103 protein-coding genes, 1 tRNA gene, 3 rRNA genes and 1 other annotated feature (1 of these 108 cut by a window edge) are annotated in these 115,343 nt (G+C 56.1%); of the genes, 73 read left to right on the top strand and 34 right to left on the bottom strand.

Annotation, left to right across the window (positions count from 1 at the left end):
- Nucleotides 1–52 precede the first annotated feature (52 nt).
- A complete protein-coding gene (locus V1587_RS19360; RefSeq protein ID WP_032646908.1) occupies nt 53–1,339 on the bottom strand; it encodes an HlyC/CorC family transporter in 1,287 nt (428 codons plus the stop codon).
- Nucleotides 1,340–1,358: 19 nt separating this feature from the next.
- Nucleotides 1,359–2,150, bottom strand: coding sequence for an inner membrane protein YpjD (locus V1587_RS19355; protein WP_395314459.1), 792 nt, complete (start codon nt 2,148–2,150; stop codon nt 1,359–1,361).
- Between the two features lie 166 nt (nt 2,151–2,316).
- On the opposite strand from V1587_RS19355, the gene ffh reads away from it, so the two are divergent.
- From ffh to V1587_RS19320, 7 genes are all read left to right on the top strand, one after another.
- Nucleotides 2,317–3,678: a signal recognition particle protein gene (gene ffh, locus V1587_RS19350; RefSeq protein WP_014884878.1), complete on the top strand. Its 1,362-nt coding sequence runs from the start codon at nt 2,317–2,319 to the stop codon at nt 3,676–3,678.
- A 116-nt stretch (nt 3,679–3,794) separates the two neighbouring features.
- Entirely contained in the window at nt 3,795–4,043 is a 249-nt protein-coding gene (gene rpsP / locus V1587_RS19345; protein WP_003863133.1) for a 30S ribosomal protein S16, read from the top strand.
- 15 nt (nt 4,044–4,058) lie between these two features.
- Entirely contained in the window at nt 4,059–4,598 is a 540-nt protein-coding gene (gene rimM, locus V1587_RS19340; RefSeq protein WP_029741020.1) for a ribosome maturation factor RimM, read from the top strand.
- Nucleotides 4,599–4,629: 31 nt separating this feature from the next.
- Nucleotides 4,630–5,397 (top strand): tRNA (guanosine(37)-N1)-methyltransferase TrmD, encoded by a 768-nt coding sequence (trmD, locus tag V1587_RS19335; protein WP_008502493.1) that lies wholly within the window; start codon nt 4,630–4,632, stop codon nt 5,395–5,397.
- A 43-nt stretch (nt 5,398–5,440) separates the two neighbouring features.
- Nucleotides 5,441–5,788, top strand: a complete 348-nt coding sequence (rplS, locus tag V1587_RS19330; RefSeq protein ID WP_002914145.1) for a 50S ribosomal protein L19 — start codon at nt 5,441–5,443, stop codon at nt 5,786–5,788.
- Between the two features lie 132 nt (nt 5,789–5,920).
- On the top strand, nt 5,921–6,325 hold the full coding sequence (locus V1587_RS19325; RefSeq protein ID WP_371898007.1) for a DUF2946 domain-containing protein: 405 nt from the start codon (nt 5,921–5,923) through the stop codon (nt 6,323–6,325).
- 39 nt (nt 6,326–6,364) lie between these two features.
- Nucleotides 6,365–7,735, top strand: a complete 1,371-nt coding sequence (locus V1587_RS19320; RefSeq protein ID WP_371898008.1) for a PepSY-associated TM helix domain-containing protein — start codon at nt 6,365–6,367, stop codon at nt 7,733–7,735.
- Nucleotides 7,736–7,737: 2 nt separating this feature from the next.
- On the opposite strand, the gene V1587_RS19315 is transcribed toward V1587_RS19320, so the two are convergent.
- The 4 genes from V1587_RS19315 to V1587_RS19300 form a co-directional block, all read right to left on the bottom strand.
- Nucleotides 7,738–8,223, bottom strand: a complete 486-nt coding sequence (locus tag V1587_RS19315; protein ID WP_371898009.1) for an OmpA family protein — start codon at nt 8,221–8,223, stop codon at nt 7,738–7,740.
- Nucleotides 8,224–8,235: 12 nt separating this feature from the next.
- Nucleotides 8,236–9,456 (bottom strand): diguanylate cyclase DgcN, encoded by a 1,221-nt coding sequence (gene dgcN / locus V1587_RS19310; RefSeq protein WP_371898010.1) that lies wholly within the window; start codon nt 9,454–9,456, stop codon nt 8,236–8,238.
- Nucleotides 9,449–9,985 carry a YfiR family protein gene (locus V1587_RS19305; protein ID WP_371898031.1) on the bottom strand — a complete coding sequence of 179 codons (537 nt, stop codon included), beginning with the start codon at nt 9,983–9,985 and terminating at the stop codon, nt 9,449–9,451. Before V1587_RS19305 ends, dgcN begins: the two co-directional genes overlap by 8 nt.
- A 152-nt stretch (nt 9,986–10,137) precedes the next feature.
- On the bottom strand, nt 10,138–10,512 hold the full coding sequence (locus V1587_RS19300) for a DUF2799 domain-containing protein (RefSeq protein ID WP_371898011.1): 375 nt from the start codon (nt 10,510–10,512) through the stop codon (nt 10,138–10,140).
- 213 nt (nt 10,513–10,725) lie between these two features.
- Here V1587_RS19300 and aroF point away from each other — a divergent pair, with 213 nt between their 5' ends.
- The 3 genes from aroF to V1587_RS19285 are packed head-to-tail and all read left to right on the top strand — an operon-like array spanning nt 10,726 to nt 13,861.
- A complete protein-coding gene (gene aroF, locus V1587_RS19295; RefSeq protein WP_024908343.1) occupies nt 10,726–11,796 on the top strand; it encodes a 3-deoxy-7-phosphoheptulonate synthase AroF in 1,071 nt (356 codons plus the stop codon).
- Between the two features lie 10 nt (nt 11,797–11,806).
- A complete protein-coding gene (gene tyrA / locus V1587_RS19290) occupies nt 11,807–12,928 on the top strand; it encodes a bifunctional chorismate mutase/prephenate dehydrogenase (RefSeq protein ID WP_371898012.1) in 1,122 nt (373 codons plus the stop codon).
- A gap of 60 nt (nt 12,929–12,988) precedes the next feature.
- Nucleotides 12,989–13,861 carry an SMP-30/gluconolactonase/LRE family protein gene (locus V1587_RS19285; RefSeq protein WP_371898013.1) on the top strand — a complete coding sequence of 291 codons (873 nt, stop codon included), beginning with the start codon at nt 12,989–12,991 and terminating at the stop codon, nt 13,859–13,861.
- On the opposite strand, the gene pheA is transcribed toward V1587_RS19285, so the two are convergent.
- The 4 genes from pheA to bamD form a co-directional block, all read right to left on the bottom strand.
- The gene (gene pheA / locus V1587_RS19280) at nt 13,858–15,018 is read right to left on the bottom strand and encodes a bifunctional chorismate mutase/prephenate dehydratase (RefSeq protein WP_021242003.1); all 1,161 of its coding nucleotides are present in this window, start codon (nt 15,016–15,018) and stop codon (nt 13,858–13,860) included. The two genes, V1587_RS19285 and pheA, sit on opposite strands and share 4 nt — an antisense overlap.
- A 30-nt stretch (nt 15,019–15,048) precedes the next feature.
- Nucleotides 15,049–15,174 (bottom strand) — a sequence feature (Phe leader region).
- Nucleotides 15,126–15,173: a pheA operon leader peptide PheL gene (pheL, locus tag V1587_RS19275; RefSeq protein ID WP_100249759.1), complete on the bottom strand. Its 48-nt coding sequence runs from the start codon at nt 15,171–15,173 to the stop codon at nt 15,126–15,128. (Overlaps the previous feature by 48 nt.)
- Before the next feature lie 110 nt (nt 15,175–15,284).
- A complete protein-coding gene (raiA, locus tag V1587_RS19270) occupies nt 15,285–15,626 on the bottom strand; it encodes a ribosome-associated translation inhibitor RaiA (protein ID WP_003863162.1) in 342 nt (113 codons plus the stop codon).
- Between the two features lie 268 nt (nt 15,627–15,894).
- Nucleotides 15,895–16,632 (bottom strand): outer membrane protein assembly factor BamD, encoded by a 738-nt coding sequence (gene bamD / locus V1587_RS19265; RefSeq protein ID WP_023308867.1) that lies wholly within the window; start codon nt 16,630–16,632, stop codon nt 15,895–15,897.
- 131 nt (nt 16,633–16,763) lie between these two features.
- On the opposite strand from bamD, the gene rluD reads away from it, so the two are divergent.
- The 8 genes from rluD to V1587_RS19225 all read left to right on the top strand — a co-directional run bounded on the left by rluD (nt 16,764) and on the right by V1587_RS19225 (nt 28,083).
- Nucleotides 16,764–17,744, top strand: coding sequence for a 23S rRNA pseudouridine(1911/1915/1917) synthase RluD (rluD, locus tag V1587_RS19260; RefSeq protein WP_008502468.1), 981 nt, complete (start codon nt 16,764–16,766; stop codon nt 17,742–17,744).
- Nucleotides 17,741–18,472 (top strand): purine nucleoside phosphorylase YfiH, encoded by a 732-nt coding sequence (gene yfiH, locus V1587_RS19255; RefSeq protein WP_371898016.1) that lies wholly within the window; start codon nt 17,741–17,743, stop codon nt 18,470–18,472. The genes rluD and yfiH overlap by 4 nt, the downstream gene beginning before the upstream one ends.
- A 129-nt stretch (nt 18,473–18,601) precedes the next feature.
- Nucleotides 18,602–21,175: an ATP-dependent chaperone ClpB gene (clpB, locus tag V1587_RS19250; RefSeq protein WP_395314458.1), complete on the top strand. Its 2,574-nt coding sequence runs from the start codon at nt 18,602–18,604 to the stop codon at nt 21,173–21,175.
- 427 nt (nt 21,176–21,602) lie between these two features.
- A 16S ribosomal RNA gene (locus V1587_RS19245) occupies nt 21,603–23,142 on the top strand.
- An 84-nt stretch (nt 23,143–23,226) separates the two neighbouring features.
- Nucleotides 23,227–23,302 (top strand) — tRNA-Glu (locus V1587_RS19240).
- Nucleotides 23,303–23,485: 183 nt separating this feature from the next.
- Nucleotides 23,486–26,390: ribosomal RNA gene (locus V1587_RS19235) — 23S ribosomal RNA — on the top strand.
- Nucleotides 26,391–26,462: 72 nt separating this feature from the next.
- A 5S ribosomal RNA gene (rrf, locus tag V1587_RS19230) occupies nt 26,463–26,578 on the top strand.
- Together the 16S, 23S and 5S rRNA genes with 1 tRNA gene alongside form the textbook arrangement of a ribosomal RNA operon.
- Nucleotides 26,579–26,787: 209 nt before the next feature.
- The gene (locus tag V1587_RS19225) at nt 26,788–28,083 is read left to right on the top strand and encodes an MFS transporter (RefSeq protein WP_395314457.1); all 1,296 of its coding nucleotides are present in this window, start codon (nt 26,788–26,790) and stop codon (nt 28,081–28,083) included.
- On the opposite strand, the gene V1587_RS19220 is transcribed toward V1587_RS19225, so the two are convergent.
- From V1587_RS19220 to trxC, 5 genes are all read right to left on the bottom strand, one after another.
- Nucleotides 28,080–28,403: a YfiM family lipoprotein gene (locus V1587_RS19220; RefSeq protein ID WP_090420245.1), complete on the bottom strand. Its 324-nt coding sequence runs from the start codon at nt 28,401–28,403 to the stop codon at nt 28,080–28,082. The two genes, V1587_RS19225 and V1587_RS19220, sit on opposite strands and share 4 nt — an antisense overlap.
- Before the next feature lie 44 nt (nt 28,404–28,447).
- Nucleotides 28,448–29,803 carry a CDP-diacylglycerol--serine O-phosphatidyltransferase gene (gene pssA / locus V1587_RS19215; RefSeq protein ID WP_025757622.1) on the bottom strand — a complete coding sequence of 452 codons (1,356 nt, stop codon included), beginning with the start codon at nt 29,801–29,803 and terminating at the stop codon, nt 28,448–28,450.
- Between the two features lie 110 nt (nt 29,804–29,913).
- Nucleotides 29,914–32,577, bottom strand: a complete 2,664-nt coding sequence (gene pat / locus V1587_RS19210; protein WP_395314456.1) for a protein lysine acetyltransferase — start codon at nt 32,575–32,577, stop codon at nt 29,914–29,916.
- A gap of 35 nt (nt 32,578–32,612) precedes the next feature.
- Nucleotides 32,613–33,311, bottom strand: coding sequence for a tRNA-uridine aminocarboxypropyltransferase (locus tag V1587_RS19205; RefSeq protein WP_371897468.1), 699 nt, complete (start codon nt 33,309–33,311; stop codon nt 32,613–32,615).
- Nucleotides 33,312–33,380: 69 nt separating this feature from the next.
- Complete coding sequence (trxC, locus tag V1587_RS19200) at nt 33,381–33,800, bottom strand: thioredoxin TrxC (RefSeq protein WP_371897467.1); 420 nt, start codon at nt 33,798–33,800, stop codon at nt 33,381–33,383.
- 204 nt (nt 33,801–34,004) lie between these two features.
- Here trxC and V1587_RS19195 point away from each other — a divergent pair, with 204 nt between their 5' ends.
- Nucleotides 34,005–35,135, top strand: coding sequence for a tRNA/rRNA methyltransferase (locus tag V1587_RS19195; protein ID WP_023308857.1), 1,131 nt, complete (start codon nt 34,005–34,007; stop codon nt 35,133–35,135).
- 40 nt (nt 35,136–35,175) lie between these two features.
- On the opposite strand, the gene ung is transcribed toward V1587_RS19195, so the two are convergent.
- On the bottom strand, nt 35,176–35,865 hold the full coding sequence (gene ung / locus V1587_RS19190; RefSeq protein WP_023333064.1) for a uracil-DNA glycosylase: 690 nt from the start codon (nt 35,863–35,865) through the stop codon (nt 35,176–35,178).
- A gap of 314 nt (nt 35,866–36,179) precedes the next feature.
- On the opposite strand from ung, the gene grcA reads away from it, so the two are divergent.
- On the top strand, nt 36,180–36,563 hold the full coding sequence (gene grcA, locus V1587_RS19185) for an autonomous glycyl radical cofactor GrcA (protein ID WP_371897466.1): 384 nt from the start codon (nt 36,180–36,182) through the stop codon (nt 36,561–36,563).
- Nucleotides 36,564–36,612: 49 nt separating this feature from the next.
- Here the strand turns inward: grcA and srmB are convergent, their stop codons facing one another.
- Entirely contained in the window at nt 36,613–37,941 is a 1,329-nt protein-coding gene (gene srmB, locus V1587_RS19180) for an ATP-dependent RNA helicase SrmB (protein WP_023344704.1), read from the bottom strand.
- Between the two features lie 132 nt (nt 37,942–38,073).
- On the opposite strand from srmB, the gene V1587_RS19175 reads away from it, so the two are divergent.
- A complete protein-coding gene (locus V1587_RS19175; RefSeq protein WP_109845522.1) occupies nt 38,074–38,811 on the top strand; it encodes a tRNA1(Val) (adenine(37)-N6)-methyltransferase in 738 nt (245 codons plus the stop codon).
- On the opposite strand, the gene nadB is transcribed toward V1587_RS19175, so the two are convergent.
- Nucleotides 38,796–40,415, bottom strand: a complete 1,620-nt coding sequence (gene nadB, locus V1587_RS19170) for an L-aspartate oxidase (protein WP_371897465.1) — start codon at nt 40,413–40,415, stop codon at nt 38,796–38,798. The two genes, V1587_RS19175 and nadB, sit on opposite strands and share 16 nt — an antisense overlap.
- Nucleotides 40,416–40,758: 343 nt before the next feature.
- On the opposite strand from nadB, the gene rseD reads away from it, so the two are divergent.
- The 12 genes from rseD (at nt 40,759) to acpS (ending at nt 50,171) form a co-directional block, all read left to right on the top strand.
- On the top strand, nt 40,759–40,842 hold the full coding sequence (rseD, locus tag V1587_RS19165; RefSeq protein ID WP_223605340.1) for a rpoE leader peptide RseD: 84 nt from the start codon (nt 40,759–40,761) through the stop codon (nt 40,840–40,842).
- Entirely contained in the window at nt 40,839–41,414 is a 576-nt protein-coding gene (gene rpoE / locus V1587_RS19160; RefSeq protein WP_006176728.1) for an RNA polymerase sigma factor RpoE, read from the top strand. The genes rseD and rpoE overlap by 4 nt, the downstream gene beginning before the upstream one ends.
- 31 nt (nt 41,415–41,445) lie before the next feature.
- Entirely contained in the window at nt 41,446–42,096 is a 651-nt protein-coding gene (gene rseA / locus V1587_RS19155; RefSeq protein ID WP_371897464.1) for an anti-sigma-E factor RseA, read from the top strand.
- Nucleotides 42,096–43,049 carry a sigma-E factor regulatory protein RseB gene (rseB, locus tag V1587_RS19150; protein WP_023308851.1) on the top strand — a complete coding sequence of 318 codons (954 nt, stop codon included), beginning with the start codon at nt 42,096–42,098 and terminating at the stop codon, nt 43,047–43,049. Before rseA ends, rseB begins: the two co-directional genes overlap by 1 nt.
- Nucleotides 43,046–43,522: a SoxR-reducing system protein RseC gene (gene rseC, locus V1587_RS19145; protein ID WP_032653064.1), complete on the top strand. Its 477-nt coding sequence runs from the start codon at nt 43,046–43,048 to the stop codon at nt 43,520–43,522. Before rseB ends, rseC begins: the two co-directional genes overlap by 4 nt.
- A gap of 184 nt (nt 43,523–43,706) precedes the next feature.
- A complete protein-coding gene (gene lepA, locus V1587_RS19140) occupies nt 43,707–45,506 on the top strand; it encodes a translation elongation factor 4 (RefSeq protein ID WP_023333059.1) in 1,800 nt (599 codons plus the stop codon).
- A gap of 15 nt (nt 45,507–45,521) precedes the next feature.
- Nucleotides 45,522–46,496 carry a signal peptidase I gene (gene lepB / locus V1587_RS19135; protein ID WP_248229545.1) on the top strand — a complete coding sequence of 325 codons (975 nt, stop codon included), beginning with the start codon at nt 45,522–45,524 and terminating at the stop codon, nt 46,494–46,496.
- 222 nt (nt 46,497–46,718) lie between these two features.
- On the top strand, nt 46,719–47,399 hold the full coding sequence (gene rnc / locus V1587_RS19130) for a ribonuclease III (RefSeq protein ID WP_003860711.1): 681 nt from the start codon (nt 46,719–46,721) through the stop codon (nt 47,397–47,399).
- Nucleotides 47,396–48,301, top strand: coding sequence for a GTPase Era (gene era / locus V1587_RS19125; protein WP_111965125.1), 906 nt, complete (start codon nt 47,396–47,398; stop codon nt 48,299–48,301). The genes rnc and era overlap by 4 nt, the downstream gene beginning before the upstream one ends.
- Before the next feature lie 17 nt (nt 48,302–48,318).
- Complete coding sequence (gene recO / locus V1587_RS19120) at nt 48,319–49,026, top strand: DNA repair protein RecO (RefSeq protein WP_371897463.1); 708 nt, start codon at nt 48,319–48,321, stop codon at nt 49,024–49,026.
- A 33-nt stretch (nt 49,027–49,059) separates the two neighbouring features.
- Entirely contained in the window at nt 49,060–49,791 is a 732-nt protein-coding gene (gene pdxJ / locus V1587_RS19115; RefSeq protein ID WP_395314455.1) for a pyridoxine 5'-phosphate synthase, read from the top strand.
- Nucleotides 49,791–50,171 carry a holo-ACP synthase gene (gene acpS, locus V1587_RS19110; protein ID WP_023294331.1) on the top strand — a complete coding sequence of 127 codons (381 nt, stop codon included), beginning with the start codon at nt 49,791–49,793 and terminating at the stop codon, nt 50,169–50,171. Before pdxJ ends, acpS begins: the two co-directional genes overlap by 1 nt.
- Here the strand turns inward: acpS and V1587_RS19105 are convergent.
- Nucleotides 50,168–50,428 (bottom strand): YfhL family 4Fe-4S dicluster ferredoxin, encoded by a 261-nt coding sequence (locus V1587_RS19105; protein WP_008502177.1) that lies wholly within the window; start codon nt 50,426–50,428, stop codon nt 50,168–50,170. The genes acpS and V1587_RS19105 overlap by 4 nt on opposite strands.
- A 46-nt stretch (nt 50,429–50,474) precedes the next feature.
- Nucleotides 50,475–51,323 carry a MurR/RpiR family transcriptional regulator gene (locus tag V1587_RS19100; RefSeq protein ID WP_395314454.1) on the bottom strand — a complete coding sequence of 283 codons (849 nt, stop codon included), beginning with the start codon at nt 51,321–51,323 and terminating at the stop codon, nt 50,475–50,477.
- Between the two features lie 117 nt (nt 51,324–51,440).
- On the opposite strand from V1587_RS19100, the gene murQ reads away from it, so the two are divergent.
- The 4 genes from murQ to tadA are packed head-to-tail and all read left to right on the top strand — an operon-like array spanning nt 51,441 to nt 54,910.
- Entirely contained in the window at nt 51,441–52,334 is an 894-nt protein-coding gene (murQ, locus tag V1587_RS19095; RefSeq protein ID WP_371897461.1) for an N-acetylmuramic acid 6-phosphate etherase, read from the top strand.
- An 11-nt stretch (nt 52,335–52,345) separates the two neighbouring features.
- The gene (locus V1587_RS19090; protein WP_371897460.1) at nt 52,346–53,707 is read left to right on the top strand and encodes a PTS transporter subunit EIIC; all 1,362 of its coding nucleotides are present in this window, start codon (nt 52,346–52,348) and stop codon (nt 53,705–53,707) included.
- A gap of 3 nt (nt 53,708–53,710) precedes the next feature.
- A complete protein-coding gene (gene yfhb / locus V1587_RS19085; protein WP_249576275.1) occupies nt 53,711–54,346 on the top strand; it encodes a phosphatidylglycerophosphatase C in 636 nt (211 codons plus the stop codon).
- A gap of 24 nt (nt 54,347–54,370) precedes the next feature.
- Complete coding sequence (gene tadA, locus V1587_RS19080) at nt 54,371–54,910, top strand: tRNA adenosine(34) deaminase TadA (RefSeq protein ID WP_371897459.1); 540 nt, start codon at nt 54,371–54,373, stop codon at nt 54,908–54,910.
- Here the strand turns inward: tadA and mltF are convergent.
- Nucleotides 54,798–56,348, bottom strand: coding sequence for a membrane-bound lytic murein transglycosylase MltF (gene mltF / locus V1587_RS19075; RefSeq protein WP_371897458.1), 1,551 nt, complete (start codon nt 56,346–56,348; stop codon nt 54,798–54,800). The genes tadA and mltF overlap by 113 nt on opposite strands.
- Nucleotides 56,349–56,615: 267 nt before the next feature.
- Between mltF and purL the strand changes: the two genes are divergently transcribed.
- The 5 genes from purL (at nt 56,616) to glnB (ending at nt 64,943) form a co-directional block, all read left to right on the top strand.
- Entirely contained in the window at nt 56,616–60,503 is a 3,888-nt protein-coding gene (gene purL / locus V1587_RS19070) for a phosphoribosylformylglycinamidine synthase (RefSeq protein ID WP_371897457.1), read from the top strand.
- Nucleotides 60,504–61,033: 530 nt separating this feature from the next.
- The gene (gene qseE / locus V1587_RS19065) at nt 61,034–62,461 is read left to right on the top strand and encodes a two component system sensor histidine kinase QseE/GlrK (RefSeq protein WP_371897456.1); all 1,428 of its coding nucleotides are present in this window, start codon (nt 61,034–61,036) and stop codon (nt 62,459–62,461) included.
- Between the two features lies 1 nt (nt 62,462).
- On the top strand, nt 62,463–63,200 hold the full coding sequence (qseG, locus tag V1587_RS19060; protein WP_371897455.1) for a two-component system QseEF-associated lipoprotein QseG: 738 nt from the start codon (nt 62,463–62,465) through the stop codon (nt 63,198–63,200).
- Nucleotides 63,187–64,524, top strand: coding sequence for a two-component system response regulator GlrR (glrR, locus tag V1587_RS19055; protein ID WP_371897454.1), 1,338 nt, complete (start codon nt 63,187–63,189; stop codon nt 64,522–64,524). Before qseG ends, glrR begins: the two co-directional genes overlap by 14 nt.
- 80 nt (nt 64,525–64,604) lie before the next feature.
- Nucleotides 64,605–64,943: a nitrogen regulatory protein P-II gene (gene glnB, locus V1587_RS19050; RefSeq protein WP_003860685.1), complete on the top strand. Its 339-nt coding sequence runs from the start codon at nt 64,605–64,607 to the stop codon at nt 64,941–64,943.
- 83 nt (nt 64,944–65,026) lie between these two features.
- Here the strand turns inward: glnB and hmpA are convergent, their stop codons facing one another.
- Nucleotides 65,027–66,217 carry an NO-inducible flavohemoprotein gene (gene hmpA, locus V1587_RS19045; protein ID WP_371897453.1) on the bottom strand — a complete coding sequence of 397 codons (1,191 nt, stop codon included), beginning with the start codon at nt 66,215–66,217 and terminating at the stop codon, nt 65,027–65,029.
- Nucleotides 66,218–66,521: 304 nt separating this feature from the next.
- Here hmpA and glyA point away from each other — a divergent pair, with 304 nt between their 5' ends.
- Nucleotides 66,522–67,775, top strand: coding sequence for a serine hydroxymethyltransferase (gene glyA, locus V1587_RS19040; RefSeq protein ID WP_008502165.1), 1,254 nt, complete (start codon nt 66,522–66,524; stop codon nt 67,773–67,775).
- A 54-nt stretch (nt 67,776–67,829) separates the two neighbouring features.
- On the opposite strand, the gene V1587_RS19035 is transcribed toward glyA, so the two are convergent.
- A complete protein-coding gene (locus tag V1587_RS19035) occupies nt 67,830–68,252 on the bottom strand; it encodes a DoxX family protein (RefSeq protein ID WP_048991352.1) in 423 nt (140 codons plus the stop codon).
- 149 nt (nt 68,253–68,401) lie between these two features.
- Between V1587_RS19035 and V1587_RS19030 the strand changes: the two genes are divergently transcribed.
- Nucleotides 68,402–68,893, top strand: coding sequence for a DUF2569 domain-containing protein (locus tag V1587_RS19030; protein ID WP_371897452.1), 492 nt, complete (start codon nt 68,402–68,404; stop codon nt 68,891–68,893).
- Between the two features lie 116 nt (nt 68,894–69,009).
- On the top strand, nt 69,010–70,155 hold the full coding sequence (locus tag V1587_RS19025) for a 3-phenylpropionate MFS transporter (protein WP_008502163.1): 1,146 nt from the start codon (nt 69,010–69,012) through the stop codon (nt 70,153–70,155).
- Here V1587_RS19025 and csiE read toward each other — a convergent pair.
- A complete protein-coding gene (gene csiE / locus V1587_RS19020; protein ID WP_371897451.1) occupies nt 70,150–71,427 on the bottom strand; it encodes a stationary phase inducible protein CsiE in 1,278 nt (425 codons plus the stop codon). The genes V1587_RS19025 and csiE overlap by 6 nt on opposite strands.
- Nucleotides 71,428–71,552: 125 nt before the next feature.
- Between csiE and V1587_RS19015 the strand changes: the two genes are divergently transcribed.
- A complete protein-coding gene (locus V1587_RS19015) occupies nt 71,553–72,191 on the top strand; it encodes a DUF1007 family protein (protein WP_371897450.1) in 639 nt (212 codons plus the stop codon).
- Nucleotides 72,182–73,162, top strand: coding sequence for a nickel/cobalt transporter (locus tag V1587_RS19010; protein WP_371897449.1), 981 nt, complete (start codon nt 72,182–72,184; stop codon nt 73,160–73,162). The genes V1587_RS19015 and V1587_RS19010 overlap by 10 nt, the downstream gene beginning before the upstream one ends.
- A gap of 59 nt (nt 73,163–73,221) precedes the next feature.
- Here the strand turns inward: V1587_RS19010 and suhB are convergent, their stop codons facing one another.
- Nucleotides 73,222–74,025, bottom strand: a complete 804-nt coding sequence (suhB, locus tag V1587_RS19005) for an inositol-1-monophosphatase (protein WP_024908639.1) — start codon at nt 74,023–74,025, stop codon at nt 73,222–73,224.
- Nucleotides 74,026–74,156: 131 nt separating this feature from the next.
- On the opposite strand from suhB, the gene trmJ reads away from it, so the two are divergent.
- The 11 genes from trmJ (at nt 74,157) to sseB (ending at nt 82,919) form a co-directional block, all read left to right on the top strand.
- Complete coding sequence (gene trmJ, locus V1587_RS19000; RefSeq protein WP_090420213.1) at nt 74,157–74,882, top strand: tRNA (cytosine(32)/uridine(32)-2'-O)-methyltransferase TrmJ; 726 nt, start codon at nt 74,157–74,159, stop codon at nt 74,880–74,882.
- Between the two features lie 231 nt (nt 74,883–75,113).
- Nucleotides 75,114–75,605 carry a Fe-S cluster assembly transcriptional regulator IscR gene (gene iscR, locus V1587_RS18995; RefSeq protein WP_045399615.1) on the top strand — a complete coding sequence of 164 codons (492 nt, stop codon included), beginning with the start codon at nt 75,114–75,116 and terminating at the stop codon, nt 75,603–75,605.
- A 117-nt stretch (nt 75,606–75,722) separates the two neighbouring features.
- Nucleotides 75,723–76,937: a cysteine desulfurase gene (iscS, locus tag V1587_RS18990; protein ID WP_008502157.1), complete on the top strand. Its 1,215-nt coding sequence runs from the start codon at nt 75,723–75,725 to the stop codon at nt 76,935–76,937.
- A 24-nt stretch (nt 76,938–76,961) separates the two neighbouring features.
- Nucleotides 76,962–77,348 (top strand): Fe-S cluster assembly scaffold IscU, encoded by a 387-nt coding sequence (iscU, locus tag V1587_RS18985; protein WP_003860661.1) that lies wholly within the window; start codon nt 76,962–76,964, stop codon nt 77,346–77,348.
- 13 nt (nt 77,349–77,361) lie between these two features.
- Nucleotides 77,362–77,685, top strand: coding sequence for an iron-sulfur cluster assembly protein IscA (gene iscA / locus V1587_RS18980; protein WP_003860659.1), 324 nt, complete (start codon nt 77,362–77,364; stop codon nt 77,683–77,685).
- 79 nt (nt 77,686–77,764) lie between these two features.
- Nucleotides 77,765–78,280: a co-chaperone HscB gene (hscB, locus tag V1587_RS18975; protein ID WP_371897447.1), complete on the top strand. Its 516-nt coding sequence runs from the start codon at nt 77,765–77,767 to the stop codon at nt 78,278–78,280.
- A 14-nt stretch (nt 78,281–78,294) separates the two neighbouring features.
- Complete coding sequence (gene hscA / locus V1587_RS18970; protein WP_371897446.1) at nt 78,295–80,145, top strand: Fe-S protein assembly chaperone HscA; 1,851 nt, start codon at nt 78,295–78,297, stop codon at nt 80,143–80,145.
- A 1-nt stretch (nt 80,146) separates the two neighbouring features.
- Nucleotides 80,147–80,482, top strand: coding sequence for an ISC system 2Fe-2S type ferredoxin (gene fdx / locus V1587_RS18965; protein WP_003860652.1), 336 nt, complete (start codon nt 80,147–80,149; stop codon nt 80,480–80,482).
- Between the two features lies 1 nt (nt 80,483).
- Nucleotides 80,484–80,684 (top strand): Fe-S cluster assembly protein IscX, encoded by a 201-nt coding sequence (gene iscX / locus V1587_RS18960; protein WP_003860650.1) that lies wholly within the window; start codon nt 80,484–80,486, stop codon nt 80,682–80,684.
- A gap of 60 nt (nt 80,685–80,744) precedes the next feature.
- Nucleotides 80,745–82,031, top strand: a complete 1,287-nt coding sequence (pepB, locus tag V1587_RS18955) for an aminopeptidase PepB (RefSeq protein WP_371897445.1) — start codon at nt 80,745–80,747, stop codon at nt 82,029–82,031.
- A gap of 111 nt (nt 82,032–82,142) precedes the next feature.
- On the top strand, nt 82,143–82,919 hold the full coding sequence (gene sseB, locus V1587_RS18950; RefSeq protein WP_032648693.1) for an enhanced serine sensitivity protein SseB: 777 nt from the start codon (nt 82,143–82,145) through the stop codon (nt 82,917–82,919).
- 17 nt (nt 82,920–82,936) lie between these two features.
- Here the strand turns inward: sseB and V1587_RS18945 are convergent, their stop codons facing one another.
- The 4 genes from V1587_RS18945 to V1587_RS18930 form a co-directional block, all read right to left on the bottom strand.
- Nucleotides 82,937–83,707 (bottom strand): MurR/RpiR family transcriptional regulator, encoded by a 771-nt coding sequence (locus V1587_RS18945; RefSeq protein WP_371897444.1) that lies wholly within the window; start codon nt 83,705–83,707, stop codon nt 82,937–82,939.
- Entirely contained in the window at nt 83,707–84,552 is an 846-nt protein-coding gene (sseA, locus tag V1587_RS18940) for a 3-mercaptopyruvate sulfurtransferase (protein ID WP_371897443.1), read from the bottom strand. The genes V1587_RS18945 and sseA overlap by 1 nt, the downstream gene beginning before the upstream one ends.
- Nucleotides 84,553–84,642: 90 nt before the next feature.
- Nucleotides 84,643–86,010, bottom strand: a complete 1,368-nt coding sequence (locus V1587_RS18935) for a 6-phospho-alpha-glucosidase (RefSeq protein WP_371897442.1) — start codon at nt 86,008–86,010, stop codon at nt 84,643–84,645.
- 12 nt (nt 86,011–86,022) lie between these two features.
- Entirely contained in the window at nt 86,023–87,567 is a 1,545-nt protein-coding gene (locus V1587_RS18930) for a PTS transporter subunit EIIC (protein WP_371897441.1), read from the bottom strand.
- A 286-nt stretch (nt 87,568–87,853) separates the two neighbouring features.
- On the opposite strand from V1587_RS18930, the gene V1587_RS18925 reads away from it, so the two are divergent.
- From V1587_RS18925 to V1587_RS18865, 13 genes are all read left to right on the top strand, one after another.
- On the top strand, nt 87,854–92,806 hold the full coding sequence (locus V1587_RS18925; RefSeq protein WP_371897440.1) for an alpha-2-macroglobulin: 4,953 nt from the start codon (nt 87,854–87,856) through the stop codon (nt 92,804–92,806).
- A 1-nt stretch (nt 92,807) separates the two neighbouring features.
- Nucleotides 92,808–95,132, top strand: a complete 2,325-nt coding sequence (pbpC, locus tag V1587_RS18920; RefSeq protein ID WP_395314453.1) for a peptidoglycan glycosyltransferase PbpC — start codon at nt 92,808–92,810, stop codon at nt 95,130–95,132.
- Nucleotides 95,133–95,288: 156 nt separating this feature from the next.
- On the top strand, nt 95,289–95,720 hold the full coding sequence (ndk, locus tag V1587_RS18915) for a nucleoside-diphosphate kinase (protein WP_003860625.1): 432 nt from the start codon (nt 95,289–95,291) through the stop codon (nt 95,718–95,720).
- Nucleotides 95,721–95,889: 169 nt separating this feature from the next.
- Nucleotides 95,890–97,056, top strand: a complete 1,167-nt coding sequence (locus V1587_RS18910) for a bifunctional tRNA (adenosine(37)-C2)-methyltransferase TrmG/ribosomal RNA large subunit methyltransferase RlmN (protein WP_014171168.1) — start codon at nt 95,890–95,892, stop codon at nt 97,054–97,056.
- Nucleotides 97,057–97,349: 293 nt separating this feature from the next.
- Nucleotides 97,350–98,366 carry a cytoskeleton protein RodZ gene (gene rodZ / locus V1587_RS18905; protein ID WP_371897438.1) on the top strand — a complete coding sequence of 339 codons (1,017 nt, stop codon included), beginning with the start codon at nt 97,350–97,352 and terminating at the stop codon, nt 98,364–98,366.
- A gap of 26 nt (nt 98,367–98,392) precedes the next feature.
- Nucleotides 98,393–99,511, top strand: coding sequence for a flavodoxin-dependent (E)-4-hydroxy-3-methylbut-2-enyl-diphosphate synthase (gene ispG / locus V1587_RS18900; protein ID WP_395314452.1), 1,119 nt, complete (start codon nt 98,393–98,395; stop codon nt 99,509–99,511).
- An 80-nt stretch (nt 99,512–99,591) separates the two neighbouring features.
- A complete protein-coding gene (gene hisS, locus V1587_RS18895) occupies nt 99,592–100,866 on the top strand; it encodes a histidine--tRNA ligase (protein ID WP_023333028.1) in 1,275 nt (424 codons plus the stop codon).
- Nucleotides 100,867–100,879: 13 nt separating this feature from the next.
- Nucleotides 100,880–101,500 (top strand): YfgM family protein, encoded by a 621-nt coding sequence (locus V1587_RS18890; RefSeq protein ID WP_371897437.1) that lies wholly within the window; start codon nt 100,880–100,882, stop codon nt 101,498–101,500.
- A 10-nt stretch (nt 101,501–101,510) separates the two neighbouring features.
- Entirely contained in the window at nt 101,511–102,689 is a 1,179-nt protein-coding gene (gene bamB / locus V1587_RS18885) for an outer membrane protein assembly factor BamB (protein ID WP_090392989.1), read from the top strand.
- A 112-nt stretch (nt 102,690–102,801) separates the two neighbouring features.
- Nucleotides 102,802–104,277, top strand: a complete 1,476-nt coding sequence (gene der, locus V1587_RS18880) for a ribosome biogenesis GTPase Der (RefSeq protein ID WP_045399786.1) — start codon at nt 102,802–102,804, stop codon at nt 104,275–104,277.
- A gap of 301 nt (nt 104,278–104,578) precedes the next feature.
- Nucleotides 104,579–106,123 (top strand): peptide MFS transporter, encoded by a 1,545-nt coding sequence (locus V1587_RS18875; RefSeq protein WP_371897436.1) that lies wholly within the window; start codon nt 104,579–104,581, stop codon nt 106,121–106,123.
- 58 nt (nt 106,124–106,181) lie between these two features.
- Nucleotides 106,182–107,216, top strand: coding sequence for a Gfo/Idh/MocA family oxidoreductase (locus V1587_RS18870; RefSeq protein ID WP_371897435.1), 1,035 nt, complete (start codon nt 106,182–106,184; stop codon nt 107,214–107,216).
- 50 nt (nt 107,217–107,266) lie between these two features.
- A complete protein-coding gene (locus V1587_RS18865) occupies nt 107,267–107,488 on the top strand; it encodes a zinc ribbon domain-containing protein (protein WP_017692930.1) in 222 nt (73 codons plus the stop codon).
- Here the strand turns inward: V1587_RS18865 and V1587_RS18860 are convergent.
- From V1587_RS18860 to xseA, 3 genes are read right to left on the bottom strand one after another with little or no spacing between them, the layout of a single operon-like run.
- Nucleotides 107,485–107,835, bottom strand: a complete 351-nt coding sequence (locus V1587_RS18860; protein ID WP_371897434.1) for a protealysin inhibitor emfourin — start codon at nt 107,833–107,835, stop codon at nt 107,485–107,487. The two genes, V1587_RS18865 and V1587_RS18860, sit on opposite strands and share 4 nt — an antisense overlap.
- Nucleotides 107,836–108,855, bottom strand: a complete 1,020-nt coding sequence (locus V1587_RS18855) for a M4 family metallopeptidase (RefSeq protein WP_371897433.1) — start codon at nt 108,853–108,855, stop codon at nt 107,836–107,838. It lies immediately after the preceding gene.
- A 58-nt stretch (nt 108,856–108,913) separates the two neighbouring features.
- On the bottom strand, nt 108,914–110,287 hold the full coding sequence (gene xseA, locus V1587_RS18850) for an exodeoxyribonuclease VII large subunit (RefSeq protein ID WP_371897432.1): 1,374 nt from the start codon (nt 110,285–110,287) through the stop codon (nt 108,914–108,916).
- A 159-nt stretch (nt 110,288–110,446) separates the two neighbouring features.
- On the opposite strand from xseA, the gene guaB reads away from it, so the two are divergent.
- Together guaB and guaA are read left to right on the top strand one after the other, a co-directional pair.
- Nucleotides 110,447–111,913: an IMP dehydrogenase gene (guaB, locus tag V1587_RS18845; RefSeq protein WP_023333022.1), complete on the top strand. Its 1,467-nt coding sequence runs from the start codon at nt 110,447–110,449 to the stop codon at nt 111,911–111,913.
- Between the two features lie 67 nt (nt 111,914–111,980).
- Complete coding sequence (gene guaA / locus V1587_RS18840; protein WP_371897431.1) at nt 111,981–113,558, top strand: glutamine-hydrolyzing GMP synthase; 1,578 nt, start codon at nt 111,981–111,983, stop codon at nt 113,556–113,558.
- Nucleotides 113,559–113,636: 78 nt separating this feature from the next.
- Here the strand turns inward: guaA and V1587_RS18835 are convergent, their stop codons facing one another.
- Nucleotides 113,637–114,635, bottom strand: a complete 999-nt coding sequence (locus tag V1587_RS18835; RefSeq protein WP_371897428.1) for a DUF3883 domain-containing protein — start codon at nt 114,633–114,635, stop codon at nt 113,637–113,639.
- A gap of 58 nt (nt 114,636–114,693) precedes the next feature.
- Nucleotides 114,694–115,343 carry the 3' portion of a MurR/RpiR family transcriptional regulator gene (locus V1587_RS18830; RefSeq protein ID WP_008502123.1) on the bottom strand. 181 nt of this gene lie beyond the right edge of the window, so the window shows 650 of its 831 coding nt (coding positions 182–831); its start codon lies beyond the right edge, outside the window; its stop codon occupies nt 114,694–114,696.

Genomic DNA, 115,343 nt, shown 5'->3' with positions numbered 1-115,343 from the left:
TTCGCTATCCGTAGTGCCGGGTGGCGGCGTTCGCCTCACCCGGCCTACAGCCTTACTCCGCGATGCTTTCGCGCAGGGGTTTAACGGGCAGGACTTTCACCTGCTTAATCATATTGTCCTGCACGTCCAGGATATCAATATCGTACTGCTCAATGCGCACCCGCGTGCCCGCCGCCGGGATCTCTTCCAGCGCTTCCAGAATCATCCCGTTAATGGTCCGAGCCTCATCTTCCGGCAAATGCCAGTTAAAGGCTTTGTTGAGTTCACGAATGTTCGCGCTACCGTCAATCAGCACCGAGCCGTCGTTTTGCGGGGTAACCTCTTCCGCGAGGGAAGGCGACATTGAGGTGGTAAAGTCCCCGACAATCTCTTCCAGAATATCTTCGACCGTCACCAGCCCCTGGATATCGCCGTACTCGTTGACCACCAGGCCGACCTTCTTCTTGTTGCGCTGGAATTTCACCAGCTGCGTGCTGAGCGGCGTTCCTTCCGGCACGTAGTAAATTTCGTCGGCGGCGCGCAGCATCACCTCTTTGGTAAACTCTTTTTTCTCGGTCATCAGACGGTAGGCTTCGCGCACGCGGAGCATGCTGATGGCGTCATCCAGCGAGTCGCGGTACAGCACAATCCGCCCGTGCGGGGAGTGCGTCAGCTGGCGAACGATGGCTTTCCAGTCGTCGTTGATGTCGATACCGACGATTTCGTTACGCGGCACCATGATGTCATTCACGCTCACCTTTTCCAGATCCAGCACCGACAGGAGCATGTCCTGATTGCGCCGGGAGATCTGCGAGCGGGATTCATGCACGATGGTGCGCAGCTCTTCTTTGCTGAGCGCGCTGCTGATGGTGACATCGGCTTTGATCCCCACCATCCGCATCAGGACGCGCGTCACCATGTTCAGCAGCCAGACCAGCGGCATCATCAGGATCTGCAGCGGTGCCAGCAGGAAGCTGCTCGGGTAAGCGACCTTCTCCGGGTAAAGCGCGGCGATGGTTTTCGGCAGCACTTCGGCAAACACCAGCACCACGAACGTCAGCACGCCGGTGGCAATCGCTACCCCGGCGTTGCCGTACAGGCGCATCCCGACGATGGTGCCGAGGGCAGAGGCCAGAATGTTGACGAGGTTGTTGCCGATGAGCACCAGGCTTATCAGGCGATCCGGCTTGCGAAGCAGCTTTTCAACGCGACGGGCGGCGCGGTTACCCTGTTTAGCACGATGCCGTAACCGGTAGCGGTTTAAGGTCATCATGCCGGTTTCCGAGCCGGAGAAATAGGCGGAGATGACCACCATGACGATCAGCGTAACGATCAGCGTGGTGGTAGAGATGTGTTCCAGGGGGAACTCCTTTTGTTACTTAGCCAGCAAATTGCTGTATGAAGCGGCTGCCAAAATAGGCAAGGGTGAGAATGCCCGCACCCGCGACGTTGAACCAGACCACGCGACGACCGCGCCAGCCTTCATGATAATGGCCCCATAACAGGACAATATAGACAAACCACGCGATGATGGAGAGCACTGCTTTATCAATATTCTCCACGCTGAACAGGTTCTTCATGTAAAACAGGCCCGTGCAGAGCGTCAGCGTCAGCAGCACCACGCCCACCTGGGTGATGTGGAACATCTTACGCTCAATGACCATCAGCGGCGGCATCTCGTGGTTAAACGCCAGCTTTTTGTTTTTCAGCTGGTAGTCAATCCAGGCGAGCTGCATGGCGTAAAGCGCGGCGATGATCAGCGTCGCGTAGGCAAAGAGCGACAGGCCGATATGCACCAGCATCCCCTGGGTGGCCTCCAGATGCGTAATGAATTCATTAGGCATAAAGGTGGCGAGGGCCAGATTGATCAGCGCGAAGGTGTAGACAATCGGCAGCAGCAGCCAGCCGCGATTTTTAGACGCGACGATGGTCATTACCGTACAGATCATCAGGCTGACCAGCGAGCCGACGTTGAGGACGCTCAGGTTTTGCACGCTGCCGTCGCCGGGGATGATGCGTGATTCCAGCGCAAAGGCGTGGCTAATCAGTGCGATCACCGCCGAGAGAATAGCCATGCGCCGCCAGCCGCTGTTTTTTTGCAGCAGTCCGGGAATGATCAGCGCGAGGCTGACAGAGTAGGCAACAAGGGCGATCAGTGCGAAAACAGGCATATAGGCATCGACAGTTGTCTTAATAAGAAAGAGAAGCAGTATAACGTTACGTGACGCCTGCTCCAACCGTTGCATAACAACAAAGGCGCCTTCATGTTATACTCCGGCAAAATTCTGTGTATGTGTCGCCCATGGCGGCCCAACGTTTCTACTCAGGCGAGAGACAATGTTTGATAATTTAACCGATCGTTTGTCGCGCACGCTGCGCAACATCAGCGGCCGCGGACGCCTTACTGAAGAGAACATCAAGGAAACGCTGCGCGAAGTGCGCATGGCGCTGCTGGAAGCTGACGTCGCGTTGCCGGTTGTTCGTGATTTTATCAACCGCGTTAAAGAGAAAGCGGTTGGTCATGAAGTTAACAAGAGCCTGACCCCGGGTCAGGAGTTCGTCAAAATCGTTCGTAATGAACTGGTTTCGGCGATGGGCGAAGAGAACCAGGTGCTTAACCTGGCCGCTCAGCCACCGGCCGTGGTGCTGATGGCGGGCCTGCAGGGTGCGGGTAAAACCACCAGCGTCGGTAAGCTCGGTAAATTCCTGCGCGAAAAGCACAAGAAGAAAGTGCTGGTGGTCTCTGCGGACGTCTATCGCCCGGCGGCGATCAAACAGCTGGAAACCCTGGCCGAGCAGGTCGGCGTAGATTTCTTCCCGTCCGACGTGGCGCAGAAGCCTGTCGACATCGTTAACGCCGCGCTGAAAGAGGCGAAGCTGAAATTCTACGACGTGCTGCTGGTGGATACCGCCGGTCGTCTGCACGTTGACGAAGCGATGATGGACGAGATCAAGCAGGTACATGCCTCTATCAACCCGGTAGAGACTCTGTTTGTTGTTGACGCCATGACCGGTCAGGATGCGGCGAATACCGCGAAAGCGTTTAACGAAGCGCTGCCGTTAACCGGCGTGGTGCTGACCAAAGTGGACGGTGACGCCCGCGGCGGTGCGGCCCTCTCGATTCGTCACATCACCGGCAAGCCGATCAAATTCCTTGGCGTGGGCGAGAAAACCGAGGCGCTGGAGCCGTTCCACCCGGATCGTATCGCCTCCCGTATCCTCGGCATGGGCGACGTGCTGTCGCTGATCGAAGATATCGAGAGCAAGGTTGACCGCGCGCAGGCCGAGAAGCTGGCCAGCAAGCTGAAAAAAGGCGACGGTTTCGATCTCACCGACTTCCTTGAGCAGCTGCGTCAGATGAAAAACATGGGCGGCATGGCCAGCCTGATGGGCAAACTGCCGGGCATGGGCCAGATCCCTGACAACGTGAAAGCGCAGATGGATGACAAGGTGCTGGTGCGTATGGAGGCAATCATCAACTCGATGACGCTGAAAGAGCGCGCTAACCCGGACATCATCAAAGGTTCCCGTAAACGCCGTATCGCAGCCGGTTGCGGCATGCAGGTGCAGGACGTTAACCGCCTTCTGAAACAGTTTGACGACATGCAGCGCATGATGAAGAAAATGAAGAAAGGCGGCATGGCGAAGATGATGCGCGGGATGAAAGGGATGATGCCTCCCGGTTTTCCAGGGCGTTAATCGCTTTTGAGATTGCTTTTTGCCCGAAAATGAGTAAAATTTTCGGGCTTTTAATATGACACCCGGGCTCCGTTCCTCGATGGGGCCCGGTTGTTTTATTCACACAAGAGGATGTTATGGTAACTATTCGTTTAGCACGTCACGGCGCTAAAAAGCGTCCGTTCTACCAGGTTGTTGTGACTGACAGCCGTAATGCACGCAACGGTCGCTTCATCGAGCGCGTTGGTTTCTTCAACCCACTGGCCGCTGGCGCAGAAGAAGAAACTCGTCTGGATCTGGATCGTATCGCTCACTGGGTTGGCCAGGGCGCTACTGTTTCCGATCGCGTTGCTACGCTGATCAAAGCAGCAAACAAAGCAGCTTAATCTGTCACGGTGGTCATGATGAGCAATAAAGCACCTGTTGAACCGATCGTATTGGGAAAAATGGGTTCTTGCTACGGTATCCGTGGTTGGCTCAGAGTGTTTTCCTCCACTGAAGACGCTGATAGCATTTTTGATTACCAGCCCTGGTTTATCCAGAAAGGCGGTAAGTGGGAAGAGGTCGAGCTGGAAAGCTGGCGTCACCACAATCAGGACATCATCATCAAGCTGAAAGGCGTTGACGATCGTGATGCCGCGAATGCGCTGACTAATTGTGAAATTGTCGTGGATTCGTCGCAGTTGCCACAGCTGGAAGAGGGCGACTACTACTGGAAAGACCTTATGGGTTGCCAGGTAGTCACTACCGAAGGCTACAGCCTGGGAAAAGTCATCGATATGATGGAAACCGGGTCAAATGACGTTCTCGTCATTAAGGCAAACCTGAAAGATGCATTTGGCATCAAGGAGCGGTTGGTCCCGTTCCTCGATGGACAGGTTATCAAGAAAGTCGATCTCACTACTCAAACCATTGAAGTAGATTGGGATCCTGGTTTTTAAATTCTCCGGATAAACGGTAAAAGACGGCGCTATGTGGATTGGCATAATTAGCCTGTTTCCTGAAATGTTCCGCGCGATTACCGATTACGGGGTAACTGGCCGGGCAGTAAAGAATGGCCTGCTGAGCATCCAGAGCTGGAGTCCTCGTGACTTTACTCATGACCGGCACCGTACCGTGGACGATCGTCCTTACGGCGGCGGACCGGGGATGCTAATGATGGTGCAACCCTTACGGGACGCCATTCACACAGCAAAAGCCGCGGCAGGTGAAGGCGCAAAGGTGATTTATCTGTCACCTCAGGGACGCAAGCTTGATCAAGCGGGCGTGAGCGAACTGGCGACGAATCAAAAGCTGATTCTGGTCTGTGGGCGCTACGAAGGGATAGATGAGCGCGTAATTCAAACCGAGATTGACGAAGAATGGTCTATCGGCGATTACGTTCTCAGCGGTGGTGAGTTACCGGCAATGACGCTGATTGACTCCGTCGCCCGGTTCATTCCGGGTGTTCTGGGCCATGAAGCTTCGGCAACGGAAGATTCCTTTGCCGACGGGTTGCTGGACTGTCCACACTATACTCGTCCTGAAGTGTTAGAAGGGATGGAAGTACCGGCGGTGTTACTGTCTGGAAACCATGCCGAGATACGTCGCTGGCGTTTGAAGCAGTCGCTGGGCCGAACCTGGCTTAGAAGACCTGAACTTCTGGAAAACCTGGCTCTGACTGAAGAGCAAGCAAAGTTGCTGGCCGAGTTCAAAACCGAACACGCGCAACAGCAGCATGAACATGATGGGAATGCGTAATACGCTCCCGAATATCAGTTTACCCAGGATAAGAGATTAAATTATGAGCAACATTATTAAGCAACTTGAACAAGAGCAGATGAAGCAGGACGTACCTTCCTTCCGTCCAGGTGACACCGTGGAAGTGAAAGTATGGGTTGTTGAAGGTTCCAAAAAACGTCTGCAGGCATTCGAGGGCGTGGTTATCGCTATTCGTAACCGCGGTCTGCACTCTGCATTCACTGTTCGTAAAATTTCCAACGGCGAAGGCGTTGAGCGTGTCTTCCAGACTCACTCTCCGGTAGTTGACAGCATTGCTGTTAAACGTCGTGGTGCTGTACGTAAAGCTAAACTGTACTACCTGCGTGAGCGTACTGGTAAGTCTGCTCGTATTAAAGAGCGTCTGAACTAAGATTCGCTTAAGCGACATCCTGTTAGAAAGGGCTGGCCGAAAGGCTGGCCCTTTTTTTATCCCATCGCATCTCTCGCATTAACCCTTTCGTCATAAATCATTTACAATGCTTGCCTCTTGAATGGAGGGGAAGTGGATAACGTACTGCATCAGCCTAAACGTAAACGCGCAGCTGCATTGACCGCGCTGTTTGCGATCCTGCTGATCGTGGTGGCACCGCTTATCTCCGTCTCGTTGCAGAAAGATCCCATGAGCGCCATGCCGGGCATGCATCATGACATGAGCATGATGTCGATGGATGAGCATCACGACGATATGCCGCATACGATGCCTGTCGACCATGCGGAAGCCTGCGGCTACTGCGTGCTGTTAGCGCATGTCCCTGGCGTGATGCTGGCGCTCATCGTCCTGCTCAGCGTGGTGCTGCAGAGGCTTCGCGTTAAGCCGCCGCGCCAGGTGGTCAGCCACTGGCACTTCTTCCCCTGGCTTTACCCTGATACCCGCGCGCCGCCGCGGCAGTCAGCTTTTTCCCTTTAAAAACAAAATCGATAACTTTTTGCCTTAAAAAGGAAAAGTATGACTACCTGCACTCCGCGCGCGGCATGGGGAAACCTGCTGCGTCGCCTTCATTTCTACGTCGGGCTGTTTGTCGGCCCGTTTATCTTCTTCGCCGCGCTGACCGGGACGCTGTATGTGGCGACCCCACAGCTGGAAAACGCACTCTACCGGCACGCGCTCCACACGGATTCCGTGGGCGAGCCGCAGCCTCTGGCAGAACAAATCGCCGTGGCGGAAAAAAACGTTGGATCAGATTTACGTTTGCACGCCGTCCGTCCGGGGCTGGCTGAAGGCGAAACCACCCGCGTGATGTTCGCTGACCCGAAACTTGGGCCATCGGAGAACCGCGCTATCTTCGTGGATCCGGTAAGCCTGACGGTGCTGGGAGATATGACGGTATACGGCACCAGCGGGATTTTACCGCTGCGTCAGACCATTGATTACCTGCATACCTCTCTGATGTTGGGCGACGTGGGGCGACTCTACAGCGAGCTTGCAGCCTCCTGGATGTGGATCGCCGCGCTGGGCGGTATTGCCCTTTGGTTTTATACCCGACCCAAACGGCGGATCAACAATCGCTTCCAGAACCGGCGTCGGGTGCACGTGACGCTGGGCTGGGTTCTGCTGGGTGGAATGCTGCTGTTCTCCGCAACCGGCCTGACCTGGTCCCAGTGGGCTGGCGGGAACGTGGATAAGCTGCGGGCAGAGATGAACTGGCTCACCCCGCAGGTGAACACGACGCTATCCGGCCAACATGAGGTTATGGATGAACATGCCGAACACCGTGGTCATCACGGTGGGATGATGATGCCGGAAAAGGCGATGGATTTGACCCAATTTGATGGGGTATTAAGCGCGGCGCGTAAAGCGGGAATTGATGCCAACAGGCTGGAGATCCGCCCTGCGAAAACGATGGATCGTGCCTGGACCGTGACGGAAATCGATCGCAGCTGGCCGACTCAGGTAGACGCCGTTGCGGTTGATCCTCATACAATGCAGGTTCTGGACAGAACCCGATTCGAGGATTTCCCGCTAATGGCAAAACTGACCCGCTGGGGCGTTGATTTCCATATGGGGATCTTATTCGGCCTTGCAAATCAGCTGCTGCTCGTGGCGTTCGGCCTCGCTCTGTGCGTGCTCATTATCTGGGGATACCGGATGTGGTGGATGCGTCGTCCGGCGCAATCGGCAGTGAGTCCGGTACAGACGCTTTGTCAGAGCTGGCTGGCGCTGTCAGTATGGGGAAGAGGCGTTACGGTGATAACCAGCTTACTGTTGGGGCTGGCCCTGCCGGTCATGGGCGCGAGTCTGGCACTGTTTGTTCTGGTGGACTGGCTGCGCTGGCGAGCGGCAACCAGGGTGACGCTCGCCGAATCATCCGCTAAATAACCCTATGGCGTGCTGATCACCACTGCGACGCGGCGGTTTTCAGCGCGCCCTTGCGGGGTACTGTTGCTCGCAACCGGGTATTTTTGACCTAATCCCCGCGTGGTAAGATTGCTGCGCGGGATATTTGCCCCCTTCGCCCAGGCGTCGGCCACGGCATTGGCGCGTTTTAACGACAGCGCTTCGTTGTAGCTTTCTTCTCCGTAGTTATCCGTGTGACCGTCCATTCGTGCGTGGTTCAGACCGGTTTCCGCCAGGCGAGAGGCCATGGACTGGATCTGCTTTTCACTTTCCGGGCGCAGCCTGGCGTCATTTTTATCAAACAGGATGGTGTCCGACATGCCAAGGGACCAGTCACCGTTTAGTTCGTTAAAACCGTAAGACTTCATCGCCGTAATTTGCTCAGGAGTGAATTTGCCTTGAGGCGGCGACTGACAGCCTGCCAGAACCAGTGAGGCCAGGACTAACGGCGCGAAGTAACGTTTTAACATAGTGTATCCTTTCTAACTTATTGTTTTCGTACGCTGGTGTTTAACCTGGTACATGTTGCGGTCAGCCCTCTCCAGTAATGCTTCCACGGAAGCATTTTCCCACGCCAGAGCAAAGCCAATGCTGAGTGACATCGATGCTTTTTGTCCGTTATGAAGATCAAACGGACGGATAAACTGCTGCGAAAGCGCAGCACAAACGTGTTGAACCTCAAGCTCAGAGTGCACGCCGTACAGCACCATGGCGAATTCGTCACCGCCAAGGCGGTATGCCTGATGACGTTTGTCGCCAAACTCCATCATCCTGCTGGCAACTTCGATCAGCACGCAGTCTCCTGCCGCGTGGCCCCAGGTGTCGTTAATAAATTTAAAATTATCACCGTCGAGGAAGAGCAGGGCCGAGTTTGTTTTGGCTGAAGGGTCGTTCATTAAGGCCGCAATGCTGTTACGAAACGCCGCGCGGTTGGCAAGACCGGTAAGCGGGTCGTGCATGGCGGTCCGCAACAGCTGGGCGTTTTTCGCCTGAAGCTTCAGTTGCCACTCTTCCATTTCATCCAGAAGACTGTTGAAGTCCTCGCCAAACTGGTGAAATTCTTCGATACGGCCGTCTTTCACCCGGCGGGAGAAGTTGCGGTTCGTGCGTACGTCATGCACGACGTCGGTAATGTTCTGCAGGGCCGTGACCATTCCACGATGCAAAGACTGGGTAATGATGAGCGCGACGACGGCGGCAAAGAGAATGCAGCCGGTCAGTACGGCAAACGACGTCCAGATGAAGTGGCTGATCAAACTGTCACGCGCGGTAAGGCGGATTTCGCCGATCGTTAAGCCGTTATGCATGATGGGCTGCGCAACCGGTACGGGGAAAAGCCAGCGGCTGACCAGTGCGCCCAGCGTGTCGTTGTTATCCTCCGGGTTCCAGGACCAGTAGGCGAACCGCTTTTTATGCGCGTTAATCACCTCCGCCGCGGCAAACTGCCCCTGTTTGCCCAGGGCGGCAAGCGTTTCGTTGGCTGCCAGCGAGTCGTTGAATACCAGCGAGGCTTCCAGGCTGTGGCTCATTGTGGCGCCGGTTAATTCGAGATTCTTTTGCGCGTATTGTTTTAACGTCACGACGGAAGCGAAACAGAGCAACAGCCATATTAACGTCATGGTAATAATGACGCTTATCATGCTGTTTCGCCTCAACGTTCTTTTAAACGTCGGACGTGGCGTTGATGTGAAATCTTTATCCATGCTGCTTATTCCGTGCCAGCATTAATACATCCGGATTGACTCTTACGCCACTGCGCGTCAATGCATCCAGGTTGACGGAAAACCGTACCTGGCCGCGATCGATCATCAGGCAAAAGGCACTGCCAATTACACATTCCGGATTTTGCTCTGAGATTAATAGCAACGCTCTGCCCTGATATTGACTTATTAATTCAAGTTGTTTTGCCGGCGATTCAGACCCGAAATATATCGCATCGCACGTCGCGGCCAGGGCTTCCCGATCGTTACGTACAATAACGGGAGTATAAGGTAGCTCGTTGTGCCCTTCGTCGCCGCTAAGCGCGTGCGTATAGTGAGACGTGGCATAGATGCAGAGTTTAGGCTGTCCGGATAGTGACGGCCATCGCGTATAGCTCACAATGCCTGAGACAATCGAGCGTACCGATTTATCCGTTTCCGTAAGCGTGCCTGCCGTCGCTGGGCCCACCATAAGGAATAGCGTTATCACCAGAGTGAGTCGGAAAAAAGAGATCAAGAATAAATTTCTCACCAGAATCCGCCACATCGCTCCGGAAATAGATGTCCTTAAGAGTTGCGGGCAGAATACCATTGTTTGTCAGAGCCGTCATTATGTCAGAAATAGCCTAAGGCCGACCTAAGCTAAATCCTACTGTTGTATATTTTCCGGTGGATAAAAATAGATTAATTCAGTCTGCTGGAGCGCATACTTTCATCCATCCCTTTCTGCCATGACGCACGTAGTTTTGCCGCGTTTTCGGCAGTATCGCAACTGGCAGGGAACGATTTGCCTGCTAATCCCCAGGCGTGAATAAACCCTTCTTCGCAGACTCTCTTCTGACCGTCAGCATAGCCGCGAAGATATTCACTACGATCAACGTGTGTGTCGTTAAAACTATCGGCCAGGGCCTGGTTATCTTTAACCGGCAGGCCATTCATGGCGTCTTCTTTACCGGCATCAAACCAGGATGGGCTGGTCCAGTCGGGCTGGAAGGTGTAAGGATTGATCTGACAGCCCGTTAAAAACAGCGACAACAGCGCGAGAGCAATTGAACGCATAGCCATTCTCCTTTTTTCTTCAGCATAGCCTGGCTAAAGAAAATCTGTCTGTAATTTAAAGTTTACGTTTTTATTGGCTGATTTTTGCAATAAATTGGCTTCTGTAAAGTAATGTGTACGTATTTTGGATTGAAATGTTTACTTTTTATGGTATCGTGGTTTCACCTCATTGAGGAAACAACTATCGCAAACGAGCTTTACAGGATCGCCATCATGCAAAAAGACGCGCTGAACAACGTACATATCACTGACGAACAGGTTTTAATCACTCCGGATCAACTGAAAGCGGAGTTTCCGCTGAGCGTCGCGCAGGAGGCTCAGATCGAGCACTCGCGTCAGACCATTTCTGACATCATCGCCGGCCGCGATCCGCGCCTGCTGGTGGTGTGTGGTCCTTGCTCCATTCACGATCCTGAAACCGCCATTGAGTACGCTCGTCGATTTAAAACATTAGCGGAGGAGGTCAGCGATAGCCTCTATCTGGTGATGCGCGTCTATTTTGAGAAGCCACGTACTACCGTCGGCTGGAAAGGGTTGATTAACGATCCGCACATGGATGGCTCGTTTGATGTGGAAGCAGGCCTGAAGATTGCGCGTCGCCTGCTGGTGGAGCTGGTCAGCATGGGGCTGCCGCTGGCAACCGAAGCGCTGGACCCGAACAGCCCGCAGTACCTGGGCGATCTGTTCAGCTGGTCGGCTATTGGCGCGCGAACCACAGAATCGCAAACCCACCGCGAGATGGCGTCTGGCCTGTCGATGCCGGTTGGCTTTAAAAACGGTACCGATGGCAGCCTGGCGACGGCGATCAACGCCATGCGCGCGGCCGCCATGCCGCACCGTTTCGTCGGTATCAACCAGGCGGGCCAGGTCTGCCTCCTGCAAACGCAGGGCAACCCGGACGGTCACGTGATCCTGCGCGGCGGGAAAGCACCGAACTACAGCCCGGCTGACGTAGCGCAGTGTGAAAAAGAGATGGAGCAGGCGGGACTGCGCCCGGCACTGATGGTAGATTGCAGTCATGGTAATTCGAATAAAGATTACCGTCGCCAGCCTGCGGTTGCGGAATCCGTGGTCGCACAGATCAAAGATGGCAACCGTTCGATTATCGGTCTGATGATTGAGAGCAATATTCATGAAGGCAATCAGTCATCTGAACAACCGCGTAGCGCAATGAAGCACGGCGTTTCCGTGACGGATGCCTGCATCAGTTGGGAGACTACCGATGCGCTGCTGCGTGAGATCCACAAAGATTTGAACGGCCAGCTGGCGACGCGTCTGGCTTAAGAGGTTAGTTATGGTTGCTGAATTGACCGCACTGCGCGATCAAATTGATGAAGTGGATAAGGCGCTGCTGGATCTGCTGGCGCGCCGCATGGCCCTGGTCGCCGAAGTCGGTGAGGTGAAAAGCAAATACGGCCTGCCGATTTACGTCCCGGAGCGCGAGGCCTCCATGCTGGCCTCCCGTCGCAAAGAGGCGCAGGCGCTGGGCGTTTCGCCGGACTTGATTGAGGATGTTCTGCGTCGCGTGATGCGGGAGTCCTATTCCAGCGAAAACGACAAGGGCTTCAAAACCCTCTGCCCGACCCTGCGTCCGGTGGTGATTGTCGGCGGTGCTGGGCAGATGGGACGCCTGTTTGAAAAAATGCTGACCCTTTCTGGCTATCAGGTGCGCATTCTGGAAAAAGAGGACTGGCCCCAGGCGCCGGAACTCATGAACGATGCCGGAATGGTTATCGTCAGCGTGCCGATCCACGTGACGGAGCAAATCATCGGGAAGCTTCCTCCGTTACCGAAAGATTGCATCCTGGTGGATCTGGCCTCCGTCAAAAATGGTCCGCTGCAGGCAATGCTGGCTGCACATACTGGCCCGGTGCTGGGTCTGCACCCGATGTTTGGCCCGGACAGCGGCAGTCTGGCTAAGCAGGTGGTCGTTTACTGCGACGGTCGACAGCCAGAAGCCTATCAGTGGTTCCTGGAACAGATTCAGGTATGGGGCGCACGGCTGCACCGCATCAGCGCGGTTGAGCACGACCAGAACATGGCGTTCATTCAGGCGCTGCGCCACTTTGCGACGTTTGCCTACGGTCTGCATCTGGCGGAAGAGAACGTGCAGCTTGAACAACTGCTGGCACTCTCTTCACCTATCTATCGTCTGGAACTGGCGATGGTCGGGCGTCTGTTTGCTCAGGATCCGCAGCTTTACGCGGACATTATTATGTCCTCGGAAAATAACCTGGCGCTGATCAAGCGCTACTATCAGCGCTTTGGTGAAGCCATTACGCTGCTGGAGCACGGAGACAAGCAGGCGTTTATCGACAGCTTCCGCAAGGTCGAGCACTGGTTTGGCGATTACGCGCAGCGCTTCCAGAGTGAGAGCCGGACGCTGTTGCGCCAGGCAAATGACAGTCGCCAGTAATGCGATGATGTATATACTGAAAGCCAGCAATGCTGGCTTTTTTCATTTTGGGGAACTGTCATGGCCGAACCGCAGCTGCTGTTTAATTACACCGGGCATCTGCCTGAATGTCCGACGTGGAGCGCCGATGAGCACGCGCTCTACTGGGCCGATATACTGGAAGGAGAGATCCACCGCTACCATCTGCCGACGGCGGAACACACCGTGCTTTCTTTCCACGAGGAGGTGGGCTGTTTCGCGCTGCGCGAGCGCGGCGGGTTTATCGTCGCCATGCGCAATGGCATCTGGCTTGCCGATAAGCATGGCCTTCTGCAGCGCAAGGTGTGCGACAACCCCTCTAACCCGCAGCTGGCGCGTTTTAACGATGGGGGGACCGACCATCAGGGCCGGTTCTATGCGGGCACGTTCTGGGGGCCGGGAGATTACAACGGCGCCCTGCTGATGCGCATCGACAACGACCTGACGCCGAAGGTGATCCAGTGCGATATCCACGGGCACAACGGCTTAGCGTTTAGCCCGGATAAGCAGTGGCTGTTTACCTCAGACACGCCAAACGGTGTGATCTACCGTACCCCGCTTGATGAGCAGGGCGAACCGGGCAGGCGCGAGGTGTTTCGTCAGTTTAAAGAGGGCGAGGGGATACCGGACGGCGCGGCGATGGACGTGGATGGCTGCTACTGGAGCGCGCTGTTTGACGGCTGGCGTATTGCGCGTTTTTCTCCGCAAGGGGAACAACTGGAAGAATACCGCATGCCGGTACGTTGCCCGACGATGGTCTGCTTTGGCGGAGATGATATGAAAACGCTGTTTATTACCACCACGCGGGAAAATATGGATGCGGATGAGATCGCGAAGTATCCGCTCTCCGGGGCCATCTTCACCCTGCCGGTGAGCGTGGCAGGGATGAAGAAAAGCCGTTTTATCGAACGTTAGATCGGATCGACCGGCACGACGTTTTCGCTCGGATAGCAGCCCAGCACTTTCATAGAGCGGGTGATTTCGCCCAGTTCGCGCAGGGCTTTCTGCATGGAAGCAGACTCCAGGTTGGCCTGGATATCCAGGTAGAACATCTCTTCCCACGGGTTACCGTGGATTGGGCGCGATTCCAGCCTGGTCATGATCAGGTTGTGATTACGCAGTACCAGCAGGGCTTCAACCAGCGCACCGGCCTGTTGGCCGGTGGCCATCAGCAGCGTGGTTTTGGCCGGCACCTGGTCTGACACATTGATTGCCTTGCGGGCCAGCACCACGAAGCGGGTAATGTTTTGCGTCTGGTTTGCCAGGTTACGTTCCAGCACCTGTAAACCATATAGCGCGCCGCCCGCTTCGCTGCCGAGCGCCGCGACGGTTGGGGAGTTCGCCTGGGCGACTTTTTCCATAGCCGCCGAGGTGCTTTCGGTGTACTCAATTTTCCAGTTCGGATAGCGGTTCAGAAACTGGCTGCACTGCTGGAACGGCTGCGGGTGACTGTAGACGGTTTCGATTGTGTTCAGATCCGTTGAGCCGGAGACCAGCACACAGTGATCGATAGGGATCGTCAGCTCTCCTACCAGCGACAGGCTGGTGTGCTGCAGCAAGTCGTAAACGTCGTTGATGGCACCGGAGCTGGTGTTTTCAATCGGTACGACGGCGTAATCCGCCTGGCCGGTCTCAACCTGATTAAAAATGTCGGCAAACTTCGCGCAGCCGCTCTCAATAAATTCTTCGAAATGGCGTGCGGCATACTGACGCGCTGCCAGGTGAGAATAAGAACCCTTCGGACCGAGAAAGGCGATACGCGCAGAGTGGGGATTGGTTTTGTTCAGATGCTGCTGGAGCAGCGCTTGCTGGGTGAGAACGGAGTCTTCAATGATGAGCTGGAACAACCGGGTAATGTAGTGGGCATCGAGGTGATGCGCTTTGCCGAGCTGAATAAGACGTTCCAATAGATCCCGCTCGCGGTCAATATCACGGACCGGACGATGGGAGTCCAGCTTGGCTTTGCCCACTTCAACGGCAAGGGCGCGGCGTTCGGCCAGCAGCGCCAGCAGTTTCTCATCCAGCGCGCTGATTTTTACTCGCAGATCCAGTAACGGGTTTTCCGGTGTCATAGTGTTGCCTGTCTCATTTTATCGTTATCAATAAAAAAGGCCCCCCGGTGTGGGAGGCCTTGTTGTTCGTCTTCGCATTCTTTATCACACGACGAAACGCCTCCCGGTCAGGGGAAGGTAAAAAAGAATGCGAAGAAGAACGGCGTAAGTTTCATATAGTCATCCTGTGATTGATACCGTTAAAGTACCCGTACTGTTTTCACCCTGTCAATAAAAAACAAAAAACGCGCCCGAAGGCGCGTTGGCGGTACACTCAATTTAAAGGATTACTCTTCTTCAACTTCTTCCGCGAAGCTGGCGTCTTTCACCGACGTTGCGGCGCGACGGGCTTCACCTTTGTGTTGCACTTTATTGAGCTGCCGTTCCAGCTTGTTGATCAAATCGTTAATAGCGGTGTACATATCCTCATGTTTTGCGCTGGCGACCAGATGGCCGTTTGGAGTATTGATAGTTGCGTCAGCGATGAAACCCTGCGGCTCCTTGGACAGGATGATATGTGGATTAATCAAATGAGTTTGCCATTTATCCAGTTTGGCGAGACGGTCTGCGACGTGCTGGCGGATTGCCGGAGTAATTTCCATTTGTTTACTGGTAATGTTCATTGTCATAAATTTTACCTCTTGTCTTTCCGTCTTGGTGATTCCAGCATACCCGACCTAATGTCAAAATGTGTGATTTAGATCACGTTATTTTGTCGGTTTTTGTCAGGGAATCTTTTTTGTGAGGCAGGGCAGGAAGAGGTGAGATTTACCTTGTAGAAGGCAAAAATTGGAGCCATAGTTGACTGGATGTGTTGAGGCTTAAGCGCTTCAGCGACGCTCAGAAACGAATAAAAAAACGGCAGCCTTCGGGCTGCCGTTTTGTATTGAGGCAAAATCAGGTGTTGCTGCTGTTCGCGGCGATGATTTTCGCCACTTTTTCAGCCTGAGCGGTCATCTGCATCTGACGGTAAGCGTTTTCCATCAGCTTCAGGCCGTCGCGCGTTGCCTGAGTATCCGGATAATCACGCAGCATACCTTCTACGCGGTTAACCACGGCAACCCATGCGCCACGGCGGGTATAGTATTCCGCCACGGAGTATTCATATTTCGCCAGACGATCTTTCAGGAACACCAGACGTTTGGTGGCGTCGGTCACGTACTGGCTGTTCGGATAGCCGCGCACCAGCTTGGAGAAGTCATTGAAGGCATCACGCGCATGCTGCGGGTCACGGTCGGAACGATCCACGCCGAAGAAGCCCTGCAGCGCACTGTCGTCCAGCGCCATGTTGGTGAGGCCGCGCATGTACATCACGTAGTCGATGTTAGGATGAGTCGGGTTCAGACGCATGAAACGATCGATGGTTGCCTGAGCCAGCGGCAGATCGGCATTTTTATAGTATGCGTAGATGAGATCTAACTGTACCTGCTGCGAATACGGACCAAATGGATAGCGATTATCCAACGCTTCCAGTTGCGTTATCGCCTGTTTCCAGTTACCGTCCTGCAACTTTTGTTGTGCAGTCGCATAGATTTCATTCGGCGGATTGTCAGGGACCTGTTCATTTGAACCGGAGCAGCCCACCAAAGCCAGGCTCAACGTGGCCGCTGCCACCAGATATTTCATGCGCGTCATGACGTTTTGACTTTCCTCAAATGTTTGTCCGGGAGAAACTCTGTTCCTGCTCCCGATTAAGACCAGCTACAATAGCACACTATATTAAACGGCAAAGCCGTAAAACCCAACGTTAAACGAAGAAGCAGTTTATGGCACAACGAGTAGAACTCACCGCAACAGTCTCCGAAAATCAGCTCGGTCAACGCTTAGATCAGGCTTTGGCCGAATTGTTCCCTGATTATTCGCGTTCACGCATAAAAGAATGGATCCTTGACCAGCGCGTGATGGTAAACGGCAAGATCTGGGACAAACCAAAAGAGAAAGTGTTAGGTGGGGAAGCTGTCGCCATCAATGCTGAAATCGAAGAGGAAATCCGCTTCGAGCCGCAGGATATCCCACTGGACATCGTCTATGAAGATGATGACATTCTGGTGATTAACAAGCCGCGCGACCTGGTTGTTCATCCGGGCGCGGGGAACCCTGACGGTACGGTACTTAACGCACTTCTCCATTACTATCCGCCGATCGCGGATGTTCCGCGCGCGGGCATCGTGCACCGTCTGGATAAAGACACTACGGGTCTGATGGTGGTGGCGAAGACCGTTCCTGCTCAGACACGTCTGGTGGAGTCGCTGCAGCTGCGCGAAATCACCCGTGAGTATGAGGCAGTAGCGATTGGTCATATGACCTCTGGCGGAACGGTGGAAGAGCCTATCAGCCGTCACCCAACCAAACGTACCCATATGTCGGTGCATCCGATGGGTAAACCGGCGGTGACGCACTATCGCATTATGGAACACTTCCGTATTCATACGCGCCTGCGTCTGCGTCTGGAAACCGGGCGTACTCACCAGATCCGCGTGCATATGGCCCACATTACCCATCCGCTGGTGGGGGATCAGGTCTACGGCGGCCGTCCGCGTCCGCCTAAAGGCGCGTCGGATGAGTTCATCAGCGTATTGCGTAAATTCGATCGTCAGGCGCTGCACGCGACCATGCTGCGTCTTTATCACCCTATAACCGGTATTCAGATGGAGTGGCATGCGCCTATCCCGCAGGATATGGTGGATCTTATCGACGCCATGCGTGCTGATTTCGAAGAACATAAGGATCAAGTGGACTGGTTATGACCAAACTGATTGTCCCGGAGTGGCCATTGCCTTCTGGCGTGGCTGCCTGCAGTTCAACCCGCACTGGCGGTGTTAGCCAGGGCGCGTGGGAGTCGTTGAACCTCGGCGCGCACTGTGGTGACAGCCTGGAACACGTGGAAGAGAACCGCAGACGTCTGTTTGCAGCGGGGAACTTGCCGTCGAAACCGGTCTGGCTGGAACAGGTTCATGGCAAGGCGGTGCTGAAGTTGACGGGGGAACCCTATGCTTCTAAACGCGCTGATGCCTCTTACAGTAATACTCCGGGAACCGTTTGTGCCGTAATGACCGCTGATTGCCTGCCGGTTCTGTTCTGTAACCGCGCAGGTACCGAGGTGGCTGCAGCACACGCGGGCTGGCGTGGTCTATGCGAAGGCGTGCTGGAAGAAACAGTCGCCTGCTTTAAGGATGAGCCCGCCAATATTATGGCCTGGCTTGGCCCGGCCATTGGTCCTCGCGCTTTTGAAGTGGGGCCGGAGGTTCGCGAAGCCTTTATGGATAAAGATCCGCAAGCGGTGGACGCCTTCCTGCCTTCTGGAGATAAATATCTGGCCGATATTTACCAGCTTGCTCGTCAGCGCCTGAACAGCGTCGGCATAACGCAGATCTTCGGCGGCGATCGCTGTACATTCACCGAAAAGGGTGATTTTTTCTCTTATCGCCGCGACAAGACGACGGGGCGTATGGCAAGTTTCATTTGGCTGATATAACCTAAAGAATCAAGACGATCCGGCACGTGCCGTTTTCTTTTCACATAATTCAGGTCATTAACCTTGAATAATTGAGGGATGACCTCATTTAATCTCCAGTAGCAAATTTGACCTGTTATGGGAGGAGTTATGCGTCTGGATCGTCTTACTAATAAATTCCAGCTTGCTCTCGCCGATGCCCAGTCCCTCGCACTGGGGCACGACAACCAATTTATCGAACCTCTTCATTTAATGAGCGCCTTGCTGAATCAGGAAGGGGGATCGGTACGTCCTTTATTAACGTCCGCTGGCATTAATGCTGGCCAGTTACGCACCGCTATCGATCAGGCGCTGAGCCGTTTACCGCAGGTCGAAGGGACCGGCGGCGACGTTCAGCCGTCGCAGGATCTGGTGCGCGTCCTGAACCTTTCCGACAAGCTGGCGCAAAAACGTGGGGACAACTTTATTTCGTCAGAGCTGTTTGTTCTGGCGGCGCTTGAATCACGCGGTACCTTGACCGACCTGCTGAAATCTGCCGGTGCGACCACCGCCAATGTGACTCAGGCGATTGAGAAAATGCGCGGAGGTGAAAGCGTGAACGATCAGGGAGCCGAAGACCAACGTCAGGCTTTGAAGAAATTTACGGTCGATCTGACCGAGCGAGCTGAACAGGGCAAACTTGACCCAGTTATCGGCCGTGATGAAGAAATCCGCCGTACGATTCAGGTACTGCAGCGTCGCACCAAGAACAACCCGGTGCTGATTGGTGAACCGGGTGTCGGTAAAACCGCCATCGTTGAAGGGCTGGCGCAGCGTATTGTGAACGGTGAAGTACCGGAAGGTCTGAAGGGCCGCCGCGTACTGGCGCTGGATATGGGCGCGCTGGTGGCCGGTGCGAAATACCGCGGCGAGTTCGAAGAGCGTCTCAAAGGCGTACTTAACGACCTGGCGAAGCAGGAAGGCAACGTCATTCTGTTTATCGATGAACTGCACACCATGGTTGGCGCGGGTAAAGCGGACGGCGCGATGGATGCCGGGAATATGCTGAAACCTGCCCTGGCGCGCGGTGAACTTCACTGCGTCGGTGCCACCACGCTGGATGAGTACCGTCAGTACATTGAGAAAGATGCGGCGCTGGAACGTCGTTTCCAGAAAGTGTTTGTTGCCGAGCCAAGCGTTGAAGATACCATCGCGATCCTGCGTGGTCTGAAAGAGCGCTATGAACTGCACCACCATGTGCAGATCACTGACCCGGCAATCGTTGCGGCGGCGACGCTTTCGCATCGTTATATCGCTGACCGCCAGCTGCCGGATAAAGCGATCGACCTTATTGATGAAGCGGCGTCGAGCATTCGTATGCAGATTGACTCGAAGCCGGAAGAGCTGGATAGACTCGATCGACGCATCATTCAGCTCAAGCTGGAACAGCAGGCGCTGAAGAAAGAGTCTGATGAAGCCAGTAAGAAACGCCTGGATATGCTCAATGAAGAACTGGACGATAAAGAGCGCCAGTATTCTGAGCTGGAAGAAGAGTGGAAAGCCGAGAAAGCGTCCCTTTCCGGCACTCAGACCATTAAAGCTGAACTCGAACAGGCAAAAATTGCCATTGAGCAGGCTCGCCGCGTCGGCGATCTGGCGCGGATGTCTGAACTGCAGTACGGCAAAATTCCTGAGCTTGAAAAACAGCTTGAGATAGCGACGCAGTCAGAAGGGAAAACGATGCGTCTGTTACGTAATAAAGTGACGGATGCCGAGATCGCGGAAGTGCTTGCTCGCTGGACCGGTATTCCTGTGGCGCGCATGCTGGAAGGTGAGCGTGAAAAACTGCTGCGCATGGAGAACGATCTCCACAATCGTGTGATTGGTCAAAACGAAGCGGTTGAAGCGGTATCGAACGCTATTCGTCGTAGCCGTGCAGGGCTGTCCGATCCGAACCGCCCGATTGGTTCGTTCCTGTTCCTGGGGCCGACCGGTGTCGGTAAAACCGAGCTGTGCAAAGCGCTGGCTAATTTTATGTTCGACAGCGACGATGCGATGGTGCGTATTGACATGTCCGAGTTTATGGAGAAACACTCCGTCTCGCGTCTGGTCGGGGCGCCTCCAGGATATGTGGGTTATGAAGAAGGTGGGTACCTGACGGAAGCGGTGCGTCGTCGTCCTTATTCCGTCATCCTGCTGGATGAGGTGGAAAAAGCGCACCCGGATGTGTTCAACATCCTGCTTCAGGTGCTGGACGATGGTCGTCTGACCGACGGGCAGGGGAGAACGGTCGACTTCCGTAATACGGTTGTCATCATGACCTCGAACCTGGGGTCTGATTTGATTCAGGAACGCTTCGGTGAACTGGACTACAGCCATATGAAGGATTTGGTGCTGGGTGTGGTAAGCCATAACTTCCGTCCGGAGTTCATCAACCGTATTGATGAAGTGGTGGTATTCCATCCTCTGGGTGAGAAACACATTGCGTCGATTGCGCAGATCCAGCTGCAGCGTCTGTACAAACGTCTGGAAGAGCGTGGATATGAAATTCACATCTCCGACGATGCGCTGAAGCTGCTGAGTAAGAATGGTTACGATCCGGTGTACGGTGCGCGTCCATTGAAACGCGCTATCCAGCAGCAGATCGAAAACCCGCTGGCGCAGCAGATCCTCTCCGGGGAGCTGGTTCCAGGCAAAGTTATCCGTCTGGAAGCCAACGACGATCGCATTGTGGCAGTGCAGTAAGTCACAAAACGCAAAAACGAGCCGCTTGCGGCTCGTTTTTGTTTAAAAACCAGGCGAGAATTGAGGTCTGGAGTCGGTTTTGCCTGGAAAGTGAGCAGTCAGTAAATAAATTTCACTTTATCCTTGCAGGTTCGGAATTACTCCCTATAATGCGCCTCCACTGACACGGAACAACGGCACACACGCCGCCGGGTCAGCAGAGAATAGCGTAAATAAACGCTTGACTCTGAAGCGGGAAAGCGTAATATGCACACCCCGCGCCGCTGCGAAAACGAAGCGGCACTGCTCTTTAACAATTTATCAGACAATCTGTGTGGGCACTCAAAGTGACATGGATTCTTAATGTCTTCGGACAATAAATGAATACCAAGTCTCTGAGTGAACATACGTAATTCATTACGAAGTTTAATTCACGAGCATCAAACTTAAATTGAAGAGTTTGATCATGGCTCAGATTGAACGCTGGCGGCAGGCCTAACACATGCAAGTCGAGCGGTAACACAGGGAGCTTGCTCCTGGGTGACGAGCGGCGGACGGGTGAGTAATGTCTGGGAAACTGCCTGATGGAGGGGGATAACTACTGGAAACGGTAGCTAATACCGCATAACGTCGCAAGACCAAAGAGGGGGACCTTCGGGCCTCTTGCCATCAGATGTGCCCAGATGGGATTAGCTAGTAGGTGGGGTAACGGCTCACCTAGGCGACGATCCCTAGCTGGTCTGAGAGGATGACCAGCCACACTGGAACTGAGACACGGTCCAGACTCCTACGGGAGGCAGCAGTGGGGAATATTGCACAATGGGCGCAAGCCTGATGCAGCCATGCCGCGTGTATGAAGAAGGCCTTCGGGTTGTAAAGTACTTTCAGCGGGGAGGAAGGTGTTGAGGTTAATAACCTCAGCAATTGACGTTACCCGCAGAAGAAGCACCGGCTAACTCCGTGCCAGCAGCCGCGGTAATACGGAGGGTGCAAGCGTTAATCGGAATTACTGGGCGTAAAGCGCACGCAGGCGGTCTGTCAAGTCGGATGTGAAATCCCCGGGCTCAACCTGGGAACTGCATTCGAAACTGGCAGGCTAGAGTCTTGTAGAGGGGGGTAGAATTCCAGGTGTAGCGGTGAAATGCGTAGAGATCTGGAGGAATACCGGTGGCGAAGGCGGCCCCCTGGACAAAGACTGACGCTCAGGTGCGAAAGCGTGGGGAGCAAACAGGATTAGATACCCTGGTAGTCCACGCCGTAAACGATGTCGACTTGGAGGTTGTGCCCTTGAGGCGTGGCTTCCGGAGCTAACGCGTTAAGTCGACCGCCTGGGGAGTACGGCCGCAAGGTTAAAACTCAAATGAATTGACGGGGGCCCGCACAAGCGGTGGAGCATGTGGTTTAATTCGATGCAACGCGAAGAACCTTACCTACTCTTGACATCCAGAGAACTTTCCAGAGATGGATTGGTGCCTTCGGGAACTCTGAGACAGGTGCTGCATGGCTGTCGTCAGCTCGTGTTGTGAAATGTTGGGTTAAGTCCCGCAACGAGCGCAACCCTTATCCTTTGTTGCCAGCGGTCCGGCCGGGAACTCAAAGGAGACTGCCAGTGATAAACTGGAGGAAGGTGGGGATGACGTCAAGTCATCATGGCCCTTACGAGTAGGGCTACACACGTGCTACAATGGCGCATACAAAGAGAAGCGACCTCGCGAGAGCAAGCGGACCTCATAAAGTGCGTCGTAGTCCGGATTGGAGTCTGCAACTCGACTCCATGAAGTCGGAATCGCTAGTAATCGTAGATCAGAATGCTACGGTGAATACGTTCCCGGGCCTTGTACACACCGCCCGTCACACCATGGGAGTGGGTTGCAAAAGAAGTAGGTAGCTTAACCTTCGGGAGGGCGCTTACCACTTTGTGATTCATGACTGGGGTGAAGTCGTAACAAGGTAACCGTAGGGGAACCTGCGGTTGGATCACCTCCTTACCTTAAAGAACCTGCCTTTGCAGTGCTCACACAGATTGTCTGATGAAAAGTAAATAGCAAGGCGTCTTGCGATTGAGACTTTACGTCCCCTTCGTCTAGAGGCCCAGGACACCGCCCTTTCACGGCGGTAACAGGGGTTCGAATCCCCTAGGGGACGCCACTTGCTGGTTCGTGAGTGAAAGTCACCTGCCGTCATATCTCAAAACTGACTTGCGAGTCATGTTTGAGATATTTGCTCTTTAAAAATCTGGATCAAGCTGAAAATTGAAACGACACATCTTAAATGGTGTGTTCGAGTCTCTCAAATTTTCGCAATCAGAAGTGAAACATCTTCGGGTTGTGAGGTTAAGCGACTAAGCGTACACGGTGGATGCCCTGGCAGTCAGAGGCGATGAAGGACGTGCTAATCTGCGAAAAGCGCCGGCGAGGTGATATGAACCTTTGACCCGGCGATGTCCGAATGGGGAAACCCAGTGTGATTCGTCACACTATCGTTAACTGAATACATAGGTTAACGAGGCGAACCGGGGGAACTGAAACATCTAAGTACCCCGAGGAAAAGAAATCAACCGAGATTCCCCCAGTAGCGGCGAGCGAACGGGGAGCAGCCCAGAGTCTGAATCAGCTTGTGTGTTAGTGGAAGCGTCTGGAAAGTCGCACGGTACAGGGTGACAGTCCCGTACACGAAAGCACACAGGTTGTGAACTCGAAGAGTAGGGCGGGACACGTGGTATCCTGTCTGAATATGGGGGGACCATCCTCCAAGGCTAAATACTCCTGACTGACCGATAGTGAACCAGTACCGTGAGGGAAAGGCGAAAAGAACCCCGGCGAGGGGAGTGAAAAAGAACCTGAAACCGTGTACGTACAAGCAGTGGGAGCACCTTCGTGGTGTGACTGCGTACCTTTTGTATAATGGGTCAGCGACTTATATTCTGTAGCAAGGTTAACCGTATAGGGGAGCCGAAGGGAAACCGAGTCTTAACTGGGCGTTAAGTTGCAGGGTATAGACCCGAAACCCGGTGATCTAGCCATGGGCAGGTTGAAGGTTGGGTAACACTAACTGGAGGACCGAACCGACTAATGTTGAAAAATTAGCGGATGACTTGTGGCTGGGGGTGAAAGGCCAATCAAACCGGGAGATAGCTGGTTCTCCCCGAAAGCTATTTAGGTAGCGCCTCGTGAACTCATCTTCGGGGGTAGAGCACTGTTTCGGCTAGGGGGCCATCCCGGCTTACCAACCCGATGCAAACTACGAATACCGAAGAATGTTATCACGGGAGACACACGGCGGGTGCTAACGTCCGTCGTGAAGAGGGAAACAACCCAGACCGCCAGCTAAGGTCCCAAAGTCATGGTTAAGTGGGAAACGATGTGGGAAGGCACAGACAGCCAGGATGTTGGCTTAGAAGCAGCCATCATTTAAAGAAAGCGTAATAGCTCACTGGTCGAGTCGGCCTGCGCGGAAGATGTAACGGGGCTAAACCATGCACCGAAGCTGCGGCAGCGACACTATGTGTTGTTGGGTAGGGGAGCGTTCTGTAAGCCGTTGAAGGTGGCCTGTGAGGGTTGCTGGAGGTATCAGAAGTGCGAATGCTGACATAAGTAACGATAAAGCGGGTGAAAAGCCCGCTCGCCGGAAGACCAAGGGTTCCTGTCCAACGTTAATCGGGGCAGGGTGAGTCGACCCCTAAGGCGAGGCCGAAAGGCGTAGTCGATGGGAAACAGGTTAATATTCCTGTACTTGGTGTTACTGCGAAGGGGGGACGGAGAAGGCTATGTTAGCCGGGCGACGGTTGTCCCGGTTTAAGCATGTAGGCGGAGGTTCCAGGTAAATCCGGTACCTTTTTAACGCTGAGGTGTGATGACGAGGCACTACGGTGCTGAAGTAACAAATGCCCTGCTTCCAGGAAAAGCCTCTAAGCATCAGGTAACATCAAATCGTACCCCAAACCGACACAGGTGGTCAGGTAGAGAATACCAAGGCGCTTGAGAGAACTCGGGTGAAGGAACTAGGCAAAATGGTGCCGTAACTTCGGGAGAAGGCACGCTGATATGTAGGTGAAGCCCCTGCGGGTGGAGCTGAAATCAGTCGAAGATACCAGCTGGCTGCAACTGTTTATTAAAAACACAGCACTGTGCAAACACGAAAGTGGACGTATACGGTGTGACGCCTGCCCGGTGCCGGAAGGTTAATTGATGGGGTTAGCGGCAACGCGAAGCTCTTGATCGAAGCCCCGGTAAACGGCGGCCGTAACTATAACGGTCCTAAGGTAGCGAAATTCCTTGTCGGGTAAGTTCCGACCTGCACGAATGGCGTAATGATGGCCAGGCTGTCTCCACCCGAGACTCAGTGAAATTGAACTCGCTGTGAAGATGCAGTGTACCCGCGGCAAGACGGAAAGACCCCGTGAACCTTTACTATAGCTTGACACTGAACACTGGTCCTTGATGTGTAGGATAGGTGGGAGGCTTTGAAGCGTGGACGCCAGTCTGCGTGGAGCCATCCTTGAAATACCACCCTTTAATGGCTGGTGTTCTAACGTAGACCCGTAATCCGGGTTGCGGACAGTGTCTGGTGGGTAGTTTGACTGGGGCGGTCTCCTCCCAAAGAGTAACGGAGGAGCACGAAGGTTAGCTAATCCTGGTCGGACATCAGGAGGTTAGTGCAATGGCATAAGCTAGCTTGACTGCGAGAGTGACGGCTCGAGCAGGTGCGAAAGCAGGTCATAGTGATCCGGTGGTTCTGAATGGAAGGGCCATCGCTCAACGGATAAAAGGTACTCCGGGGATAACAGGCTGATACCGCCCAAGAGTTCATATCGACGGCGGTGTTTGGCACCTCGATGTCGGCTCATCACATCCTGGGGCTGAAGTAGGTCCCAAGGGTATGGCTGTTCGCCATTTAAAGTGGTACGCGAGCTGGGTTTAGAACGTCGTGAGACAGTTCGGTCCCTATCTGCCGTGGGCGCTGGAGAATTGAGGGGGGCTGCTCCTAGTACGAGAGGACCGGAGTGGACGCATCACTGGTGTTCGGGTTGTCATGCCAATGGCACTGCCCGGTAGCTAAATGCGGAAAAGATAAGTGCTGAAAGCATCTAAGCACGAAACTTGCCCCGAGATGAGTTCTCCCTGACCCTTTAAGGGTCCTGAAGGAACGTTGAAGACTACGACGTTGATAGGTCGGGTGTGTAAGCGCAGCGATGCGTTGAGCTAACCGATACTAATGAACCGTGAGGCTTAACCTTACAACGCCGAAGGTGTTTTGGCGAAGAGACAGACAATCAAATTTCAGCCTGATACAGATTTAACAGAATTTGCCTGGCGGCTTTAGCGCGGTGGTCCCACCTGACCCCATGCCGAACTCAGAAGTGAAACGCCGTAGCGCCGATGGTAGTGTGGGGTCTCCCCATGTGAGAGTAGGGAACTGCCAGGCATCAATTAGAAGGACCCCGTACCGAAAGGTGCGGGGTTTTTTGCTTTGTGCTTACCCTCTCTGGCCTTTATCTTAATCCCTTATCCTGCTAATGGAATGTGTGATCCCTGTCGCAATGTTATTTATAACAAAATTATAACATTTTATTCACGAGGTAATTGAGTCTCCAGGCTCAATACGCCGCTGTTTATGGCAGGAGCATAATCACAATGACAGAAAGCATGACATCAAACGGGACGCTGGCTAACAGTGATACCCGAAGAAGAGTATGGGCAATCGTCAGTGCCTCTTCAGGGAATCTGGTTGAATGGTTCGACTTTTACGTCTACTCATTCTGTTCACTCTACTTCGCACATATTTTCTTCCCCTCCGGCAACACTACAACGCAACTGCTACAAACGGCGGGGGTTTTTGCCGCAGGGTTTTTAATGAGACCCATAGGTGGGTGGCTGTTCGGCCGTATTGCGGATCGTCGCGGCCGTAAGGCCTCTATGCTGATCTCGGTGTGCATGATGTGCTTTGGCTCTCTGGTGATCGCATGCTTACCGGGATATGAATCGATTGGTACCTGGGCACCGGCGCTACTATTACTGGCCCGCTTATTCCAGGGGTTATCGGTGGGAGGCGAGTACGGTACCAGTGCGACCTACATGAGTGAGATTGCCCAGAAAGGGCGTAAAGGCTTTTACGCCTCGTTCCAGTACGTCACCCTGATTGGTGGTCAACTGCTGGCCATTCTCGTGGTGGTGATCCTGCAGCAGATCCTGACGGATGAACAACTTCACGCCTGGGGATGGCGAGTTCCTTTCGCGATGGGGGCCGTACTGGCGGTTGTCGCACTTTGGCTACGCCGTCAGTTAGATGAAACCTCTCAGAAGGAGGTCAGAACGCTGAAGGAGGCGGGAACATTCAAAGGGTTATGGCGAAACCGTAAAGCTTTCCTGATGGTGTTGGGCTTTACTGCGGGTGGCTCTCTCAGTTTCTACACGTTCACGACCTATATGCAGAAGTACCTGGTGAACACTACCGGCATGCACGCAAACGTTGCCAGCGTAGTCATGACCGTGGCACTGTTTGTCTTTATGCTCATACAACCTATTATCGGTGCGCTCTCGGATAAAATCGGTCGACGTACATCTATGCTGATTTTTGGCGGCCTGTCGGCGCTATGTACCGTACCTATTCTGTCAGCCCTTCAGCATGTGAGTTCGCCGTATGCCGCGTTTGCGCTGGTGATGCTGGCGATGGTGATTGTCAGTTTCTATACCTCTATCAGTGGGATACTGAAAGCTGAAATGTTCCCGGCGCAGGTACGTGCTTTAGGGGTAGGGCTCTCTTATGCGGTCGCCAACGCGTTGTTTGGCGGATCGGCGGAGTACGTTGCGTTGTCGCTTAAATCATGGGGAAGTGAAACGACATTTTTCTGGTACGTAACGATAATGGGCGCTCTGGCCTTCATTGTTTCCCTGATGCTGCATCGTAAAGGGAAAGGCATTCGACTTTAATAGCGTGCCATCTGCCATACGGCATAGCCGGTCGTTGCACCGGCAACATCCCAGGCGAAATCTTTCCAGCTCCAGCCGCTCCCTGCGGGGCGGCTATCCCACAGTTCTTTTGATGCCCCAAGACCGACTGAGAACATTAACCCGATCGCCGCGCTACGGTCCCGGCTGTATCCCTGATGCTGCGCATATTCATTACCAGCTGCGGACAACATCGCGGAAGCGAGAAAATGCTGTGCTTTATCCTGTCCGGACCAGCTATCGTTGGCCATATGGCTACAGCCACTCAGAAAGAAAACGCTCAGTAACAGAGGAATACGCATCAACAGGCCCTATAAAAAGCCCTGCGGGTAGCAGGGCCTGGACATTACAGAATACGGCTGATAAGTCGGTCGATACGGATACGACGTAAGCGGCGGATAAGCTTGCGGACTTTCACCGGATAATCGGCAATGCTCTGCAGTTCGCGGTAATGATTAACCACGGTCGTGTGGGTGCGAATCAGCTCCAGCTCACGTTCACGTTTTGCGGCTAACTCATGCTGCGGGTCATGGATCAGGATAGCGTTTTCCAGATCCAGTCGCCACGCGCGCGGGTTCAGGTTGTTACCGGTCAGCAGCATCCACTCATCGTCGACCCACATGCCTTTAAGATGGTAACTGTTATCTTCGTCTTTCCAGAGACGCACAACCAGCTGGTCAGTGTTGACGTAATACTGTAAACGGCTCAGGAAACGGCGCAGGTTAATCTCATAGAGATAAGGCAGCGCACCGATGATTTTGAACGGCTGATCTTCAGGAATGAAGAAGTCGTTTGCGGTTTTGTCGCCAACGATGATTTCCACTTTTTTACCGTCGCGCAGCAGCTGAATGATATTACGCACCAGCACGGCAGGAAGGTTGAAGTAAGGCGTACAGATGGTGAGTTTCTGCTCCGCGCACGGCATCAGATGGAAGATCGTTTTGTTCAGCTGGCTTGATTTGCCGAGCCCGACCAGCGGGGTAACGGATAACTCTTCGTTGTTCGCATCGCCCTGGAAATGATAGACCGCATCACGCAACTCCTGGCGGAAGGCGCGAACATCGTTTTTGATTTCCGGGCTTTTAGGACGCTCGGGATCGTCGAGGCGATTAACACCACGGCCATGGACCAGATTTTTATCAACCCAGTTAAACATGATATCGGCCATCTGCGGATTACGGATCAGATGGTAGCGGTCGTAGCGATATTTATCGAGCTGATGAAGGTAAACATCATTCAGACTTGCGCCGCTGTAAAGCACGCTGTCATCAATGATAAACCCCTTAAAATGAAGGACGCCGAGCGCTTCACGTGTATTTACCGGGACGCCATAAACAGGCACATCGACGCCAGGATTTTCCTGCGCCGTGCGGCAATACCAGTCAGCATTGGTGTTTGAGGCGGCAGCGCCAATACGGCCACGCTGAGCGCGATGCCAGTCTACCAGCACGCGAACATCCAGTTCCGGACGCTGGCGTTTGGCTTCATAGAGCGCGTTCAGGATCGCGCGCCCGCCTTCATCCTGTTCAAGATACAGTGCCACAATGCAAATGCGTCGCGTGGCGCTGGCAATCTTTTCCAGAAGCGTCTCCCGAAAATGAGCGGGAGCGTAAAAGAACTCTACATCATCAACTGACTGAGAAATCTTCGGTAGTTGAGCAAGGTGTTGTTGATGTTTATTACGCTTAAATTTTGACAACATCACAGTGCGTTTCTTCTCTGTTCATTGAAGGGTTGTCTGTACCATGCAAACAACATAAGCGGACAATGATACCACCAGTCCCGTCCAAAGTGGGTAACATTTCCAGTAGCTTACTCGCGTTTGACTGCTGATGTCAGACTGAGGGACAAGGCAACAATACCTTCGTCCAGCTGAATATCAACGTCAAATCCAAGTTTTCGCGCCAGGGTCACCATACCGCGATTGTTAGGCATAGTAATGCCATTAAGGCGTAACAATCCGTGATCGCGCGTATAACTGATGAGTTTTTCCAGCAGTCGTCTTCCCAGACCCAGACCTTTAAGGTCGGAGCGTACCAGCACGGCAAACTCCGCATCGACGTTATCCGGGTCAGAAATCGCACGCGTGACGCCGAGAATCTCATCCCCCTCATCGGCGCGACGAACGGCAACAAACGCCATTTCACGATCGTAGTCGATCTGGGTCATATTGGCTAAATCATCGTGGGTAAATTCGTTGATTTCGCTAAAATAGCGATAATAAAGATCTTCTTTCGTTACCTGAGAGATAAAGGCCCGCAGTTGGGGCTCATCTTCCGGCAGAATAGGGCGGAAGAGGGCGCGTTCCCCATTTTTCATCTCAACCCACTCCTCCAGCTGCAGGGGATAGGGGCGGATCGCCAGACGACTCTCTCTGTCACCTTCGAATGGCGCGATATCCAGGGTCACGTCCAGCGCCGTAAACTCATTGCCGGAGGCGAGCAGCGGATGAATATCCAGCCGCTGGATCTCGGCACAATCCACAATCAGGTTAGAGACCTGCACCAGGAACTGACTTAGTCCGGCAATATCGAGCGGACGAAGCGCGCTCTGGCCGCGGATCTTTTTGCTTTTAATCGCCTGGATGATCAGATAACGCGCCAGATTCATGTTCAGTGGCGGTATCGCCACGACGGCCTGCTCCTCCGGACGCCACTCCACGCCGCCTTCCCCCAGCATAATGAGCGGGCCGAAAACGGGATCGTGTTCAACCACGACCCGTAACTCCTGAGCCCCTGCGCGGTTTGCCATGCTTTGCACCAGCAAGCCGTGGATCCTTGCCTGCGGCCAGGCCATTTTGACCCGATCGAAAATGGCATCAGCTGCCTGCTGCACCTCAGTCGCCGTGCGCAGGTATAACATAACTCCCTGAACATCAGACTTATGCGGGATATCCGGGGAACGCAGCTTCAGGGCAACCGGATAGCCAATCTGTTCGGCAATATGCACGGCCTCAGCGCTGTCGCTGGCGATCCAGGTCGGCAGGGTTTGCATCCCGTAGCTGCCCAGAATGGGCTGGACTTCATGTGTATCCAGCGTCGTCGCGCCTTCTTCGATTGCCTGCTGCAACAGCCGGTGAACGTCGACGGTGTTCGCCGTCAGATTACCCGGCAAAGCCGGCGTCTCACGCAGCTGTTTTTGGTTGCGGCGATATTCCACCATATGCATAAATGCGGTGATGGTGCCTTCCGGCGTGCGGTAGGTTGGCAGCCCGGCCTCGCTGAACAAGCGCCGCGCCTCCTGAGACGAAAACTCACCGCACCAGTTGGTGAGCAGGGTAACGTATTTACCGCGTGGATGGTTGCGCACGGCGTCAATGAGCGCACGCGCGCTCTCACTGCCCGGCGCGACGGCGCTGGGGGAGTGGATAATCATCAGCGCATCGAAATCCTGGCTATCCAGCAAAATGGAGATCGCCCTGATATAGCGGTCGCTGCTGGCGTCATCGCGCAAATCAAGCGGATTGCCGGGCGTCACGCTGGTCGGAAGCGCTTCTTTCAGGCGCTGCAGCGTCTCTTCACTCAGCGTTGCCAGCTTGCCGAAACGCCGCCACAGCTCGTCCAGCGCGAGCGCGGCAGGGGCCGCACCGTTACTGACAATCATTAGCTTCTCACCGCGCAACGGGCGCATATGGCTTAACGTTTCAACGGCGGAAAAAAGCTCGTGCGTATCCTGTACCCGCAGCAGCCCCGCGCGCTGGATGGCGGCGTCCCAGGCGGGATCCATGCCGGAATGCGAATGCAGCAGACGCTGTGCCGCAGGGCTGCGTCCGCTTTTGATCACCAGGATCGGCTTATTGCGCGACGCGCTTCGCGACGCCGAGACAAAACGACGCGCGTCGCTGAGGTGCTCAAGATAAAGCAGGATCGCACTGGTTTTGCCGTCGCGCGCCAGAAAATCCAGTAGCTCATCGACGTCGATATCCAGGCTGTCGCCCAGGGCAATGAAGTAGGAGAATCCCATTTCACGCTGCTGCGCCCAGTCAAGGATGGTGTTCGATACCGCAGCCGACTGCGAGATAAACGCCAGTTTGCCTTTACGGATCGGAACCGGGGAGAAACTGGCATTCAGCCCCTGCCAGGGGGCGAGCAGGCCCAGACTGTTTGGCCCAAGAATGCGCATTTGATAGCGGCTGGCGCAGGCCAGAAGCTCGGCTTTCTGTTCAGGCGGAGACGAGAGAATAATGCAGGTTTTACACCCTTTCTTACCGAGTGATTCAAGCAGTTCCAGGTTACGCTTCGCGTTTGTACACAGTACGGCAAGATCCGGCACGAAAGGCAGGCTTTGTACGTCAGGCCATGCAAGCACCCCCTGAACGGCTTTATACGCCGGTGTGACGGGCATGACGGGGCCATTAAAACCCCCGGCCAGCAGGTTGCGCATCATCAGATAGCCAGCACGATCCGGTTTCATTGATGCGCCGATGACGGCAATGGATTTAGGACGAAGTAGCGCTTCTAACCCTCGCTGGCTCATGCTGGCCTCCTGTGAATGCAAGCGACCTGATGATTTTAAACGCTTTCCGTCTCGGCTGCTGTGACGCTGCCCTTATGAACGGTTTTTCCCGCCAGATAGCGTTCCCGGAAACAGGAGAAATGGTTGCCAAGGGCGTGAGCCGCAGCGGTATCACCCGCCAGATCCAGAAGCGCAATGGCCACTTCGGCGGTGCAGTATTGCCCGTCAGCATGCGCCTCACGCAGGCGGTAGGCGGAGACGCGGGAAAGGTCGACAGAAATTACCGGCAGCGCGTCGAGATAGGGGCTTTTGCGAAACATTTTCCGCGCTTCGGTCCAGGTGCCGTCCAGCATAATAAACAGCGGTGGTTTACCGGATGGCGGCACTGAAAGCACCTGGCGATCCACGCCTGCATATGACGCGGGGAAAACGACCATCGGCTGATAGTCCTGGCAGGTCACTAAATCGAGCAGGGCCTGAGGTGGTTCCGTACGGGACCACTGAAACGCGGTCGTATCCGGCAGAATATCGGCGATAAGACGCCCCGTATTGCTGGGTTTCATCGGCTCGGTATCGAACATGACGAGACAAAAACGGCTCTGGGCCGTACTCGGAGCCAGCGTTTCGCACAGACAAACCTTCAGCGGCAGCAGGCAGCGCTGACAGCGGCGAATGCGGTTGCCTCGGGCGAGGAACGGTCGGGTGGCGCGCGCAAGGCGTTCGGCGCGTAATTTAAGGACAGCGTTATCAGTCATGAGCGAAATGCAGGAAAAACGCTATTTTCGCAGAGGCGGGAGCGGGGCACAAGATGTGCCCCGTGAATGTTACAGCGACTCGTTTAACCAGCTTTCAAAAGGCGCTTTTGGAACCGCACCGTTGAGCATATCGATCGCTTCGCCATTTTTGAAAATCATAATGGTCGGGATGCTGCGAATACGAAAACGTGCGCTCAGTTCGGGTTCGGCTTCGGTATTGACCTTAACGAACCGCATTTTTCCGCTACGCTCTTCGGCTACATCTTCGAAGATCGGCGCGAAGCTACGGCATGGGCCGCACCATGGCGCCCAGAAATCGATCACGACAGGAAGATCGTCCTTGAGGAGTTTGTCCAGCGTAGCACCCGTCGCGTTAATGACCTCGCCATCAAACAATTCATGGCCGCAGCGTCCGCATTTCGCACCATCTTCCATCCGATCGTCCGGAATGCGGTTAAGAGCCTGACAGTTGGCACATACGGTATTCATAACTAACCTCTGATAAAGCCGTGGGACAGCGGCAAAATGCCGATAATGTTTCTAATATGTTACATATTATCAATGAGCCTGTTTGAAACAACAATGCGTTTTATTCAATGAGAACAATAGTCACAGGCTTTTGTACGAAATTATGGCTATGCGCTGGCACATCGGGTAATCTGCGCGCTTCGCGCAGCGCTGGTGGAGAAAAGCATGAACGACGAAATGAAAAATAAAAGCGGCAAGGTCAAAGTGATGTATGTCCGCAGTGATGATGACTCTGATAAACGCACCCAAAATCCGCGTACCGGAAAAGGTGGCGGGCGTCCGGCGTCTTCTCGTGCAGACGGTGGCCGTCGCCCCGCCCGCGATGACAGAAACAACCGCGGTGATGACCGCAAACGTGACGATCGCAAACGCGATGACCGTCCGCGTTCCGACCGCCCACGTAGTGACCGTCCACGCGACGATCGTCCGCGTGATGACTTCTCACGTGATAACGCCTCCCCGTGGCGCACCGTTTCTCGCGCGCCTGGCGATGAGACGCCGGAAAAAGCCGATCACGGTGGTATCAGCGGTAAAAGCTTTATCGACCCGGAAGTGCTGCGCCGTCAGCGTGCGGAAGAGACCCGCGTGTATGGCGAGAACGCCTGCCAGGCGCTGTTCCAGAGCCGTCCTGAGTGTATCGTCCGCGCCTGGTTTATCCAGAGCGTGACCCCGCGCTTTAAAGAAGCGCTGCGCTGGATGGCCGCGAACCGTAAAGCCTACCACGTGGTGGATGATGCGGAGCTGACCAAAGCGTCCGGTACTGAACACCACGGCGGCGTCTGCTTCCTCATCAAAAAGCGTAACGGTACGACCGTGCAGCAGTGGGTCAGCCAGGCGGATGCCGATGACTGCGTGCTGGCGCTGGAAGATGTGGGTAACCCGCACAACCTGGGCGCAATGATGCGCAGCTGCGCGCACTTTGGCGTGAAAGGCGTGCTGTTGCAGGATGCCGCGCTGCTGGAATCCGGTGCCGCGATCCGTACTGCGGAGGGCGGAGCCGAGCACGTACAGCCGATCACCGGCGACAGCGTGCTGGATGCCCTTGAGCAGTTCCGTAAAGCGGGTTATTCCATCGTGACCACCTCGAGCCATGCCGGCACGCCGCTGTTTAAAGCGACGCTGCCGCGTAAAATGGTGCTGGTGCTGGGTCAGGAACGGGATGGTCTGTCTGATGCGGCGCTCTCCAGCGCGGATCTGAGCGTCTCTATTGATGGGACAGGCAATGTGGAAAGTCTGAACGTATCCGTTGCGACCGGCGTACTGCTGGCCGAATGGTGGCGTCAGAACAAGGCTTAAGCCTCTTAATGTGCCGGGCCTGACCCGGCACATTCAAATTCTACTCGCTCTCTGCCGGTAACACAGGCATCCAGTCAATTGGCGTTTCGCCACGTTTTTCCAGCCATTCATTCGCCAGAACAAAATGATTACTGCCAAAGAAGCCGCGATGAGCAGACAGCGGTGACGGGTGCGGTGCCTTCAACACGTGATGACGCTGACGGTCAATAATCGCCCCTTTCTTCTGCGCGTGAGAACCCCAGAGTAAAAACACGACCCCTTCACGATGCTCGTTGATCAGGCTGATAACCTTATCGGTAAACGTCTCCCACCCAAGGCTGGCGTGCGAGTGCGCCTGACCCGCCCGTACGGTAAGCACCGTATTCAGTAACAGCACGCCCTGGCGCGCCCAGCTTTCCAGGTAACCGTGGTTTGGCCGGGTAAAACCGGGTACGGTCCCCTCAAGCTCTTTATACATGTTGAGCAGAGAAGGGGGGATAGCCACGCCCGGACGAACGGAAAACGCCAGCCCATGCGCCTGCCCGGGGCCGTGATAAGGATCCTGGCCCAGAATGACCACTTTAACATCGCTCAGTTCGGTGTACCGAAAGGCGTTGAACACGTCTTTCTGCGGCGGGTAAATCGTCTGTCCGGACTGACGCTCAGCGGCAACGGTGCTGAGTGTGTTGATAAAATAAGGCTGCTGCTTTTCTTCTGCCAGCACGTCATGCCAGGTTAAAGGTGTCGTCATCTCGCTCTCCTGCGAATCTCAATCTCTGACTAGCTTACCTGCTAAAGCCCGGTGAGCAAAATTACACGCTGAAATGCGCGCTAAGTGGCTAAATTTATGTTGAAAATGTGCAGGTTAAATTGAATTGGTAAGGTCGTGAAATTGATCTAAAGCAATAAATTCAAACCACACTCTTTATGTGGTTGGTATTTTTGTTGATTTAAATCAATAAATCACCGGGGTGTGAATGATATATATACACACAAGAAACAATGGTTTTACCAATTGGCCGCGAGAGGCCGACATCAGTTAATGTAGCCTAAGGGAGGCAACACATGATTACAGGTATCCAGATTACTAAAACTGCAAATGACGATCTGCTCAACTCTTTCTGGCTGCTGGACAGCGAGAAAAACGAAGCGCGTTGTGTCGTAGCGAAAGCGGGTTTTGCTGAAGATGAGATCGTGCCGGTGAGCAAACTGGGCGAAATCGAATACCGTGAAATTCCAATGGAAGTAAAACCGGAAGTGCGCGTGGAAGGTGGTCAGCACCTGAACGTAAACGTACTGCGTCGCGAAACGCTGATGGACGCGGTTGAGCACCCAGAAAAATACCCACAGCTGACCATTCGCGTGTCCGGCTATGCGGTACGCTTCAACTCACTGACTCCAGAACAGCAGCGCGACGTTATCGCCCGTACCTTTACTGAAAGCCTGTAACGGCTTCAGCAGGGGGGAATAAAAAAGCCGGGGAAATCCCCGGCTTTTTTTACTCTTCAGTTTTCGTCTCTGGTGCGGCAGAGCTTGGCTTACGGCGCTTACCAATATTTTTGGTATCGCGGTGGCGCTGCTTCACGCGCGGTTTCTCTTTTTCTTTCTCTTTTCTCTCAGCACGTTTCGCGAGCGCTTTCTTGGACGGTTTACCCGTCATTTTTTCACTCGGCGCGCGCGTGGTCGGGCGCAAGCCATCAATAACGCGCGCTTTGAGCGGCTCGTCAACGTAGCGGCCAATTTTCTGCAGCAGCAGGTAGTCATGCGCTTCGACCAGTGAGATAGCAATACCTTTGCGGCCCGCGCGGCCGGTACGGCCAATACGGTGCAGATAGGTATCGCCGCTGCGCGGCATATCGAAGTTAATGACGTGGCTGACGTCCGGGATGTCGATCCCGCGTGCGGCAACGTCAGTCGCGACCAGCACGTTAACGCGACCGTCGGTCAGGCGCTTAATCCCTTCGGTACGCTTGATCTGCGCCATCTCGCCTTCAAGATAGCAGTTGTTGATCCCGGCGTTACGCAGCATTTCAGCCAGCTCGTGCACGCGCTCGCGCTTACGCACAAACACGATTGTGCGCAGCGCATCTTCCTGCTTCAGCAGGTGTTTGAGCAATTCGACCTTGTGCTCAAGGTTGTCCGCGCGGTAGTACCACTGGTGGATCTTCTTACGCTCACGGGTGGACGGCGTCGCCGACACTTCCACCGGGTCTTCCAGCAGACGCTCTGCGAAGTCTTTAATCGCTTCCCCTTCGAGGGTGGCAGAGAACAGCATCGTCTGGTTACGCCAGCGCGTTTCCCCTGCAATGTGCTCGATATCCTGTGCAAAGCCCATGTCCAGCATGCGGTCAGCTTCGTCGAGGATCAGCGTTTCAACCGCTCGGCAGTCGAAGTTCTCTTCTTTAATGTACTGCAGCAGGCGGCCCGTCGTCGCAACGACGATGTCCTGGTTTTCGCTGAACACTTCGGCGTGGTTCATGTACGCGACGCCGCCGGTAATGGTGGCGATATCCAGATGAGTATTTGCCGCGAGTTCACGCGCGTGATCGGCAACCTGCATTGCCAGTTCGCGCGTAGGCGTCAGGATCAAAATACGCGGCGGGCCAGATTTTTTACGTGGAAAGTCGAGCAGATGCTGCAACACAGGCAGCAAATAGGCTGCTGTCTTCCCCGTGCCGGTTGGCGCAGAACCGAGCACATCGCGGCCCTCAAGCGCAGGCGGAATGGCCGCTGCCTGAATGGCGGTCGGGCGTGTAAAGCCTTTGCTCTCAAGTGCATTGAGCAGGCTTTCATCGAGTTCAAGTTCGGAAAAAGTCGTTACAGTCATGTTCTACCTCTGTGTGGGGCGCTGATTATAGACGTTACGGCTGTAATCTTCATCTGTTTGTATGGATATCGCTTTTCGGCCACTTCGCTTTCCCCTATGCTACTCCAGTTTCACTTAGAAGGTTGCCCTGACATGTCTCAACTCAAAGCGCAGCTGCGCCGCGATGGTTTTACGTTTAAACAATTTTTTGTCGCCCACGATCGCTGTGCCATGAAAGTCGGTACAGACGGCATTTTACTGGGAGCGTGGGCGCCTGTCGCAGGTGTTAAGCGTATTCTTGATATCGGTACCGGCAGCGGGCTGGTGGCGTTGATGCTGGCGCAGCGTACGGAAGAGCATGTCACCATTGATGCCGTCGAACTGGATGCGCAGGCCGCAGAGCAGGCGAGTGACAATATGGCCGAATCCCCCTGGGGTGCCCGCATGAAAGTGGAATGCGCCGATGTGTTGACCTGGGCGTCTGAACAAACCGCGCGTTACGATCTGATCGTCAGCAACCCTCCCTACTACGCGCCCGGCGTTGAGTGCGGGACACCCGAGCGTGAACAGGCGCGTTATACCGGCTCCCTCGATCATAAAGCGCTGCTCACCAGTGCGGCAGAACTCATCTCCGAAGAAGGTTTTTTCTGCGTGGTCCTGCCTGAGAGTACCGGCAACACGTTCATCGGTATCGCGCAGGAGATCGGCTGGACGCTACGTCTGCGTACCGATATTTCGGATACGGAAGGCCGACTGCCGCACCGCGTGCTACTGGCGCTCTCGCCAAAAGAGGGTGAATGCTTTAATGACCGAATGGTGATCCGTGGGCCAGACCAGCGTTATTCCGAAGATTACACTGCCTTGACCCAGGCGTTTTATCTGTTTATGTAAACCTGCGGGGCGAGGATCGACGGGCCGGACTCCGCAAGCTGATCCGGGTAGTCCAGCGTATAGTGCAACCCGCGGCTCTCTTTACGCATCATCGCGCAGCGAACGATCAGCTCGGCAACCTGTACCAGATTGCGCAGCTCCAGCAGGTTATTCGATACGCGGAAATTGGCGTAATATTCATCAATTTCCTGCTGCAGCATGGTGATGCGGCGCAGGGCGCGTTCCAGTCGTTTCGTGGTGCGCACAATCCCCACGTAGTCCCACATAAACAGCCGTAGCTCATGCCAGTTATGCTGGATCACGACCAGCTCGTCCGGGTTATCCACGCGGCTTTCATCCCAGGCAGGCAGGCGGTCTGTCTCGCGGGCGTAGGGCATGCGCTTCGTGATGTCTTCCGCGGCCGACCAGCCGTACACCAGACATTCAAGCAGCGAGTTAGAGGCCATACGGTTCGCGCCGTGAAGCCCGGTATAGCTGACCTCTCCGATAGCATACAGTCCGTCCACATCGGTACGCCCATGATCGTCAACCATCACGCCACCGCAGGTATAGTGGGCGGCTGGCACAATCGGCACCGGATCGCGCGTTAAATCCATGCCCAGACCGAGCAGCTTTTCATAAATCATCGGAAAATGCTGGCGAATGAACTCTGCTGGCTTATGGCTGATATCGAGATACATGCAGTCCACGCCAAGGCGCTTCATTTCATGATCGATGGCGCGGGCAACGATATCGCGCGGGGCCAGTTCACCCCGGGCGTCAAAGTCCGGCATAAAGCGGGTGCCGTCAGGGCGTTTCAGATAGGCGCCTTCGCCGCGCAGGGCTTCCGTCAGCAGGAAGTTGCGCGCCTGAGGATGGAACAGGGCTGTTGGGTGGAACTGATTGAACTCAAGATTCGCCACCCGACAGCCGGCGCGCCAGGCCATCGCGATACCGTCTCCGGAGGCGATGTCCGGGTTCGTGGTGTACTGATACACTTTAGAGGCGCCGCCCGTCGCCAGGACTACAGCCTTCGCCTGGCAGGTTTCAACCTTCTCTTTATTACGGTTCCAGACCCAGGCGCCCACCACGCGACGCGTGCCGGGCAGGCCAATCTTGTCGGAGATAATCAGATCAACGGCGTTACTTCGTTCAAGAACCCGAATATTAGGATGGCTCAGCGCCTTGCCGACCAGCGTGGTCTCCACTTCTTTACCGGTGGCATCCGCTGCGTGCAGGATGCGGCGGTGGCTATGGCCGCCTTCGCGCGTCAGGTGGTAGCTCTCTTCACCGTTGGGTTGAACCTGCGTATCGAATAAGACGCCCTGGTCTATGAGCCACTGCACGCAGTGGCGGGCATTGCTGGCGACAAACTCTGCGGCGTGCGCATCCACGATGCCGGCCCCGGCAATCAGCGTATCGTCGACGTGGGAGGCAATGCTGTCTGTCTCATCAAACACGGCGGCAATCCCGCCCTGGGCATAAAACGTGGAACCCTCGCTTATCGGCCCTTTACTCAGAACGATAACGTTTTGATGCTCGGCCAGGCGCAGCGCCAGAGAGAGACCGGCAGCACCGCTACCGATGATCAGTACATCACAATGGAGTTCAGGTGTTGTGTTCATGATTGTTGTTTAATTTACTAAACAGTGTTGGGTCAGAATAGCACTCGAATGCGATATATCGCACGTTTTTTTTAAGAGGTGTTGCAATGACTAAACGCGTAAGCGGAGGTAAACGGAGGGTAAATGAGTGAAATTATTTTGCGAAGCAGATCGTTAGCGTCAGATTTTGTGATGAAATAAAGATTGGGTTGCGTTACTCTTCTGGCGGGAAAAAGATGTTTCTTGTCAGAAAGTGGTGCGGATCGTGAACAGACTTATAATGAGAGAAAATGAACAGTCTGCGGCGCGATGAACAAAAACAAAGGCGTTACGGAACTTATTGAAGATCAGACACTCTAATTCGGTGCTTGCTCAAAGTGCGGTATTTTTAGAGTGGCGTTTCGATAACGCGTGGAATTTAGGTTTGGGGAGACATTACCTCGGATGAGCGAGCAGTTAACGGACCAGGTCCTGGTTGAACGGGTCCAGAAGGGAGATCAGAAAGCCTTTAACCTACTGGTGGTGCGCTACCAGCATAAGGTGGCGAGCCTGGTTTCCCGCTATGTACCGTCAGGCGATGTGCCTGATGTGGTGCAAGAGTCTTTTATTAAGGCCTATCGCGCGCTGGATTCTTTCCGGGGAGATAGTGCTTTTTATACCTGGCTGTACCGTATTGCGGTCAATACGGCTAAGAATTATCTGGTCGCTCAGGGCCGTCGTCCGCCTTCTAGTGATGTGGACGCAATCGACGCCGAAAACTTCGAAAGTGGCGGCGCATTGAAAGAAATTTCGAACCCTGAGAACTTAATGTTGTCAGAAGAACTGAGACAAATCGTTTTTCGCACGATCGAGTCGCTTCCGGAAGATTTACGCATGGCAATTACGTTACGGGAGCTGGATGGTCTGAGCTATGAAGAGATAGCCGCTATCATGGATTGTCCGGTCGGCACGGTACGTTCACGAATTTTCCGTGCGCGAGAAGCTATTGATAATAAAGTTCAACCGCTTATCAGGCGTTGACGATAGCGGGATACTGGAAAAGGTATTAGGCATGCAGAAAGAAAAACTTTCCGCTTTAATGGATGGTGAAACGGTAGATAGTGAGCTGCTCAACGAGCTGTCTCACTCTCCCGAAATGCAAGAGACCTGGGAGAGTTACCATCTCATCCGTGACACCCTTCGCGGTGACACCGGCGAGATTCTCCATTTCGATATCTCAGCCCGCGTCATGGCGGCGATTGAGAATGAGCCTGTTCATCAGACCACTCCGCTGATTCCTGAAGCTCAACCCGCGCCTCACCAGTGGCAGAAAATGCCGTTCTGGCAAAAGGTGCGTCCGTGGGCCAGCCAGCTTACCCAAATGGGTGTGGCTGCATGCGTATCGCTTGCAGTTATCGTTGGCGTCCAGCACTATAATACTCAGTCTGAAACTAATCAGCAGCCAGAAGCGCCAGTGTTTAACACACTGCCGATGATGGGCAAAGCCAGCCCGGTAAGCCTGGGCGTTCCGGCTGATGCTTCCGCCAGCGGCGGCCAGCAACAGCAGGTTCAGGAGCAGCGCCGTCGCATTAATGCGATGTTGCAGGATTACGAGTTGCAGCGTCGTCTGCACTCTGAACAGCTTCAGTTTGAGCAGGCGCAGACACAGCAAGCTGCTGTGCAGGTGCCCGGAAACCAAACTTTAGGAACGCAATCGCAGTAATGAAGCAACTTTGGTTCGCCATGTCTCTGATGGCGGGTAGCCTGTTCTTCTCTGCCAACGCCTCGGCTGATGTATCATCCGGGGCGTTGTTGCAGCAAATGAATCTGGCCAGCCAGTCACTCAATTACGAGTTGGCATTTATCAGCATTAATAAGCAGGGCGTCGAGTCGTTACGCTATCGCCATGCCCGTCTTGATAACCAGCCGCTCGCCCAGCTTTTACAGATGGATGGCCCGCGTCGGGAAGTTGTCCAGCGTGGTAACGAAATCAGCTATTTCGAGCCCGGCCTGGAGCCTTTCACGCTCAATGGCGACTATATCGTTGATTCCCTGCCGTCACTCATTTACACCGACTTCAAACGGCTGGCCCCTTACTACGATTTTATCTCGGTAGGGCGTACGCGTATTGCGGACAGGCTGTGCGAAGTGATCCGCGTTGTCGCCCGGGATGGAACGCGATACAGCTATATTGTCTGGATCGACGCGGAAACCAAACTCCCCATGCGTGTAGACCTGCTCGACCGTGACGGTGAAACGCTGGAACAGTTCCGCGTTATCTCCTTCAGCGTGAACAATCAGGTTGGCAACAGCATGCAGAATCTGGCTAAGGCCAGCCTGCCGCCGCTGCTTTCCGTTCCGGCAGGCGATTCCGTTAATTTCAACTGGGTACCTGCCTGGATCCCACAAGGGTTTAGCGAAGTGTCCAGCAGCCGTCGTCAGCTGCCAACGATTGAAACGCCGGTGGAATCGCGCCTCTATTCCGATGGTTTGTTCAGCTTCTCGGTGAATATCAATCGCGCAACGGCAAACAGCGCCGAACAAATGCTGCGTACCGGGCGCCGTACGGTGAGTACAACGGTACGCGATAACGCAGAAATCACCATTGTGGGAGAACTCCCTCCTCAGACGGCGAAGCGCATATCCGACAGCATTAAATTCAGGGCAGCACAATGATCAAAGAGTGGGCGACGGTAGTCTCGTGGCAAAACGGCATTGCGCTGGTGAGTTGCGATGTAAAAGCCTCATGCAATAGCTGCGCATCCCGAGCCGGTTGCGGCAGCCGCGTGCTGAATAAGCTCGGGCCGCAAACCTCGCACACGATTTCTGTGCCGAGCGAACAGCCGCTGATGGCCGGGCAGAAGGTTGAGCTGGGCATCGCGGAAGGCAGCCTCCTCAGCTCCGCCATGCTGGTGTATCTCTCTCCGCTGATCGGGCTGTTTATCATGGGCGGCGTTTTCCAGATGCTGTTCGGCACCGACGGAGCCGCCATGTGCGGTGCCGCATTGGGTGGTCTGGGGGGATTCTGGCTTGCCAAAGGCCTCTCCCCGACGCTTGCCGCGCGCGAGGAGTGGCAGCCTGTCATTCTCAGCGTTGGTCTGGCGCCAGACCAGCTTCGCGTTGAGACGCTCTCTTCTGAGGCCCGGTGATTCATCGGGCTTCATCATTTTTACGTCTTAAAACAGAAAACGATCTTTCTTCACGCTATACCTGCTTCTAAGTGCATTTCCAGGTAGCGAGGATGTAGTGTAGAATGCTGCGTTTTCGCACTGAAAAACGTCAGGCTAAGAACAGCGGCCTCCAGGAATTCGTAAGGCATAATTATTTAACTATATGAAGAACATACGTAACTTTTCGATCATTGCTCACATTGACCACGGTAAGTCGACGCTGTCTGACCGTATTATCCAGATTTGCGGTGGCCTGTCTGATCGTGAAATGGAAGCCCAGGTTCTGGACTCCATGGACCTGGAACGCGAACGCGGTATCACCATCAAGGCGCAGAGCGTCACGCTGGATTACAAGGCGGCTGATGGCGAAACCTATCAGCTGAACTTTATCGACACCCCAGGCCACGTTGACTTCTCCTATGAGGTTTCACGCTCGCTCGCGGCCTGTGAAGGCGCGCTGCTGGTAGTCGATGCCGGGCAGGGCGTAGAAGCCCAGACCCTGGCAAACTGCTACACCGCGATGGAAATGGACCTCGAAGTTGTGCCGGTTCTGAACAAGATTGACCTGCCAGCTGCCGATCCTGAGCGCGTCGCAGAAGAGATTGAAGATATTGTCGGCATTGACGCGACCGATGCCGTGCGCTGCTCTGCTAAAACCGGTGTCGGCGTGACCGACGTGCTGGAACGCCTGGTGCGTGATATTCCAGCTCCGGAAGGCGATCCGGATGCGCCACTGCAGGCGCTGATTATCGACTCCTGGTTTGATAACTATCTGGGCGTTGTCTCCCTGGTGCGTATTAAAAACGGCACCATGCGCAAAGGCGACAAAATCAAAGTTATGAGTACCGGACAGGTCTACAACGCCGACCGTCTGGGCATCTTCACGCCAAAACAGGTTGACCGTACCGAGCTGAGATGCGGCGAGGTAGGCTGGCTGGTCTGCGCCATTAAAGACATCCTCGGCGCACCAGTGGGCGATACCCTGACCGGTGCGCGTAACCCGGCAGATAAAGCGCTGCCAGGCTTTAAAAAGGTAAAACCGCAGGTCTACGCGGGTCTGTTCCCGGTCAGCTCTGACGACTACGAAAACTTCCGTGACGCGCTCGGTAAACTGAGCCTTAACGATGCTTCCCTGTTCTACGAGCCAGAAAGCTCAACGGCGCTGGGCTTCGGCTTCCGCTGCGGCTTCCTTGGCCTGCTGCACATGGAGATCATTCAGGAACGTCTGGAGCGTGAATACGATCTGGACCTGATCACCACCGCGCCGACGGTAGTGTATGAAGTTGAAACCACCTCGAAAGAAGTGATCTACGTCGACAGCCCGTCCAAGCTGCCGCCGCTGAACAATATTCACGAGCTGCGTGAGCCTATTGCCGAATGTCACATGCTGTTGCCGCAGGAATTCCTCGGTAACGTTATTACGCTGTGTATTGAGAAGCGTGGCGTGCAGACCAACATGGTTTACCACGGCAACCAGGTGGCGCTGACCTATGAGATCCCGATGGCGGAAGTGGTACTCGACTTCTTCGACCGTCTGAAGTCCACCTCCCGTGGCTATGCGTCACTGGATTACAACTTCAAACGCTTCCAGGCCTCCAACATGGTCCGTGTGGACGTGCTGATCAATGGCGAGCGCGTGGATGCGCTGGCGCTGATCACCCACAACGACAATGCGCCGTACCGTGGCCGCGAGCTGGTTGAGAAGATGAAAGATCTGATCCCGCGTCAGCAGTTCGATATCGCGATTCAGGCGGCGATTGGCAACCACATTATCGCGCGTTCAACCGTGAAACAGCTGCGTAAAAACGTTCTGGCGAAGTGCTATGGCGGTGACGTCAGCCGTAAGAAAAAGCTGCTGCAGAAGCAGAAAGAAGGTAAGAAGCGTATGAAGCAGGTCGGTAACGTCGAGCTGCCGCAGGAAGCATTCCTTGCCATCCTTCATGTTGGTAAAGACGGCAAATAACCCTAAGGAGTTGGCATGGCGAACATGTTTGCCCTGATCCTGGTCATTGCTACCCTGGTGACAGGTCTGCTGTGGTGTCTGGATAAGTTTATTTTCGCCCCAAAACGTCGTGAACGTCAGGCTGCCGCACAGGCAGCTACTGGCGATGGGATTGACGCGAAAACCCTGAAGAAAGTCGGCCCGAAGCCGGGCTGGCTGGAAACGGGCGCCTCGGTATTTCCGGTGCTGGCGATTGTGCTGGTGGTACGTTCGTTTATTTACGAACCGTTCCAGATCCCATCAGGTTCAATGATGCCAACGCTGCTGATTGGTGATTTTATTCTGGTAGAAAAGTTTGCCTACGGCATTAAAGATCCGATCTACCAGAAAACGCTGATCGAAACCGGTCATCCGAAACGTGGCGACATCGTGGTGTTCAAATATCCGGAAGATCCGCGCCTGGACTACATCAAGCGCGCGGTAGGTCTGCCGGGTGACAAAGTCACTTACGATCCGGTTGCGAAAGAAGTCACCGTTCAGCCGGGCTGCAGCTCCGGTACCGCCTGTGAAAACGCGCTGCCAATCACCTACTCAAACGTTGAGCCAAGTGATTTCGTGCAGACCTTTGCCCGTCGTAACGGCGGCGAAGCGACCAGCGGATTCTTCCAGGTACCGAAAGGCGAAACCAAAGATAACGGTATCCGTCTGGTTGAGCGCAAAGAGACGCTGGGTGACGTGACGCACCGAATCCTCACCGTGCCAATCGCGCAGGATCAGCTGGGTATGTACTATCGCCAGCCGGGCCAGCAGCTGGCGAGCTGGATTGTACCGCCAGGACATTACTTCATGATGGGTGACAACCGCGATAATTCCGCGGACAGCCGTTACTGGGGCTTTGTGCCGGAAGCGAATCTGGTCGGTAAAGCCACCGCCATCTGGATGAGTTTTGAGAAACAGGAAGGCGAATGGCCGACCGGTGTTCGCCTGAATCGTATCGGCGGAATCCATTAATTCTCAATAAATGAACGCGTAGCCGCTTTAATTAGCGGCTGCGTGAATTATTTCCACGATAAATCTCTTCGAACTAACGACATCCCCTGTCGTTGTGTATAGAATATTCCCCCGAAGTTTAAGGTTGGCCCTGCAAGGGTGCCACGGCACACGAAACCGCGTTGGTTTTCTCAGGTCGGTTTCGTGTGCTGCATTTTTGACGCATTCATTTATTGGTATCGCATGAACCCCATCGTAATTAATCGGCTTCAACGGAAGCTGGGCTACACTTTTCATCATCAGGAGTTGTTGCAACAGGCATTAACCCACCGCAGTGCCAGCAGCAAACATAATGAGCGTCTCGAGTTTTTAGGCGACTCTATTTTAAGTTTCGTGATTGCGAATGCGCTTTATCATCGTTTCCCGCGCGTGGATGAAGGGGATATGAGCCGCATGCGTGCCACGCTGGTTCGGGGTAATACCCTTGCGGAAATCGCGCGTGAATTTGAACTGGGCGAATGTCTGCGTCTTGGGCCGGGTGAACTGAAAAGCGGCGGCTTCCGTCGTGAATCTATTCTTGCCGATACGGTCGAAGCATTAATTGGTGGTGTGTTCCTGGACAGCGATATCCAGACCGTAGAAAAGCTGATCCTGAACTGGTATCAGACCCGTCTGGACGAAATCAGCCCGGGCGATAAACAAAAAGATCCGAAAACGCGTCTGCAGGAATATTTGCAGGGTCGTCATCTGCCGCTGCCGTCTTATCTGGTGGTGCAGGTTCGTGGCGAAGCGCACGATCAGGAATTTACCATCCATTGCCAGGTCAGTGGCCTGAGTGAACCGGTGGTGGGCACAGGTTCAAGCCGTCGTAAGGCTGAACAGGCTGCCGCCGAACAGGCGTTAAAAATGCTGGAGCTGGAATGAGCGAAGAAAAAACCTATTGCGGATTTATTGCCATCGTCGGACGTCCGAACGTTGGCAAATCCACCCTGCTGAATAATCTGCTTGGGCAGAAGATTTCCATCACCTCGCGTAAGGCGCAGACCACGCGTCACCGCATCGTCGGCATCCATACTGAAGGCGCGTATCAGGCGATCTACGTCGATACCCCGGGCCTGCACATGGAAGAGAAGCGTGCCATCAACCGCCTGATGAACAAGGCGGCGAGCAGCTCGATTGGCGATGTAGAGCTGGTGATTTTCGTTGTGGAAGGCACCCGCTGGACGCCGGACGACGAGATGGTGCTGAACAAGCTGCGTGACGGCAAAACGCCGGTCATCCTCGCGGTCAACAAGGTTGATAACGTGCAGGAAAAGGCCGACCTGCTGCCGCATCTGCAGTGGCTCGGTAGCCAGATGAACTTCCTCGACATCGTTCCCCTGTCTGCTGAGACCGGCCTGAACGTGGATACCATCGCGGGCATCGTGCGTAAGCATCTGCCGGAAGCGATTCATCACTTCCCGGAAGACTACATCACCGATCGCTCTCAGCGCTTTATGGCGTCTGAAATCATCCGTGAAAAGCTGATGCGTTTCCTGGGCGCTGAACTGCCGTACTCTGTGACGGTGGAGATAGAGCGTTTCCAGAGCAACGAGCGCGGTGGCTACGACATTAACGGCCTGATCCTCGTTGAGCGTGAAGGGCAGAAAAAGATGGTGATCGGCAACAAAGGGGCCAAGATCAAAACCATCGGCATTGAAGCCCGTAAGGACATGATGGAGATGTTCGAAGCGCCGGTTCACCTCGAACTGTGGGTGAAAGTGAAATCTGGCTGGGCCGATGATGAGCGTGCTCTGCGCAGCCTCGGTTACGGCGAAGACCAGTAACTTAAGACGACGAGCATATGGATGGATGGCAGCGCGCTTTCGTCCTGCATAGTCGCCCCTGGAGCGAAACCAGCCTTATGCTGGACGTCTTCACGGAAGAGTCGGGCCGCGTGCGCCTTGTTGCGAAAGGCGCACGTTCCAAACGTTCTAATCTGAAAGGTGCCCTACAGCCTTTCACGCCTCTGCTGGTTCGCTTTGGCGGGCGAGGGGAAGTCAAAACCCTGCGCAGTGCCGAAGCCGTCTCCCTGGCGCTTCCTCTTTCTGGCATCACGCTCTACAGCGGCCTGTATGTCAACGAACTCCTCTCACGGGTTCTTGAGCATGAGACTCGCTTCTCTGAACTTTTCTTCGATTATCTTCACTGTATTCAGGCGCTTGCTGGCGCATCCGGCACGCCCGAACCCGCCTTGCGTCGTTTTGAGCTGGCGCTGCTGGGCCACCTCGGGTACGGCGTAGATTTTCTGCACTGTGCGGGCAGCGGGGACGAGGTAGAAGACACCATGACCTACCGCTACCGTGAAGAAAAAGGCTTTATTGCCAGCATCGTGATCGACAACAGCACCTTTACCGGGCGCCAGCTCCGGGCGCTGTATGAGCGCGAGTTTCCCGATCGGGACACTCTGCGCGCCGCAAAACGCTTTACCCGGATTGCCCTCAAGCCGTATCTTGGCGGCAAGCCCTTAAAGAGCCGCGAATTATTCAGGCAGTTTGTACCGAAACGTTAGACCACAGAATCGAAAAGAAAACCGAGGATTGTCATGGCTGAATTACTGTTAGGCGTCAACATCGATCACATCGCCACGCTGCGTAACGCGCGCGGCACGGCATATCCCGATCCGGTTCAGGCGGCGTTTATCGCTGAACAGGCTGGCGCCGACGGCATTACCGTTCACCTGCGTGAAGACCGTCGCCACATCACTGACCGCGACGTGCGCATTCTGCGTCAGACGCTGGACACCCGTATGAATCTGGAGATGGCGGTCACCGAAGAGATGCTGGCGATTGCCTGTGAGACCCAACCGCACTTCTGCTGCCTGGTGCCGGAAAAACGCCAGGAAGTGACCACCGAAGGCGGTCTGGATGTGGCCGGGCAGCTCGACAAAATGCGCGATGCCTGCAAACGTCTGGCGGATGCCGGTATTCTGGTTTCTTTGTTTATCGACGCCGATTTCACACAGATTAAAGCGGCAGCCGACGTGGGCGCGCCCTATATCGAAATCCACACCGGCTGCTATGCCGATGCCAAAAATGATGTCGAACAGGCCAAAGAGCTGGAGCGTATTGCTAAAGCGGCCACCTACGCGGCGAGCCTCGGTCTAAAGGTGAATGCCGGTCACGGCCTGACCTACCATAACGTGAAGGCCATTGCCGCCATCCCGGAAATGCACGAGCTGAACATCGGTCACGCGATTATTGGCCGCGCGGTAATGAGCGGCCTGAAAGAGGCGGTCTCAGAAATGAAACGCCTGATGCTGGAAGCGCGTCGGTAATGGCCATTCTGGGCTTAGGCACCGATATCGTTGAAATAGCCCGCATTGAAGCGGTGATCGCCCGTAGCGGCGATCGCCTGGCGAGACGCGTGCTGAGCGATAACGAGTGGGCCATCTGGGAAGCACATCAGCAGCCGGTGCGCTTTCTGGCAAAGCGCTTTGCGGTAAAAGAGGCGGCTGCTAAAGCCTTCGGGACCGGCATTCGTAACGGTCTGGCGTTCAACCAGTTTGAAGTCTTTAACGATGAGCTGGGTAAGCCAAGCCTGCGCTTATGGGGCGAGGCGCAAAAGCTGGCGGAAAAGCTGGGGGTGAATCACATGCACGTGACGATCGCCGATGAACGCCACTATGCCAGCGCAACGGTGATCATCGAAAGTTAAAGTTTGTCCGCGTGGTGCATCAGGACAAACTTATCCCACAGCTGCTCTTCGCTCTCGACGTGGGCCGGATCCTTCAGGATGGTATTCGGGATCGGGCACACTTTCTGACAGGTCGGCGTTTCATAGTGGCCGATGCATTCGGTGCAGCGGTCGCTGTTAATCTCATAAATGCTGTCGCCCATCGAAATCGCCTGGTTCGGGCATTCGGGCTCGCACATATCGCAATTAATGCATTTTTTGGTAATTAACAGCGCCATCAGGAAATTCTCAGAAACAACACAAACTGGGCGGGCATTATACGCGTCAAACCAGCTTCTTTACCAGTTCTTCGCTGTGGCGAATGCGCTCTGGCGCGCGCTCCAGATCCTGTTGCACCAGCGCCATAAACAGCAGGTCCGTCAGCATCATTTGTGCGCTGGTGGACGAGATAGCCGCGCTGCGCGTGGCCTGCTCCTCGGCAATGGTATATAAACAGCGCGTGGCCCGTTGCTGCAGGGCATTCGGGGTAAAACCGGTGATCGCCAGAATTTTACCGCCGACGCGCAGAGCTTCATCGGTGGCCATATTGATTTCACGGCGCTCGCCGGAGTAAGAAATAGCCAGCAGCAGATCGTCAGGATCCATCGCCTGTACGGTTGCCAGCAGGGCGTGCATATCCTGCTCGACGATGGCGTTAAGGCCAATTTTCGCCAGCTTCCAGCCAAAGTTACGCGCCACAAGTCCGGACGCCCCGATACCAGTCAGGATTATTCGCCGCGCGCCGCGCAGCATCGCCACGCTCTCCAGCAGCTTCTCTTCCGTATTCACATCGAGCGTCGCGTGCATGGCCGCCACGTTCTCTTTGATCAGCTTTTCGCCGACCAGCCGCATCGGATCGTCTCCGCGGATCTGATTATGCACCGGCATTGACTGCGGATTGGGGTTACTGACCAGCGCTTCACTGATCGCCAGCTTGAGGGCGGGGAATCCCTTAAAGCCAATCTTCTGCGCAAATTTTACCACGCTGGACTGGCTCACGCCGGCTTCACTCGCCAGCTGCTGCGAGCTGAGATGGCGCGCGTGGTCGGGTTGAGAAAGCAGAAAATCCGCCAGCTTCTTGTCGCTTTGGGCAAAGCCTGCGTAGCGCTGGCGAATGCGAATTAAACAGTTCATACGGTCTCCTGGCGAAAATGTGATTATCTGCGCAAATACGGATTTTGCTCGCCTGAATGAATTTTATATTCCATTATAGTGTGATTATTATGAATTAAAAATTCTTGAGGTACAAAAATGAATCTTGGCTCACTTGTTTCTGAAACGCGTAACCCGCAAACCATGGATCTGGATGCGCTCTCCACCCTGGAGCTGGTTAACCGCTTTAATCAACAGGATACGCTGGTCGCGCAGGCAGTGAAAGAGACATTACCCGAGGTGGCAAAAGCTGTCGATGCGGCGGCGGAAGCCCTTAAGGCCGGCGGTCGCATTATCTACATGGGCGCGGGCACCAGCGGGCGTCTTGGGGTTCTGGATGCGTCAGAATGCCCGCCAACCTTTGGCGTTCCGCATGGTCTGGTGGTTGGGCTTATTGCCGGTGGGCCCGGCGCGCTGCTGAAAGCCGTTGAAGGGGCGGAAGATAACAAACAGCTGGGTGAGGACGATCTGAAGGGTCTGAATCTGACCGCGAAGGATCTGGTGGTCGGGCTGGCGGCATCCGGGCGCACGCCGTACGTCATTGGCGGGCTGGAGTATGCTAACCAGACCGGCTGCACGACGGTGGCCATCTCCTGTAATCCGGGCTCACCGATTGCGCAGGTGGCCGCTATCGCTATCTCTCCGGTTGTCGGGCCGGAAGCGCTCACCGGCTCCACGCGCCTCAAATCCGGGACCGCGCAAAAGCTGGTGCTCAATATGATCTCCACCGGCGCGATGGTTAAGTTCGGCAAGGTTTATCAGAACCTGATGGTCGATATGCAGGCCACCAACGTCAAGCTGGTGGACAGAGCCTGCCGCATGGTGATGGAGGCGACGGGCGCAGGCCGTGAAGAGGCTGAAGCGGTACTCAAACAGACCGATCACGATGTTAAACCTGCCATTCTGATGATCCTGAGCGGGCTGGATGCGGTGACCGCGAGAGCCAAACTCGATGCGCATAACGGCTTCTTACGGGCGGCATTAGAAAACTAACAGAGGCGTCTATGGACAAAACAGCAGCGCTCGCCAGCGATATCCTGCAGGGGATCGGTGGGGAAAAAAATATTCAGCGTCTCGAAAACTGCATGACGCGCGTGCGCGTCGAGGTGCATGACGACGACCAGCTTGACGTGCCGCGCCTGAAGCAACTTTCCGGCGTCAGCGGCTACGTGAAACAGGGGCAGCAGCATCAGCTGATCGTCGGGCCGGGGAAAGCGGCACAGGTTGTTGATGCCATGCGCGCGCTGATGGGCGTTAGCGCGAGCGTGTCGATTGACGATGCGGAACGCACCAAAGCGCAGGCGAAAGCCAAATACAAAGCCCCGATGAGCGACGCGCTGCGACAGCTGGCAAACGTCTTTATTCCGCTGATCCCGGCGTTTATTGCCTCGGGCCTGATCACCGGGATCATCAATATCCTCAAGCGACCGGATATCGTGGGGGATTTCGCCACGCAGTATCCGAACCTGCTGGGGATTCTCGGGATCTTCGGCAGCGCGGTGTTCGCCATTATGAACATTCTGGTCGGGGTCAATACCGCGAAGGTGTTTGGCGGCTCGCTGGCGATGGGCGGCGTGATGGCGGGCATCTTGTCCAGCCCGCAGCTGGCGCAGATCACGCTGTTTGGTGAGGCGCTCCAGCCCGGGCGCGGTGGGGTGATCGCCGTGCTGCTGGTGGTCATCCTGATGTGCTGGATCGAGAAAAGGCTGCGCGCGGTTTTGCCCGGCTCGATCGAGTTGATTCTCAACCCGCTGTTGACCACGCTGATTACCGGTAGCGTAGCGATTGTAGCCCTCCAGCCATTAGGCGGCTGGATCTCTGAAGCCATCGCCCACGGTGCGTCTCTGGCGATCGATCGCGGTGGTCTGCTGGTGGGGGCGGTGCTGTCGGGTACCTTCCTGCCGCTGGTGCTGACCGGCCTGCACCAGGGGCTGGTGCCGATCCACGTCGAGCTGGTGCAGGCGCATGGCTATAACGCGCTGCTGCCTATCCTCTCGATGGCGGGCGTGGGGCAGGTCGGCGCGGCGATTGCCGTACTGATGAAAACCCGCAACGCGCGTCTGAAAAAAATGATTAAAGGCGCGCTTCCGGTCGGCCTGCTGGGTATTGGCGAACCGCTGATTTTCGGCGTTACGCTGCCGCTGGGTAAACCGTTCCTCGCCGCCTGTCTGGGCGGTGCGGTAGGCGGGGCGCTGATCAGCTACTGGAAGGTCGCCACCGTGATCACCTTTGGGCTGTCCGGTTTACCGCTGGCATTAACTATCGTGACCGGAAAAGTGATGCTCTATCTGTTAGGCTATTTAGTAGCGGTGATCGCCGGGTTCCTGTTTACCTGGCTATTAGGTTTCAACGACCCAGAGGAGTAAGGTTTGGCAAATCACGCGCGTCGCGTTGTCTTTTTCGACCTGGATGGAACGCTGCATCAGCAGGATATGTTTGGTACGTTTATGCGTTACCTGCTGCGGCGTCAGCCTTTGAATGCGCTGCTCGTGCTGCCGCTCTTACCCGTTATCGGTATCGCGCTGCTGGTGAAAGGCCGGGCGGCGCGATGGCCGATGAGTCTGCTGCTGTGGGGATGTACCTTTGGGCACAGCGAAGCGCGGCTCAAACAGCTCGAGCAGGATTTTGCGCACTGGTTTCGCGGCCACGTCGCCGCCTTTCCGGTGGTGCAGGCGCGCCTGACCAGCTACCTCGACGCGAACGATGCCGACATCTGGCTAATTACCGGCTCCCCGCAGACGCTGGTGGAGCAGGTCTATTTTGATACCCCCTGGCTTCCGCGCGTGAATCTTATCGCCACGCAAATTGCCCGCGGTTACGGCGGCTGGGTGCTGACCCTGCGCTGCCTGGGGCATGAAAAAGTGGTCCAGCTGGAGAAACGCATTGGTACGCCGCTGCGCCTGTACAGCGGCTACAGCGACAGCAAGCAAGACAACCCGCTGCTCTATTTTTGCCAGCATCGCTGGCGCGTCACGCCATCAGGTGAACTCCAGCAACTCGAATAGTCTTATCCATAATGGGCGTGTATAATGCCGCCCGCTTTTCGACTGGAGTATCAACCGTTGTCCAACCCTGAATTCGACCATGAATACTGGATGCGCCATGCGCTGACGCTGGCTCAACGCGCCTGGGAAGAGGGAGAAGTGCCCGTCGGGGCCGTGCTGGTTCATAACAACCAGGTGATTGGCGAAGGGTGGAACCGTCCTATAGGCCGCCACGATCCTACTGCACACGCCGAAATTATGGCGCTTCGTCAGGGAGGGCTGGTGCTGCAAAACTATCGTCTGCTTGATACCACGCTGTATGTGACGCTTGAGCCGTGCGTGATGTGCTCCGGCGCAATGGTGCACAGCCGGATCGGGACTCTGGTCTTTGGTGCGCGGGATGAAAAAACCGGTGCGGCCGGTTCGCTGATGGACGTGCTGGGTCACCCGGGGATGAATCACCAGGTAAAGACTATCGGTGGGGTACTTGCACCAGAGTGTTCGGGGCTATTAAGCGATTTCTTTCGAATGCGCCGTCAGCAGAAAAAGCAGCAAAAGGCAGAATTGAAGCTGTCGGACGATTAAGCTCGTCCGGCGCCACGACCGGGTAACTTTGTGCCAGCTGTTTTGCCTCGGTCGCCTCTTTCTCTTTCTCCAGCAGATACCCGACCAGGCTAATCTGATATTTTCGGATATTTTCCACGTAGGCGTAGGCTTCATGTCCGCGCGCGTAGCCGTATGTCAGCTTGTTATACCATGGCTTCTGGCTCAGCAGCGGCAGCCGCTGCTTCACGTCTGACCAGCTGTCCGGGTTACCTTTCGTTTTGGCCGTCAACGCCCGCGCATCAAGCATATGCGCGTAGCCCATATTGTAGGCCGCCAGCGCAAACCAGATCCGCTCTTCTTCCGGCACCGTTTCCGGGACTTTGGCCATCATATCCTGCAGGTAGCGCGCGCCGCCGCTGATGCTCTGTTCGGCATCGGTACGGTCATTCACGCCCAGACTCAACGCGGTATTTTTGGTTAACATCATCAAACCACGTACGCCCGTGGGCGACGTGGCCTGGGTATCCCAGTGGGATTCCTGATAAGAAATAGCCGCCAGCAGTTTCCAGTCAATCTCCTGGGCGTATTTTTCGAACAGCGGTTGCAGGTCCGGCAGGACGCTGTCCACCGCACGCAGGAAGCTGCGGGTGTCAACGTAGTCAAAGTCATCGCCGTGCCCGAGGTACTTCTCCTCCAGACGCGCCAGGGTACCGTCTTCATTGATGGTGTTGAAGAAATCAAGCATCGCGGCAGAGAGGGTCTGATCGTCATCAAGCTGGCTAAACCAGGTCACGGGCTGCTCGTCGGTGACGTCCAGCGCCACGGCGATTTCAGGATGCACCCGCTGGAACAGGCTGATCGCGACCGAATCGGCGATGGTGTAGGGCACCTTCTGATCTTTTACCTGCTCCAGCAGCTCCGTCGTGCCGAGTTTCGGATCTACCGTCCAGCTCAGTTCGGGATATTTCTTCTCCTTGAGCTCCCGCAGATCGTCAATCACCACGTGGCCGGGCGCAATCGTCAGCTGCCGATCGTTAATTGAAGATAGCGAGCGCGGGCGCAGGCTTCCGACGCGGTAAACCAGCTGCTGAGAAACGGAGTAGTAGGTCGGGCCCGGCTGGTAGTTCTTGCTGCGCTCGCTGTTATACACCAGCCCGGCAGCAAGCATATCGGCATCGTCGTTATCGAGGTCGTCAAACAGCTCGTTGATATTCTGGCGGACGGTGATTTTAAGCTTCACGCCAAGATAATCGGCGAACTGTTGCGCCAGTTCATAATCCAGACCAATGATTTTGCCGTTGACGTCGCTGTAAATCAGCGGGGAGTTGAGGGTACTGACGCGCAATTCCCCCCGCTCCTGAATGGCGGCGATACGGTTTTCGGCTTTGCCGAACCAGGGGATGGAAGGCCAGAGGGCCACTGCCAGCAGCAACGTTACAATGCCGATGAGCAGATAATTAATCTTTAATTTTTTCAATTAGTTAATTCTCTGCGACGCCGGTTGCCTCAGTCTGCTGTAGCCATGTTAATCATAAGGTTTGCCATTGAATGAGCGGCATTTTGCGTAAACTTGCGCCACTTGGCAACCAATTAGAGAGACAGGTCACATCTATTGTTAAATTTCTGTGCAAATTTTATTTCGACGCAAACGGTTTCGTCGGCGCTCAGGATTCTCTATAATGACGCCCGTTTTCCCCCCTTGCGCACACTGTAAGCGCCCCGGCGCTTCGAAGACGAGAGACTTATGATGGAAATTCTGCGTGGTTCGCCTGCACTGTCTGCCTTCCGTATCACTAAACTGCTGGCACGTTTTCAGGCGGCCGACCTTCCGGTAAGCAATATTTACGCTGAGTATGTCCATTTTGCTGACCTGAATGCCCCCCTGAATGCAGAGGAGCGCGTACAGCTGGAACGCCTGCTCAAGTATGGTCCAAGCCTGAGCAGCCATACGCCAACCGGCAAATTGATCCTTGCGACGCCTCGTCCGGGCACCATCTCCCCCTGGTCTTCCAAAGCCACCGACATCGCCCATAACTGTGGCCTGAGCCAGATTAACCGTCTGGAACGCGGCGTGGCGTACTACGTGGAAGCCTCTACCCTGAGCGACGCGCAGTGGCAGGCGGTTGCGGCTGAACTGCACGATCGCATGATGGAGAGCGTATTTGCTTCTCTCGATGACGCGCAGAAGCTTTTCTCTCACCATCAGCCTGCGCCGGTACAGAGCGTAGATCTGCTGGGGCAGGGCCGCCAGGCGCTGATTGACGCCAACCTGCGTCTCGGCCTGGCGCTGGCAGAAGACGAAATTGACTACCTGCAGGATGCGTTTGTTAAGCTCAACCGTAACCCGAACGACATCGAACTCTACATGTTCGCGCAGGCTAACTCCGAGCACTGCCGCCACAAGATTTTCAACGCCGACTGGATTATTGACGGCGAACAGCAGCCGAAGTCGCTGTTCAAAATGATCAAAAACACCATGGAGCAAACCCCTGACCACGTGCTGTCTGCCTATAAGGACAACGCCGCGGTAATGGAAGGTTCCGAGGTGGGCCGCTTCTTCGCCGATCGCGAAGCAGGGCGCTATGACTTCCATCAGGAGCCCGCACATATTCTGATGAAAGTGGAAACCCACAACCACCCGACGGCGATCTCCCCGTGGCCGGGTGCGGCGACCGGCTCCGGCGGTGAAATTCGTGACGAAGGTGCGACCGGTCGTGGCGCTAAACCCAAAGCGGGTCTGGTCGGTTTCTCCGTCTCTAACCTGCGTATCCCGGGCTTTGAACAGCCGTGGGAAGAAGATTTCGGCAAGCCGGAGCGCATTGTGACCGCGCTGGATATCATGACCGAAGGCCCGCTGGGCGGCGCGGCGTTTAACAACGAGTTTGGTCGTCCGGCGCTGAACGGTTACTTCCGTACCTATGAAGAGAAAGTGGACAGCCACAACGGCGAAGAGCTGCGCGGCTACCACAAACCGATCATGCTGGCGGGTGGGATCGGCAACATCCGTGCCGATCACGTGCAGAAAGGCGAGATCGTCGTCGGTGCGAAGCTGATCGTGCTCGGCGGTCCGGCGATGAACATCGGTCTGGGCGGCGGCGCGGCCTCTTCTATGGCCTCCGGCCAGTCTGATGCGGATCTCGACTTTGCGTCCGTACAGCGCGACAACCCTGAGATGGAGCGTCGCTGCCAGGAAGTGATCGACCGCTGCTGGCAGCTGGGCGATGCCAACCCGATCCTCTTCATCCACGACGTGGGCGCGGGCGGTTTGTCCAACGCCATGCCGGAGCTGGTAAGCGACGGCGGTCGCGGTGGCCGTTTCAACCTGCGCGATATCCTCAGTGATGAGCCGGGCATGAGCCCGCTGGAAATCTGGTGTAACGAATCCCAGGAGCGCTACGTGCTGGCGGTTGCTGCGGACCAGCTTCCGCTGTTTGACGAGCTGTGCCGCCGCGAGCGTGCGCCGTATGCCGTCATCGGTGAAGCGACCGAAGAGCAGCACCTTTCCTTAAGCGACACCCACTTTGACAACCAGCCGATCGATCTGCCGCTCGACGTTCTGCTCGGTAAAACGCCGAAGATGACTCGCGACGTAACCACCCGCAAAGCGGCGGGCAAAGCGCTGGATCGCCAGGGCATTACCGTGGCGGAAGCGGTTAACCGCGTGCTGCACCTGCCTGCTGTGGCAGAGAAAACCTTCCTGGTGACCATCGGCGACCGCACCGTGACCGGTATGGTATCCCGCGACCAGATGGTCGGCCCGTGGCAGATCCCGGTGGCTAACTGCGCCGTGACCACGGCGAGCCTCGACAGCTACTACGGCGAAGCGATGGCGCTCGGCGAACGCACCCCGGTGGCGCTGCTGGACTTCGCGGCCTCTGCCCGTCTCGCGGTTGGTGAAGCGCTGACCAACATCGCCGCAACGCAGATTGGCGACATCAAACGTATCAAGCTTTCCGCCAACTGGATGGCCGCTGCCGGTCACCCTGGCGAAGATGCAGGCCTCTATGAAGCCGTGAAGGCGGTGGGAGAGGAGCTGTGTCCTGCCCTCGGCCTGACCATTCCGGTGGGTAAAGACTCTATGTCGATGAAAACCCGCTGGCAGGAAGGCAGCGAGCAGCGCGAGATGACCTCTCCGCTGTCGCTGGTGATTACCGCGTTTGCCCGCGTGGAAGACGTGCGTCATACCGTTACGCCGCAGCTTGCAACCGTTGACAACGCCCTGCTGCTGATTGACCTGGGTAAAGGCCACAACGCGCTGGGTGCCACCGCGCTGGCGCAGGTTTACCGCCAGCTCGGCGACAAGCCAGCCGACGTGCGCGACGTGGCGCAGCTGAAAGGCTTCTACGACGCGATTCAGGCGCTGGTGGCGCAGCGTAAGCTGCTGGCCTACCACGACCGTTCCGACGGCGGCCTGCTGGTGACCCTGGCAGAAATGGCTTTCACCGGCCACTGTGGGGTTGAAGCCAACATCGCTACGCTGGGCGAAGATCGTCTGGCGGCGCTGTTCAACGAAGAGCTGGGCGCCGTGATTCAGGTACGTGCGGCGGATCGCGACGCGGTTGAAGCGATTCTGGCTAAGCACGGTCTGGCAGACTGCGTGCATTATCTGGGTAAAGCCGTTCAGGGCGACCGCTTCGTCATTGAAGCAGACGGTCACGCCGTGTTCAGCGAAAGCCGCACCACGCTGCGCATGTGGTGGGCGGAAACCACCTGGCAGATGCAGCGCCTGCGTGATAACCCGGAATGTGCCGATCAGGAGCACAACGCGAAGGCCAATGACCAGGATCCTGGCCTGAACGTGAAGCTCTCCTTCGACATCAACGAAGACATCGCCGCGCCGTACATTGCGACCGGCGCGCGTCCGAAAGTGGCCGTGCTGCGCGAGCAGGGCGTTAACTCCCACGTTGAGATGGCGGCTGCCTTCCACCGTGCGGGCTTTGACGCTATCGATGTCCACATGAGCGACCTGCTGGCCGGACGTACCGGTCTGGAGGATTTCCAGGCGCTGGTGGCGTGCGGCGGCTTCTCCTACGGCGACGTGCTGGGCGCGGGCGAAGGCTGGGCGAAGTCCATCCTCTTCAACAGCCGCGTGCGCGACGAGTTCGAAACCTTCTTCCACCGTCCGCAGACCCTGGCGTTGGGCGTGTGTAACGGCTGCCAGATGATGTCTAACCTGCGCGAGCTGATCCCGGGCAGCGAAGCCTGGCCGCGCTTTGTGCGTAACCAGTCTGACCGCTTCGAAGCGCGCTTCAGCCTGGTGGAAGTGACCCAAAGCCCGTCTCTGCTGCTGCAGGGAATGGTCGGTTCACAGATGCCAATCGCTGTTTCCCACGGTGAAGGTCAGGTAGAGGTGCGTGATGCCGCACATCTGGCTCAGCTGGAGAGCAAAGGTCTGGTAGCGCTGCGCTTTGTCGATAACTTCGGCAAGGTGACAGAAACCTACCCGGCTAACCCGAACGGCTCCGCCAACGGTATTACCGCGGTGACCAGCGAAAGCGGTCGCGCGACCATCATGATGCCGCACCCGGAACGCGTGTTCCGCACCGTGAGCAACTCCTGGCACCCTGAAAACTGGGGCGAGGACAGCCCGTGGATGCGTATCTTCCGCAACGCGCGTAAGCAGCTTGGCTAAGTTTTAGGCAGCACCTGTAGGCCCGGTAAGCGTAGCGCCACCGGGCTTTTTTATGCCTGTCGCAAAATTGCGACAAAGAGGGTATATAGCTGTCTCTAAATGGAGACATTTAAATCATTGATTTATATGGGGCAGTAAAGGTTCCCGTTAAGGTGTTGCTTAATAGCGACACTTAGCCTGAAAATCATTCAACCGATAATTAACAGGTTAAACGAGTAAAAATCATATATTTCAATGTGTTAATATTTTGTTTTGCATTCTGGCATGGGTGTTGCATAATATTAACCAGTGGCTCATTCACCTTCTTATGTCAGCCCCTTCGGGACGCGCTACATAAACTTCGAATGACGCACAAAAAGGTGCCTGCCGTCCAACTACTGATTATAGCGATGCTTTATCAGGCCAGGGCGAAACGTCGAGTTAGGCACCGCCTCATTCCATGACAAAGCCGGGTTTTTACCCGGCTTTGTTGTATCTGAAGGGCAGACTCAGTTACGCTCTGCGTAAACCCCCATTTAGAGAGTAATGCGTTGAAACGCTGGCCCGTTTTCCCCCGCTCCCTGCGGCAGCTCGTCATGATGGCCTTCCTGCTGATCCTGCTGCCGCTGCTGATCCTTGCCTGGCAGGCGTGGCAAAGCCTGAACGCGCTGAGCGCGCAGGCGGCTTTGACCAACCGCACGACGCTCATCGACGCCAGACGCAGTGAGGCGATGACCAACGCCGCGCTGGAGATGGAGCGCAGCTATCGTCAGTATTGCGTGCTTGACGATCGGACGCTGGAAAAGGTTTATCAAAGTCAGCGTAAACGCTACAGCGAAATGCTGGACGCTCACGCGGGGGTTTTGCCTGACGACAAGCTCTATCAGGCGTTACGTCAGGATTTGAACGATCTCGCGCAGCTGCAGTGCAGCAACAGCGGCCCGGATGCCGCCGCCGCCGCGCGCCTCGAAGCTTTTGCCAGCGCCAACACCGAGATGGTGCAGTCAACGCGCGCGGTGATTTTCTCTCGCGGCCAGCAGCTCCAGCAGGAGATTGCCGAGCGCGGCCAGTTCTTCGGCTGGCAGGCGCTGGTGCTGTTCCTGGTGAGCCTCGGTCTGGTACTGCTCTTTACCCGCATGATCATCGGCCCGGTGAAGGGCATTCAGCGCATGATCAACCGCCTGGGGGAGGGGAAATCGCTCGGAGATACGGTCGCCTTTAAAGGTCCGCGCGAGCTGCGATCCGTAGGTCAGCGTATTATCTGGCTGTCCGAGCGCCTGGCGTGGCTCGAGTCACAGCGCCATCAGTTCCTGCGCCATATCTCTCATGAGCTTAAAACGCCGCTGGCCAGCATGCGCGAAGGGACGGAGCTGCTGGCGGACGAAGTGGCCGGGCCTCTTACGCCAGAACAGAAAGAAATTGTCGAGATCCTGGATAACAGCAGCCGCAATCTGCAAAAGCTGATTGAGCAACTGCTGGATTACAACCGCAAGCTGGCTGACGGGGCGGTCGTACTGGAAAACGTTGAGATTGAGCCGCTGGTGGATATGGTGATATCCGCCCATAGCTTGCCAGCAAGAGCTAAAATGATGCATACCGGTGTAGAACTGAATGCGCCGACCTGTCTCGCTGAACCCATGCTCTTAATGAGCGTGCTGGATAATCTTTATTCCAATGCGGTGCACTATGGTACTGAATCCGGTAACATTTATATCCGAAGTTATACTAAGGGTTCCCGGGTGTTTATAGACGTCGCTAACACCGGCACCCCGATCCCCGATGACGAAAAAACCATGATCTTCGAGCCCTTTTTCCAGGGGAGTCATCAGCGGAAAGGTGCGGTGAAAGGCAGTGGTCTGGGCTTGAGCATCGCCCGGGACTGCATACGACGCATGCAGGGTGAGCTAAACATTGCCACGGACGAACGTTCGGATGTTTGCTTCCGTATTGAACTGCCCCTGAGCCGGAAAAATCAATAAAATGAATCTATGTCTGGTGAGTATGTCACACGTCTTTTCCCGCGCCGTACGCGCGGTGTTTTCCCGCAACACGCTTCGCCTGAGCCTGCCCTGTTTATTTCTGGCAGGGTGTGTTTCCCATGCGCCACAAAGTGCCATTAGCGATAAACAGGAAGATAAATGGCCCGATAACCAGCTGGCCGATTTCCTCTCAACCCGCTGTGACGATATCTGGAACCTGTCAGGTCATGACGTTGAAAGCAACCCGCTGTTCTGGCTGCGTGGAATTGATTGCGCCCAGCGTCTGGCCCCGGTAGACGCTCGCTCAAAGGCGGCAATGCTGGATGACGACACCTGGCAGGACGCTTTCAAGCGCGGCATTTTGCTGGCTGATGCCAAAATCACCCCCGTCGAACGCCGCGCCAACGTGACGCGACTGGACACGTTCGTGGTCACTCTTCCCGTGCAGGTACGCCCGGTATACCAGCTCTGGCGCGATGGGCAGACATTACAGCTTCAGCTGTCTGAAGAGCGCTCCCGCTACAGCAAGCTGCAACAGTCAACCGACAGCGAGCTTGATACGCTGCGTCAACAGCAGCAACATCTACGTACGCAGCTGGATACTACAACGCGTAAGCTGGAGAATCTGACCGATATCGAAAGGCAGCTCTCGTCGCGTAAATACCAGCCGGGGAGTTCATCCGCGGCACCGGACAGCGATACGCCGAAACAAGAGGATGTGAAGCATGACGAGCCGTAAACCTGCCCATCTGTTACTGGTGGATGACGATCCCGGGCTGTTAAAGCTGCTGGGCATGCGTCTGGTGAGTGAAGGCTACAGCGTCGTGACCGCGGAAAGCGGGCAGGAGGGGCTTAAGATCCTCAGCCGCGAGAAAATCGATCTGGTGATAAGCGACCTGCGGATGGACGAAATGGACGGCCTGCAGCTGTTCGCGGAGATCCAGAAGCAGCAGCCGGGTATGCCGGTGATTATCCTGACCGCGCACGGGTCGATCCCGGATGCGGTTGCCGCGACGCAGCAGGGGGTATTCAGCTTCCTTACCAAGCCGGTAGACAAAGACGCGCTGTATAAGGCTATCGACAGCGCGCTGGAACATGCCGCTCCGGCGGGGGATGAAGCGTGGCGGGAGTCCATCGTCACCCGTAGCCCCGTGATGCTGCGCCTGCTAGAGCAGGCGAGGATGGTGGCGCAGTCTGACGTCAGCGTGCTCATCAACGGCCAGAGCGGAACCGGGAAAGAGATCCTGGCGCAGGCGATCCATAACGCCAGCCCGCGCAGTAAAAACGCCTTTATCGCCATTAATTGCGGTGCGCTCCCGGAACAGCTGCTCGAATCCGAACTGTTTGGTCACGCCCGCGGCGCATTCACCGGCGCGGTGAGCAGCCGGGAAGGGCTGTTCCAGGCTGCGGAAGGCGGCACGCTGTTCCTGGACGAGATTGGCGACATGCCCGCGCCGCTGCAGGTCAAGCTGCTGCGCGTGCTGCAGGAGCGCAAAGTGCGCCCGCTGGGCAGCAATCGCGATATCGATATTAATGTGCGTATTATTTCGGCGACCCACCGCGATCTGCCAAAAGTGATGGCCCGCAACGAGTTTCGCGAAGATCTCTACTACCGTCTGAACGTGGTGAATCTGAAGATCCCGGCGCTGGCGGAGCGCGCGGAAGATATTCCGCTGCTGGCGAACCACCTTTTGCGCCAGGCGGCCGACCGCCATAAACCGTTCGTGCGCGCTTTTTCTACCGATGCGATGAAGCGGTTAATGGCCGCAAGCTGGCCGGGTAACGTGCGTCAGCTGGTCAACGTGATTGAGCAGTGCGTGGCGCTGACCTCCTCACCGGTCATCAGCGACGCGCTGGTGGAGCAGGCGCTGGAAGGGGAAAATACGGCGCTGCCGACGTTTGCCGAAGCGCGCAACCAGTTTGAGCTGAACTATCTGCGCAAGCTGCTGCAGATCACCAAAGGCAACGTGACCCACGCGGCGCGGATGGCCGGGCGCAACCGCACCGAATTTTACAAGCTACTCTCGCGCCACGAGCTGGAAGCAAACGATTTTAAAGAGTAGTACCGCAAAATTTGCCTGAATATGGTACTGTGAGCAATCGATTACGAGGCAGCTTACAGGCAAGAGTTTAAGGACCCACCATGAAAAAGATTGATGCGATTATTAAACCTTTCAAACTGGATGATGTGCGTGAAGCGCTGGCGGAAGTCGGCATCACCGGGATGACCGTGACGGAAGTGAAAGGTTTTGGTCGTCAGAAAGGTCACACCGAGCTTTACCGTGGCGCAGAATACATGGTCGACTTTCTGCCGAAAGTGAAAATTGAAATCGTGGTTAGCGACGATATCGTGGACACCTGCGTGGACACCATTATCCGCACGGCGCAAACCGGCAAAATTGGCGACGGTAAAATCTTCGTCTTTGACGTGGCGCGCGTGATCCGTATCCGTACCGGCGAAGAAGACGACGCTGCGATTTAACAATGCCAACGGTTTTGTAGGCCGGGTAAGGCGCAGCCGCCACCCGGCGAAAAAAAAGCCCCTCGAAAGAGGGGCTTTTTGCATTACAGCACCTTATGCGGCCCGAAGCACTCGTAATGAATGCTGTCTTTGTTCACGCCCAGCTCCACCAGCTGCTTCGCGGCATACTGCATAAACGCCACCGGCCCACAGACGTAGAACTGCATATCCGGTGCGCTGAACAGGCCTTCATGCTGGCTCAGATTCATCAGACCTTCACTGTCAAAGCGGGCGGCTGCGCGGTCTGCTTCCGTCGGCAGGCGATACCAGGTGTGCGCGGTGAAGCGCGGCAGGGACGTCCCGTGCGTTTTCACTTCATCCGCAAAAGCGTGCACGTCGCCGTTTTCCGCAGCGTGGAACCAGTTTACCTGCGCACCGTGGTTTGCTTTCGACAGCGTATCAAGCATCGCCAGCATTGGCGTTTGGCCGACGCCTGCAGAGATCAGCGTGACCGGGGTATTGGTATCAACGGTCATAAAGAAATCGCCCGCCGGCGCGGCCAGATGGACCACGTCGCCCACGTTCGCTTCGTGGTGCAGCCAGCTGGAAACCTGACCGCCGTCCTCACGCTTCACCGCAATGCGGTAGCCTCTGCCGTTTGGCTTGCGGGTGAGGGAATACTGGCGGATCTCCTGATGCGGAAAGCCTTCAGGCTTCAGCCACACGCCCAGATACTGGCCTGGCTGGTAGTCGGCAACCGACTGTCCGTCCACCGGCTCAAACTCGAAGCTGGTGATTAACGCGCTGCGTGGCGTTTTCTCAACGATGCGGAACGCGCGCGTGCCTTTCCAGCCGCCGTTCTTGCTGGCGTTTTCACTGTAGATCTGCGCTTCACGGTTGATAAACACGTTGGCCAGCACCCCGTAGGCTTTACCCCACGCGTCCAGCACCTCCTGGCCCGGGCTGAACATTTCGTCCAGGGTTGCCAGCAGATGACCGCCCACAATGTTGTACTGCTCGGGTTTGATCTGGAAGCTGGTATGTTTCTGCGCGATTTTTTCCACTGCAGGCAGCAATGCCGGCAGGTTTTCAATATTGCTGGCGTAGGCCGCGATGGCGTTGAACAGCGCTTCACGCTGATCGCCGTTACGCTGGTTGCTCATGTTGAATATCTCTTTGAGCTCCGGGTTGTGCGTGAACATGCGATCGTAGAAATGGGCGGTGAGTTTAGGGCCGGTTTGCACCAGCAGGGGAATGGTGGCTTTAACGGTAGCGATGGTTTGAGCGTCTAGCATGAGCGCGTCCTTCTGATGTCACTTTAATGATGTATTTTAAATGCATCTTATAAAAAATACCCCTGCGTTGTAAATGGTTCTTTGCAAGATGAAAAATATGCATCACAAACCTGAAAAGAAATCCGCTGGAAAGGGCGAGAGCTTTATTCCTCAAACCCTTGCGTGGCGGGTAGGAAAACGTTTGCGTAAAATCGTTTGTCAAGACCTGTTATCACAGAACTAATCAGTTATACTGTTGCCCGTCGTCCAACAGGACTGCCTTTTCAGGCCAAAATTTACTTGTTAGCTGAGTCAGGAGATGCGGATGTTAAAGCGTGAAATGAACATTGCCGATTATGATGCCGAACTGTGGCAGGCTATGGAGCAGGAAAAAGTACGTCAGGAAGAGCACATCGAACTGATCGCCTCCGAAAACTACACCAGCCCACGCGTTATGCAGGCGCAGGGTTCTCAGCTGACCAACAAATACGCTGAAGGTTACCCGGGCAAACGCTATTACGGCGGTTGCGAGTACGTTGATATCGTTGAGCAGCTGGCTATCGATCGTGCGAAAGAACTTTTTGGCGCTGACTATGCAAACGTCCAGCCGCACTCTGGCTCTCAGGCTAACTTCGCGGTCTACACCGCGCTGCTGCAGCCGGGCGATACCGTTCTGGGTATGAACCTGGCACAGGGCGGCCACCTGACTCACGGCTCCCCGGTTAACTTCTCCGGCAAACTGTACAACATCATCCCTTACGGTATTGATGAGTCCGGCAAAATTGACTACGAAGACATGGCGAAGCAGGCTAAAGAGCACAAGCCGAAGATGATCATCGGTGGCTTCTCTGCTTACTCCGGTATCGTTGACTGGGCAAAAATGCGTGAAATCGCAGACAGCATCGGTGCTTACCTGTTCGTTGACATGGCGCACGTTGCGGGCCTGATTGCCGCAGGCGTCTACCCGAACCCGGTTCCACACGCTCACGTTGTGACCACCACCACCCACAAAACCCTGGCGGGTCCACGCGGTGGCCTGATCCTGGCGAAGGGCGGTGACGAAGAGCTGTACAAAAAACTGAACTCTGCGGTGTTCCCAAGCGCGCAGGGCGGCCCGCTGATGCACGTTATCGCAGCAAAAGCGGTAGCGCTGAAAGAAGCGATGGAGCCAGAGTTCAAGGTTTACCAGCAGCAGGTTGCTAAGAACGCCAAAGCGATGGTGGAAGTGTTCCTGAACCGCGGCTACAAAGTGGTATCCGGCGGAACTGAAAACCACCTGTTCCTGCTGGATCTGGTTGATAAAAACCTGACCGGTAAAGAAGCTGACGCTGCCCTGGGCCGCGCCAACATCACCGTGAACAAAAACAGCGTGCCAAACGATCCTAAGAGCCCGTTCGTGACGTCCGGTATCCGTATCGGTTCTCCGGCCGTGACTCGCCGCGGCTTCAAAGAAGCGGAAGTGAAAGAGCTGGCTGGCTGGATGTGTGACGTTCTTGACAACATCAATGACGAAGCGGTTATTGAGCGCGTGAAAGGTAAAGTTCTGGATATCTGCGCACGCTTCCCGGTTTACGCATAATTCCTCTGCTTTGCAGAAATAAAAAAGGCCGCGCATGCGGCCTTTTTTTATGGCTTAACGCCGGTCCAGGGAGATGGCGCCTGGCCCCACAATCGCCAGCAAAATAAAGGCGCCAGCAATACTGATATTCTTGTAGAAGTTAATCATATTCGGTACGACCGCATCACCGGTCATATCCCAGTAATGATGCCCAATTACCGCCGTTCCGAGAGTGTAGAACACAAACAGTACCGCGAGAGGCCGGGTGAAAAACCCCAGTACGATCAGAATAGCGGCAGGCACTTCCATGACTACCGCAATAATGGCCGCCAGCATGGGCATCGGCGTTCCCAGCGAGGTCATGTATTGTACGGTGCCGCTAAACCCCGTCAGTTTTGGATAACCAAAGATAATAAACAGCACGACAAGCGCGATGCGGCCAATCAGCAGCAGCAGGTGACGTGACTGACCAAAATCTAAATAACGTAGAGTGTTCATAGCTGGCTCATTTTTCAAGGGACCCAATCTAAAATTAATACACAAATCCGTAGTCTTCCATTCAGCTTTTCTTCATAAATCAGGCATTGGCGTGATGTTAAATTATGACTTCGTGTAAAATTGTCTCTTTTCTTTGGCAAGGGAAATTTATGCACTGCATATCATGTCGGCAAGAAGAGGCAAATAAAGAGTCCGGGCTGTGCAATCAGTGTGAGCGCGCAGATGAAAAGAAAATTAACGGTCTGCTTTATCTCCCGGCGGCGGGCCTGGTGATTAACCTCATCATGACGCCCATTGGAGCATGGAATTACTTTGCTGCGATGTTCCACTTTTTCCAGTCAGGGGTAATTAACCTGTTTGGAGCGGTGGGTATCGCGGTGATGATAATTGATTTGGTTCTGACCGTGACCGCAGGCTGGTATTTCTTTAAAAGAAAGTCGGGTATCCGTAAGATCATCATCTCCTACTACTTAATGGGCGTTGTCTTTATGCTCTATTTTGTGGGTATTCCTGCCTGGGTCTTCGACGCAAGGCTGGATACGGCTGATATTCGCAATGCGCTTTCGTCCATTGTTGGCGCATCGATCTGGATCCCCTACTTCCTGGTTTCCAAACGCATTAATCAGGTCTTTGTTCGCTAGACGTTTCGCAGGGTCGCCATGGCCCTGCTAAATGTGTGTGTTATTCACTTGTTAATAGTTGCTTGCGCAGGCTTTGATTTAACGCCAGACTATGGCCTCGATTTCGGGAGGGATTCATGGTCTTGCATTCCACGCGCTGGCTGGCGCTCAGTTATTTCACCTATTTCTTTAGCTACGGCATTTTTCTGCCCTTCTGGAGCGTCTGGCTCAAGGGTATCGGCCTGACTCCTGAGACCATCGGCGTTCTGCTGGGGGCCGGGCTGGTGGCGCGTTTTCTCGGCAGCCTGCTGATCGCCCCGCGCGTCAGCGATCCCTCCTTACTGATCAAGGCCGTGCGCATTCTGGCTCTGCTGACCCTGGTCTTTGTGGCCTGCTTCTGGGTCAGCCACCAGTTTGCCTGGCTGATGGTGGTGATGGTCGGCTTTAACCTGTTCTTCTCACCGCTGGTGCCGCTGACGGATGCCCTGGCGAACACCTGGCAAAAGCAGATCACCATGGACTACGGCCGCGTGCGCCTGTGGGGCTCTATCGCCTTTGTGATTGGCTCGGCGCTGGTGGGCAAACTGGTCAGTCTTTACGATTATCGCGCCATTCTTGCCCTGCTGAGCATCGGTATTGCCTCGATGCTGCTGGGCATGCTGCTGCGACCGTCGGTGATGCCGCAAGGGGAAAGTCGCCATCAGGAGAGCGCTGGCTGGCCCGCCTGGCGGAGCCTGGTCGCACAAAGCTGGCGTTTTCTGGCGTGCGTGTGTCTCCTTCAGGGGGCACATGCGGCGTACTATGGCTTCAGCGCCATCTACTGGCAGGGGGCGGGATATTCCGCTTCCGCCGTGGGCTATCTGTGGTCGTTGGGGGTGGTGGCCGAAGTCATTATCTTTGCCCTGAGTAAAAAACTGTTCCGTCGCTTTGGCGCGCGTGACCTGCTGCTGCTTTCCGCCGTGTGCGGCGTGGCGCGCTGGGGGATTATGGGCTGGACGACAGATCTGCCGTGGCTGATTGTGGCGCAAATTCTTCACTGCGGCACTTTTACCGTGTGCCATCTGGCGGCCATGCGCTATATCGCTGCGCGCGAGGGCGGCGACGTGATTCGCCTGCAGGCCGTCTATTCGGCGGTCGCAATGGGAGGCAGTATCGCGATTATGACGGTGTTTGCCGGGTTCCTCTATCAGCACCTGGGGCACGGCGTCTTCTGGGTGATGGCGCTGGTCGCCTTGCCCGCCATCGTTGTTCGCCCTAAAGTGGCCGCCCGCGCGTCGCTATGATTCCAGCATGGCGCGTATATGTTCTTGCTGCTGCGCGTTTAATGTCTCAACGGCATGGATCAGCGGCGGCGAGAACAGCGGCAGGGCCGTAGGGTAGGGGGTGATAACCAACGCGGCCTCGCGCGGTGCCCCCTCTTTCTGAAAAGCCTGCAGCGTCAGATAGCGAATATTAAGCGGCAGCAGCGTCAGCTCGCGAAGCTGCTGTTCAATCAGATCCTCGCTGGCCTTATCGTCTCCCGTCAGCAGGATCACCTGTTTTTCGTGCAGATCGGTCTCCTGCATCAGCCAGGCACCAAAAATCACCGCCACGAGGCTCATCTCTTCATCGGAAAAACGCAGCCCAAATTCCGCTTCCAGCTCAAACAGCGCTTCCTTCGTGGTACGTAACAGCCGGGGGTAGAGACGATGGATCTCCTCCGGCAGGCTAGTGTCGATGCCGATCTCAAACAGCGAGCGGTCCAGCGCCTGAGCAAGATGGATATACAGCTGATCGGTCAGCCCTTGCTCATCGCTGAAGTTCATCCCGGTCTGGGAACGAAAACGGGCGACCATGCGCACGATGGCCCGGCGAAGACGCTGATCCTGCTGGTGCTTATCAAGCACCGGATCGGGCGTGCGGAGCATCATAAACAGCAGCGCCAGAAACAGCTGTTCATCCCCGTGCGTACCCTGCGGGACGCGCCGTCTCCAGTGGCGCACGATCTCCTGGGCCGTAAAATACTCCCCTCTCGACTGGGTCCAGCTGCGCTGAACGTGGGAAAACTGCGGCGTATTCCCGAGCTGGTGCTGAATAAGGCAGTACTGCAAATAGAGCTGTAAAAACTGGACGTCGCGGCATTCAAACTGACGCTGGAGCTTGCGGGAGCAGAAGCCGATCAGCGCCCGCAGGTTCGCATCGTCGTATAGCGGCCGCGCAATGCCGTGTTGTTTAAGCGCGGTTTTTAATGCGGGGGTAAACTGGTGCGAGACAAACTGCGGGCAAAGCCGCAGCGCCCGGCGCAGCCAGTGCAGCAGGCATAAACGCTGATTCAGGGCTGTACCTTCAATCCGGTAGCTGCCGTCGTGGTGCGTGACGATGTCCAGCCGGTGATAGCGCTGGATTTCATCGCGCGTCTCGGCTATATCTTGCCGTGCCATCGCGTCGTCCACGCCGTTGGCAGCGATTATGCTTTGCGCGGTGACGGCGGCATCGGGCAGGTAAAGCATCAAAAGCACCTGGCAGCGGCGCTGCGAACTGGAAAGCACAGATGGAATTTCAAGCGTCGTCATCATCTGTCGGGTATCCAGTGTGAATGTTTGATAAGAATAGCTAAAGGATGAGCGCTGGAAAGCGCGCCGGCAGGCCTTTCACTCAGGATTGCTGGAGAACATCACAGAATTTATGACGTGAGGAATTGATGCAAACAGTTAAACAATGTGCGATGGCGTTATTTTTGGCGGTTATCAGCTTCACCACCAGCGCACACCCTCACAGCTTTATTGACATCAAAACCGAGCTGGTTACCGACGGCACGCAGCTGAGCGGCCTGAAAATGCGCTGGACAATGGATGAAATCACCTCGGCCGATCTGCTCTACGATGCGGGAAACGCGAAGCCCGGCGACGAGATCTGGAAAAAGCTGGCTGCGGAAGTGATGGCAAACGTGCTCGGCCAGCACTACTTCACCGAGTTCTGGCACAACGGGCAAAAGGTCAAATTTCTGAACCGACCCACGGAATACGGGATGACGCGTGAAGGGCATCAGGCGGTGCTGACGTTCGTGCTTCCGCTGGCGCATCCTCAGCCGCTGGCCGGGCAAACGTACCGTTTTTCCACCTTTGATCCGACCTACTATGTCGACATGCGCTATGACAAAGACAGCGACGTACGGCTGCCGGACGCGCTGCAAAAAAACTGCAAAATTGGCGTGCACACCCCGAAACCCAGCGAAGAGACGCTGAACTTTGCGGTCTCGCTTGATAAAGAAGATGCCCCGCCTGAGGACATGGAGTTGGGTAAACAGTTCGCGCAGGAGGTGACGTTACAATGTCAGTGATCTCCTCTTCGGTTCGAAAACCTCGCCGCTGGCTGCACCTCTGGCCACTGGCGCTCTTTTTGCTGTTCGCCGTTTGCGGTTCGCTGTGGCTGTGGCAGGCCTGGCCGCAGGTCATGATGAAAAGCATTATCTGGCAGCGTGAGGTCAACCAGCAGATGAGCGGACTGCTGAAGGCGGTGGCGGAGAACCCGACCAAAGCGGGCGGCTCCCTGCTGGCGTTCAGTTTTGTCTATGGCGTTCTGCACGCGCTGGGGCCGGGGCACGGCAAGATTGTCATCACGACCTGGCTCGCCACCCATCCGTCAAAGCTCAAATCAAGCATCGGCCTGACGCTGGCCTCTTCGCTGCTGCAGGGCGGCGTGGCGATTGCACTCGTCGTTATTGTGCTTTCACTTTTGCAGCTTCCGGCGCGCCAGCTGCACATGAGCAGCTTCTGGCTGGAGAAGGGCAGCTACGCGCTGGTGGGCGTGCTGGGGCTGATCCTCTGCTGGCGGGCGCTAAAAAAGCTGCGCGTGCTGCTGCAAAAACCGAAATTCAAAACCTTTACGCCGCACCACGTTCATGATGAACACTGCGGCTGCGGACATCAGCATTTGCCCACGCAGGAACAATTACAGAACGGCGACGACTGGCGCGCGCGGCTGACGATCGTTCTTTCGATGGGCATGCGCCCGTGCTCGGGTGCCATCATGGTGCTGCTGTTCAGTAAGGTGATAGGCGTGTTCGGCTGGGGAATGCTGTCCGCGCTGGCGATGGCGGCAGGAACCTCTCTCACCATTTCGTCTTTAGCGCTGCTGGTACACAGCTTTCGTCAGCTTGCGGTCAAACTCAGCGGAAATAAAACGCCGGTGCTGTGGCGACAGGTAGGGTGGACAACGCTTGCGCTGGCGGGCGGGGTGATTCTGCTGGTGGCGGCGGTGACGATGTGGATGAGTGCGGTACCGGTGGGAAGGGGATTACGGCCTTTCTAGCGGACTGAGGGATTTTGTAGGCCCGGTAAGCGTAGCGCCACCGGGCTTAACAAACTGGATTAACGCTTCAGCGCATCGCTCAGTTCATCACGCATGTTGGCCAGCATGGCTTTAACAACGCGTGGGTTACCCGCAACGATGTTGCCGGTAGACAGATAGTTATGGCCGCCGGTGAAGTCACACACGATGGCGCCTGCTTCACGTGCGATCAGCTCGCCCGCTGCAAAATCCCACGGCTTCAGTGACAGCTCGAAGTAACCATCAACGCGGCCGGTTGCCACGTAGGCCAGATCCAGCGCAGCAGAACCGGTGCGACGGAAGTCTGCGCATTCGGTGAACAGTTTGCCCAGGATATTCATATAGGTGGTCGCGTGCTGTTTCGCCTTGAACGGGAAACCGGTCGCCAGGATGGTGCCGTCCAGATCGCGTGCGTTGCTGCAGCGCAGACGGTAGCCGTTCAGCTGTGCGCCCTGACCGCGAGTCGCGGTGAACAGTTCGTTACGCATTGGATCGTAAACAACGGCGACTTCAGTACGGCCTTTAATGCGTACTGCGATAGACACAGAGAAGTGTGGCAGGCGTTTGACGAAGTTGGTGGTGCCATCCAGTGGATCGATAACCCATTGAACATCCTGATCGGTACCTTCATGTTCACCGCTTTCTTCGGTGATGATGGTGTGCTGTGGGTAAGATTTGCGGATCGTTTCGATAATAATCGCTTCTGCGGCTTTATCGACGTTAGTCACGAAATCATTGCTGCCTTTCTGGCTGGTTTCTACGGAGTCTGGCGTTTCGTAGTGTTTGGCAATTACATTACCCGCCTTGCGCGCTGCGCGCACGGCGATGGTCAGCATCGGATGCATCGGTCTCTCTCACTGGATGTTAAAGAACAGGAAAATCGGCGCAGAGTATAGCAGTGGGATCGGATTATGTCTCCCGTTTATGATAATATGCCGGAATATTCTTCAGACGCTGAATTCAGACATTAAAAATTATGCTGCAAAACATTCGAATCGTGCTGGTCGAAACATCGCACACCGGCAACATGGGCTCCGTTGCCCGCGCTATGAAAACCATGGGCTTAACGAACCTGTGGCTGGTTAACCCGCTGGTGAAACCCGACTCGCAGGCTATCGCCCTGGCCGCCGGTGCCAGCGACGTGATTGGCAACGCCCAGATCGTCGATACCCTTGACGAAGCGCTGGCCGGCTGCAGCCTCGTTGTTGGAACCAGCGCGCGTTCGCGCACGCTACCGTGGCCGATGCTCGATCCGCGTGAATGCGGCCTGAAAAGCGTCTCGGAAGCAGAACAGGCGCCGGTTGCGCTGGTGTTTGGCCGCGAGCGCGTTGGCCTGACCAACGACGAGCTGCAGAAGTGTCATTATCACGTCGCGATTGCGGCAAACCCGGAGTACAGCTCGCTGAACCTGGCGATGGCGGTGCAGGTTATCGCATACGAAGTCCGTATGGCGTGGCTGGCGACGCAAGAGAAAGAGATCGAGCCTAAAGAAGAGACGGCTTACCCGCTGGTGGACGACCTTGAGCGTTTCTACGGTCACCTGGAGCAGACGCTGCTCTCAACCGGTTTTATCCGCGAAGGCCACCCGGGTCAGGTAATGAACAAGCTGCGCCGTATGTTTACCCGCGCGCGCCCGGAAAGCCAGGAGCTGAACATCCTGCGCGGGATCCTGGCGTCGATTGAGCAGAAGAATAAGGAATAGTGTCGTCTGTTCGCCGGGTGGCGCTTCGCTTACCCGGCCTACAAAACCGTCGGTCGGGTAGGCGAAGCGCCACCCGACAAAAAACGGCACGGAAGGTTAAATACCTGACTAAAACAGTCAAGTAAATAGTTGACCATTTTAGTCAGGAATGTCAGACTTGGCCCTGCTATGCAATACCCCATTTTACTATAAAAAACCCCGGGCAGGGGCGAGTTTGAGGTTAAGTAAGACATGAGACTGACATCTAAAGGGCGTTATGCCGTGACCGCGATGCTGGACGTTGCGCTCAACTCCGAAGCGGGCCCGGTTCCGTTGGCTGATATTTCTGAACGACAAGGGATCTCCCTCTCTTATCTGGAACAGCTGTTCTCCAGACTGCGTAAAAATGGACTGGTTTCCAGCGTTCGTGGCCCAGGCGGCGGTTATCTGCTGGGTAAAGACGCGGGCAGTATTGCAGTTGGTGAAGTGATTAGCGCAGTTGACGAATCCGTTGACGCGACCCGTTGCCAGGGTAAAGGCGGCTGCCAGGGCGGCGATAAGTGCCTGACCCACGCGCTGTGGCGCGATCTGAGCGACCGTCTGACCGGCTTCCTGAACAACATCACCCTCGGTGAGCTGGTGAATAACCAGGAAGTTCTGGACGTATCGGGCCGTCAGCACGGCCATGATTCCCAACGCAGCACCCGCGCGCAAGACGCAATCGACGTCAAATTGCGCGCGTAATAAAACGATAAAGATTTCAGAATCAGGCCGGGGCGGTCACGCCCCGCGTACTCGGTCGTACATCCAGCCGGTTGCCTGATTCCTTGCATTGAAGCGATGTACGGAGTTTAAAGAGCAATGAAATTACCGATTTATCTCGATTACTCCGCAACCACGCCGGTGGACCCGCGTGTTGCCGAGAAAATGATGCAGTGTCTGACCCTGGACGGAAACTTTGGTAACCCAGCTTCCCGTTCACACCGTTTTGGCTGGCATGCTGAAGAGGCGGTTGATATCGCCCGCAATCAGATTGCCGACCTGGTGGGTGCCGACCCGCGTGAGATTGTTTTCACCTCCGGTGCGACCGAATCCGACAACCTGGCGATCAAAGGTGCAGCCAACTTTTATCAGAAAAAAGGCAAGCACATCATCACCAGCAAAACCGAACACAAAGCCGTGCTGGATACCTGTCGCCAGCTGGAGCGTGAAGGGTACGAAGTGACTTACCTGGCGCCTCAGAGCAACGGGATCATCGACCTGAAAGAGCTCGAAGCGGCCATGCGTGATGACACCATTCTGGTCTCCATCATGCACGTCAACAACGAAATCGGCGTGGTACAGGACATCGCGACCATCGGCGAAATGTGCCGCGCGCGCGGTATCATCTATCACGTGGACGCGACCCAGAGCGTGGGCAAACTGCCTATCGACCTGAGCCAGCTGAAAGTGGACCTGATGTCCTTCTCCGGCCACAAAATCTATGGCCCGAAAGGGATCGGCGCGCTGTACGTTCGTCGTAAGCCACGTATCCGCATCGAAGCACAGATGCACGGCGGCGGTCACGAGCGCGGCATGCGTTCCGGTACGCTGCCTGTTCACCAGATCGTGGGCATGGGCGAAGCCTACCGCATTGCAAAAGAAGAGATGGAAACCGAGATGGCACGCCTGCGCACGCTGCGTAACCGTCTGTGGGACGGCGTGAAAGATATGGAAGAAGTGTATCTGAACGGCGATCTCGAGCAGGGTGCACCGAACATCCTCAACGTCAGCTTCAACTATGTTGAAGGCGAGTCGTTGATCATGGCGCTGAAAGACCTGGCGGTTTCTTCCGGTTCTGCCTGTACTTCTGCAAGCCTTGAGCCATCCTACGTGCTGCGCGCGCTGGGTATGACTGACGAGCTGGCACACAGTTCTATCCGTTTCTCTTTAGGTCGTTTCACTACCGAAGAAGAGATTGACTACACCATCAAGCTGGTTCGCAACTCCATTGGCCGTCTGCGCGACCTTTCTCCACTGTGGGAAATGTTCAAGCAGGGCGTGGATCTGAACAGCATTGAATGGTCACATCACTAATCGGTACATAAGGAGAATTCAATCATGGCATATAGCGAAAAAGTCATCGATCATTACGAAAACCCACGCAACGTTGGCTCTTTTGACAACAGCGACGAATCTGTTGGTAGCGGCATGGTCGGCGCGCCGGCGTGTGGCGACGTGATGAAGTTGCAGATTAAAGTCAACAATGAAGGTATCATTGAAGACGCGCGCTTCAAGACCTACGGCTGCGGTTCTGCTATCGCGTCCAGCTCCCTGGTCACCGAATGGGTGAAGGGCAAGTCTCTGGACGAAGCACAGGCAATCAAGAACACGGACATTGCTGAAGAACTCGAACTGCCACCGGTGAAAATTCACTGTTCAATTCTGGCAGAAGACGCGATCAAAGCCGCTATTGCGGACTATAAAAGCAAACGTGAAGCAAAATAATTGAGGTTTGAGTATGTCGATTACCCTTAGCGACAGCGCTGCCGCGCGAGTAAGCTCATTTCTGGCGAACCGTGGTAAAGGCTTTGGCCTGCGACTGGGCGTACGTACCTCCGGCTGTTCTGGTATGGCTTACGTACTGGAGTTTGTTGATGAACCGGCGTCTGACGACACCGTGTTTGAAGACAAGGGCGTGAAGGTGGTGGTCGATGGCAAAAGCCTGCAATTCCTCAACGGCACTCAGCTGGACTTCGTTAAAGAAGGCCTGAACGAAGGGTTCAAATTCACGAACCCTAACGTCAAAGACGAGTGTGGTTGCGGCGAAAGCTTCCACGTTTAACCGCGCGTCATCCGAAACCCCACCGTGGCGTATCTGCTGCGCGTGGGGTTTGTTCTAACAGGCTACCCCTGAGATTGTTATGGATTACTTCACTCTCTTCGGACTACCCGCTCAATACCCGATTGATCTCCAGGCGCTGACGATCCGTTTTCAGGATCTGCAGCGGCAGTACCATCCGGACAAATTCGCGAGCGGTACTCAGGCAGAGCAGCTGGCTGCGGTTTCCCACTCTGCCACCATCAACCAGGCCTGGCAGACGCTGCGCCATCCGCTGGCGCGCGCTGAATATCTGCTCTCGCTCCACGGTTTTGATCTGGCGAGCGAGCAGCACACCGTGCGCGACACGGCGTTTCTGATGGAGCAGCTGGAGCTTCGCGAAGAGCTCGATGAGATTGAACAGGCCAAAGACGAAGCGCGTCTGGAAAGCTTCATCAAGCGCGTGAAGGGCATGTTCGATACCCGCCATCAGCAGATGGTGGAGCAACTGAACAACGAGACCTGGGACGTGGCGGCAGATACTGTGCGCAAACTCCGTTTTCTCGATAAACTGCGAAGCAGTGCTGAACAACTCGAAGAAAAGCTGCTCGATTTTTAATTTCGGAAGCAATTATGGCCTTATTACAAATTAGTGAGCCTGGCTTAAGTGCCGCACCGCACCAGCGTCGTCTGGCGGTGGGTATCGATCTGGGCACCACCAATTCCCTCGTGGCGACCGTGCGCAGCGGCCAGGCGGAAACGCTGGCCGACGAGCAGGGCCGCCATCTGCTGCCTTCCGTAGTCCACTACCAGCAGCAGGGTCACGCGGTCGGCTATGATGCCCGCGCCAACGCCGCGCGCGATCCGGCCAACACCATCAGCTCCGTAAAGCGCATGATGGGCCGCTCGCTGACCGATATTCAGACCCGCTATCCGCATCTGCCGTATCAGCTGCAGGCCAGTGAAAACGGCCTGCCGATGATCGCGACCGCGGCCGGTCTGCTGAACCCGATTCGCGTTTCCTCCGACATCCTCAAAGCGCTGGCGGAGCGCGCTACGGCGACGCTCGGCGGCGATCTGGACGGCGTGGTGATTACCGTTCCGGCCTATTTTGACGATGCACAGCGTCAGGGCACCAAAGACGCCGCGCGTCTGGCGGGCCTGCACGTTCTGCGCCTGCTGAACGAACCGACGGCGGCTGCGATTGCCTACGGCCTCGATTCCGGTCAGGAAGGGGTGATCGCGGTTTACGATCTCGGCGGCGGGACCTTTGATATCTCAATCCTGCGCCTGAGCCGCGGAGTGTTTGAAGTGCTGGCGACAGGCGGGGATTCCGCGCTGGGCGGCGATGACTTCGACCACCTGCTGGCGGACTACATCCGCGAGCAGGCGGGCATCAGCGATCGCAGCGATGCGCGCGTACAGCGTGAACTGCTGGATGCGGCCATCGACGCCAAAATCGCCCTGAGCGATGCGCAGACGGTCACCGTAAACGTTGCGGGCTGGCAGGGTGAGATCACCCGCGACCAGTTCAACGATCTGATTGCCCCGCTGGTGAAACGCACCCTGCTGGCCTGCCGTCGCGCATTGAAAGATGCGGGCGTTGAGGCAAACGAGGTGCTGGAAGTGGTCATGGTCGGCGGTTCGACCCGCGTACCGCTGGTGCGCGAGCGCGTGGGCGAATTCTTTGGCCGCACGCCGCTGACCTCCATCGACCCGGACAAAGTGGTTGCCGTGGGCGCCGCAATCCAGGCCGATATTCTGGTTGGCAACAAGCCGGACAGCGAAATGCTGCTGCTGGACGTCATCCCGCTGTCGCTGGGATTAGAAACCATGGGCGGCCTGGTGGAGAAAGTGATCCCGCGTAACACCACCATTCCGGTGGCGCGCGCGCAGGAGTTCACCACCTTCAAAGACGGTCAGACCGCGATGTCCATCCACGTGATGCAGGGCGAACGCGAGCTGGTGCAGGACTGCCGCTCTCTGGCGCGCTTTGCGCTGCGTGGCATCCCGGCGCTGCCTGCAGGCGGGGCGCATATTCGCGTCACCTTCCAGGTGGATGCGGACGGCCTGCTGAGCGTCACGGCGATGGAAAAATCCACCGGCGTGGAATCGTCCATTCAGGTGAAGCCGTCCTACGGCCTGACCGATGGCGAAATCGCCTCCATGATTCAGGACTCAATGAGCTACGCCGAGCAGGATGTGAAGGCGCGTATGCTGGCCGAACAGAAAGTTGAAGCCGCACGCGTGCTGGAGAGCCTGAACGGCGCGCTCGCTGCCGATGCCGCGCTGTTAAGCGCCGCTGAGCGCCAGGTGATTGACGAGGCTGCCGCGCACTTAAGCGCTGTCGCAGTAGGCAATGACGCTGACGCAATAGAAGAAGCCATTAAAAACGTTGATAAACAAACCCAGGACTTTGCTGCTCGCCGCATGGACAAATCTGTCCGCGTCGCGCTGAAAGGCCAGTCCGTGGACGAGGTTTAATATGCCAAAGATTGTAATTTTGCCTCATGCGGACCTCTGTCCGGATGGCGCTGTTCTGGAAGCGAAGACCGGTGAAACCATTCTCGATGTTGCCCTGCGTGCAGGTATCGAAGTGGAACACGCCTGTGAAAAATCCTGTGCCTGCACCACATGCCACTGCATCGTGCGTGAAGGTTTCGACTCTCTCGCCGAGAGCACCGAAGACGAAGACGACATGCTGGATAAAGCATGGGGTCTGGAGCCAGACAGCCGCTTAAGCTGCCAGGCCGCGGTGACCGATGAAGATCTGGTCGTGGAGTTCCCACGCTACACCATCAACCACGCACGCGAGCATTAATATGGGACTGAAGTGGACAGACAGCCGTGAAATCGGCGAAGCGCTCTACGACGCGAACCCGGATCTCGATCCGAAGACCGTACGATTCACCGACATGCATCAGTGGATCTGCGATCTGGAGGATTTCGACGACGATCCAAACGCATCCAATGAAAAAATTCTGGAGGCGATTCTGTTAGTCTGGTTAGATGAAGCAGAATAAATAACAAAACGGGCTGCCTTCAGGCGGCCCGTTTGCTAGTTGCTAATAAGGAAAAATAAAATGACCGAAGCGATGAAGATTACGCTCTCTACGCAGCCCGCCGACGCGCGCTGGGGCGAGAAAGCCAGCTACAGCATCAACAACGACGGTATTACCCTGCACCTGACGGGCAACGATGATTTGGGCCTGATCCAGCGCGCCGCGCGTAAAATTGACGGTCTGGGCATTAAGCATGTCTCGCTGGAAGGCGAAGGCTGGGACACTGACCGCAGCTGGGCATTCTGGGCAGGCTACAAAGGCCCGAAAGGCACCCGCAAAATTGAGTGGGCAAACCTTGATGCCGCCGGTCAGAAAGAGCTGGAAAGCCGCCTGCAAATTATCGACTGGGTGCGCGACACCATCAACGCCCCGGCGGAAGAGCTCGGTCCGGAGCAGCTGGCGCAGCGTGCGGTTGACCTGCTGTGCGGCGTGGCGGGCGACAAGATGTCCTACCGCATCACCAAAGGTGAAGACCTGCGCGAGCAGAATTACATGGGCATCCACACCGTGGGCCGTGGTTCTGAGCGCCCTCCGGTCCTGCTGGCGCTGGATTACAACCCAACCGGCGATAAAGAAGCGCCGGTCTTTGCCTGCCTGGTCGGGAAAGGCATCACCTTCGACACCGGCGGCTACAGCCTGAAGCAGAGCGCGTTCATGGACTCCATGAAGTCCGACATGGGCGGCGCGGCAACCATCACCGGCGCGCTGGCGTTTGCGATTACCCGCGGTCTGAACAAGCGCGTGAAGCTGTATCTGTGCTGCGCGGACAACATGGTGAGCGGTAACGCCTTCAAGCTGGGCGACATCATTCGCTATCGCAACGGCAAAAACGTTGAGGTGATGAACACTGACGCCGAAGGCCGTCTGGTGTTGGCCGATGGTCTGATCGACGCGTCTGCGCAGAAGCCAGAGCTGATCATTGATATGGCGACCCTGACCGGCGCGGCGAAAACTGCCCTGGGTAACGACTACCATGCGCTGTTCAGCTTCGACGACAAGCTGGCCGCACGCCTGCTGGCCAGCGCCGCTGCGGAAAACGAACCGTTCTGGCGTCTGCCGCTGGCCGAATTCCACCGCAGCCAGCTGCCGTCCAACTTTGCCGAGCTGAACAACACCGCGAGCGCGGCGTACCCGGCGGGGGCAAGCACCGCAGCAGGGTTCCTGTCCCACTTCGTTGAGAATTATCACGAAGGCTGGCTGCACATTGACTGCTCCGCGACCTACCGTAAAGCGGCGGTTGAGCAGTGGTCCGCGGGCGCGACCGGTCTGGGCGTGCGTACCGTGGCGAACCTGCTGACGGCTGAGTAATCCTCATTGCCCTCACCCTAACCCTCTCCCACGGGGAGAGGGGATGGTTTGCTCCCTCTCCCTTGAGGGAGAGGGCCGGGGTGAGGGGGAAATGCATCATCTGGAATTGTTATGTCAGATACCAAAAACGAATTAGAAACCCTGCTGGAGCAGGCGGCGACCGAGCCCGCCCACCGTCCGGCATTTTTCCGCACGCTGCTGGAGTCCACCGTCTGGGTTCCGGGTACCGCCGCGGAAGGTGAGCAGGTCGTAGAAGACAGCGCGCTGGATCTGCTGCACTGGGAGAAAGACGACGGCACGTCGGTGATCCCGTTCTTCACCTCGCTGGAAGCCCTGCAGGAAGCGGTAGAAGACGAACAGGCGTTCGTGGTGATGCCGGTGCGTACCCTGTTTGAAATGACGCTGGGCCAGACTCTATTCCTTAACGCTAAGCTGCCGACCGGGAAAGAGTTCACGCCGCGTGAAATCAGCCATCTGATAGGTGAAGAGGGCAACCCGCTCAGCACGCAGGAAGTGCTGGAAGGGGGCGAAACGCTGCTGCTGTCTGAAGTGGCCGAACCGCCCGCACAGATGATTGATTCCCTGACGACGCTGTTCAAAACGCTCAAGCCCGTCAGGCGCGCGTTTCTCTGCTCCATCAAAGAGCGCGCGGACGAAAAGCCGGTGCTGCTGATCGGGATTGAAGCCGATGGCGATTTTGACGAGATCGTTCAGGCGGCGGGAAGCGTGGCGACCGACACGCTGCCGGGCGATGAGCCGATTGATATCTGTCAGGTGAAAAACGGTGAGAAGGGCATCAGCCACTTTATTACCGAGCACATCACGCCGTTCTACGAGCGTCGCTGGGGCGGCTTCCTGCGCGATCTCAAAACTAACCGCATCATCTGATTACGGCGGGGTGAATATCACCCCGTTGCTTCCAGCAGCAGTAAATCCATCAGCAGCACCAGATTCGACTCAAACGACGTCACCCCTGCGGCTTCGGCGGCAAAGTGTACCGCTTCGTCATAGAGCGCAAAATGAACGTCGGCCATCTCCGCCAGCGCGTTGGCCGAGGCGCGGGTAAACGCGACGATCGTCATGCCGACGTTTTTGGCAATCCGCGCTTTATCCAGCACCTGCTCCGTTTCACCGCTGCGTGAAACGGCAATGAACACCTGATAGCGGGCGGCATTGCTGAGAAAAATGTTCCGGCTGTCCCCCGGTCCGGAGATAAACGCCGTTTTGCCCATCACCTGCAGCTTCTTGGTCAGGTATTCCGCAAACAGATAAGAAAACCCGGCCCCGTAGAGAAAGAAACTCTCTTTCTGGCGCAGCAGGTTAGCAAACTGCTGGCGTTTGTCCTGGGTGACCCACTGAAAGGTGTGCTGATAGTTGGCGATAAACTGATTAAACAGCGCCGGGAGCTCAGGGGGCGATTGCCCCTGAACGGCAATGTGCGGCGTGTCGGAGAGCAACTGCTTGCAGTGCCAGATAAACTCGCTAAAGCCGCTGAACCCCAGCTTCTGGCACAGCCGCATAATGGTAGCGGTAGAAACGAACGTCGCCTGCGCCAGCTCGCGCACCGTGATGTTGCCCACCAGCAGCGGGTGCTCCGTGAGGTGGGCGAGGACGCGATACTCCGCGCGGGTCAGGGACGCCCCGCGCGTTAACAGCGTGGCCAGGCGGTTATCCATTATTTCGCGGGTTCAACCGGCAGGTCGTCACGCGCACCCCATTCGCTCCAGGCGCCGTCGTAGAGCGTGACGTCGCTTACGCCAAGCGTGGCGAGCGCCAGGATCACCACGCAGGCCGTTACGCCGGAGCCGCAGCTGGCAATAATCGGACGATGTAAATCAACGCCTGCACGGTCAAAAATGGCGCGCAGCTCGTCGGTGGTTTTCAGCTCGCCCTCAAACACTAGATCTCCCCACGGCACGTTCAGCGCGCCCGGAATATGTCCGCGCTTCAGCCCCGGACGCGGTTCATCCGCTTCGGCATTGAAGCGTGGAGCAGGACGGGCATCGACGATTTGCGCCGTTTTTTCATGGCTCACGACCAGCACGTCGGTCAGGCGTTTTACCACGTGGGCGTCAAAGGTCGCGTCGAATTCGCCTTCCGGCAGCGTAACGTCACCCTGCTGAAGCGGCAGCTCGTCGCGCTTCCAGCCCGCCAGCCCGCCGGCAAGAATCGAGACTTTTTCCACGCCGAAGTTTTTCAGCATCCACCACGCGCGCGGCGCGGAGAAGAGGTTACCTTCATCATAGACAACAAGGTGCTTATCTTTGCTGATGCCCAGCTCGCGCATCGCCACGGAAAACGCTTCCGGGCGCGGCAGCATGTGCGGCAGGGGAGAGGTGTGATCGGAGAGGGCTTCAATATCAAAAAATACCGCACCCGGCAGATGCCCGGCACGGTATTCACCGGGCACGTCACGATGCTCTTGCCCCGGAGGGGCCATACGCGCGTCGATAATCTGAACTTCCGGATCGTCGCCGTGCTCGATCAGCCAGTTGGCAGCGACAAAATATGAGGTGGACATGGGTTGCCTCCATTCTTTTCCGTAAAAAAGGATTGTCGGTGTTTTTTCTGACACCGACAAGCTAACCACGTTCAACTCGCGAGCAAGCCCCTATTTTTTCACCGGTTCGCCGTCCTGCCAGGCTTTTTGCAGCGCTGGCCAGTAGTCACGGTTGGCCTCAATCATCTCATCCAGAATTGCTTTTGCATGTTCCATGGTCGGCACGGTGCGGTTGAGGGTAAACGCCTGCAAGGCTTTCTCATAGCTGCCTTCGATAGTCGCCTCCACCAGCAGCTGTTCAGATGCGAGCTGCTGTTGCAAAAGCGTCTGATGGAACAGCGGCACCTGACCGACGCGAATCGGTTCCGGACCTTCGGAGGTAATATAAGCGGGCACTTCCACCACGGCATCGTAAGGCAGGTTGGCGATCGCCCCGCGGTTTTCCACCATCACCAGATGGCGGCTCCGCAGGTTAAAGGCCAGCGAGCGGGCGACATCGACGATAAACTCGCCGTGGACGCCCACGTGGAAGGCGTCCGGCAGGATCCCGGTGCGCTTGTATTCTTCAGCTGCGGCGAACAGCTTTTTCTCGCGCCCGTCCATCACTTCATTGGCGCGGGTATAGTCCGGGTTCTGATGCTCCACGATCTGGTTCGGCATCAGGTAGTACTGCAGATACGGGTTCGGCAGATACTCCGGGAAGTTGTCCATAATGGGCTTGATGTTGCGCCAGGTTTTTACCCATGACGGGTCGGAATGCTGCGGGTCGGTTTTAGCCGCATCTTCCGTCAGCAGGCCAAACTTAGCGATATGCTTACGCAGCTCGGGGAGCTTGTCTTCGCCATCCACCAGCACGCGGGTAAACCAGCCGAAGTGGTTCAGACCGAAGTAGTCGACTTCGAGCTTGTGGCGATCGACGCCCAGAATCGCCCCCATATTGCGCATGGCGGCGACAGGCATATCGCAGATGTTTAGCACGCGCGCGTTCGGGCGCAGCCGACGAACGCCTTCCGCGACGATCGCCGCCGGGTTGGAGTAGTTCACGATCCAGGCTTTTTCATGCGCGTAGCGATCGACCAGATCGATAAGCTCTACCATCGGCAGGATCGTGCGCAGGCCGTAGGCCAGGCCGCCGGGGCCGCACGTTTCCTGGCCGACCACCCCGTGACGCAGCGGGATCTTCTCATCCTGCTCGCGCATTTTATACTGGCCGACGCGCATCTGGGCGAAGACAAAATGCGCGCCGCTGAACGCCACTTCCGGGTCGCTGGTGACGGTGAATTTGATGCTCTGACTGTGGTCGCGAATGACCTTTTCGACGACGGGCGCAATGGTGTTCTGACGCACTTCGTCGATGTCATAGAGGCGGATTTCGGCCAGCGGGAAATCCTGCAGGCGCACCATCAGGCTTTTCACAATGCCCGGCGTGTAGGTGCTGCCGCCGCCGGCAATCGACAGAATAAATGGGGGTGTTAACATTTTTAGCTCCTTTCAGAGAAACGTCTCAACGGCTTCTCGCATTTTTTTGACGTGCAGCCCGTAGACCACCTGAACGTTGTTACCTTGTTTGATAATCCCTTTCGCGCCGGTCGCCTTCAGCCGCGGCTCGTCGATAATGTCGACGTCCTTCACCGTGACGCGTAAGCGGGTGTAGCAGTTGTCCACCACTTCAATGTTTTCCCGACCGCCCAGCCCCACCACGATGGATTCGCCCAGACCGTCGTTATTGCCCTTCGCCTGGTATTCCTGCTTGCTGTAGAGGCGCGTCTCCTGGTCCTCATCTTCACGGCCCGGCGTTTTCATGTTGAAGCGCAGGATCAGGAAGCGGAACACCGCGAAGTAGAGGGCGAACATGATCAGCCCGACCACGATGTACATCGGCCAGTTGGACTTCTCCGTGCCGAGCGGCAGGTTGTAGAGGATGAAGTCGATAATCCCGTTGGCGCCGATGGCGTGAACGCCCAGCAGGGAAAACAGCATCATGCCGATGCCGGTCAGCACCGCGTGCACCACGAACAGCAGCGGGGCGACGAACAGGAAGGAGAACTCAATCGGCTCGGTCACGCCGACCAGCAAAGAGGTCAGCGCCGCCGGGATCAGAATCGCTTTCGCAACGGCTTTACGTTCCGGCTTTGCGGTCATGTACATCGCGAGGGCTGCGGCAGGCAGGCCGAACATTTTGCTGATGCCGCGCGCATCCCATACCACCGTGCTGCTGAGCTGCTTCACGTCCGGGCAGGCCATCTCGGCGAAATAGATATTGCGCGCGCCCTGATAGGTTGCGCCGCACACCTCCTGCGCGCCGCCCAGCTCGGTATAGAGGAACGGCGTATAGACCAGATGGTGCAGGCCGGTGGGGACCAGAATACGCTCCAGGAAACCGTAGATTGCCACGCCAAACGGTCCGGAGCCTTTGATGGCCAGCGCCAGAGCGCTAATGCCGTGCTGGGCAAACGGCCAGAGTTCGCTCATCACTACGCCGAGCAGCATGGAGACGGGAAGCATGACGATGGCGACAAAACAGTGGCCGGAGTAAATCGCCATCGCGCCGTTAAACTGTACGCCGGAGTATTTGTTGTACAGATATCCGGAGAGCGCGCCGGTCAGGATCCCGGCGAAAACGCCCATCTCCAGCACCTGCACGCCCAGCACCATGGTCTGCCCGGCCGCCTTCATCTGGGCTGCTGGCGCCAGCGCGCCCTGCAGCTGCAGCGTGACGTTCATGGCGTTGATGAACACGACAAAGGTCACCAGACCAATCAGCGCGGCATAGCCTTTATCGCGCGTCGCCAGGCCAATCGGGATACCCACGGCAAACACCAGCGCCAGGTTAACCAACACCGACACGGCAGATTTCGCGATAAGCTGACCAGTATGCTGAATCAGAGGATGTCCAAGAAACGGCAGGTACTCCGCGAGATTACCGTTACCCAGCACGTTACCAAAGGCGATAAACAGACCGACGATCGGTAAGATAAGTACCGGTCCGTACAATGATTTTCCAAAATTTTGTAGGGCGTTCACGGCTCGTTTCATGGCTTTCTCTCTTATTGAACCGCGCACTCAGGGTGCGTCATGGTCATAAAACTAGCAGTCCTCAGGCGCGCTTATCCAGCTATCTTCTTGTTTTAAAAACAAATGACCCAAAAGGTAACATGTGACGTTTGGGGCTGTGATCGCGGTTCCATCACGACGTAGCGGCGTGATGCGATTCTGCGAGGCGCTTTCCAGACTCTAAAATTGGACTTTTTGAATTAATGAAACTTGCGGATAATACTTATCCGGACGACGACCAACAGGCCCCATGGGCCAGGGACAAAGGATGAAACCGTTTCGCTTAGCCGCGCTCTCTCTTGCGCTGCTCACCACGTTTACGCTTGTCGGCTGTGATAACAGTGACGATAAATCTCAGGCTGCGGCTCCCGCGGAATCTACCGCATCCACACCGAAAGCTGCAGAAAAGCCAAATGCTGAAACGCTGGCTAAGCTTGCCGCCCGGAGCCAGGGAAAAGCGCTGACCCTGCTGGATGCCTCTGAAGTTCAGCTCGACGGTGCCGCCACGCTGGTGCTGACCTTTTCTGTTCCGCTGAATCCCGAACAGGACTTCGCGAAAACGATTCACGTCGTGGATAAGAAAAGCGGCAAGGTTGACGGGGCGTGGGAACTTGCGCCTAACCTGAAAGAGCTTCGCCTGCGCCATCTTGAGCCTAACCGTAACCTGGTCGTCACCGTTGAACGGGGCCTTCAGGCGCTGAACAAGGCGACGTTCGGCATTGATTATGAAAAAGCTCTTACCACCCGGGACGTTGAACCCTCCGTTGGTTTTGCCAGCCGCGGCTCGCTGCTGCCGGGCAAAGTGGTTGAAGGTCTGCCGGTGATGGCGCTCAACGTCAACAATGTTGACGTCAACTTCTACCGCGTGAAGCCGGAATCGCTGGCCTCCCTTGTCAGCCAGTGGGAGTACCGTAACTCGCTGACCAACTGGGAATCCGATAACCTGCTGAAGATGGCGGAACTGGTTTACACCGGTCGATTCGATCTTAATCCGGCGCGCAATACGCGCGAAAAATTGCTGTTGCCCCTGAAGGATATTAAACCGCTCCAGCAGTCTGGCGTTTATATCGCGGTCATGAACCAGGCCGGGCACTACAACTACAGCAACGCCGCAACGCTCTTTACCTTGAGCGATATTGGTCTGTCCGCTCACCGTTACCATAAACGCCTGGATATTTTCACCCAGAGTCTGGAAAACGGTGCGGCGCAGTCCGGCGTCACCGTCACCCTGTTGAACGATAAAGGGCAGACGCTTGCCGAAGCGAAAAGCGACGGCGATGGCCACGCAAAGCTTGAGACCGATAAAGAGGCCGCGCTGATCCTGGCCAGTAAAGACGGCCAGACCACGCTGCTTGACCTTAAGCTTCCTGCGCTGGATCTGGCAGAGTTCGATATTGCCGGTAGCCCTGGCTACAGCAAGCAATTCTTTATGTTTGGCCCACGCGATCTCTACCGACCGGGTGAAACGGTGATTCTCAACGGTCTGCTGCGCGACAGTGACGGTAAGCCACTTCCGGATCAGCCCGTGAAGCTTGACGTGCTGCGTCCGGATGGACAGGTCGCGCGTACGATCGTCGTCAAGCCAGAGAACGGACTCTATCGCTTTAACTATCCGCTGGACAGCGGGGCGCAGACCGGCATGTGGCATATCCGCGCCAACACGGGCGATAACCTGCAGCGCCTGTGGGACTTCCACGTTGAAGACTTCATGCCAGAGCGTATGGCCCTCAACCTGACCGGGCAAAAAGCCCCAGTTTCACCGCAGGATAACGTCGACTTTAACGTGGTGGGCTATTACCTGTATGGCGCACCGGCCAACGGTAATTCTCTGCAGGGCCAGCTCTTCCTGCGTCCGCTGCGTGACGCGGTGGCCGCGCTGCCGGGCTTCCAGTTTGGCGATATCGCCGAGGAGAACCTGAGCCGCAGCCTGGATGAAGTGCAGCTTACGCTGGATGAGCAGGGGCGTGGGCAGGTTTCTACCGAAAGCCAGTGGAAAGAGGTGCACTCTCCGCTGCAGCTGATCCTGCAGGCCAGCCTGCTGGAGTCGGGCGGTCGTCCGGTGACGCGTCGTGCTGAGCAGGCCATCTGGCCCGCAGCGGAATTGCCGGGTATTCGCCCTCAGTTCGCCAGTAAAGCCGTTTACGACTACCGCACCGATACGACCGTCAACCAGCCGATTGTTGATGAGAACGGCAACGCCAGCTTCGACATCGTGTATGCCGATGCCAGCGGCGCGAAAAAAGCGGTTTCCGGTTTGCAGGTTCGCCTGATCCGCGAGCGCCGCGACTACTTCTGGAACTGGTCTGAGAGCGAAGGCTGGCTGTCTCAGTTCGATCAGAAAGATCTGGTCGAAGGTGAGCAGGAGCTGACGCTCAAGGCCGACGAGACGGGTAAAGTCACCTTCCCGGTGGAGTGGGGCTCTTATCGTCTGGAAGTGAAAGCGCCTGATGAGATGGTCAGCAGCGTGCGCTTCTGGGCGGGGTACAGCTGGCAGGATAACAGCGACGGCACAGGAGCCGCGCGCCCTGACCGCGTGACGCTGAAACTGGATAAGCCAGCCTATCAGCCAGGCGACACCATCAACCTGCACATTGCCGCGCCAGCCGCAGGCAAGGGCTATGCGATGATCGAGTCCAGCGAAGGGCCGCTGTGGTGGAAAGAGATCGACGTACCGGCAAACGGGCTGGATCTCGCTATCCCGGTCGACAAAGCCTGGAAACGTCACGACCTCTACCTGAGTACGCTGGTAGTACGTCCCGGAGATAAATCCAAATCCGCCACGCCGAAACGCGCGGTCGGCCTGCTGCATCTGCCGATGGGTGACGAAAATCGCCGCCTGAACATTGCGCTCGATAACCCGCAGAAAATGCGTCCAAACCAGACGCTCTCGGTGAAGGTGAAGGCCAGCGTGAAAGAGGGGGCCGTGCCGCAGAAGGTGAACGTCCTGGTATCGGCGGTGGACAGCGGCGTGCTGAACATTACCGATTACGTCACGCCCGATCCGTGGCAGGCTTTCTTTGGTCAGAAGCGCTACGGCGCGGATATCTACGATATTTACGGCCAGGTCATTGAAGGGCAGGGCCGTCTGGCCGCGCTGCGCTTTGGTGGCGATGGGGATGAACTGAAGCGCGGCGGCAAACCGCCGGTGAACCACGTCACCATCATTGCCCAGCAGGCGCAGCCGGTCACGCTGGATGCCAACGGGGAAGGCACAATTACATTGCCGATTGGAGACTTCAACGGCGAGCTGCGTCTGATGGCGCAGGCCTGGACGGAAGAGGATTTCGGCAGCAGCGAAAGCAAGATTATCGTGGCCGCGCCGGTCATTACCGAGCTGAATACCCCGCGCTTCCTGGCAAGCGGAGATACCTCGCGGCTGACGCTGGATATCACCAACCTGACCGACCAGCCGCAAACGCTGAATATCGCCCTGAACGCGACAGGCAAACTGGCGCTGGAAGGCGCACAGCCTCAGCCGGTTCAGCTGCCACCGGGGGCGCGCAATACGCTGTTTATTCCGGTGCGCGCACTGGACGGTTATGGTGATGGTGAAATAACCGCACAGGTAACGGGTCTGCAGCTTCCGGGCGAAACTTTCGCACCGCAGCAGAAGAGCTGGAAAATCGGCGTGCGTCCGGCGTTTCCGGCGCAGACGGTGAATACCGGTGCCATGCTGAACCCTGGTGAGTCCTGGACCGCACCGGCGCAGCACAGCAACGGTTTCTCTCCTGCTACCCTGCAGGGACAACTGCTGCTGAGCGGTAAACCACCGCTCAACCTGGCGCGCTATATTCGCGAACTGCAGGCCTATCCGTATGGCTGTCTGGAGCAGACCACCAGCGGCCTGTTCCCGTCGCTCTACACCAACGCGGCGCAGCTTACAGCACTTGGCATCAAGGGCGACACCGATGACAAGCGCCGTGCAGCGATTGATATTGGCATCTCCCGTCTGTTGCAGATGCAGCGTGAAGACGGTGGGTTCGCGCTGTGGGATAAAAACGGTCCGGAAGAGTACTGGCTGACGGCCTACGTGACCGACTTCCTGGTGCGAGCGGGTGAGCAGGGTTACAGCGTGCCTGCCGACGCAGTGAATAATGCCAATAGCCGCCTGCTGCGCTACCTGCAGGATCCGGGCATGATGTCCATTCGCTACAGCGACGATACTCAGGCCAGTAAATTTGCCGTGCAGGCCTATGCCGCTCTGGTGCTGGCACGTCAGCAAAAAGCGCCACTGGGCGCGCTGCGTGAAATCTGGGATCGCCACGCTCAGGCGGCTTCCGGGCTGCCGCTGATGCAGCTGGGCATGGCGCTCAAACTGATGGGCGATGCCCCGCGCAGCCAGCAGGCGCTGGACCTGGCACTTAAAACGCCGCGCAACGATAGCAAAACCTGGATGGCCGATTACGGCAGCCAGCTTCGCGATAACGCGCTGATGCTCTCTCTTCTGGAAGAGTACAAGCTCCTGCCGGATGCACAAAATACGCTGCTGAACGCCCTGTCTGAACAGGCCTTCAGCCAGCGCTGGCTGTCAACGCAGGAGAGCAATGCGCTGTTCCTGGCCGGTCGTTCGCTGCAAACCTTGTCCGGAACGTGGCAGGCGAAAACGTCTCTGTCTGAGACCGCAGCAGGCGGCGATAAGTCACTGGTGCAAAACGTGAGCGGCGACCAGCTTGGCGCGCTGCAGGTCACCAATACCGGAACGACACCGCTGTGGGTACGCCTGGACAGCACCGGTTATCCGGAATATGCCCCTCAGCCGAGCTCGAACGTGCTGCAGGTTGAACGCCATATCCTGGCAACCGACGGCAGCAGTAAATCACTTTCTTCCCTGAAGAGCGGCGAGCTGGTGCTGGTGTGGCTGGAAGTTAAAGCCAGCCAGAACGTGCCGGATGCGCTGGTGGTGGATCTCCTCCCTGCGGGTCTGGAGCTGGAAAACCAGAACCTGGCGAGCAGCAGCGCCAGCCTGCAGGACAGCGGCAGTGAGGTACAGAACCTGCTCAGCCAGATGCAGCAGGCTGACATTCAGCATATGGAATTCCGCGACGACCGCTTTGTGGCGGCCGTGCCGGTAAATGAAGGTCAGCCGGTCACGCTGGTTTATCTGGCGCGCGCCGTGACGCCGGGAACCTACCAGGTGCCGGTTCCGATGGTCGAGTCTATGTATGTGCCGCAGTGGCGGGCAACGGGTGCGGCCAGCGGCCCGCTGATTGTTGTTCCGTAATATGCCAATGGCACGTTTGACACGCTCCCGCTGGCTATGGCTGGCGGGAGCGCTTCTCGTTTTATGGGGGCTGATTGTCGTCGCCGACCGTCTGTGGCCGCTGCCTCTGAAAGAGGTCAATCCCGCCCGGGTGGTGGTGGATGAGAAGGGCACGCCGCTGTGGCGCTTTGCCGATAGCGACGGGATCTGGCGCTATCCGGTGACGATCGAAGAGGTCTCTCCCCGTTATCTTGAGGCGCTGATCCAGTACGAAGATCGCTGGTTCTGGGATCACCCCGGCGTAAATCCGCTTTCTGTCCTGCGCGCCGCCTGGCAGGATCTCAGTTCCGGGAAAGTCATCTCTGGCGGAAGCACGCTCACCATGCAGGTCGCGCGGCTGCTGGACCCGCATCCCCGCACCTTTGGCGGCAAAATTCGCCAGCTCTGGCGTGCCATGCAGCTGGAGTGGCATCTTTCCAAACGCGAAATCCTCACGCTCTATCTCAACCGCGCGCCGTTTGGCGGTACGCTGCAGGGCGTCGGCGCGGCAAGCTGGACGTATCTGGGCAAGCCGCCGTCGCAGCTCAGCTATTCCGACGCGGCTCTGCTGGCGGTGCTGCCGCAGGCACCGAGTCGTTTACGCCCGGATCGCTGGCCTGAACGGGCTGAAGCGGCGCGCAATAAAGTACTCGACCGCATGGCGACGCAGGGGGTCTGGTCCGCAAAGCAGGTCAAAGAGTCCCGTGAAGAATCGGTATGGCTGGCGCCCCGGCAGATGCCGCAGCTGGCGCCGCTCTTTGCGCGCATGATGCTCGGCAAAAGTCGCGACACGAAAATTATCACCACGCTGGATGCCGGACTGCAGCGGCAGCTGGAAGAGCTGGCGATGAACTGGAAATCCCGCCTGCCGCCACGCAGCTCGCTGGCGATGATCGTGGTCGATCATACCGATATGAAAGTGCGCGGCTGGGTGGGATCGGTGGATATCAACGATGACACGCGTTTTAGCCATGTGGATATGGTCAATGCGATCCGATCCCCGGGATCGGTGTTAAAACCCTTTATTTACGGCACGGCGCTGGACGATGGCCTGATCCATCCCGCCTCGCTGCTTCAGGACGTTCCCAGAAAAACCGGTGATTATCGGCCCGGGAATTTTGACAGCGGGTTTCATGGACCGGTCAGCATGAGTGAAGCGCTGGTACGCTCCCTCAACCTGCCTGCCGTTCAGGTGCTGGAAGCCTACGGACCAAAACGATTTGCCGGGATGCTGAGCAACGCAGGCTTGCCGCTGATCCTGCCTGCGGGGGCGCAGCCGAATCTGTCTCTGATCCTCGGTGGGGCAGGCGCGCGGCTGGCAGATATTGCTGCGGCCTACAGTGCTTTTGCCCGACACGGTAAGGCGGGAAGGCTGCGCCTGCAGCCGGGCGATCCGCTGACTGAACGTCCGCTGTTATCACCAGGCTCGGCGTGGATTATTCGCCGTATTCTGGCCAATGAAGCGCAGCCGCTGCCGGATAATGCGCTACAGCAGGTTGCGCCGCTGGCGTGGAAAACCGGCACCAGCTATGGCTACCGTGATGCCTGGGCCATCGGTCTGAATGCCCGTTATGTGATAGGCATCTGGACCGGACGACCGGACGGCACGCCCGTGGCGGGACAGTTTGGGTTTGCCAGCGCGGTTCCGCTATTAAATCAGGTTAATAACCTGCTTCAGTCGCGCTCAACGGTAGACGAAGCCCGCCTGCCGCGCGATCCGCGTCCGGCAAGCGTCGGGCGGGGCGTGATCTGCTGGCCGGGCGGACAGTCGCTGCCGGAAGGCAGTGAAAACTGTCGACGCCGCCTGTCGACCTGGCTGCTCGAAGGCAGTGAACCGCCCACGCTGCTCCTGCCCGAACAGGAAGGTATTCGCGGCATTCGTTTCCCGGTCTGGCTGGATAAAACGGGCAAACGCGTGGCCGCAGATTGCCCGGATGCTACTGAAAAAGTCCTGGATGTATGGCCGCTGCCGCTGGAGCCGTGGCTGCCCGCAACCGAGCGTCGTGCGGTACGGGTTCCCCCTTCATCCACAACCTGTCCTCCACTCTCGCAGGACGCACCTGCGCCACTCATTCTGACCGGCGTGCGCGAAGGGGCCGTTATCAAACGTCTACCGGGGGAATCCCGCGTTTCGCTGCCGCTTCAGGCGACCGGCAACAGCGGTGAGCGCTGGTGGTTTTTGAACGGTGAACCGCTGGGTGTGAAGGGAAGCGTTTACACATTACAGCTTGATAAACCGGGCGATTATCAGTTAATCGTTATGGATGAGACCGGGCAGGTCGCGACGGTGAATTTTACGCTGCAGTGAACTGAAAACAGCTTTCAGATGTGAGCTGTTGCTAAAACTCGTCTTATTTTAAAAAAATGTTACCTGAATCCATAGGCAATGGCGTCATTGCTCATTATAATCCGCGCCACACCATACTCAGGTATGCAAAACAACAGAACATTGACAGAGGTTATCATGGCTATTGAACGTACTTTTTCCATCATCAAACCAAACGCGGTGGCAAAAAACGTTATTGGCAGCATCTTCGCTCGCTTTGAATCTGCAGGGTTCAAAATTGTTGGCACCAAAATGCTGCACCTGACCGTTGAGCAGGCTCGTGGCTTCTACGCTGAGCACGAAGGTCGCCCATTCTTTGACGGCCTGGTTGAGTTCATGACCTCCGGTCCAATCGTGGTGTCCGTGCTGGAAGGCGAAAACGCAGTTCAGCGTCACCGCGACCTGCTGGGCGCAACCAACCCGGACAACGCGCTGGCAGGTACTCTGCGCGCTGATTATGCAGACAGCTTCACCGAGAACGGCACCCACGGTTCTGACTCTGTTGAATCTGCTGCACGCGAAATCGCTTTCTTCTTCGCAGAAGGCGAAGTGTGTCCACGTACCCGTTAATTTAACGGTTTCGTTTACACATTATTTTCGTAAATGCCGCGTCAAGACGTGGCATCCCTGCGCCAGACTTTGTACAATGCAACGCCCCGGACGAGCAGACCGCTTTCCGGGGCGTTTCTATTCAACCCTCCATGGGCCATAACGTGTAACAACGAGGCCGGTAAATATTATGTCTGAATTAGTGAATACCTCCGAAGTCGCCATTCCTGCGGTTCCCAATAAAAATGGAAAAATCAACCTGCTGGATCTGAACCGTCAGCAGATGCGCGAGTTCTTTAAAGAGATGGGCGAAAAGCCGTTTCGTGCCGATCAGGTCATGAAGTGGATGTACCATTACTGCAGCGACAATTTTGATGACATGACTGACATCAACAAGGTCCTGCGCAACAAGCTCAAAGAAGTGGCTGAAATCCGCGCGCCGGAAGTGGTGGAAGAGCAGCGCTCCGCGGATGGCACCATCAAATGGGCGATTGCGGTCGGCGATCAGCGCGTTGAGACCGTCTACATTCCGGAAGAAGACCGCGCCACGCTGTGCGTCTCCTCCCAGGTTGGCTGTGCGCTGGAGTGCAAATTCTGCTCAACCGCGCAGCAAGGCTTTAACCGTAACCTGCGAGTGTCAGAAATTATCGGCCAGGTCTGGCGTGCCGCGAAAATCGTGGGTGCGGCAAAAGTAACCGGTACGCGCCCTATCACCAACGTCGTGATGATGGGGATGGGTGAGCCGCTGCTGAACCTGACCAACGTCGTTCCGGCGATGGAAATCATGCTGGATGATTTTGGCTTTGGTCTGTCCAAGCGTCGCGTCACGCTGTCTACTTCTGGCGTTGTGCCTGCGCTGGACAAGCTTGGCGACATGATTGACGTCGCGCTGGCAATCTCCCTGCATGCACCAAACGACGAAATTCGTGACGAAATTGTGCCGATCAACAAAAAGTACAATATCGAAACCTTCCTCGCTGCGGTGCGTCGCTATCTGGAGAAATCCAACGCCAACCAGGGTCGCGTCACCATCGAATACGTAATGCTGGACCACGTTAACGACGGCACCGAACATGCGCATCAGCTGGCTGAATTGCTGAAAGATACGCCATGCAAAATCAACCTGATCCCATGGAACCCGTTCCCGGGCGCGCCGTATGGCCGTAGCTCGAACAGCCGTATCGACCGTTTCTCCAAGGTGCTGATGGAGTACGGTTTCACCACCATCGTGCGTAAAACGCGTGGTGATGATATTGATGCCGCATGTGGACAGCTGGCTGGTGATGTTATTGACCGTACCAAGCGTACGCTGCGTAAACGCATGCAGGGCGAGACGATCGCGGTTAAAGCTGTTTGATTATTATGCACTCACGGCGCATTATCTGCGCCGTGATGCATAGTCTTACTGAATAATCAGTCAGATTCGTGAAGACTGATCAATAATTACGGTGCGTTTCATCCGACTTTCGGGCAGTATGTAACGACGTAACAACAGTTTAGCCGTACGGGCAGGGCTGTACTGTCATCTCCGGGCTGACAGTCTTATACTCTCTGTTCAAGGTTAACTGACCAGAAGTTTCGCGGTGCGGGTGGCATTGTGACTCACCGGCGCCTGAACCCTTATTTTTCACGTACCAGTAGTTGTAGCGAATGAATACTGAAGCCACTCACGACCAACATGAAGCACTCTCCACTGGCGTTCGTCTTCGCAACGCCCGTGAACAACTCGGACTCAGCCAGCAAGCCGTTGCGGAACGCTTGTGCCTGAAGGTTTCCACGGTTCGCGATATTGAAGAAGATAAGGCGCCTGCCGATCTGGCTTCAACGTTCTTGCGCGGTTATATCCGCTCTTACGCAAAACTGGTGCACATCCCCGAAAACGAATTACTGCCAATGATGGAGAAGCAGGCGCCGGTCCGTGCAGCAAAAGTTGCGCCGATGCAGACCTTCTCCCTGGGGAAACGTCGTAAAAAACGTGATGGCTGGCTGATGAGCTTTACATGGCTGGTGCTGTTTGTAGTGGTCGGTCTGACCGGTGCATGGTGGTGGCAAAACCACAAGGCGCAGCAGGAAGAGATCACTACCATGGCAGATCAATCCTCCGCCGAACTCAACCAGGCCGGAAATGATAACGCCCAGAGCGTGCCGCTGAATACCGACGGTGCTGCGTCCTCCAGCGAGCCACAGACCGCAACGCCAGACGCATCGGCGACTGGTGCAGCACAGGCCCCGGCAGCAACGGCTAACACCGCTGCGCCGCAGGCTCAGGATCAAAACGCGGTGGTTGCCCCTTCTCAGGCAAATGTTGATACGGCGGCGAATGCGCCTGCAGCCACTCAGCCTGCGGACAATACCACAGCGTCTCTGCCAACCAGCCCGGCGGGTACGGCAACAACAGCAGCCGACCCTAATGCGCTGGTAATGAACTTTAGCGCCGACTGCTGGCTGGAAGTCACTGACGCGACAGGTAAAAAACTGTTCAGCGGCCTGCAGCGTAAAGATGGCACGTTAAACCTAACCGGCCAGGCTCCCTATAAACTTAAAATCGGCGCTCCGGCAGCGGTACAGATCCAGTATCAAGGAAAACCTGTCGACCTGAGCCGCTTTATCAGAACTAACCAGGTTGCACGTCTTACCGTTAATGCCGAACAATCAGCAGCACAGTAACAGACGGGCAACGCGGGAGATTTTTCATGCATAACCAGGCTCCGATTCAACGTAGAAAATCGAAACGGATTTACGTTGGGAATGTGCCAATCGGCGATGGGGCACCTATCGCCGTTCAGTCGATGACCAACACGCGCACCACCGATGTGGAAGCGACGGTCAATCAAATCAAAGCATTAGAACGTGTCGGCGCGGATATTGTTCGCGTCTCCGTCCCGACCATGGATGCCGCTGAGGCGTTCAAACTGATCAAACAGCAGGTCAGCGTTCCGCTGGTGGCTGATATCCACTTCGACTACCGCATCGCACTGAAAGTGGCCGAATACGGCGTCGATTGCCTGCGTATTAACCCGGGCAACATCGGTAACGAAGAGCGTATCCGCACGGTCGTGGACTGCGCCCGCGATAAAAATATTCCTATTCGTATCGGTGTTAACGCCGGTTCGCTGGAAAAAGATCTGCAGGAAAAATACGGTGAGCCTACGCCGCAGGCGCTGCTCGAGTCCGCGATGCGTCACGTCGATCATCTCGATCGCCTTAACTTCGATCAGTTCAAAGTCAGCGTAAAAGCGTCCGACGTGTTCCTTGCCGTAGAATCTTACCGCCTGCTGGCAATGCAGATCGACCAGCCTCTGCACCTCGGGATCACCGAAGCGGGTGGCCTGCGCAGCGGCTCGGTAAAATCCGCGATCGGTCTGGGGCTGCTGCTCTCTGAAGGGATCGGTGACACCCTGCGCGTCTCGCTGGCGGCCGATCCGGTCGAAGAGATCAAGGTCGGTTTCGATATCCTGAAGTCGCTGCGCATTCGCGCGCGTGGGATCAACTTCATTGCCTGCCCAACCTGCTCACGTCAGGAGTTTGATGTGATCGGGACGGTGAATGCCCTGGAGCAACGTCTGGAAGACATTATCACCCCGATGGACGTCTCCATTATCGGCTGCGTGGTTAACGGTCCGGGTGAAGCACTGGTGTCAACGCTTGGCGTTACCGGCGGTAACAAGAAAAGTGGTCTCTATGAAGATGGCGTTCGTAAAGATCGTCTGGATAATAGCGACATGATCGACCAGCTTGAAGCCCGCATCCGCGCCAAAGCCGCCATGATGGACGAAACACAGCGTATCAGCGTTCAGCAGGTTGAAAAATAACGTGATGGGAAGCGTGCCGCTTCCCATGTATGATTGAACCCATTCTTTGGGTTTTTTTTGTATATAGAAAGAGAATAAACGTGGCAAAAAACATTCAAGCCATCCGCGGCATGAACGATTATCTGCCTGGCGAAACCGCCATCTGGCAGCGCATTGAAGGCACGCTGAAGCAGGTGCTCGGCAGCTACGGTTACAGCGAAATCCGTTTGCCGATTGTAGAGCAGACCCCGTTATTCAAACGCGCGATTGGTGAAGTCACCGACGTGGTTGAAAAAGAGATGTACACCTTTGAGGACCGCAACGGCGACAGCCTGACCCTGCGTCCGGAAGGTACGGCGGGCTGCGTACGCGCCGGCATCGAACATGGTCTTCTGTACAATCAGGAGCAGCGCCTGTGGTATATCGGCCCGATGTTCCGCCACGAACGTCCTCAGAAAGGTCGTTATCGCCAGTTCAATCAGCTGGGTGTGGAAGTCTTTGGCCTGCAGGGCCCGGACATCGACGCCGAACTGATTATGCTGACTGCCCGCTGGTGGCGTGCGCTCGGTATCGCCGATCACGTTTCCCTTGAGCTGAACTCTATCGGTTCTCTGGAAGCACGCGCTAACTACCGCGATGCGCTGGTAGCGTTCCTGGAACAGCATAAAGAGAAGCTGGACGAAGACTGCAAACGTCGCATGTATAGCAACCCGCTGCGCGTTCTGGATTCCAAAAACGCAGATGTTCAGGCACTGCTGAACGATGCGCCTGCGCTGGGTGATTATCTGGATGAAGAATCTCGCGAACACTTCGCGGGCCTGTGCAAGCTGCTTGAAGCGGCAGGCATCGCCTATACCGTGAATCAGCGCCTGGTGCGCGGTCTGGACTACTACAACCGTACCGTGTTTGAGTGGGTGACCAGCAGCCTCGGCTCTCAGGGCACCGTATGCGCGGGCGGCCGTTATGACGGTCTGGTTGAGCAACTTGGCGGTCGCGCAGCGCCTGCTGTTGGTTTTGCTATGGGCCTCGAGCGACTTGTTTTGCTGGTTCAGGCAGTTAATCCGGAATTTAAAGCAGAATCCGTTGTCGATATATACCTGGTGGCCTCAGGCGCGGAAACGCAGTCTGCGGCGATGCAGCTTGCCGAACGCGTGCGCGATGCGCTGCCGGGCGTTAAGCTGATGACCAACCATGGCGGCGGCAACTTCAAAAAACAGTTTGCTCGTGCCGATAAGTGGGGCGCAAGTATTGCACTGGTGCTGGGCGAGTCCGAAGTGGCTAACGGCGAAGTGGTGGTGAAGGACCTGCGCTCTGGTGAGCAGACAACGGTAACGCAGGACGGCGTTGCGGCGCACTTGCGCACTCTATTGGGCTAAGGAGAAGGACTGCGTGGAAATTTACGAGAACGAACACGATCAGGTCGACGCGATTAAACGCTTCTTTGTTGAAAACGGCAAAGCGCTGGTTGTTGGGGTTATTTTAGGTGTCGGTGCGCTGGTGGGCTGGCGTTACTGGAACAATCATCAGGCAGATTCCGCGCGCGGCGCGTCCCTGTCCTATGAAAATACCGTTAGCGCAATTCGTGCCGATCAGCCGCAAACGCTGACGGCGGCAGAGAAATTTGCGGCTGACAACAAAAACACCTACGGTGCACTGGCTGCGCTGGAAGTGGCTCAGCAGTACGTTGATAAGAACGAACTGGATAAAGCCGTAGCACAGCTGTCTCAGGGCCTCGATGCCGCCAGTGATGAAAACCTGAAAGCGGTGATCAATCTGCGCCTGGCACGTATTCAGGTTCAGCAGAAGAAAGCTGACGATGCGCTGAAAACGCTCGATACCATCAAAGGCGAAGGCTTTGCTGCCATCGTTGCCGATCTGCGCGGTGAAGCACTGCTGAGCAAAGGTGACAAAGCGGGCGCGCGTAAAGCGTGGCAAGCTGGCGTAGAGAGCAATGCTTCACCTGCGCTGAGCGAAATGATGCAGATGAAAATAAATAATTTGTCCGTCTGAGAGGGACCCGATGCAATTGCGTAAATTACTTCTGCCAGGACTGCTTTCTGTTACGTTATTGAGTGGTTGTTCACTGTTCAGTGGCGAAGAAGACGTTGTGAAAATGTCCCCACTGCCGACGGTTGAAAACCAGTTTACCCCATCCACCGCGTGGGATGTCTCCGTGGGCAGTGGGATTGGTGATTTCTATTCCAACCTTCATCCAGCGTATGCCGACAGCGTCGTCTATGCCGCTGACCGCAAAGGTACCGTGAAAGCGGTGAACGCGGATGACGGAAAAGAAGTGTGGTCCGTTAACCTGGCGGAAAAAGACGGCTGGTTCTCCCGTAAGCCGGCACTGCTGTCTGGCGGCCTGACCGTTGCCGGTGGCCACGTCTACGTGGGCAGCGAAAAAGCGCAGGTTTATGCCCTGAACAGCAGCGACGGCTCCATTGCCTGGCAAACAACCGTGGCGGGTGAATCCCTGTCGCGTCCGGTGGTGAGCGACGGCCTGGTGCTGATTCATACCAGCAACGGCCAGCTGCAGGCGCTGAACGAAGCGGACGGTCTGGTGAAATGGACCGTTAACCTGGATATGCCTGCGCTCTCTCTGCGTGGCGAATCTGCACCGGCGACCGCATTTGGCGCTGCCATTGTGGGCGGTGACAACGGTCGCGTGAGCGCCGTACTGATGCAGCAGGGCCAGATGATCTGGCAACAGCGTATCTCTCAGGCTACTGGCTCAACGGAAATTGACCGTCTGAGCGACGTAGACACGACGCCGGTTATCGTTAACGGTGTGGTTTACGCGCTGGCCTACAACGGCAACCTGACCGCGCTGGATCTGCGCAGCGGCCAGATCATGTGGAAACGTGAGCTGGGCTCGGTGAATGATTTCATCGTTGAGGGTAACCGCATCTATATGGTTGACCAGAATGACCGTCTGCTGGCCCTGAGCACCGAAGGCGGCGTAACGCTGTGGACGCAAAGCGACCTGCTGCACCGTCTGCTGACCGCGCCAGCGCTGTACAACGGTAGTCTGGTTGTGGGCGACAGCGAAGGATATATGCACTGGATCGATCCGGATAACGGCCGCTTTGTTGCGCAGCAAAAAGTCGACAGCTCCGGTTTCCTGACCGATCCGGTTGTGGCCGACGGCAAACTGCTGATTCAGGCAAAAGACGGCACGCTGTACGCGATCACGCGTTAATTACCCGGCGGTTGTAGTATACTAAACGGCTCCTGTTCACTCAGGAGCCGTTTTGACATTTTTAAAAACGCCGCGAAAGCGACGTTATTTTGAATTTTATGAGGCTTCAAACATGGTACCTGTGGTCGCGCTTGTCGGGCGCCCTAACGTTGGAAAATCCACTCTTTTTAACCGTTTAACACGCACCCGTGATGCGCTGGTTGCGGATTTCCCGGGGCTGACGCGTGACCGTAAGTACGGTCGTGCAGAGGTGGAAGGACGCGAGTTCATCTGTATTGATACCGGTGGTATTGACGGCACAGAAGACGGCGTCGAAACCCGCATGGCGGAACAGTCGCTGCTGGCGATTGAAGAAGCGGACGTGGTGCTGTTCATGGTGGATGCACGCGCTGGCCTGATGCCGGCAGACTCCGCTATCGCTAAACACCTGCGTTCACGCGAAAAGCCAACCTTCCTGGTGGCGAACAAAACTGACGGCATCGATGCCGATCAGGCCGTCGCGGATTTCTGGTCTCTGGGCCTGGGTGAAATCTACCCTATAGCGGCATCGCACGGTCGCGGCGTGACCAGCCTGCTGGAAACCGTTCTGCTGCCGTGGGTTGATGAAGTGAACCCGCCGGAAGAGGTGGACGAAGACGCTGAATACTGGGCGCAGTTTGAAGACGGAGAAGAGGGCGAAGAAGAAGAGCCTGAAGACGACTTCAACCCGCAGGATCTGCCGATCAAGCTGGCCATCGTGGGCCGTCCAAACGTAGGTAAGTCTACGCTTACTAACCGTATTCTGGGTGAAGAGCGCGTGGTCGTGTACGACATGCCGGGCACCACCCGCGACAGCATCTACATTCCTATGCAGCGCGATGAGCGTGAGTATGTCCTCATCGACACCGCCGGGGTGCGTAAGCGCGGGAAAATTACCGATGTGGTGGAAAAATTCTCCGTTATCAAAACCCTGCAGGCGATCGAAGATGCCAACGTCGTGCTGCTGGTCATCGACGCGCGTGAAGGGATTTCGGATCAGGACCTCTCTCTGCTCGGGTTTATCCTCAATAGTGGGCGCTCACTGGTTATCGTGGTTAACAAGTGGGATGGCCTGAGCAACGAGGTTCGTGAGCAGGTGAAAGAGACCCTCGACTTCCGTCTGGGCTTTATCGACTTTGCTCGCGTACACTTCATCTCTGCGCTGCACGGCAGCGGCGTGGGTAACCTTTTCGAATCCGTGCGCGAAGCTTACGACAGCTCCACCCGTCGTCAGAGCACCGCTATGCTGACGCGCATCATGAACATGGCTGCGGAAGACCATCAGCCGCCGCTGGTGCGCGGTCGTCGCGTGAAGCTGAAATACGCCCACGCCGGTGGTTATAACCCGCCAATCGTGGTGATTCACGGCAACCAGGTGAAAGACCTGCCGGATTCCTACAAGCGCTACCTGATGAACTACTTCCGTAAATCGCTGGACGTGATGGGCACGCCTATCCGTATCCAGTTTAAGGAAGGGGAAAACCCGTTCGCCAACAAGCGCAACACCCTGACGCCAAACCAGATGCGTAAGCGTAAGCGTCTGATTAAGCACATTAAGAAAAGCAAATAAGCTTTGCTGCTCTCACGAAAGCCCGCGATTATCGCGGGCTTTTTTTTTGCCTAACCATACCACCGGTTTTCTCTGTGTGAAGTCAATCACTATTCACTTTTAACCATGTTTAAATCTAAGAAAGTAGACAATCGTCGAATTTTCATCTTAAAGTCCAGGGTCCGGTACTAGACAAAACTAGCACCTGGTTATCAAATGGTTAACTAACTTTTCGCCGCATGTAAAAAATCGGCCAGATACGTAACTGGCCGGCGTACCTGCTGGTGTTTACAAGCACGACGACATACCTTTCGGGAGAATTATGCAATCCACTGTTAATCAAAAAGAGAGCCGAACGTTCTTCGGCCACCCGTATCCGCTCGGTTCCCTGTTCTTCACCGAGATGTGGGAGCGTTTCTCGTTTTACGGCATTCGTCCGTTACTGATCCTGTTTATGGCCGCCACCGTCTATGACGGTGGGATGGGGCTGGCGCGTGAAAACGCCTCGGCGATTGTCGGCATCTTCGCCGGTACCATGTACCTGGCCGCGCTGCCGGGCGGCTGGCTGGCGGATAACTGGCTCGGTCAGCAGAGAGCCGTCTGGTACGGTTCGATCCTGATTGCGCTCGGTCACCTGTCGATTGCGCTCTCGGCGGTGATGGGGAATAACCTGTTCTTTATCGGCCTGATGTTCATCGTGCTTGGCTCCGGGCTGTTCAAGACCTGTATCTCGGTGATGGTCGGCACCCTGTATAAAAAAGGCGACGCGCGTCGCGACGGCGGTTTCTCGCTGTTCTATATGGGCATCAACATGGGCTCGTTCATCGCGCCGCTGATTTCCGGCTGGCTGATCAAAACCCACGGCTGGCACTGGGGCTTTGGCATTGGTGGTATCGGGATGCTGGTGGCGCTGATTATCTTCCGCGTGTTTGCCGTTCCGGCAATGAAACGCTATGACGGCGAAGTCGGCCTCGACTCCACCTGGAACAGCCCGGTGGTGAAGCGTAACGGCGTGGGCGTTTGGCTGCTGGCGCTGGCGGCTGGCGTGGCAACGATCGTGACGCTGATTGCGCAGGGCGTGATTGTAATTAACCCGGTCGCGGTAGCCAGCGTGCTGGTCTACGTGATTGCGGCGTCCGTTGCCCTCTACTTTATTTATCTATTTGTCTTTGCGGGCCTGAACCGTAAAGAGCGCGCCAGACTGCTGGTCTGCTTTATTCTCCTGATCTCCGCGGCCTTCTTCTGGTCCGCGTTTGAACAGAAGCCAACCTCGTTCAACCTGTTCGCCAACGACTACACTAACCGCATGATCGGCGATTTCGAAATCCCGGCGGTGTGGTTCCAGTCAATCAACGCCCTGTTCATCATCCTGCTGGCACCGGTGTTCAGCTGGGCGTGGCCGAAGCTCGCAGGCATGAACATTCGCCCGAGCAGCATCACCAAGTTTGTTATCGGTATTCTCTGTGCCGCAGCGGGCTTTGGCCTGATGATGCTGGCGGCACAGAACGTGCTGAGCAGCGGTGGAGCGGGCGTGTCGCCGTTCTGGCTGGTGGGCAGCATCCTGATGCTGACGCTCGGCGAACTGTGCCTGAGTCCGATTGGCCTGGCGACCATGACGCTGCTGGCGCCGGAGAGAATGCGCGGTCAGATGATGGGGCTGTGGTTCTGTGCGAGCGCGCTGGGTAACCTGGCGGCGGGCCTGATTGGCGGCCACGTGAAGGCCGACCAGCTGGATATGCTGCCGGATCTCTTTGCGCGCTGCTCCGTCGCGCTGCTGATTTGTGCCGCGGTACTGATCGTTCTCATTGTTCCGGTGCGCCGCATGCTGGAAAATGCGCAGACTAAACCGGCACCTAACGCCTCATAAACCTCGAGCTTGCCGGGGCGGCGTTATGCCCCGGCAATTTACTCAACGAGGTAAGAACATGCTGTTAGGGTTTGTTGGTCTTGGCGCAGTCGTTGAAACAGCTTACCTGCCCGCAATACGAAAACGCTTTGATAATCTCCCTCGCTGTTTAGGTTTTGATATCCAGCCCGTAACACAGCTGGAGGGCATAACGCGCTGCGCCACGCTGCCTGAACTTCTCTCCCAGCCGCTTGATACCCTGTTTATTACCACGTCGTCGCTGCACCATCTTGAGGTGCTTGAACACGCTCTCGCCTCATCGGTTTCCCGCATCGTGGTTGAAAAACCGATCGTCGCCACGCTTGCCCAAATCGAAAAGCTCAACGCGCTGCTGGTAAACCCCGACGCTGCTTCCCGCGTGCTGGCGCTCGATCACTGGATGGCGCGTATCGAAACGGTGAAGCGGTCGCTGGTTGGCAGCATCTCTGACATCGTCAAAATCGACGGCTTTTTGCAGGAACCGAGCGGAGTTAACGCCGCTGGGGAACCCATCGCGCTTAACTTTGCCACCGGCGAGCCGGACGCACGTACGCTTCGCCACCCTGATGGCGTGATTCTGGATATCGGTACGCACGTGCTGGCGATGCTGCGCGAAACGGTGCGCTATCTGGGCGGGAATGATGAAATGACGTTGCAGGTGGTGACGGCTAAAGACCGCCTGGGTCGCGATATCGCAAAAGGCGACCTGACCACGGCGGAGGGCGAGGCGCATCTGCAGGGGAACATCAGCGGCGTGTCGGTGAATATCTGGCTTAACAAATACGCTGGACCCGCGGGTGGGCAAAAAGGCTTACGGCTCTGGTTGCGCGACGGGCGGACCATCAGTTACGACCGGCACGGCGCAGAAGATGTGCTTGAGCTGATAAATGGCGACACGCGTCAACGCTGGAACATTCCCGGCACGATCTACGAGCACTGTCTTGCAGAGCATATTCTGGGCGCCAACGGCCTGTTTGAACGGGATCCGCACGAGGTGAGCCGCACGACGCGCCGCAGGATCGAGGAAGTGACGCTGCTGCTGACCTTGCAGCAACAGCTGCGTGGCCCACACTGAACGCAACGTGGTAAAATTATTGCAGACCAGAATGCTTTTAAGGAGTCACGATGACGATTACCTGCCCGGATTGCCAGACACCGCTTGAGCCCCTGAACGGGGTGGCACACTGCGAGAACTGTAATAAGGATATTGCGCTTGAAGCCCGCTGCCCGGAGTGCCATCAGCCACTCCAGGTATTAAAAGCCTGCGGCGCGGTGGACTATTTCTGCCAGAACGGCCACGGTCTTATCTCTAAAAAACGCGTGGAGTTTGTTCGGGCCGAAGGTTAATCGCACACGCAGCCTTCGCCTTTCTTCCACAGCTCGACCAGCGACTCGGGCGCTTCCTGCTCCGGCACCAGCACGATGATATCGGCGTAGTGCGCCTGATTTTGCCCGGTCCAGATAATCTGGATGCGGAAATAGCGCTGGTCGCCGCTGCCGGGTGACGAGGCCTGTCCCGGCGGCTGACCGCGCGGAAAGGCCTGCTCCAGGATGTTTACCAGACGCTGGCGCTGGGCCTCATTGAGCGAGGAGAGCGCGATGGTGCGCAGGCCGCTCAGCTTAGGAATAAAAGCGACGCCGCCTTCCCGGGCCAGCTCAACCACGGCGTCATCCGTCAGTTCCGGAACCTGCATTTACAGCACTCCCACCTGTTCCCAGGCTTGTTTAATGGCTGCCCCAACGTCGCCGCCGGAGCGTTTCTCACCGTGCGCTACCGTTAGTTTTGCGAAGGCTTCAAAATCTGCATCCTGCGCCAGATTGCGATCGCAAACCGTGTCGTACCAGGCATAACCCGCTTTTTCCCAGGCGTAGCCGCCGATCGCCGTCGCGGCCAGATAAAATGCCCGGTTGGGGATGCCGGAGTTAAGATGCACGCCGCCGTTATCCTCGCGCGTTTTAATGAAATCCTTCATGTGAGCAGGCTGCGGGTCTTTACCGAGCAGCGGATCGTTGTAGGCAGTGCCCGGTTCAGACATCGAGCGAAGTCCTTTGCCGTTGATCCCTTTTGCCAGCAGCCCTTCACCAATGAGCCAGTCCGCTTTATCGGCGGTTTGCTTCAGATGATACTGTTTAACCAGTGAGCCAAACACGTCCGACAGCGACTCGTTTAGCGCGCCGGACTGCTCAAAGTAGATAAGCCCGGCTTCGGTCTCGGTCACGCCGTGGCTCAGCTCGTGCGCCACCACGTCGATAGCGATGGTAAAACGGTTAAATATTTCCCCGTCGCCGTCGCCGAATACCATCTGCTGACCGTTCCAGAAGGCGTTCTGATATTCCCGGCCATAGTGAACGGTGCCGGTCAAAATAAGCCCTTTATTATCGAGCGAATCGCGCTGATATTCTTTCCAGAAGAAATCGTGGGTAACCCCTAAATAATCGTAGGCTTCATCGACCGCCACATCGCCGTTCGACGGCTGGCCTTCGTAACGCACCTGCGTACCCGGCAGCTCCTGGGTTTGCTTCGCGTCGTAAATATCGCGCTCCAGCTGCCCGGCTTTATTCACGTGCGGCGCGGCGGGTTTGCCGGGCATATGGGCCATCAGCGTCTGGACATGGGTTAAGGTCTGACGGGCACAGCGCTGCTGCGGTTCGGAACCGCTTTCGATAATACGACGAAGAATATACGGGGGAATAACGCTATGAAGATGGGACATGCTGCTCTCCTTATTAAAAAAGGGAATAGCAGCAGTATAGTAAGTAACCGGCGAAGAATTATCCGGTTTTACGCTGACGCGTCTTTTTCACCGGTTTAATTGATTTCACTTCGCTTTCTACCCAGCCGTCTGACAGACGCGTCGTCAGCACATCGCCGGTACTCACCTGTTTGGTTTGCTTGAGCACTTTGCCGTCCGTCGCCGTCGTCACGCTATAGCCGCGCGCCAGCGTGGAGAGGGGGCTGACCGCCTCAAGATGGGTCACCGCATTGCCAAAGCGTTCGCGGGTGGTGCTCAGTCGGGCGCGGAGAATTTCCGCGAGACGATACTCCAGCTGCTGGATCCGCGTTTGCGCGCGATAAATTTTCGGCTGCGGGTTCTGCTGGTTCAGGCGCTGCGTCACGCGCTGCTGGCGCGATACCGCCCGCTTAAGCTGCGCGTCCACCGCCACGTTCATGCGCTGACGCAGGCGCTCCAGCACCGTCTGCTGACGCGCCAGACGCAGCTGCGGATGCTGCTGCTGAAGTCGATGATGAAGCTGGGTAAAGCGGCGGGTACGATTGGCGAGGTAGTAATCCATCGCCATCTCAAGGCGCTGCTGGCTGCTCTGGATCTGACGCAGCAGCTCCAGCTGGTTGCGGCTGACCACTTCCGCCGCAGCCGACGGCGTAGGCGCGCGGAGATCCGCGACAAAATCGGCTATCGTTACGTCCGTTTCGTGGCCGACGGCGCTCACCACGGGGATAAGGCTGGCAAAGATTGCCCGCGCCACGCGCTCGTCGTTAAAGCTCCACAGATCTTCCAGCGAGCCGCCGCCGCGCCCGACGATTAGGACGTCGCACTCCTGACGCGCGTTCGCCAGCTCAATGGCGCGCACAATTTGGCCCGGCGCATCGTCACCCTGCACGGCGGTCGGGTAGATGATGACGGGCAGGGAAGGATCGCGACGTTTCAGGACGTGCAAAATATCGTGCAGTGCCGCACCGGTTTTCGAGGTGATGACACCAACGCAGTGGGCAGGCGAGGGCAGCGGCTTTTTGAACTGCTGGTCGAACAGTCCCTCTTCGGAGAGCTTAGCCTTTAACTGTTCATACTTCTGCTGCAGCAGGCCTTCGCCCGCAGGCTGCATGCTCTCGACGATAATTTGATAATCACCGCGCGGTTCATACAGGGTGATATTGGCACGAACCAGAACCTGCTGGCCGTGCTGAGGACGAAACGTCACGCGACGGTTACTGTTGCGGAACATCGCGCAGCGCACCTGGGCGGTATCGTCTTTTAGCGTAAAGTACCAGTGGCCGGAGGAGGGCTGCGTGAAGTTAGAGATTTCACCGCTGATCCAGACCTGCCCCATTTCCTGCTCAAGCAGCAAACGCACCGTCTGATTCAGGCGGCTGACGGTATAAATTGAGGGGGATTGAGAGGATAACATGTGAGCGGGATCAAATTCTAAATCAGCAAGTTATTCAGTCGATAGTAACCTGCTGAGAGGTGAGCGCAAGCATTTTTTTCAAAAAAGTGTGGATGCAATCGGTTACGCTCTGTATAATGCCACGGCAATATTTAACCACCCAGGTCAGAGATATTGCCCATGCTACGTATCGCTAAAGAAGCACTGACGTTTGACGACGTCCTCCTCGTTCCCGCTCACTCCACCGTTCTGCCGAATACTGCCGATCTCAGCACGCAGTTGACGAAAACCATTCGCCTGAACATTCCTATGCTCTCTGCGGCAATGGACACCGTGACTGAAGCGCGCCTGGCTATCGCCCTGGCACAGGAAGGCGGCATTGGCTTTATCCACAAAAACATGTCTATCGAACGTCAGGCAGAAGAAGTTCGCCGCGTGAAGAAGCATGAATCCGGCATCGTGTCAGACCCACAGACCGTTCTGCCAACCACCACCCTGCACGAAGTGAAAGCCCTGACCGAACGTAACGGCTTCGCCGGTTACCCGGTGGTGACCGAAGAGAACGAACTGGTGGGCATCATCACCGGTCGTGACGTGCGTTTCGTGACTGACCTGAACCAGCCTGTCAGCGTGTACATGACGCCAAAAGAGCGTCTGGTCACCGTTCGCGAAGGTGAAACCCGCGACGTGGTGCTGGCAAAAATGCACGAAAAACGCGTTGAAAAAGCGCTGGTTGTTGACAGCAGCTTCCACCTGCGCGGCATGATCACCGTTAAAGATTTCCAGAAAGCAGAACGTAAACCTAACGCCTGTAAAGACGAGCATGGCCGTCTGCGCGTTGGCGCTGCGGTAGGCGCAGGTGCCGGTAACGAAGAGCGCGTTGACGCGCTGGTTGCTGCGGGCGTTGACGTCCTGCTGATTGACTCCTCTCACGGCCACTCCGAAGGCGTTCTGCAGCGTATTCGTGATACCCGTGCCAAATACCCTGATCTGCAGATCATCGGCGGCAACGTGGCTACCGGTGCAGGCGCTCGCGCGCTGGCTGACGCTGGCTGCAGCGCGGTGAAAGTGGGTATCGGTCCTGGCTCTATCTGTACCACGCGTATCGTGACCGGAGTGGGCGTTCCGCAGATCACCGCGGTGTCTGACGCGGTTGAAGCGCTGGAAGGCACCGGTATTCCGGTTATTGCTGACGGCGGTATCCGCTTCTCTGGCGACATCGCGAAAGCGATCGCTGCGGGCGCAGCAGCGGTGATGGTAGGCTCCATGCTGGCCGGTACCGAAGAATCCCCGGGTGAAATCGAACTCTACCAGGGCCGTTCTTACAAATCTTACCGCGGTATGGGTTCCCTGGGCGCGATGTCCAAAGGTTCCTCTGACCGTTACTTCCAGACCGATAACGCCGCAGACAAACTGGTGCCGGAAGGTATCGAAGGTCGCGTTGCCTATAAAGGCCGTCTGAAAGAGATCATTCACCAGCAGATGGGCGGCCTGCGCTCCTGTATGGGTCTGACCGGCTGTGGTACCATTGACCTGCTGCGTACTAAAGCGGAATTCGTACGCATCAGCGGTGCGGGTATCCAGGAGAGCCACGTTCACGACGTGACGATCACCAAAGAGTCCCCGAACTACCGTCTGGGCTCCTGATAAGTTTCCGCGCCCGGCTCCTGCCGGGCGCTCTGTTTTTGTTTCACTTGCCTCGGAATTAGCGTCAATGACGGAAAACATTCATAAACATCGCATTCTCATCCTGGACTTCGGTTCGCAGTACACTCAGCTGGTGGCGCGTCGCGTACGTGAACTGGGCGTTTACTGTGAACTGTGGGCGTGGGATGTCACGGAAGCACAGATTCGCGAATTCAATCCAAGCGGCATCATCCTGTCCGGCGGCCCGGAAAGCACCACCGAAGAGAACAGCCCGCGCGCGCCGCAGTACGTGTTCGAAGCCGGCGTGCCGGTATTCGGCGTTTGCTACGGTATGCAGACCATGGCAATGCAGCTGGGCGGCCACGTAGAAGGCTCCAGCGAGCGCGAGTTCGGCTATGCGCAGGTTGAAGTGGTTAACGACAGCGCGCTGGTGCGCGGTATCGAAGACTCCCTGACCGCAGACGGCAAACCGCTGCTGGACGTATGGATGAGCCACGGCGACAAAGTTACCGCCATCCCGTCTGACTTCGTGACCGTTGCCAGCACCGAAAGCTGCCCGTTCGCCATCATGTCGAACGAAGAAAAGCGCTTCTACGGCGTGCAGTTCCACCCGGAAGTGACCCACACCCGTCAGGGTATGCGCATGCTGGAGCGCTTCGTGCGCGACATCTGCCAGTGTGAAGCCCTGTGGACCCCGGCAAAAATCATCGACGACGCCGTTGAGCGTATTCGCCAGCAGGTTGGCGATGACAAAGTGATCCTCGGCCTCTCCGGCGGCGTGGACTCCTCCGTAACCGCGATGCTGCTGCACCGCGCCATCGGCAAAAACCTGACCTGCGTCTTCGTGGACAACGGCCTGCTGCGCCTGAACGAAGCCCAGCAGGTTATGGACATGTTCGGCGACCACTTCGGTCTGAACATCGTTCACGTGGAAGGCGAGCAGCGCTTCCTGGACGCGCTGAAAGGCGAGAACGATCCGGAAGCGAAACGTAAGATCATCGGTCGCGTGTTCGTGGAAGTGTTCGACGAAGAAGCGCTGAAGCTGGACGACGTGAAGTGGCTGGCGCAGGGCACCATCTACCCTGACGTGATCGAGTCTGCGGCATCCGCCACAGGCAAAGCGCACGTCATCAAATCTCACCACAACGTGGGCGGCCTGCCGAAAGAGATGAAGATGGGTCTGGTTGAACCGCTGCGCGAGCTGTTCAAAGACGAAGTGCGTAAGATCGGTCTGGAACTGGGTCTGCCGTACGACATGCTCTACCGTCACCCGTTCCCGGGCCCGGGTCTGGGCGTGCGCGTGCTGGGTGAAGTGAAGAAAGAATACTGCGACCTGCTGCGTCGCGCGGACGCTATCTTCATCGAAGAGCTGCACAAAGCTGACCTTTACAACAAAGTGAGCCAGGCGTTCACCGTGTTCCTGCCGGTTCGCTCCGTCGGCGTGATGGGCGATGGCCGCAAGTACGACTGGGTTGTTTCCCTGCGTGCGGTGGAAACCATCGACTTCATGACCGCGCACTGGGCGCACCTGCCGTACGACTTCCTTGGCCGCGTGTCTAACCGCATCATCAACGAAGTAAACGGTATTTCCCGCGTGGTGTATGACATCAGCGGTAAGCCACCGGCTACGATTGAGTGGGAATAAACGCGGTTAAAATTTTTTAACGTTCTAAAAAAACCCTCTGTTTCTTAGAGGGTTTTTTGTGTCTAAAGAATAGTGTTATTATTCCTTTACTGTGGGAATAAATCTTCCAATATAAACGTAAGGTTCGAGCTCAAATACGCGTTTCAGGTCGCGGGCAGTATATTCAATTAAGTTCGGCGATTCAGAAAGGGCAGAAGTCACCATTGCCAGACGCCATTTTGAATTAGATTGCATTCCCTTCGAATGTTCGTTCCGTGTAAGGAAAAATTGCGGGGTTGAGCTCGATGTACCTTTAACTTCAATATGTATCTCCTCTTCACCTTTCGTGAATGAGAAATCATAGCCGCAGGGCAGATGCGTCATACGTTTGCAGGTAAAACCTTTTTTCTCGTAATGTGTAATGACGATATCTTCGGCGCGCTTTTCGACACGCTTCCGATGTTCTGGGGTACCGAACTCCGTTAAGGGATCGATTGTATTAAGTTCAGGGTCTGGAGCGTTAATATCGTTCGGATTAAGGATGGCAAAGGGAGAGATTTTTTCCATCCGTTGATTTAGCAAGTTAAGTACGCGTATCTTATTGTCGTTGATTTCCACCCCAGGTCCTTCGAGAAAGGAATATTTCCCTTGTTTTACGGAGGGATCGGAGAACGGAGCGTTTCGTTTGTCGGGAGGAATAAAATAGGCTTTATGGGCTGAAATACAGTATGACCTGTCACTTTTAGATACGTTAATATCCCCCGCTTTTTTTATCTTATTGTCAGGCGGAACAAGCCATTTTCCGTGCAACGTTGCATCTTCATACCATCCAACAATGTGGATCCCGGCGCGTCGAGGATTTTTCGCAAGACAGATAACTGTCCATCCGTGCGGGTCTTCGTTTAAAGGGGCATGATGTTTTGCTTGTGGCGGAACATAACAATAATAAGTGCCATCAGATGCTGGTTCAAAGTTGAACGCCTCGTGACCCCGTCGCTCGTCTTTTTTATTTTCATTTAGCCAACCAAAATTACCATTAACCGGTCCACCCCGATAATATTCTGACCAGCCGAATTTCACCCATAAAATTTTTTTCACATTTTATCCCTGATACATCCAACCGTTTATGCTTAAGGAAAGCATTAAGACCGATTCCTTATTTCCCTTCACCCAACCGATACGCCAGCGCAACCACCAGCGACTGCACCAGGCACAGCGTCGCCGACTGTGACCGAAACGCATCCACCTGCGCCTCTTTCACCACAAAGCAGAGATCGCTGAACGTCGCCAGCGGGCTGATCTGGCTGTCCGTAATCACAATCTGCCGCGCGCCGACGCTGGCGGCGGTTTCGCTGACCATCACAGTCTCTTCCGCGTACGGCGAGAAGCTGATCGACACCACAATGTCGCGCGCCTTAATGCGGCTGATCTGCTCGCGCAGCATCCCGCCCATGCCGTCGAGCAGGATAGGGCGGCACTCCAGATGGCTCAGGGCATAGGTGAGGTACGCGGCGACGCTAAAGGAGCGGCGCAGTCCGGCGATGTAGATGGTGTCGGCGTCGGCCAATAGCTGTACCGCGCGCTCCAGCATCTCCGGTTCGGCGCGGGCGGCCAGTTGCTGCAGCGCCTGGGCGTTCGAGCGGGCAAACTCCTGCAGGATATCGAGCGGCGTTTCCGGCACGGCCTCGCTCTCCATCTCGCGGAACAGCCGGGCGCGGTCGCTGTAGCTGGCGGTCTCCTCCACCAGATTCATGCGAAACAGCTGTTTCATTTCGTTGAAGCCGGTGAAGTCAAAGGCGTTGGCAA

Source organism: Enterobacter sp. ECC-249, assembly GCF_043965265.1.
Taxonomy (GTDB): Bacteria; Pseudomonadota; Gammaproteobacteria; order Enterobacterales; family Enterobacteriaceae; genus Enterobacter; species Enterobacter quasiroggenkampii.
Note: the sequence above shows the minus strand (reverse complement) of the source record. Positions and strands in the feature narration are given on the sequence as shown.

Coding starts and splice junctions, on each gene's coding strand:
- V1587_RS19355 (WP_395314459.1), bottom strand. CDS start 2,150: ATGCCTGTTTTCGCACTGATCGCCCTTGTTGCCTACTCTGTCAGCCTC.
- ffh (WP_014884878.1), top strand. CDS start 2,317: ATGTTTGATAATTTAACCGATCGTTTGTCGCGCACGCTGCGCAACATC.
- rpsP (WP_003863133.1), top strand. CDS start 3,795: ATGGTAACTATTCGTTTAGCACGTCACGGCGCTAAAAAGCGTCCGTTC.
- rimM (WP_029741020.1), top strand. CDS start 4,059: ATGATGAGCAATAAAGCACCTGTTGAACCGATCGTATTGGGAAAAATG.
- trmD (WP_008502493.1), top strand. CDS start 4,630: ATGTGGATTGGCATAATTAGCCTGTTTCCTGAAATGTTCCGCGCGATT.
- rplS (WP_002914145.1), top strand. CDS start 5,441: ATGAGCAACATTATTAAGCAACTTGAACAAGAGCAGATGAAGCAGGAC.
- V1587_RS19320 (WP_371898008.1), top strand. CDS start 6,365: ATGACTACCTGCACTCCGCGCGCGGCATGGGGAAACCTGCTGCGTCGC.
- V1587_RS19315 (WP_371898009.1), bottom strand. CDS start 8,223: ATGTTAAAACGTTACTTCGCGCCGTTAGTCCTGGCCTCACTGGTTCTG.
- dgcN (WP_371898010.1), bottom strand. CDS start 9,456: ATGGATAAAGATTTCACATCAACGCCACGTCCGACGTTTAAAAGAACG.
- V1587_RS19300 (WP_371898011.1), bottom strand. CDS start 10,512: ATGCGTTCAATTGCTCTCGCGCTGTTGTCGCTGTTTTTAACGGGCTGT.
- aroF (WP_024908343.1), top strand. CDS start 10,726: ATGCAAAAAGACGCGCTGAACAACGTACATATCACTGACGAACAGGTT.
- tyrA (WP_371898012.1), top strand. CDS start 11,807: ATGGTTGCTGAATTGACCGCACTGCGCGATCAAATTGATGAAGTGGAT.
- V1587_RS19285 (WP_371898013.1), top strand. CDS start 12,989: ATGGCCGAACCGCAGCTGCTGTTTAATTACACCGGGCATCTGCCTGAA.
- pheA (WP_021242003.1), bottom strand. CDS start 15,018: ATGACACCGGAAAACCCGTTACTGGATCTGCGAGTAAAAATCAGCGCG.
- raiA (WP_003863162.1), bottom strand. CDS start 15,626: ATGACAATGAACATTACCAGTAAACAAATGGAAATTACTCCGGCAATC.
- bamD (WP_023308867.1), bottom strand. CDS start 16,632: ATGACGCGCATGAAATATCTGGTGGCAGCGGCCACGTTGAGCCTGGCT.
- rluD (WP_008502468.1), top strand. CDS start 16,764: ATGGCACAACGAGTAGAACTCACCGCAACAGTCTCCGAAAATCAGCTC.
- yfiH (WP_371898016.1), top strand. CDS start 17,741: ATGACCAAACTGATTGTCCCGGAGTGGCCATTGCCTTCTGGCGTGGCT.
- clpB (WP_395314458.1), top strand. CDS start 18,602: ATGCGTCTGGATCGTCTTACTAATAAATTCCAGCTTGCTCTCGCCGAT.
- V1587_RS19225 (WP_395314457.1), top strand. CDS start 26,788: ATGACAGAAAGCATGACATCAAACGGGACGCTGGCTAACAGTGATACC.
- V1587_RS19220 (WP_090420245.1), bottom strand. CDS start 28,403: ATGCGTATTCCTCTGTTACTGAGCGTTTTCTTTCTGAGTGGCTGTAGC.
- pssA (WP_025757622.1), bottom strand. CDS start 29,803: ATGTTGTCAAAATTTAAGCGTAATAAACATCAACAACACCTTGCTCAA.
- pat (WP_395314456.1), bottom strand. CDS start 32,577: ATGAGCCAGCGAGGGTTAGAAGCGCTACTTCGTCCTAAATCCATTGCC.
- V1587_RS19205 (WP_371897468.1), bottom strand. CDS start 33,311: ATGACTGATAACGCTGTCCTTAAATTACGCGCCGAACGCCTTGCGCGC.
- trxC (WP_371897467.1), bottom strand. CDS start 33,800: ATGAATACCGTATGTGCCAACTGTCAGGCTCTTAACCGCATTCCGGAC.
- V1587_RS19195 (WP_023308857.1), top strand. CDS start 34,005: ATGAACGACGAAATGAAAAATAAAAGCGGCAAGGTCAAAGTGATGTAT.
- ung (WP_023333064.1), bottom strand. CDS start 35,865: ATGACGACACCTTTAACCTGGCATGACGTGCTGGCAGAAGAAAAGCAG.
- grcA (WP_371897466.1), top strand. CDS start 36,180: ATGATTACAGGTATCCAGATTACTAAAACTGCAAATGACGATCTGCTC.
- srmB (WP_023344704.1), bottom strand. CDS start 37,941: ATGACTGTAACGACTTTTTCCGAACTTGAACTCGATGAAAGCCTGCTC.
- V1587_RS19175 (WP_109845522.1), top strand. CDS start 38,074: ATGTCTCAACTCAAAGCGCAGCTGCGCCGCGATGGTTTTACGTTTAAA.
- nadB (WP_371897465.1), bottom strand. CDS start 40,415: ATGAACACAACACCTGAACTCCATTGTGATGTACTGATCATCGGTAGC.
- rpoE (WP_006176728.1), top strand. CDS start 40,839: ATGAGCGAGCAGTTAACGGACCAGGTCCTGGTTGAACGGGTCCAGAAG.
- rseA (WP_371897464.1), top strand. CDS start 41,446: ATGCAGAAAGAAAAACTTTCCGCTTTAATGGATGGTGAAACGGTAGAT.
- rseB (WP_023308851.1), top strand. CDS start 42,096: ATGAAGCAACTTTGGTTCGCCATGTCTCTGATGGCGGGTAGCCTGTTC.
- rseC (WP_032653064.1), top strand. CDS start 43,046: ATGATCAAAGAGTGGGCGACGGTAGTCTCGTGGCAAAACGGCATTGCG.
- lepA (WP_023333059.1), top strand. CDS start 43,707: ATGAAGAACATACGTAACTTTTCGATCATTGCTCACATTGACCACGGT.
- lepB (WP_248229545.1), top strand. CDS start 45,522: ATGGCGAACATGTTTGCCCTGATCCTGGTCATTGCTACCCTGGTGACA.
- rnc (WP_003860711.1), top strand. CDS start 46,719: ATGAACCCCATCGTAATTAATCGGCTTCAACGGAAGCTGGGCTACACT.
- era (WP_111965125.1), top strand. CDS start 47,396: ATGAGCGAAGAAAAAACCTATTGCGGATTTATTGCCATCGTCGGACGT.
- recO (WP_371897463.1), top strand. CDS start 48,319: ATGGATGGATGGCAGCGCGCTTTCGTCCTGCATAGTCGCCCCTGGAGC.
- pdxJ (WP_395314455.1), top strand. CDS start 49,060: ATGGCTGAATTACTGTTAGGCGTCAACATCGATCACATCGCCACGCTG.
- acpS (WP_023294331.1), top strand. CDS start 49,791: ATGGCCATTCTGGGCTTAGGCACCGATATCGTTGAAATAGCCCGCATT.
- V1587_RS19105 (WP_008502177.1), bottom strand. CDS start 50,428: ATGGCGCTGTTAATTACCAAAAAATGCATTAATTGCGATATGTGCGAG.
- V1587_RS19100 (WP_395314454.1), bottom strand. CDS start 51,323: ATGAACTGTTTAATTCGCATTCGCCAGCGCTACGCAGGCTTTGCCCAA.
- murQ (WP_371897461.1), top strand. CDS start 51,441: ATGAATCTTGGCTCACTTGTTTCTGAAACGCGTAACCCGCAAACCATG.
- V1587_RS19090 (WP_371897460.1), top strand. CDS start 52,346: ATGGACAAAACAGCAGCGCTCGCCAGCGATATCCTGCAGGGGATCGGT.
- tadA (WP_371897459.1), top strand. CDS start 54,371: ATGCCGCCCGCTTTTCGACTGGAGTATCAACCGTTGTCCAACCCTGAA.
- purL (WP_371897457.1), top strand. CDS start 56,616: ATGATGGAAATTCTGCGTGGTTCGCCTGCACTGTCTGCCTTCCGTATC.
- qseG (WP_371897455.1), top strand. CDS start 62,463: ATGAATCTATGTCTGGTGAGTATGTCACACGTCTTTTCCCGCGCCGTA.
- glrR (WP_371897454.1), top strand. CDS start 63,187: ATGACGAGCCGTAAACCTGCCCATCTGTTACTGGTGGATGACGATCCC.
- glnB (WP_003860685.1), top strand. CDS start 64,605: ATGAAAAAGATTGATGCGATTATTAAACCTTTCAAACTGGATGATGTG.
- hmpA (WP_371897453.1), bottom strand. CDS start 66,217: ATGCTAGACGCTCAAACCATCGCTACCGTTAAAGCCACCATTCCCCTG.
- glyA (WP_008502165.1), top strand. CDS start 66,522: ATGTTAAAGCGTGAAATGAACATTGCCGATTATGATGCCGAACTGTGG.
- V1587_RS19035 (WP_048991352.1), bottom strand. CDS start 68,252: ATGAACACTCTACGTTATTTAGATTTTGGTCAGTCACGTCACCTGCTG.
- V1587_RS19030 (WP_371897452.1), top strand. CDS start 68,402: ATGCACTGCATATCATGTCGGCAAGAAGAGGCAAATAAAGAGTCCGGG.
- V1587_RS19025 (WP_008502163.1), top strand. CDS start 69,010: ATGGTCTTGCATTCCACGCGCTGGCTGGCGCTCAGTTATTTCACCTAT.
- csiE (WP_371897451.1), bottom strand. CDS start 71,427: ATGATGACGACGCTTGAAATTCCATCTGTGCTTTCCAGTTCGCAGCGC.
- V1587_RS19015 (WP_371897450.1), top strand. CDS start 71,553: ATGCAAACAGTTAAACAATGTGCGATGGCGTTATTTTTGGCGGTTATC.
- V1587_RS19010 (WP_371897449.1), top strand. CDS start 72,182: ATGTCAGTGATCTCCTCTTCGGTTCGAAAACCTCGCCGCTGGCTGCAC.
- suhB (WP_024908639.1), bottom strand. CDS start 74,025: ATGCATCCGATGCTGACCATCGCCGTGCGCGCAGCGCGCAAGGCGGGT.
- trmJ (WP_090420213.1), top strand. CDS start 74,157: ATGCTGCAAAACATTCGAATCGTGCTGGTCGAAACATCGCACACCGGC.
- iscR (WP_045399615.1), top strand. CDS start 75,114: ATGAGACTGACATCTAAAGGGCGTTATGCCGTGACCGCGATGCTGGAC.
- iscS (WP_008502157.1), top strand. CDS start 75,723: ATGAAATTACCGATTTATCTCGATTACTCCGCAACCACGCCGGTGGAC.
- iscU (WP_003860661.1), top strand. CDS start 76,962: ATGGCATATAGCGAAAAAGTCATCGATCATTACGAAAACCCACGCAAC.
- iscA (WP_003860659.1), top strand. CDS start 77,362: ATGTCGATTACCCTTAGCGACAGCGCTGCCGCGCGAGTAAGCTCATTT.
- hscB (WP_371897447.1), top strand. CDS start 77,765: ATGGATTACTTCACTCTCTTCGGACTACCCGCTCAATACCCGATTGAT.
- hscA (WP_371897446.1), top strand. CDS start 78,295: ATGGCCTTATTACAAATTAGTGAGCCTGGCTTAAGTGCCGCACCGCAC.
- fdx (WP_003860652.1), top strand. CDS start 80,147: ATGCCAAAGATTGTAATTTTGCCTCATGCGGACCTCTGTCCGGATGGC.
- iscX (WP_003860650.1), top strand. CDS start 80,484: ATGGGACTGAAGTGGACAGACAGCCGTGAAATCGGCGAAGCGCTCTAC.
- pepB (WP_371897445.1), top strand. CDS start 80,745: ATGACCGAAGCGATGAAGATTACGCTCTCTACGCAGCCCGCCGACGCG.
- sseB (WP_032648693.1), top strand. CDS start 82,143: ATGTCAGATACCAAAAACGAATTAGAAACCCTGCTGGAGCAGGCGGCG.
- V1587_RS18945 (WP_371897444.1), bottom strand. CDS start 83,707: ATGGATAACCGCCTGGCCACGCTGTTAACGCGCGGGGCGTCCCTGACC.
- sseA (WP_371897443.1), bottom strand. CDS start 84,552: ATGTCCACCTCATATTTTGTCGCTGCCAACTGGCTGATCGAGCACGGC.
- V1587_RS18935 (WP_371897442.1), bottom strand. CDS start 86,010: ATGTTAACACCCCCATTTATTCTGTCGATTGCCGGCGGCGGCAGCACC.
- V1587_RS18930 (WP_371897441.1), bottom strand. CDS start 87,567: ATGAAACGAGCCGTGAACGCCCTACAAAATTTTGGAAAATCATTGTAC.
- V1587_RS18925 (WP_371897440.1), top strand. CDS start 87,854: ATGAAACCGTTTCGCTTAGCCGCGCTCTCTCTTGCGCTGCTCACCACG.
- pbpC (WP_395314453.1), top strand. CDS start 92,808: ATGCCAATGGCACGTTTGACACGCTCCCGCTGGCTATGGCTGGCGGGA.
- ndk (WP_003860625.1), top strand. CDS start 95,289: ATGGCTATTGAACGTACTTTTTCCATCATCAAACCAAACGCGGTGGCA.
- V1587_RS18910 (WP_014171168.1), top strand. CDS start 95,890: ATGTCTGAATTAGTGAATACCTCCGAAGTCGCCATTCCTGCGGTTCCC.
- rodZ (WP_371897438.1), top strand. CDS start 97,350: ATGAATACTGAAGCCACTCACGACCAACATGAAGCACTCTCCACTGGC.
- ispG (WP_395314452.1), top strand. CDS start 98,393: ATGCATAACCAGGCTCCGATTCAACGTAGAAAATCGAAACGGATTTAC.
- bamB (WP_090392989.1), top strand. CDS start 101,511: ATGCAATTGCGTAAATTACTTCTGCCAGGACTGCTTTCTGTTACGTTA.
- der (WP_045399786.1), top strand. CDS start 102,802: ATGGTACCTGTGGTCGCGCTTGTCGGGCGCCCTAACGTTGGAAAATCC.
- V1587_RS18875 (WP_371897436.1), top strand. CDS start 104,579: ATGCAATCCACTGTTAATCAAAAAGAGAGCCGAACGTTCTTCGGCCAC.
- V1587_RS18870 (WP_371897435.1), top strand. CDS start 106,182: ATGCTGTTAGGGTTTGTTGGTCTTGGCGCAGTCGTTGAAACAGCTTAC.
- V1587_RS18865 (WP_017692930.1), top strand. CDS start 107,267: ATGACGATTACCTGCCCGGATTGCCAGACACCGCTTGAGCCCCTGAAC.
- V1587_RS18860 (WP_371897434.1), bottom strand. CDS start 107,835: ATGCAGGTTCCGGAACTGACGGATGACGCCGTGGTTGAGCTGGCCCGG.
- V1587_RS18855 (WP_371897433.1), bottom strand. CDS start 108,855: ATGTCCCATCTTCATAGCGTTATTCCCCCGTATATTCTTCGTCGTATT.
- xseA (WP_371897432.1), bottom strand. CDS start 110,287: ATGTTATCCTCTCAATCCCCCTCAATTTATACCGTCAGCCGCCTGAAT.
- guaB (WP_023333022.1), top strand. CDS start 110,447: ATGCTACGTATCGCTAAAGAAGCACTGACGTTTGACGACGTCCTCCTC.
- guaA (WP_371897431.1), top strand. CDS start 111,981: ATGACGGAAAACATTCATAAACATCGCATTCTCATCCTGGACTTCGGT.